This is a genomic window from Mycobacterium sp. IS-3022 (assembly GCF_001500065.1).
Classification (GTDB): Bacteria; Actinomycetota; Actinomycetes; order Mycobacteriales; family Mycobacteriaceae; genus Mycobacterium.
In genome coordinates this window covers 169206-284548 of sequence record NZ_LQIN01000012.1, presented here as the reverse complement: position 1 = coordinate 284548, position 115343 = coordinate 169206, and the positions used below count along the sequence as shown (strand labels likewise).

The 115343-nt window shown below is 66.8% G+C and carries 99 protein-coding genes, 3 tRNA genes and 2 pseudogenes (2 of these 104 cut by a window edge); 33 read left to right on the top strand and 71 right to left on the bottom strand.

Annotated elements, in window-relative coordinates:
• The 3 genes in view from AU188_RS10705 to AU188_RS10695 are tightly spaced (at most 45 nt apart) and all read right to left on the bottom strand, a layout consistent with a single transcriptional unit that may run on beyond the window.
• Window positions 1-711: the 5' portion of an Fpg/Nei family DNA glycosylase gene (locus AU188_RS10705; RefSeq protein ID WP_059163671.1), read on the bottom strand. It extends 84 nt beyond the left edge of the window; only the first 711 of its 795 coding nucleotides appear in the window; it begins with the start codon at window positions 709-711; the stop codon falls past the left edge of the window.
• Window positions 712-713: 2 nt separating this feature from the next.
• Complete coding sequence (locus tag AU188_RS10700) at window positions 714-1187, bottom strand: ribose-5-phosphate isomerase (protein WP_059163842.1); 474 nt, start codon at window positions 1185-1187, stop codon at window positions 714-716.
• Window positions 1188-1232: 45 nt separating this feature from the next.
• The gene (locus AU188_RS10695) at window positions 1233-1853 is read right to left on the bottom strand and encodes a mycothiol-dependent nitroreductase Rv2466c family protein (RefSeq protein ID WP_059163670.1); all 621 of its coding nucleotides are present in this window, start codon (window positions 1851-1853) and stop codon (window positions 1233-1235) included.
• 282 nt (window positions 1854-2135) lie between these two features.
• Here AU188_RS10695 and AU188_RS10690 point away from each other — a divergent pair, with 282 nt between their 5' ends.
• The 3 genes from AU188_RS10690 to AU188_RS10680 all read left to right on the top strand — a co-directional run bounded on the left by AU188_RS10690 (window position 2136) and on the right by AU188_RS10680 (window position 5586).
• Window positions 2136-2519, top strand: coding sequence for a DUF732 domain-containing protein (locus tag AU188_RS10690; protein WP_082686576.1), 384 nt, complete (start codon window positions 2136-2138; stop codon window positions 2517-2519).
• A 25-nt stretch (window positions 2520-2544) separates the two neighbouring features.
• A complete protein-coding gene (gene pepN / locus AU188_RS10685; RefSeq protein ID WP_059163669.1) occupies window positions 2545-5130 on the top strand; it encodes an aminopeptidase N in 2586 nt (861 codons plus the stop codon).
• A 105-nt stretch (window positions 5131-5235) separates the two neighbouring features.
• Entirely contained in the window at window positions 5236-5586 is a 351-nt protein-coding gene (locus tag AU188_RS10680; protein ID WP_156425419.1) for an HNH endonuclease, read from the top strand.
• Here AU188_RS10680 and AU188_RS10675 read toward each other — a convergent pair whose 3' ends face one another.
• Genes AU188_RS10675 through AU188_RS10665 form a run of 3 tightly spaced genes read right to left on the bottom strand, consistent with a single transcriptional unit; the run spans window position 5587 to window position 6983 of the window.
• Entirely contained in the window at window positions 5587-6072 is a 486-nt protein-coding gene (locus AU188_RS10675; protein WP_059163668.1) for a DUF5130 domain-containing protein, read from the bottom strand.
• Complete coding sequence (gene ctaJ, locus AU188_RS10670) at window positions 6059-6289, bottom strand: aa3-type cytochrome oxidase subunit CtaJ (protein ID WP_082683762.1); 231 nt, start codon at window positions 6287-6289, stop codon at window positions 6059-6061. The genes AU188_RS10675 and ctaJ overlap by 14 nt, the downstream gene beginning before the upstream one ends.
• A gap of 25 nt (window positions 6290-6314) precedes the next feature.
• Window positions 6315-6983: an HNH endonuclease gene (locus AU188_RS10665; RefSeq protein WP_059163667.1), complete on the bottom strand. Its 669-nt coding sequence runs from the start codon at window positions 6981-6983 to the stop codon at window positions 6315-6317.
• 139 nt (window positions 6984-7122) lie between these two features.
• Between AU188_RS10665 and AU188_RS10660 the strand changes: the two genes are divergently transcribed.
• A complete protein-coding gene (locus tag AU188_RS10660) occupies window positions 7123-7518 on the top strand; it encodes a globin (RefSeq protein WP_059163666.1) in 396 nt (131 codons plus the stop codon).
• On the top strand, window positions 7518-9080 hold the full coding sequence (locus AU188_RS10655; protein ID WP_059163665.1) for a glycoside hydrolase family 13 protein: 1563 nt from the start codon (window positions 7518-7520) through the stop codon (window positions 9078-9080). Before AU188_RS10660 ends, AU188_RS10655 begins: the two co-directional genes overlap by 1 nt.
• A gap of 24 nt (window positions 9081-9104) precedes the next feature.
• Here AU188_RS10655 and AU188_RS10650 read toward each other — a convergent pair whose 3' ends face one another.
• The 12 genes and pseudogenes from AU188_RS10650 to AU188_RS10595 all read right to left on the bottom strand — a co-directional run bounded on the left by AU188_RS10650 (window position 9105) and on the right by AU188_RS10595 (window position 27682).
• Window positions 9105-9764 (bottom strand): DUF8010 domain-containing protein, encoded by a 660-nt coding sequence (locus tag AU188_RS10650; protein WP_502687603.1) that lies wholly within the window; start codon window positions 9762-9764, stop codon window positions 9105-9107.
• Window positions 9761-10174, bottom strand: a complete 414-nt coding sequence (locus AU188_RS10645) for an acyl-CoA thioesterase (RefSeq protein ID WP_059163664.1) — start codon at window positions 10172-10174, stop codon at window positions 9761-9763. The genes AU188_RS10650 and AU188_RS10645 overlap by 4 nt, the downstream gene beginning before the upstream one ends.
• On the bottom strand, window positions 10171-15048 hold the full coding sequence (locus tag AU188_RS10640) for an NAD-glutamate dehydrogenase (RefSeq protein WP_059163663.1): 4878 nt from the start codon (window positions 15046-15048) through the stop codon (window positions 10171-10173). Before AU188_RS10640 ends, AU188_RS10645 begins: the two co-directional genes overlap by 4 nt.
• Before the next feature lie 4 nt (window positions 15049-15052).
• Entirely contained in the window at window positions 15053-16726 is a 1674-nt protein-coding gene (ettA, locus tag AU188_RS10635) for an energy-dependent translational throttle protein EttA (protein WP_059163662.1), read from the bottom strand.
• A 121-nt stretch (window positions 16727-16847) separates the two neighbouring features.
• Complete coding sequence (gene ssb / locus AU188_RS10630) at window positions 16848-17306, bottom strand: single-stranded DNA-binding protein (RefSeq protein ID WP_059163838.1); 459 nt, start codon at window positions 17304-17306, stop codon at window positions 16848-16850.
• 153 nt (window positions 17307-17459) lie between these two features.
• On the bottom strand, window positions 17460-18380 hold the full coding sequence (locus AU188_RS10625; RefSeq protein WP_059163661.1) for a class I SAM-dependent methyltransferase: 921 nt from the start codon (window positions 18378-18380) through the stop codon (window positions 17460-17462).
• Window positions 18364-19074: a TetR/AcrR family transcriptional regulator gene (locus tag AU188_RS10620; protein WP_286137379.1), complete on the bottom strand. Its 711-nt coding sequence runs from the start codon at window positions 19072-19074 to the stop codon at window positions 18364-18366. Before AU188_RS10620 ends, AU188_RS10625 begins: the two co-directional genes overlap by 17 nt.
• 116 nt (window positions 19075-19190) lie before the next feature.
• A pseudogene (locus AU188_RS10615) lies at window positions 19191-20038 on the bottom strand (type IV toxin-antitoxin system AbiEi family antitoxin).
• A gap of 118 nt (window positions 20039-20156) precedes the next feature.
• The gene (locus AU188_RS10610; protein ID WP_059163660.1) at window positions 20157-22160 is read right to left on the bottom strand and encodes a bifunctional copper resistance protein CopD/cytochrome c oxidase assembly protein; all 2004 of its coding nucleotides are present in this window, start codon (window positions 22158-22160) and stop codon (window positions 20157-20159) included.
• A gap of 34 nt (window positions 22161-22194) precedes the next feature.
• Window positions 22195-24540, bottom strand: a complete 2346-nt coding sequence (locus tag AU188_RS10605; RefSeq protein ID WP_059163659.1) for a glycerol-3-phosphate 1-O-acyltransferase — start codon at window positions 24538-24540, stop codon at window positions 22195-22197.
• Window positions 24537-26201, bottom strand: a complete 1665-nt coding sequence (locus AU188_RS10600; protein WP_059163658.1) for an HAD-IB family hydrolase/lysophospholipid acyltransferase family protein — start codon at window positions 26199-26201, stop codon at window positions 24537-24539. Before AU188_RS10600 ends, AU188_RS10605 begins: the two co-directional genes overlap by 4 nt.
• Window positions 26198-27682: a wax ester/triacylglycerol synthase family O-acyltransferase gene (locus AU188_RS10595; RefSeq protein WP_059163657.1), complete on the bottom strand. Its 1485-nt coding sequence runs from the start codon at window positions 27680-27682 to the stop codon at window positions 26198-26200. Before AU188_RS10595 ends, AU188_RS10600 begins: the two co-directional genes overlap by 4 nt.
• 153 nt (window positions 27683-27835) lie before the next feature.
• On the opposite strand from AU188_RS10595, the gene AU188_RS10590 reads away from it, so the two are divergent.
• The 5 genes from AU188_RS10590 to AU188_RS10570 all read left to right on the top strand — a co-directional run bounded on the left by AU188_RS10590 (window position 27836) and on the right by AU188_RS10570 (window position 31384).
• Window positions 27836-27908: transfer RNA gene (locus AU188_RS10590), tRNA-Arg, on the top strand.
• A gap of 34 nt (window positions 27909-27942) precedes the next feature.
• Window positions 27943-28695: an acyl-[acyl-carrier-protein] thioesterase gene (locus AU188_RS10585; RefSeq protein ID WP_059163656.1), complete on the top strand. Its 753-nt coding sequence runs from the start codon at window positions 27943-27945 to the stop codon at window positions 28693-28695.
• Between the two features lie 69 nt (window positions 28696-28764).
• A complete protein-coding gene (locus tag AU188_RS10580; protein ID WP_059163655.1) occupies window positions 28765-30192 on the top strand; it encodes a PE-PPE domain-containing protein in 1428 nt (475 codons plus the stop codon).
• Window positions 30193-30220: 28 nt separating this feature from the next.
• Window positions 30221-30598, top strand: a complete 378-nt coding sequence (locus AU188_RS10575; RefSeq protein WP_059163654.1) for a hypothetical protein — start codon at window positions 30221-30223, stop codon at window positions 30596-30598.
• A gap of 33 nt (window positions 30599-30631) precedes the next feature.
• Window positions 30632-31384, top strand: a complete 753-nt coding sequence (locus AU188_RS10570) for an enoyl-CoA hydratase (protein WP_059163653.1) — start codon at window positions 30632-30634, stop codon at window positions 31382-31384.
• On the opposite strand, the gene AU188_RS10565 is transcribed toward AU188_RS10570, so the two are convergent.
• From AU188_RS10565 to AU188_RS10530, 8 genes are all read right to left on the bottom strand, one after another.
• On the bottom strand, window positions 31385-32551 hold the full coding sequence (locus AU188_RS10565; RefSeq protein ID WP_502687605.1) for a dihydrolipoamide acetyltransferase family protein: 1167 nt from the start codon (window positions 32549-32551) through the stop codon (window positions 31385-31387).
• Between the two features lie 5 nt (window positions 32552-32556).
• The gene (locus tag AU188_RS10560; protein WP_286137405.1) at window positions 32557-33555 is read right to left on the bottom strand and encodes an alpha-ketoacid dehydrogenase subunit beta; all 999 of its coding nucleotides are present in this window, start codon (window positions 33553-33555) and stop codon (window positions 32557-32559) included.
• A gap of 76 nt (window positions 33556-33631) precedes the next feature.
• Window positions 33632-34732, bottom strand: a complete 1101-nt coding sequence (gene pdhA, locus AU188_RS10555; protein ID WP_059163650.1) for a pyruvate dehydrogenase (acetyl-transferring) E1 component subunit alpha — start codon at window positions 34730-34732, stop codon at window positions 33632-33634.
• A 100-nt stretch (window positions 34733-34832) separates the two neighbouring features.
• Entirely contained in the window at window positions 34833-35651 is an 819-nt protein-coding gene (locus AU188_RS10550; protein ID WP_059163649.1) for an HpcH/HpaI aldolase/citrate lyase family protein, read from the bottom strand.
• Entirely contained in the window at window positions 35651-36151 is a 501-nt protein-coding gene (locus tag AU188_RS10545) for a MaoC family dehydratase (RefSeq protein WP_059163648.1), read from the bottom strand. Before AU188_RS10545 ends, AU188_RS10550 begins: the two co-directional genes overlap by 1 nt.
• Entirely contained in the window at window positions 36148-37308 is a 1161-nt protein-coding gene (locus AU188_RS10540; protein WP_059163647.1) for an acyl-CoA dehydrogenase family protein, read from the bottom strand. The genes AU188_RS10545 and AU188_RS10540 overlap by 4 nt, the downstream gene beginning before the upstream one ends.
• Complete coding sequence (locus AU188_RS10535) at window positions 37305-39302, bottom strand: acetyl-CoA carboxylase biotin carboxylase subunit (RefSeq protein WP_059163646.1); 1998 nt, start codon at window positions 39300-39302, stop codon at window positions 37305-37307. Before AU188_RS10535 ends, AU188_RS10540 begins: the two co-directional genes overlap by 4 nt.
• Before the next feature lie 8 nt (window positions 39303-39310).
• Window positions 39311-40861, bottom strand: a complete 1551-nt coding sequence (locus tag AU188_RS10530; protein WP_059163645.1) for a carboxyl transferase domain-containing protein — start codon at window positions 40859-40861, stop codon at window positions 39311-39313.
• 44 nt (window positions 40862-40905) lie between these two features.
• On the opposite strand from AU188_RS10530, the gene AU188_RS10525 reads away from it, so the two are divergent.
• A complete protein-coding gene (locus tag AU188_RS10525) occupies window positions 40906-41583 on the top strand; it encodes an SACE_7040 family transcriptional regulator (protein ID WP_082686575.1) in 678 nt (225 codons plus the stop codon).
• A gap of 3 nt (window positions 41584-41586) precedes the next feature.
• Here the strand turns inward: AU188_RS10525 and AU188_RS25505 are convergent, their stop codons facing one another.
• The 3 genes from AU188_RS25505 to AU188_RS10515 all read right to left on the bottom strand — a co-directional run bounded on the left by AU188_RS25505 (window position 41587) and on the right by AU188_RS10515 (window position 43922).
• Window positions 41587-41742 carry a hypothetical protein gene (locus AU188_RS25505; protein WP_165606493.1) on the bottom strand — a complete coding sequence of 52 codons (156 nt, stop codon included), beginning with the start codon at window positions 41740-41742 and terminating at the stop codon, window positions 41587-41589.
• Window positions 41743-41781: 39 nt separating this feature from the next.
• Window positions 41782-41991 (bottom strand): hypothetical protein, encoded by a 210-nt coding sequence (locus tag AU188_RS10520; RefSeq protein ID WP_059101890.1) that lies wholly within the window; start codon window positions 41989-41991, stop codon window positions 41782-41784.
• Window positions 41992-42083: 92 nt separating this feature from the next.
• Window positions 42084-43922, bottom strand: coding sequence for an alpha/beta hydrolase family protein (locus AU188_RS10515; protein ID WP_059163835.1), 1839 nt, complete (start codon window positions 43920-43922; stop codon window positions 42084-42086).
• 126 nt (window positions 43923-44048) lie between these two features.
• On the opposite strand from AU188_RS10515, the gene AU188_RS10510 reads away from it, so the two are divergent.
• Window positions 44049-44804: an MmpS family transport accessory protein gene (locus AU188_RS10510; protein ID WP_059163644.1), complete on the top strand. Its 756-nt coding sequence runs from the start codon at window positions 44049-44051 to the stop codon at window positions 44802-44804.
• Here AU188_RS10510 and AU188_RS10505 read toward each other — a convergent pair.
• Window positions 44801-46120 carry an MFS transporter gene (locus tag AU188_RS10505; protein WP_059163643.1) on the bottom strand — a complete coding sequence of 440 codons (1320 nt, stop codon included), beginning with the start codon at window positions 46118-46120 and terminating at the stop codon, window positions 44801-44803. The two genes, AU188_RS10510 and AU188_RS10505, sit on opposite strands and share 4 nt — an antisense overlap.
• A 26-nt stretch (window positions 46121-46146) precedes the next feature.
• On the opposite strand from AU188_RS10505, the gene cmrA reads away from it, so the two are divergent.
• Window positions 46147-46953, top strand: coding sequence for a mycolate reductase (cmrA, locus tag AU188_RS10500; RefSeq protein WP_059163642.1), 807 nt, complete (start codon window positions 46147-46149; stop codon window positions 46951-46953).
• Window positions 46954-47056: 103 nt separating this feature from the next.
• On the opposite strand, the gene AU188_RS10495 is transcribed toward cmrA, so the two are convergent.
• A complete protein-coding gene (locus tag AU188_RS10495; RefSeq protein ID WP_059163641.1) occupies window positions 47057-48652 on the bottom strand; it encodes a helicase HerA-like domain-containing protein in 1596 nt (531 codons plus the stop codon).
• Between the two features lie 82 nt (window positions 48653-48734).
• Between AU188_RS10495 and orn the strand changes: the two genes are divergently transcribed.
• Together orn and AU188_RS10485 are read left to right on the top strand one after the other, a co-directional pair.
• Window positions 48735-49382, top strand: coding sequence for an oligoribonuclease (gene orn / locus AU188_RS10490; RefSeq protein ID WP_059163834.1), 648 nt, complete (start codon window positions 48735-48737; stop codon window positions 49380-49382).
• A gap of 41 nt (window positions 49383-49423) precedes the next feature.
• A tRNA-His gene (locus AU188_RS10485) sits at window positions 49424-49496 on the top strand.
• 57 nt (window positions 49497-49553) lie between these two features.
• On the opposite strand, the gene AU188_RS10480 is transcribed toward AU188_RS10485, so the two are convergent.
• Window positions 49554-50771 carry a L,D-transpeptidase gene (locus AU188_RS10480; RefSeq protein WP_059163640.1) on the bottom strand — a complete coding sequence of 406 codons (1218 nt, stop codon included), beginning with the start codon at window positions 50769-50771 and terminating at the stop codon, window positions 49554-49556.
• Between the two features lie 157 nt (window positions 50772-50928).
• On the opposite strand from AU188_RS10480, the gene AU188_RS10475 reads away from it, so the two are divergent.
• Window positions 50929-51001: transfer RNA gene (locus tag AU188_RS10475), tRNA-Lys, on the top strand.
• Between the two features lie 520 nt (window positions 51002-51521).
• Here AU188_RS10475 and AU188_RS10470 read toward each other — a convergent pair.
• Complete coding sequence (locus tag AU188_RS10470) at window positions 51522-51749, bottom strand: DUF3618 domain-containing protein (protein ID WP_059163833.1); 228 nt, start codon at window positions 51747-51749, stop codon at window positions 51522-51524.
• Between the two features lie 111 nt (window positions 51750-51860).
• Here AU188_RS10470 and bcp point away from each other — a divergent pair, with 111 nt between their 5' ends.
• Window positions 51861-52334 (top strand): thioredoxin-dependent thiol peroxidase, encoded by a 474-nt coding sequence (gene bcp / locus AU188_RS10465; protein ID WP_059163639.1) that lies wholly within the window; start codon window positions 51861-51863, stop codon window positions 52332-52334.
• Here the strand turns inward: bcp and AU188_RS10460 are convergent.
• The 3 genes from AU188_RS10460 to AU188_RS10450 all read right to left on the bottom strand — a co-directional run bounded on the left by AU188_RS10460 (window position 52311) and on the right by AU188_RS10450 (window position 63405).
• A complete protein-coding gene (locus AU188_RS10460; RefSeq protein WP_059163638.1) occupies window positions 52311-53666 on the bottom strand; it encodes a dipeptidase in 1356 nt (451 codons plus the stop codon). The genes bcp and AU188_RS10460 overlap by 24 nt on opposite strands.
• Window positions 53667-53766: 100 nt before the next feature.
• Window positions 53767-54159, bottom strand: coding sequence for a holo-ACP synthase AcpS (acpS, locus tag AU188_RS10455; RefSeq protein WP_059101897.1), 393 nt, complete (start codon window positions 54157-54159; stop codon window positions 53767-53769).
• 15 nt (window positions 54160-54174) lie between these two features.
• Entirely contained in the window at window positions 54175-63405 is a 9231-nt protein-coding gene (locus AU188_RS10450; protein WP_059163637.1) for a type I polyketide synthase, read from the bottom strand.
• Between the two features lie 897 nt (window positions 63406-64302).
• Between AU188_RS10450 and AU188_RS10445 the strand changes: the two genes are divergently transcribed.
• Window positions 64303-65499, top strand: coding sequence for an ABC transporter substrate-binding protein (locus tag AU188_RS10445; protein WP_059163832.1), 1197 nt, complete (start codon window positions 64303-64305; stop codon window positions 65497-65499).
• 3 nt (window positions 65500-65502) lie between these two features.
• On the opposite strand, the gene AU188_RS10440 is transcribed toward AU188_RS10445, so the two are convergent.
• Complete coding sequence (locus AU188_RS10440; protein WP_353612113.1) at window positions 65503-66297, bottom strand: MerR family transcriptional regulator; 795 nt, start codon at window positions 66295-66297, stop codon at window positions 65503-65505.
• 281 nt (window positions 66298-66578) lie between these two features.
• Here AU188_RS10440 and AU188_RS10435 point away from each other — a divergent pair, with 281 nt between their 5' ends.
• A complete protein-coding gene (locus AU188_RS10435) occupies window positions 66579-67844 on the top strand; it encodes an MFS transporter (RefSeq protein ID WP_059163636.1) in 1266 nt (421 codons plus the stop codon).
• A gap of 19 nt (window positions 67845-67863) precedes the next feature.
• On the opposite strand, the gene AU188_RS10430 is transcribed toward AU188_RS10435, so the two are convergent.
• Window positions 67864-68283 carry a ChaB family protein gene (locus tag AU188_RS10430; protein WP_059163635.1) on the bottom strand — a complete coding sequence of 140 codons (420 nt, stop codon included), beginning with the start codon at window positions 68281-68283 and terminating at the stop codon, window positions 67864-67866.
• A gap of 21 nt (window positions 68284-68304) precedes the next feature.
• The gene (locus AU188_RS10425; RefSeq protein WP_059163634.1) at window positions 68305-69555 is read right to left on the bottom strand and encodes a low temperature requirement protein A; all 1251 of its coding nucleotides are present in this window, start codon (window positions 69553-69555) and stop codon (window positions 68305-68307) included.
• Window positions 69556-69662: 107 nt separating this feature from the next.
• On the opposite strand from AU188_RS10425, the gene AU188_RS10420 reads away from it, so the two are divergent.
• Window positions 69663-70385 carry an IspD/TarI family cytidylyltransferase gene (locus tag AU188_RS10420; protein WP_172799454.1) on the top strand — a complete coding sequence of 241 codons (723 nt, stop codon included), beginning with the start codon at window positions 69663-69665 and terminating at the stop codon, window positions 70383-70385.
• Here AU188_RS10420 and AU188_RS10415 read toward each other — a convergent pair.
• The 6 genes from AU188_RS10415 to AU188_RS10390 form a co-directional block, all read right to left on the bottom strand.
• The gene (locus tag AU188_RS10415) at window positions 70360-71061 is read right to left on the bottom strand and encodes an IspD/TarI family cytidylyltransferase (protein ID WP_059163632.1); all 702 of its coding nucleotides are present in this window, start codon (window positions 71059-71061) and stop codon (window positions 70360-70362) included. The two genes, AU188_RS10420 and AU188_RS10415, sit on opposite strands and share 26 nt — an antisense overlap.
• A gap of 10 nt (window positions 71062-71071) precedes the next feature.
• The gene (locus AU188_RS10410) at window positions 71072-71707 is read right to left on the bottom strand and encodes a hypothetical protein (protein ID WP_216636176.1); all 636 of its coding nucleotides are present in this window, start codon (window positions 71705-71707) and stop codon (window positions 71072-71074) included.
• Window positions 71704-72606, bottom strand: coding sequence for an Rv1363c family protein (locus AU188_RS10405; RefSeq protein ID WP_059163829.1), 903 nt, complete (start codon window positions 72604-72606; stop codon window positions 71704-71706). Before AU188_RS10405 ends, AU188_RS10410 begins: the two co-directional genes overlap by 4 nt.
• Before the next feature lie 143 nt (window positions 72607-72749).
• Window positions 72750-74210, bottom strand: a complete 1461-nt coding sequence (locus AU188_RS10400; protein ID WP_082686572.1) for a FadD3 family acyl-CoA ligase — start codon at window positions 74208-74210, stop codon at window positions 72750-72752.
• A complete protein-coding gene (locus AU188_RS10395) occupies window positions 74207-75397 on the bottom strand; it encodes an amidohydrolase family protein (protein ID WP_059101904.1) in 1191 nt (396 codons plus the stop codon). Before AU188_RS10395 ends, AU188_RS10400 begins: the two co-directional genes overlap by 4 nt.
• Window positions 75398-75528: 131 nt before the next feature.
• Window positions 75529-77109, bottom strand: coding sequence for an AMP-binding protein (locus AU188_RS10390; protein ID WP_059163630.1), 1581 nt, complete (start codon window positions 77107-77109; stop codon window positions 75529-75531).
• 90 nt (window positions 77110-77199) lie between these two features.
• Here AU188_RS10390 and AU188_RS10385 point away from each other — a divergent pair, with 90 nt between their 5' ends.
• A complete protein-coding gene (locus AU188_RS10385) occupies window positions 77200-77916 on the top strand; it encodes an enoyl-CoA hydratase/isomerase family protein (protein ID WP_059163629.1) in 717 nt (238 codons plus the stop codon).
• Between the two features lie 22 nt (window positions 77917-77938).
• Here the strand turns inward: AU188_RS10385 and AU188_RS24930 are convergent.
• The 3 genes and pseudogenes from AU188_RS24930 to AU188_RS10370 all read right to left on the bottom strand — a co-directional run.
• Window positions 77939-78199, bottom strand: a pseudogene (locus AU188_RS24930) (VOC family protein); the annotation flags it as partial.
• 10 nt (window positions 78200-78209) lie between these two features.
• On the bottom strand, window positions 78210-79013 hold the full coding sequence (locus AU188_RS10375; RefSeq protein WP_059163627.1) for an SDR family NAD(P)-dependent oxidoreductase: 804 nt from the start codon (window positions 79011-79013) through the stop codon (window positions 78210-78212).
• A complete protein-coding gene (locus tag AU188_RS10370; RefSeq protein WP_059163626.1) occupies window positions 79010-79429 on the bottom strand; it encodes a nuclear transport factor 2 family protein in 420 nt (139 codons plus the stop codon). The genes AU188_RS10375 and AU188_RS10370 overlap by 4 nt, the downstream gene beginning before the upstream one ends.
• Window positions 79430-79459: 30 nt before the next feature.
• Here AU188_RS10370 and AU188_RS10365 point away from each other — a divergent pair, with 30 nt between their 5' ends.
• The 3 genes from AU188_RS10365 to AU188_RS10355 are packed head-to-tail and all read left to right on the top strand — an operon-like array spanning window position 79460 to window position 81605.
• Window positions 79460-79936 (top strand): Zn-ribbon domain-containing OB-fold protein, encoded by a 477-nt coding sequence (locus AU188_RS10365; protein ID WP_172799453.1) that lies wholly within the window; start codon window positions 79460-79462, stop codon window positions 79934-79936.
• Window positions 79937-79951: 15 nt separating this feature from the next.
• Window positions 79952-81097, top strand: a complete 1146-nt coding sequence (locus AU188_RS10360; RefSeq protein ID WP_059163625.1) for a thiolase family protein — start codon at window positions 79952-79954, stop codon at window positions 81095-81097.
• A gap of 52 nt (window positions 81098-81149) precedes the next feature.
• Complete coding sequence (locus AU188_RS10355; RefSeq protein ID WP_059163624.1) at window positions 81150-81605, top strand: Rv2576c family protein; 456 nt, start codon at window positions 81150-81152, stop codon at window positions 81603-81605.
• Here the strand turns inward: AU188_RS10355 and AU188_RS10350 are convergent.
• Complete coding sequence (locus AU188_RS10350; RefSeq protein ID WP_059163623.1) at window positions 81563-82231, bottom strand: TetR/AcrR family transcriptional regulator; 669 nt, start codon at window positions 82229-82231, stop codon at window positions 81563-81565. The genes AU188_RS10355 and AU188_RS10350 overlap by 43 nt on opposite strands.
• Window positions 82232-82418: 187 nt before the next feature.
• Here AU188_RS10350 and AU188_RS10345 point away from each other — a divergent pair, with 187 nt between their 5' ends.
• Entirely contained in the window at window positions 82419-83699 is a 1281-nt protein-coding gene (locus AU188_RS10345) for a cytochrome P450 (protein ID WP_059163622.1), read from the top strand.
• A 90-nt stretch (window positions 83700-83789) separates the two neighbouring features.
• On the opposite strand, the gene AU188_RS10340 is transcribed toward AU188_RS10345, so the two are convergent.
• Window positions 83790-84197: a hypothetical protein gene (locus AU188_RS10340; RefSeq protein WP_059163621.1), complete on the bottom strand. Its 408-nt coding sequence runs from the start codon at window positions 84195-84197 to the stop codon at window positions 83790-83792.
• 78 nt (window positions 84198-84275) lie between these two features.
• On the opposite strand from AU188_RS10340, the gene AU188_RS10335 reads away from it, so the two are divergent.
• On the top strand, window positions 84276-84803 hold the full coding sequence (locus AU188_RS10335; RefSeq protein WP_059163620.1) for an Rv2253/PknI dimerization domain-containing protein: 528 nt from the start codon (window positions 84276-84278) through the stop codon (window positions 84801-84803).
• Window positions 84804-84851: 48 nt separating this feature from the next.
• Here the strand turns inward: AU188_RS10335 and AU188_RS10330 are convergent, their stop codons facing one another.
• From AU188_RS10330 to AU188_RS10275, 12 genes are read right to left on the bottom strand one after another with little or no spacing between them, the layout of a single operon-like run.
• On the bottom strand, window positions 84852-86549 hold the full coding sequence (locus AU188_RS10330) for an MCE family protein (protein ID WP_059163619.1): 1698 nt from the start codon (window positions 86547-86549) through the stop codon (window positions 84852-84854).
• Entirely contained in the window at window positions 86549-87892 is a 1344-nt protein-coding gene (locus AU188_RS10325; protein ID WP_059163618.1) for an MCE family protein, read from the bottom strand. Before AU188_RS10325 ends, AU188_RS10330 begins: the two co-directional genes overlap by 1 nt.
• Window positions 87889-89391 (bottom strand): MCE family protein, encoded by a 1503-nt coding sequence (locus tag AU188_RS10320; protein ID WP_059163617.1) that lies wholly within the window; start codon window positions 89389-89391, stop codon window positions 87889-87891. Before AU188_RS10320 ends, AU188_RS10325 begins: the two co-directional genes overlap by 4 nt.
• A complete protein-coding gene (locus tag AU188_RS10315) occupies window positions 89375-90478 on the bottom strand; it encodes an MCE family protein (RefSeq protein ID WP_059163616.1) in 1104 nt (367 codons plus the stop codon). Before AU188_RS10315 ends, AU188_RS10320 begins: the two co-directional genes overlap by 17 nt.
• Window positions 90478-91503, bottom strand: coding sequence for an MCE family protein (locus AU188_RS10310; protein ID WP_059163615.1), 1026 nt, complete (start codon window positions 91501-91503; stop codon window positions 90478-90480). Before AU188_RS10310 ends, AU188_RS10315 begins: the two co-directional genes overlap by 1 nt.
• Window positions 91500-92696, bottom strand: a complete 1197-nt coding sequence (locus AU188_RS10305; RefSeq protein ID WP_059163614.1) for an MCE family protein — start codon at window positions 92694-92696, stop codon at window positions 91500-91502. Before AU188_RS10305 ends, AU188_RS10310 begins: the two co-directional genes overlap by 4 nt.
• A 10-nt stretch (window positions 92697-92706) precedes the next feature.
• Window positions 92707-93564, bottom strand: a complete 858-nt coding sequence (locus tag AU188_RS10300) for an MlaE family ABC transporter permease (RefSeq protein WP_059101922.1) — start codon at window positions 93562-93564, stop codon at window positions 92707-92709.
• Between the two features lie 12 nt (window positions 93565-93576).
• Window positions 93577-94389 carry an MlaE family ABC transporter permease gene (locus AU188_RS10295; RefSeq protein ID WP_059101923.1) on the bottom strand — a complete coding sequence of 271 codons (813 nt, stop codon included), beginning with the start codon at window positions 94387-94389 and terminating at the stop codon, window positions 93577-93579.
• The gene (locus tag AU188_RS10290) at window positions 94376-95545 is read right to left on the bottom strand and encodes a thiolase C-terminal domain-containing protein (RefSeq protein ID WP_059163613.1); all 1170 of its coding nucleotides are present in this window, start codon (window positions 95543-95545) and stop codon (window positions 94376-94378) included. Before AU188_RS10290 ends, AU188_RS10295 begins: the two co-directional genes overlap by 14 nt.
• Entirely contained in the window at window positions 95542-96717 is a 1176-nt protein-coding gene (locus AU188_RS10285; RefSeq protein ID WP_059163612.1) for an OB-fold domain-containing protein, read from the bottom strand. Before AU188_RS10285 ends, AU188_RS10290 begins: the two co-directional genes overlap by 4 nt.
• An 18-nt stretch (window positions 96718-96735) precedes the next feature.
• Window positions 96736-97944, bottom strand: a complete 1209-nt coding sequence (locus tag AU188_RS10280) for a CaiB/BaiF CoA transferase family protein (protein ID WP_059163611.1) — start codon at window positions 97942-97944, stop codon at window positions 96736-96738.
• Window positions 97944-99431, bottom strand: a complete 1488-nt coding sequence (locus tag AU188_RS10275) for an aldehyde dehydrogenase family protein (RefSeq protein ID WP_059163827.1) — start codon at window positions 99429-99431, stop codon at window positions 97944-97946. Before AU188_RS10275 ends, AU188_RS10280 begins: the two co-directional genes overlap by 1 nt.
• Before the next feature lie 276 nt (window positions 99432-99707).
• Here AU188_RS10275 and AU188_RS10270 point away from each other — a divergent pair, with 276 nt between their 5' ends.
• The 5 genes from AU188_RS10270 (at window position 99708) to AU188_RS10250 (ending at window position 103431) form a co-directional block, all read left to right on the top strand.
• Window positions 99708-100418, top strand: a complete 711-nt coding sequence (locus tag AU188_RS10270; RefSeq protein ID WP_059163610.1) for an SDR family NAD(P)-dependent oxidoreductase — start codon at window positions 99708-99710, stop codon at window positions 100416-100418.
• A 29-nt stretch (window positions 100419-100447) separates the two neighbouring features.
• A complete protein-coding gene (locus tag AU188_RS10265; protein ID WP_059101928.1) occupies window positions 100448-101308 on the top strand; it encodes a mycofactocin-coupled SDR family oxidoreductase in 861 nt (286 codons plus the stop codon).
• Between the two features lie 18 nt (window positions 101309-101326).
• Window positions 101327-101518 (top strand): ferredoxin, encoded by a 192-nt coding sequence (locus AU188_RS10260; protein WP_059163609.1) that lies wholly within the window; start codon window positions 101327-101329, stop codon window positions 101516-101518.
• 43 nt (window positions 101519-101561) lie between these two features.
• A complete protein-coding gene (locus AU188_RS10255; RefSeq protein WP_059163608.1) occupies window positions 101562-102923 on the top strand; it encodes a cytochrome P450 in 1362 nt (453 codons plus the stop codon).
• 67 nt (window positions 102924-102990) lie between these two features.
• Complete coding sequence (locus AU188_RS10250; protein WP_059163607.1) at window positions 102991-103431, top strand: hypothetical protein; 441 nt, start codon at window positions 102991-102993, stop codon at window positions 103429-103431.
• A 71-nt stretch (window positions 103432-103502) separates the two neighbouring features.
• Here the strand turns inward: AU188_RS10250 and AU188_RS10245 are convergent, their stop codons facing one another.
• The 9 genes from AU188_RS10245 to AU188_RS10205 form a co-directional block, all read right to left on the bottom strand.
• On the bottom strand, window positions 103503-104711 hold the full coding sequence (locus tag AU188_RS10245) for a DUF1214 domain-containing protein (RefSeq protein WP_059163606.1): 1209 nt from the start codon (window positions 104709-104711) through the stop codon (window positions 103503-103505).
• Between the two features lie 9 nt (window positions 104712-104720).
• On the bottom strand, window positions 104721-105446 hold the full coding sequence (locus AU188_RS10240) for a sugar phosphate isomerase/epimerase family protein (RefSeq protein WP_059163826.1): 726 nt from the start codon (window positions 105444-105446) through the stop codon (window positions 104721-104723).
• A gap of 40 nt (window positions 105447-105486) precedes the next feature.
• Entirely contained in the window at window positions 105487-106653 is a 1167-nt protein-coding gene (locus AU188_RS10235) for a sulfotransferase family protein (RefSeq protein ID WP_059163605.1), read from the bottom strand.
• A complete protein-coding gene (locus tag AU188_RS10230; RefSeq protein WP_059163604.1) occupies window positions 106650-107777 on the bottom strand; it encodes an LLM class flavin-dependent oxidoreductase in 1128 nt (375 codons plus the stop codon). Before AU188_RS10230 ends, AU188_RS10235 begins: the two co-directional genes overlap by 4 nt.
• 82 nt (window positions 107778-107859) lie before the next feature.
• Entirely contained in the window at window positions 107860-108636 is a 777-nt protein-coding gene (locus AU188_RS10225; RefSeq protein ID WP_059163603.1) for an SDR family NAD(P)-dependent oxidoreductase, read from the bottom strand.
• 14 nt (window positions 108637-108650) lie between these two features.
• Window positions 108651-109949 (bottom strand): acyl-CoA dehydrogenase family protein, encoded by a 1299-nt coding sequence (locus tag AU188_RS10220; protein ID WP_059163602.1) that lies wholly within the window; start codon window positions 109947-109949, stop codon window positions 108651-108653.
• Between the two features lie 18 nt (window positions 109950-109967).
• Window positions 109968-110744 carry an enoyl-CoA hydratase/isomerase family protein gene (locus tag AU188_RS10215; RefSeq protein WP_059163601.1) on the bottom strand — a complete coding sequence of 259 codons (777 nt, stop codon included), beginning with the start codon at window positions 110742-110744 and terminating at the stop codon, window positions 109968-109970.
• Window positions 110745-110749: 5 nt separating this feature from the next.
• Window positions 110750-111925, bottom strand: coding sequence for an acyl-CoA dehydrogenase family protein (locus AU188_RS10210; RefSeq protein ID WP_059163600.1), 1176 nt, complete (start codon window positions 111923-111925; stop codon window positions 110750-110752).
• A complete protein-coding gene (locus AU188_RS10205) occupies window positions 111909-112916 on the bottom strand; it encodes an acyl-CoA dehydrogenase family protein (RefSeq protein ID WP_059163825.1) in 1008 nt (335 codons plus the stop codon). Before AU188_RS10205 ends, AU188_RS10210 begins: the two co-directional genes overlap by 17 nt.
• A gap of 282 nt (window positions 112917-113198) precedes the next feature.
• On the opposite strand from AU188_RS10205, the gene AU188_RS10200 reads away from it, so the two are divergent.
• Window positions 113199-114293 (top strand): amidohydrolase family protein, encoded by a 1095-nt coding sequence (locus tag AU188_RS10200; RefSeq protein WP_172799452.1) that lies wholly within the window; start codon window positions 113199-113201, stop codon window positions 114291-114293.
• A 46-nt stretch (window positions 114294-114339) separates the two neighbouring features.
• On the top strand, window positions 114340-115343 hold the 5' portion of the coding sequence (locus AU188_RS10195; RefSeq protein WP_059163598.1) for an amidohydrolase family protein. The gene runs 139 nt beyond the window's last position; only the first 1004 of its 1143 coding nucleotides appear in the window; its start codon is at window positions 114340-114342; its stop codon lies beyond the right edge, outside the window.

The following is a 115343-nucleotide window of genomic DNA, read 5'->3' as shown; positions in this document are numbered from 1 at the left end:
CTCCCCGGCGCGCCGGTACACATAGGTGCGGGCCCGGCCCGGAGCGTACGCCGGCAGCCCGTGGTCATCCTCCCGGCGGATCGTATGAATCTTGCCGCGCCGCAGGCCAATTCGCATCAACTCGACGAGGTCGGTCCACAGTGCGTCGAACTCTTCCTCCTCTATGCTCGTACCTGGCCGGTGCGGGTCGATGCCGTGCCGGTAGAGCAGCTCATTGCGGTACACGTTGCCCACTCCCGCGATCACCGACTGGTCCATCAGAAGCGCCCCGATCGGCCTGCGGGACTTACGAATTCGCGCCCACGCCAGTGACGGGTCGGCATCGCGACGCAGCGGATCGGGGCCGAGCCGAGCGATCACGTCGGCGATCTCCGGTTCGGCCAGCACCTCGCACACCGTCGGCCCGCGCAGATCCGTACCGTATTCCGCGCCGATCATCCGCATCCGCACCTGGCCAACCGGCAGCGGCATCGGGAGAGGCACTTCGGTGAGCGTACCGTACAGACCGAGGTGGACATGCACGACCCGGCCGCCTTCGTAGTGGTGGAACAGGTGCTTACCCCACGCGGTGGCCTTCTTGAGCACTCGCCCGTTGACCGCCGCGGCGCCGTCGACGAACCTGCCCTGCGGACTGGACACCATCACCGGCGCGCGACCGAAGCGGCGCTGGTGCAACCGGGCCAGCCGGTGCAGCGTGTGGCCCTCGGGCATCCCTAAGCGCCGGGCACGGGAGGCGCTACGCGGGTGCGCTCGTACTCGGCGAGGATGTCGATGCGGCGTTGGTGCCGTTCGGCTTCCGACCACGGCGTGCTCAGGAAGGCGTCGACGATGGCCAACGCCTCCTCCACGGTGTGCATCCGCCCGCCGATGCCGATCAGCTGGGCGTTGTTGTGTTCGCGCGCCAGTTGCGCGGTCTCGACGCTCCACGCCAACGCACACCGGGCACCGAGAACCTTGTTGGCCGCGATCTGCTCGCCGTTGCCAGAACCGCCGATCACTATGCCGAGGCTGCCGGAGTCGGCCACCGTCTTCTCGGCGGCGGCGATGCAGAACGCCGGATAGTCATCGTCTGGGTCATTGACGAACGCTCCGCAGTCCACAGGTTCATGCCCGGTGCCGCGCAGGTGCTCGATGATGGCCTGCTTGAGGTCGAAGCCGGCGTGGTCGGCTCCCAGGTAGACGCGCATGGCGGCCATTGTGGCAGACGCGATCCGCGGTGCCGCCGCGTGCGATCAGTCGAACTGCGGCGGCTCGCTGCGGGTGCGCTTGAGTTCCCAGAAGTGCGGGTACGACGCGAACGTCACCGACGCGTCCCACAGCTTGCCGGCCTCCTCGCCGCGCGGGATCTTCGACAGCACCGGTCCGAAGAACGCCACGCCGTTGACGTGGATCGTCGGCGTCCCCACATCGTCGCCGACGGCGTCCATGCCCTCGTGGTGGCTCTTGCGCAGTGCCTCGTCGTACTGGTCGGTGGTGGCGGCATCGGCCAACTCGGCGGGCAATCCCACCTCGGCCAGCGACTCCTCGATGACTCGACTGAAATCGGGGTCGGACTCTCCATATCCCCGGTTATGGATGCGGGTACCCATCGCGGTGTACAGCGGTCCGAGGATCTCGCGGCCCTTGGCCCGTTCGGCCGCGATGGCCACGCGCACCGGGCCCCACGCCTTCTTCATCGCCTCCTGGTACTGCTCGGGAAGCTCACGACCCTCGTTGAGCACCGCGAGGCTCATCACCCGGAAGTTGACCTCGATGTCGCGAACCTTCTCCACCTCGAGAATCCAGCGCGACGTGACCCAGCACCACGGGCACAGCGGGTCGAACCAGAAATCGGCGACTGACTTCTCGGGCATGGGAGTCCTCTCGAGCGCAGGGGTTCAGACGTCAGTTGTGACAACTGCGGCCACCCGGTCGATGTTCCCACCTGCGGGGCCGACCGTAACGACGCTGCCGCGATGGGCGGCTGCCGGCCGTCCGCTCCGAACCTCCTCACAGTCGGCACCGGCGATCCGATCCCCAAGGAATGAGCCCGTTAGCCGATGTCCGGCGGCGGACGCGAATAAGAAACGCTTAAGTGTGCGAACGGTGACCGAACCGTGTTGCCCCTGTGACCAATGTGAAGAATCGTTACCGAAGTGAACAAACACTTTGATCTTCACACACGCGCTCTGACGTTTGTGGTCGGTCTGGCGGCGGTCGCAACGACAGTCGCCGCACCGGCCCAGGCCGAACCGATCGACGACTCCTTCCTCGCCGCGCTGAGCGACGCGGGGCTCGCCTTCGACAACCCGACGGACACCGTGGCGCTCGGCAGGTCCGTGTGCCCGATGCTCGTCGAACCCGGCAAGAACGTCGCGCGGGTGTACTCGCAGGTGGCCGACAACGGCGTCCCGCCCGAGATAGCCGCCTTCTTCACCGGCATCGCGATCTCGATGTACTGCCCGCAGGCGATCTCGTCGATCGGCAACGGGACGGTTCTGGACTGGCTCCCCGCTGCGCGGGCCATACCGGACTTCTAACCCGGGCGGGCGATAAGTTGGTCGCGTGGCACTTCCGAACCTGACCCGCGACCAAGCCGTAGAACGCGCCGCCCTCGTCACCGTCGACAGTTACCGCATCGTTCTCGACGTCACCGACGGCGGCGGCAAGCCCGGCGAGCGCACGTTCCGGTCGACGACGACCGTCGAGTTCGACGCGCTCGCCGGCGCCGACACCTATATCGACATCGCGGCCGACACCATTCACAGCGCCACCCTCAACGGGCGCGACATCGACGTGTCGGGCTATGACGAATCCGCCGGCATCCCGCTGACCGGGCTGGCCGGGCACAACGTCGTGGTCGTCGAGGCCGACTGCCGCTACTCCAACACCGGTGAGGGCCTGCACCGGTTCGTCGACCCGGTCGACGGCGAGGTGTACCTGTACTCGCAGTTCGAAACCGCCGACGCCAAGCGGATGTTCGCGTGCTTTGACCAACCCGACCTCAAGGCGGCCTTCGACGTCACGGTGATCGCGCCGTCGCATTGGGAGGTGGTGTCCAACGGCGCCACGATCGACGTCACCGACGACGGGCCGGCCCGCCGGCACACGTTCGCCGCCACCCCGAGGATGAGCACCTACCTGGTGGCGCTGATCGCGGGCCCATACGCGCGCTGGGGCGACGTCTACAGCGACGAGCACGGCGACATCCCGTTGGGGCTGTTCTGCCGTAGGTCGCTGGCCGAGCACATGGACGCCGACCGGCTGTTCACCGAGACCAAGCAGGGATTCGGCTTCTACCACAACAACTTCGGCGTTCCCTACGCGTTCGGCAAGTACGACCAGTTGTTCGTTCCGGAGTTCAACGCAGGGGCGATGGAGAACGCCGGCGCGGTGACGTTCCTCGAGGACTACGTCTTTCGCAGCAAGGTCACGCGCGCCTCCTACGAGCGCCGCGCCGAGACCGTGCTGCACGAGATGGCGCACATGTGGTTCGGCGACCTGGTCACCATGCAGTGGTGGGATGACCTGTGGCTCAACGAGTCTTTCGCGACGTTCGCCTCGGTGCTGTGCCAGGCCGAGGCCACCGAGTACACCCAAGCGTGGACGACGTTCGCCAACGTGGAGAAGTCGTGGGCGTATCGGCAGGACCAACTACCCTCGACGCATCCGGTGGCCGCCGACATCCCGGACCTGGCGGCCGTCGAGGTGAACTTCGACGGAATCACCTACGCCAAGGGCGCTTCGGTGCTCAAGCAACTGGTCGCCTATGTCGGGCTCGAGGAGTTCCTGTCGGGGCTACGCGACTACTTCCGCGACCACGCCTTCGCCAATGCCACGTTCGGTGATCTGCTCGGCGCGCTGGAGAAGGCCTCGGGACGCGACCTGTCGGGCTGGGGCAGGCAGTGGCTCAAGACGACCGGACTGAACACGCTGCGACCCGACTTCGATCTCGACGCCGACGGGCGGTTCACCCGGTTTGCAATCACCCAGAGCGGCGCCGCCCCGGGCGCCGGCGAAACCAGGGTGCACCGGTTGGCGGTCGGAGTATACGACGACGACGGTTCCGGCAAGCTGACGCGCGTACACCGCGAGGAACTCGATGTCGAGGGCTCGAGCACCGATGTTCCTGCGCTGCACGGCGTTCCGCGCGGTAAGCTGATCCTGGTCAACGACGACGATCTGACGTACTGCTCGCTGCGGCTGGACCAGGACTCGCTGCAGACCGTGCTGACGCGAATCGCCGACATCGCCGATCCGCTACCGCGCACGTTGGCGTGGTCGGCGGCCTGGGAGATGACGCGCGAGGCGGAGTTGAAGGCCCGCGACTTCGTGTCGCTGGTGTGCGGCGGCGTACAAGCCGAAACCGAAGTCGGGGTGCTGCAACGGTTGCTGCTGCAGGCGCAGACCGCGCTGAGCGCGTACGCCGATCCGCAGTGGGCCCACGAGCAGGGCTGGCCCGAATTCGCAGATAGGCTCCTGGAATTGGGGCGCGAGGCCGAATCAGGCTCTGATCACCAGCTGGCCTACGTCAACGCGTTGTGCAGTTCGGTGCTCAGCGGGCGTCACATCGAGGTTCTGACGGAACTGCTGGAGGTGGATCCCGCGGTCAAGGGGCTGCCCGGGCTGGTCGTCGACACCGATCTGCGGTGGCGCATCGTCACCGCGCTGGCGGCGGCCGGCGCCGTTGACGCCGAGAGCCCGGAGACGCCGTTCATCGACGCCGAGGCGAAGCGGGATCCGACGGCCGCGGGTCAGCGGCACGCCGCGGCGGCGTCGGCGGCCCGGCCTCAGGCACCGGTGAAGGAGGCGGCGTGGCAGCAGGTGATCGAGGACGACACGCTGCCGAACATCACCGCGCGGTCGATCATCGGCGGCTTCGTGCGGCCGGGCCAGCAGGAGATGCTGAAGCCGTTCAGCGCGAAGTACTTCGGGGCGATCTCCGGGGTGTGGCAACGCCGGTCCAGTGAGGTCGCCCAGACCGTTGTCATCGGGTTGTATCCGTCGTGGGATGTCAGCGACGCCGGCTTGGCCGCCGCCGACAAGTTCCTCGCAGATCCCGACGTGCCGCCCCCGCTGCGTCGGCTGGTCATCGAGGGCCGCGCCGGTGTTGAGCGCGCGCTGCGGGCTCGCGCCTTCGACGTGTCCTAACTACCGCGCGAGGGCCCACGCGCAAGCTGGGGACGACCGAGTCTGTACAGCGACACGCCGCATTTCGTGTGCATTTGGTGGTCGCTCGCGGGGCATGCTTTTCAGGTGCCGGTCAACAGAAGTCGTCGCGCGAGGGCTGCCCGCAAACGGAAGCGCCGGCTCGACGCCGTCGACCATGACCTCACGGCAGCCCAGTGGGAGGCCATCAAAGCCGCGTGGAGTGGTTGCGCCTATTGCGGTGTGACCGACCGACCGCTGCAGCGCGACTGCGTCATGGCGATCAGCAGAGGCGGCCGCTACACGATCGACAACGTCGTGCCCGCCTGCGCCTCCTGCAACACCAGCAAGTGCAACGACGAAGTGACCGGCTGGCTGCGTCGTAAGCGCCTCGACGAACGCCGGTTCCTCGAGCGCTACGTCCAGATTCGCGCCGCGTTGACAGTCAGCGCACCCTGACTACGCCGGGGTGACCCCGGCGCTCATCACCCGCACCGCGCTGATCAACCCGTCCATCAGGTTGCCGTCCTTGAATGACGCCGCCGCGGCGGAAACTCCCAACGGAGCGGACTCCTCGATGCCGCGACCCTTGACGGCCGCGCCATAGACCACCTCGATCGCGTGCTGGTCCGGCGAGACCGCCAGCAGCACAGCGTTGTCGGGCGTGGGCACCTGAGCCAGGATCGCGCGGGCGGTCGCCGCGGTGTCGGCTCCGAGGTCGCCGATGTAGACGGCGAAGCGCGCCTTGGCCGCACGGGAGCCGTACTTGAGCGCGTCGTCGAGAACCACCAGATCTTTGACCGGGAACGGGTAGTCGACCGACAGCGCACCCGGCTGGGTGACGCCGGAGATTCGGCCGCTGGAGGTGACAACCCATCCCAGCGGGAGATCTGTGCGCTCGACCGCGGCCCGGTGGCCGGTTACCGCAACGTCACCACTTGCCACTTGCGCCGCCTCCAATCGTCGCCGCATGCGTGTCGTGGCCGTGCCCGTGATCGGCCGGCTCGTCGGACGCCCACAGGATCGGGGCGTGCTTCCAGGGCTCGGACATCTTGTAGGTCGCCGGGTGCGGGCCCTTGTGGCGCCAGATCAGCGCGGCAAGCACGGCCGTCAGCCCGAGCGGCACCAAGATCAATAGCGCATGTGTCAGTGCGGTGCTCACGTCGCAAACCGTATACCAGCCGCGATTACGCCGCGCCTTCGCCTAGATATCGCACCCACACCGGGTCGAGTTCCTTCAGGCTCGACAGCAGCCGCCAGTGCTGTCCCTTCGGGGGAATCGGAACCGTGCGCAGCGTCCATCCCAGCTCGCCGAGTAGCCGGTCGGCTTTGCGGTGGTTGCACGTCGAACAGGCCGCCACGCAGTTCTCCCAGGAGTGGGCTCCGCCGCGGCTGCGCGGCACCACATGGTCGACGGTGTCGGCCTTGCCACTGCAATATGCGCAGCGAAACCGGTCACGGTGCATCAACGCCGCGCGGGTCATCGGGATGCGCGCGCGGTACGGCACCCGCACGTACGACCGCAGGCGGATCACCGACGGCACCACAATCGAGCGGGTCGCCGAATGGATCACCGGGCCGCTGGGGTCGTCGTGAACCACGTCGGCTTTACCGCACATCAGCATGATGACCGCCCGCCGCATGGGCAGAGCGGTCAACGGTTCGTAGGTGGAGTTCAACAGGAGGACACGGCGGCGGCCCCAGATCGAGGCCTCGGTGGTACTTGGCGGATGGATGTCGACGCTGCGTAGGACGCGCGCTTGCGCGCCCGGTACCACCGACCCGGCTAGGGCGGTCGCGGCACCGTGACTCCGCTGGCCGGCCCTTCTGGACGGGCCTTTCTTGCGATGCGCCATACGTCCTCCGTCCGACAGTTCACCACGGATCGCGGACAATCGCACGACAATTCTTTGCGTGTTCGCAGGTCAGTCCGGTGAACATCGAGTGACCCGACCGGCTGACCTGGTCAATCCAGCAACAGGGAACAATGGTGGCGTGACACAGCCCCTGCAGTCGTTCTACGACGAAGTCGGTGGCCACGAGACGTTCCGCGCGATCGTGGGGCGGTTCTACGAGCTTGTCCGCGAGGACGAAATTCTGCGTCCGCTCTATCCCGAGGAGGACTTGGAAGGCGCCGAGGTGCGGCTGCGGATGTTCCTGGAGCAGTACTGGGGCGGGCCGCGCACCTACTCCGACCAGCGCGGGCATCCGCGGCTGCGGATGCGCCACGCCCCGTTCCGCATCGGCTATCTCGAACGCGACGCGTGGCTGCGCTGCATGCATATTGCGATCGCCGAGATCGATTCCCAGACGCTCGACGACGAGCATCGCAAAGAGCTGCTGGCCTACCTCGAGATGGCCGCCGATTCGATGGTCAACTCGCCGTTCTGATGACGCCCTGGTGGTCGCACGCGCTGTTTTACCAGGTCTACCCGCGGTCGTTTCAGGACAGCGACGGCGACGGCGTGGGCGATCTCGACGGTGTGACCGCCCGGCTGGACTACCTCAAGGCGCTCGGGGTCGATGCGATCTGGCTCAACCCGGTGATGGTCTCGCCGATGGCCGACAACGGCTACGACGTGGCCGACCCGCGCGACGTCGACCCCCTGTTCGGCGGCATGGCGGCGCTGGACCGTCTCACCGCCGCAGCCCACGACCTGGGCATGAAGGTGACGATGGACCTGGTGCCCAACCACACCAGCTCGGCACATCCGTGGTTTCAGGCGGCGCTCGCCGCGAGCCCCGGCAGCGACCAGCGCGAGCGGTACATCTTCCGCGACGGCACCGGACCGCACGGCGAGCACCCGCCGAACAACTGGTTGTCGATCTTCGGCGGGCCGGCCTGGACACGGGTGATCGAAGCCGACGGCAACCCCGGCCAGTGGTACCTGCACCTGTTCGACGCGTCGCAGCCCGACCTGAACTGGGAGAACCCGGAGGTGTTCGACGACCTCGAGCGGACGTTGCGGTTCTGGCTCGACCGCGGCGTCGACGGATTCCGCATCGACGTCGCGCACGGCATGGCCAAGCCGCCTGGGCTCCCGGACATGGCGGTGGTCAAAGGCGAGATGCTGCTGGCCGAAATGGACGACGACCCCCGCTTCAACAATGACGGCGTGCACGAGATCCACCGCCGGATCCGCCGAGTGTTCGACGACTATCCGCAGGCCGTTGCGATCGGCGAAGTCTGGGTCTACGACAACGAACAGTTCGCCCGCTACGTGCGTCCCGACGAGTTGCACCTCGGGTTCAACTTCCGTCTGCTGCGAGCGGCATTCGACGCGGTAGACATTCGGCATGCGATCGAAAACTCGCTGACCGCAGCAGAATTGGCGGATGCGGTGCCCACGTGGACATTGGCCAATCACGACGTCGACCGTGTCCCTACCCGTTACGGCGGTGGACAGGTCGGGCTGGCGCGGGCACGAGCGATGGCACTGGTGATGCTCGCATTGCCCGGAGCGGTGTTCGTCTACAACGGCGAGGAACTCGGGCTGCCGAACGTCGACCTGCCCGACGAAGCGTTGCGGGATCCGGTGTGGGAGCGGTCCGGGCACACCCGCCGCGGGCGCGACGGCAGCCGGATTCCGATGCCATGGGAGGGCGAAGCTCCCCCCTTCGGGTTCTCCGAGAACCCGGGGACCTGGTTGCCCATTCCGCCGGAGTGGGCGCAGTTGACCGTGGCGCGGCAACTCGAGGATCCGGAGTCGACGCTGTCTTTCTTTCGCCAGGCCTTCCAATTTCGGTGTAGCCGTTCCGAATTCGACGGACCGACCATCGAGTGGCTCGACTCCCCCGCCGACAGCCTGGTGTTCCACCGCAGCGGCGGGCTGGTGTGCGTGCTCAACGCCGGAGCCCGATCGATCCCGCTGCCGGAGGGCGAGATCCTGCTCACCAGCGGAGCGTTGGACGACGACGAGCTGCCGCCGGACACCGCCGCCTGGCTGGTGTAGCTCTCCCTCTTCGTCAGCAGGAAACTACCGCAAGACGACGGCCGGGTCGCCGCGGCGGCGATACACCGAGCCGAACCGTGCGTCGATGCGCAGCCACGTCGGGAGAACCCGCACCCGCACGATCTCCTCCGCAGACACCGCCGACCCCGCTTGTGGCAGGAAACCCATTGCCGTCAAGGCGAATACGCACCGCATCGGGATGCCGACGCTGTCTGCGCCCGAACTCACCGCGACCACCTCCTGGTCCAGCAGCGACACCGGCGGGCCATGATTGCTGGAGTGTTGCTTGGCCAGCGCCCCACCACGTTCGGCGAGCTCGAGCATGACGCGGGCGGGCACATCGTCCAGGTGGACGAAGCCGGACTCCGGCGGTAGCGCGCCGTGCCAGGCGGAATCCAACGCGAAACCCGGCTCGACATACCCGCTGGGGTCCGTCGCGCGCAGGCCCGCGGCCAGTGTGTCGGCACCGGCGGTCAAATCTGGCGGGTTGACCTCGCCGCTGACCACCCGGCTGGCGAGCACGTCGAAACCCGTTGCCACCCAGGCGGCCACGAGCCCGTCCGGCCGTTGACGCAGCCGGATCACCGCCGCGTCGTCGAGGTGCATCGCGCGTTCGGCGAATGCGGCCAGGTCCTCGCGGTGCGGCGTATCCGTCAGCCAGAGACCCCGCTCTGATCGCGTCATCGGGTCCAGCGCCGCAGGTATTCCCGTTGCGGCTCGGAAAGCCGCTGCAGCCGCTGCTCTTTGATGTGCACGGCCGCCAACTGGGTGTCGGCGATGACCGCCGGCTTCGCATCGGAGGCGGCACCCACCGGGCGCACTTCGTAGCCGATCGTGAAGTCGACTGCCCGCACCCGCTTGGACCACATGGTCACCTGCAGCGGTGAGTCCACCAGTCGCAGTTGAGCCTTGTACGAAATGTTGACCTCGGCGATGAGCAGCCCGATGGTTTCGATCTCCGGGCCGAACGGTTCACGCAGAAAAGGAATCCGGGCTTCCTCGAGGATGGTCACCATGGTGGCGTGGTTGATGTGCTGGTACATGTCGATGTCGGACCACCGGACGTGCACGGGCGCGACGAAACCGTTGGTCACCGAGAAGTTCCCGTTCCACTGGTCCGGGTCATGCTGCGAATCTGGCGGGCCGCCACCGAGAGCGTCGCCAGATCGTGCTCGCCGCTCTCGTAGATCTCGGTGAGCGTGCGGCGCGCGCGGCTCACCCGTGACCCGTTCGTCGTCTCCCACTCGGCGATCTTCTCCTCACCGGTCTCCTCCGGCTCGCCGACCGCGAGCACATCGATGCACAACGCCCGCAGCGAGCCGTAGATGTCGTCACGAATCGCCAACCGCGCCAACGAATGCCACCGATCTTCTCGCTGCAGCCGGGAGACCGCGGTGAGCAGGGTATCGGTGTTGAGGTTATCCATCAAAGCGAAGTAGGTGTCGGCCACTTCGTCCGGTTCCCGGTCGGCGATGTCGGCGATGTCGATGATGTCGAGCAGGCTGAACCGGTAGAGTCCCGTCGCGATGAGGTACGCCAGATCCTCCGGCACTCCCTGGGAGGCGAAGTCGGCCGCTTCCTTGGTGACGATGGCCTCGTCGTCGCCGCGCAACCATTCCGACATCCGCGGCGTCAACGCGGCGACCTTCGCGGCGAACCGGTTGGTTTCGGCGCCCACCGCCAGGGGCTGCGGACGGTAGTTGAGCAACCAACGGCCGGCCCGGTCGACGAGCCGGCGCAGGTCCAGCGTCATCCGATCCGACACCGCCACCGGCACCCCGGTCGTGCTCGCGGCGCGGATCTGGCGCCAGATGTCGTTGATCCGGAAGATCGCGTTGGCGGCGGCATAGCTGCGAACCGCATCGACAGGACCCACCCCCACGTCCTCGGTGATGCGGTAGGCATACGTGATGCCGCTGGTGTCGACCAGATCGTTGACGAGCATGGTGGTGACGATCTCCCGACGCAGTTGATGCGCGCGGATCTCGCTGCTGAACTGCTCGCGCAGCTTCGCGGGGAAGTACCAGGGCAGGCGTGCCGCGAACGCCTCCTGGTCGGGCAGCTCGCTGCCCAGCACATCGGCTTTGAGCGCCAGTTTCACGTGTGCCATCAGAGTCGCGAGTTCCGGTGAGGTGAGCCCGATTCCGATATCGGTGCGGCGCCGGATCTCCTTTTCCGACGGCAATGCCTCGAGCTCACGGTTGAGCCCGCGGTCGGCGACGAACTCCTTGATCATCCGCGCGTGTACGGGCAACAGGCTTGCTGCGTTGGCGCGGCTGGTGCCCATCAAATCGTTCTGGTCCTCGTTGTCCTCGAGCACCAGCCTGCCGACCTCGTCGGTCATCGACAGCAGCAGGTCGGTGCGCTCTTCGGCGCTGACCTTGCCGGCGGTGACCAGCGAGTCGATCAGGATCTTGATGTTGACCTCGTGGTCGGAGCAATCGACGCCCGCGGAGTTGTCCAGCGCGTCGGTGTTGATGCGTCCACCGTTGAGGTTGAATTCGATGCGCCCCAGCGCGGTGACACCGAGATTGCCGCCTTCGCCGATCACTTTGGCGCGCACCTGGTTTCCGTTCACCCGGACGGGATCGTTGGCCCGGTCCCCGACGTCGGCGTCGGCCTCCGTCTCGGCCTTGATGTACGTGCCGATGCCGCCGTTGAACAGCAGGTCGGCGGGCGCCTTGAGGATCGCCTTGATCAGGTTGGGCGGCGTCAGTTCTTCGACGCCGCCGTCGATCCCGAGCGCGTCGCGGGCCTGCGGACTGATCCGAATGGACTTGTGCTCTCTGCTGTAGACGCCACCGCCCTCGCTGATCAGTGACGAGTCGTAGTCCTCCCAACTGGACCGGGGCAGATCGAACAGGCGCTTGCGCTCCTCCCACGACCGTGCCGCGTCCGGGTCGGGATCGATGAAGATGTGCCGGTGGTCGAATGCTGCCAGCAGGCGAATGTGCTTGGACAGCAACATCCCGTTGCCGAACACGTCGCCGCTCATGTCGCCGACGCCGACGACGGTGAAGTCCTCGGACTGGGTGTCCACGCCCATCTCACGGAAATGGCGCTTGACCGATTCCCACGCGCCCTTGGCGGTGATGCCCATCGCCTTGTGGTCATAGCCCACCGAACCGCCGGAGGCGAACGCATCGCCGAGCCAGAAGCCGTAGGACTTCGCGACCTCGTTGGCGATGTCGGAGAAGGTCGCGGTGCCCTTGTCGGCGGCGACGACGAGATAAGCGTCGTCACCGTCGCGGCGCACCACATCGGGCGGCGGCACCACCTCACCGGTGGCCTTGTGGACGTTGTCGGTCACGTCGAGCAGGCCGGCGATGAACAGCTTGTAGCACGCGACGCCCGCGTTGCGCTGCGCGTCGCGATCGGCGGCAGGGTCGCCGGTGGGTGTCGGCGGTTGTTTGACGACGAATCCGCCCTTGGCGCCGACCGGCACGATCACCGCGTTCTTGACGGCTTGCGCCTTGACCAGGCCGAGGATTTCGGTGCGGAAGTCTTCGCGTCGGTCCGACCAGCGCAGGCCGCCGCGGGCGACGTATCCGAACCGCAGATGGACGCCCTCCACCCGCGGCGAGTACACGAAGATCTCGAATTTGGGGCGGGGCAACGGCAATTCGTCGATCAATGCGGGATTGAGCTTGAACGAAAGCACGTCCTGTGCGCGCGCGGAATGCGGGTTGGTGACGAAGTAGTTGGTGCGCAACGTGGCCTGGATCATCGACGCGAACGCGCGCAGCACCCGGTCGGTGTCCAGGCTGACGAGCGCGTCGATGTCGGCCGACACCGCTGCCGCGGCGGCCTGGGCGTCGCGGCGCTTCGGCGTGCTCTCATCACGTTCGGCCGCGGGGAAGAACAGCGCCTCGAACAGCTCCACCAGCGACCGCGCGGTCTTGGCGTTGTCGTTGATGACCGACTCGATATGGGACTGACTGTAGGGAAAACCCGCCTGCCGCAGATACTTTGCGTAACTGCGCAGCACGCTCACCTGTTGCCAGTTCAGGCCCGCCCGCATCACCAGCTCGTTGAACCGGTCGACCTCAACGCGGCCCTGCCAGATCGCGGTCACCGCGTCGGCGAACCGGGCCGCGGTCTGGTCGCGCTCGTCGGGCGCTATGCGGGGGATGGATTTGTGCGGCGAGATCTTGAACTGGTAGATCCACACCGGCAACCCGTCAGGCCGCACCACGGTGAAGGGCCGCTCTTCGAGCACCACCACGCCCATCGACTGCAGCATCGGCAGCAGATCGGACAGCGACGCGGAGTGGCCGCCGAGGTAGAGGGTGAGCTGTGCGGTGCCTTCCTCGTCGGTGTCGACGAGCACCGGTTTGATCGAATTGTCCTGCAGCTCTTCGATGATCGCGATGTCGTCGATCGCGTCTAGCGGTGAGACCGACTGCTTGTAGGACTCGGCGAACGCCGTCGAATAGTGTTCCGCCTTGCGCTGGTCGATCGAGCCGGTCTTGACCGCGCCGATCAGCCGATCGCCCCACGTCCTGGCAGCCTCGGTGAGCAGATTCTGGATCCGCGTCCGGTTGTCGGCGGAGGTGTCGATGTCGCGGGCGTTGGTCGAGTCCGGCATGCGGACCGAGAAATGCACGACCGCCCAGGGCGATTCGCTGACCCGCGCGGTGTATTCGATACTGACGCCGCCCAGTTCGCGAACGAGGATGTCCTGCATCTCCAGGCGAACCGCGGTGGTGTAGCGGTCACGCGGCAGATACACCAGGCATGACACGAAATGGGCGAGCGAGTCGGCGCGCAGGAAGAGCAAAGTGCGTCGACGCGAGCCCAGGTCGACGACGGCCGTCACCATGTCCAGCAGGTTCTGGGCTGGCAGCGCGAACAGCTCGGATCGCGGAATGGTCTGCATGATGTCGAGCAGCAACTGTCCCGGATGGCTCGGATCACGCCTTGCCAATGACAGCGCCTCGTTCACCCGACGCGAGATCAGTGGTATGTCCAAGACGTTGGCGTTCATCGCCGCGACCGTGAACAAACCGACGAAACGGTGCTCGATCGCCGCGGCGCCCTGGTTCTCGCGGACGACGACGATGTATGGGTAGGCGCCATAGCGCAGGTAGCTCGGAATGGTGGCCTGCGCCAGCACCAGCAGCTCGTCGGTGTTCGTCAGTTGCGGTAGCGCGTCGTGGCGCAGCCGCAGCACCCCCAGCCGGCTGGCCGGGTCGACCGCCGACCGTCCGTCGCGGACCTGACAGCGCTGGTAGCCCAGCACCACGAAATGTCCGTCGGCCAGCCAGCGCAAGAGGGCCGCCACATCGCCGCGATCCGAGCCGGGGAACCGGTTACCCGGATCGGCGTCGAGTTCGTGGGCCAGCCAGCGCATCGTCGACGTCAGCGCGTCGGAGTCGCGCGCGACCTGTCGGGCGTCGGCCAGCACGCTGGGCAGGAGCTGCGCCACCCGGGCGACGGCCGTCATATCCGCCGTCGGCGCCAGCTTGACGTGTATCCACACCTCGTCGCCGCGGGTGTCGCGGCCGTCCTCGCCGATCGGCGCCACCTCGATCAGCTCGCCGTCCGGTCCTCGGCGGACCCGGAAGATCGGGTTCATGATCGCGGTGTAGGCGACACCGAAGCGGTGGAGCAGCACCGTGACCGAGTCGAGGACCATCGCGGTGTATTCGGTGACGATCTGCAGCGCGGGCCCGAATCCGGCCGGGTCGTCGGTGGCGTAGACCGCGACGCGGGTGTCGCCGGTCCGCCTGTTGCGGGCCAGCCGGTGATGTGCGGTGACGAGGCCGGGCGGCACCATGTCGTGCACCGTCACGGTCATCGGCATCGTCACCGCGGCGTCCGCCGAGGGCGCGTCGGCGTGCGGGCCGCGGTACGTCTCGAGATAGGCACGCGAGAGCCGCGCCGTGGTCTGGTCGTCCAATGCCGGTGAACGACCCGGCCCGGCCACGCCGGCCGGTCTTCCGTCGGCTCCCGGAGTCACCGACATGACCTTAGTCGCGCGTGAGCTTTCGGTGGGTCACCCTGTGCGGACGCGCGGCTTCGATCCCGAGTCGTTCCACCTTGTTCTCCTCGTAGGCACCGAAGTTGCCCTCGAACCAGAACCACTTGGCTTCGTTGTCCTCGTCGCCCTCCCACGCGAGGATGTGCGTACACGTGCGATCGAGGAACCAGCGGTCGTGGGAAATCACGACCGCGCAGCCGGGGAAGCTTTCCAGGGCGTTCTCCAGCGATGACAGCGTCTCAACGTCCAGGTCGTTGGTCGGCTCGTCGAGCAGGATCAGGTTGCCGCCCTCTTTGAGCGTCAGCGCCAGGTTGAGCCGGTTGCGTTCACCGCCCGAGAGCACCCCGGCCGGCTTCTGCTGATCGGGGCCCTTGAAACCGAACGCGGACACATAGGCGCGAGACGGAATCTCGTTCTGCCCCACCTCGATGTAGTCCAGGCCATCGGAGACGACCTCCCACACGTTCTTCTTCGGGTCGATGCCCGCACGGCTCTGGTCGACGTAGCTCAGCTTGACCGTCTCTCCGACCTTCACCGTGCCGCTGTCGGGCTGCTCGAGGCCGACGATGGTCTTGAACAGCGTGGTCTTGCCAACGCCGTTGGGCCCGATGACGCCGACGATGCCGTTGCGCGGCAGCGTGAACGACAGGTCCTTGATGAGGGTGCGGCCGCCGAACCCCTTGTCGAGGTGCTCGACCTCGACGGCGTCGTTGCCCAGCCGCGGCGGCGTCGGGATCTGGATCTCCTCGAAGTCGAGCTTGCGGCTCTTCTCGGCCTCCGCGGCCATCTCCTCGTAGCGCTGCAGCCGGGCCTTGCTCTTGGCTTGGCGCGCCTTGGCGCCCGAGCGCACCCAGGCCAGCTCGTCCTGAAGCCGCTTCTGCAGCTTGGCGTCCTTGCGGCCCTGCACCGCGACGCGCTCGGCCTTCTTCTCCAGGTAGGTCGAGTAGTTGCCCTCGTACGGGTAGGCGCGTCCACGGTCGAGTTCGAGGATCCACTCGGCCACGTTGTCCAGGAAGTACCGGTCGTGGGTGACCGCGAGGATCGCGCCCTTGTACTCCGCGAGGTGCTGTTCGAGCCACTGCACGCTCTCGGCGTCCAGGTGGTTGGTCGGCTCGTCGAGCAGCAGGAGGTCGGGTTTGGACAGCAGCAGCTTGCACAGCGCCACCCGGCGGCGCTCACCACCGGAAAGGTGGGTCACCGGTTCGTCGGGCGGCGGACAGCGCAGCGCGTCCATCGCCTGCTCGAGCTGGGAGTCGATGTCCCAGGCGTCGGCCGCGTCGAGTTCCTCCTGCAGCCGCCCCATCTCCTCCATCAGCTCGTCGGAGTAGTCCGTGGCCATCAGCTCGGCGACCTCGTTGTAGCGGTTGAGCTTCTCCTTGATCGCCACGCCCTCTTCGACGTTCTCGCGAACGGTCTTGTCCTCGTTGAGCGGCGGTTCCTGCTGCAGGATGCCCACTGTCGCGCCGGGTTGCAGTAGTGCATCGCCGTTGTTGGGCTGGTCCAGCCCGGCCATGATCCGCAACACACTCGACTTGCCCGCCCCGTTGGGGCCGACGACGCCGATCTTCGCGCCCGGAAGAAAGTTCAGGCTGACGTCGTCCAAGATCACCTTGTCGCCGTGCGCCTTGCGGACCTTCCGCATCGAATAGATGAATTCGGCCATGCCGTGATGTGCCTTTCGAAATCGCGAATCTCGGGTGATGCTCGCGGACCATCGTAGGCGGGGCCGCCCCGGCGCAACCGAGAGAGCTACTCGAGGCGGCCGCGCCGGGCGTCTACCCGCGCTACGCGGTCAGGGGCAGCGCCGTGTCGGTCTGCTCCGCGTCGTCGTCATCATCCGGATCCACCGGGTGGTCGTTTGTTTCGGTGGACCGCTGGTCGGTCTGCTGCTTGATCCGATCGATACGTGCTGTACACCGTGCCAGGTCGGGCCCGACGGACGTCGCGCGCACTTCGACCGATGAGCGTCGATTGCCGTCGCGATCGTCGTACTCGCTGGTGTAGACGTGCCCGACGACGATGACGGGATCACCCTTGACCAGAGCTGCACTGGTACCGGCGACCACACGCCCCCAGCAGTTCACCGTGACGAACAACGAATTGCCCGGCTCCCATGTTCCCTCGGCGGTACGGCGGCGCGAGTTGCTCGCAACGCGGAACCGGACCATCTCCTGATCGCCGACCCGCCGATGGATCGGGTCGGTGACGATGTTGCCGACGATGGTGAACGGTGTCTCGAACATGATGATCTCCCTCGACTTGTTTGATTGCCGACGGCCCGGTGGCGCGTCGGTGACACCGTCATTGAGCGCTGCGGCACCGACACCGGGACGCGACAAGCTCGGTCGTCTCGGTGGACCTGTGGATGAATCGAGCGTTGGGGATGGTTCGCAAAGTCACACGCGGCGTTGGTCACCGACTGACTGACTGAGTATCCCCGTGACGATGCGCGCCTCGGCGAACGCGGCGAACATGTCGTTGTCGGGGAGTTCAAAGCCGTGGGCGGCGTACGCCTCTTCGAGCGTCTGCGACGACATGTCCCAGCCGCGGGCCGTCAGAAACTCGAGCACGTCGCTGCGGCGGCCGGCGTAGACCAGGTCGGACAGCTCGGTGTCCAGGCCGGACCTTCGGTAGCCCTCCAAGACCCGTTCCGATCGGTTGTCGGTGAACACGGCGGCGTCGGGGACATACTCGGTGGCGACATGGCTGCCCGGTGCGCTGAGGCGGGTGATGCTGGCGAACAGCTGGTCCTGCGCCTCCGGCGGCAGGTATATCGTCAGCCCTTCAGCGATCCAGGCCGCCGGTTTTGAGGGGTCAAAGCCATTGGCCAACAGCGCTTTCGGCCAGTCCTCGCGTAGGTCGATCCCGATGGCGCGGCGCTCAGCGGTGGGGCGTACCGCGAGGTCTGCCAGGGTCTTGGACTTGAACTCGATCACCGCCGGCTGGTCGAGCTCATATACGACCGTGCCGGCCGGCCATGGCAGACGGTAGGCCCGGGTGTCGAGCCCGCTGGCCAGGATGACCGCCTGGCGCACCCCCGCCGTGGCAGCCCTGGTGAACAGCTCGTCGTAGAAGCGCGTGCGTACCGCCATCGCTTCGGCCGCCTGCTGCACCGTGAAGGTCCCGACTTCCTGGTGCGTGCCGCCGTCGAGTAGACGCGTGACAGCATCCGCATTTACTGCTCGCACCAGCGGCTCGGCGTACGGATCATCGATCAGCGAATTCCGCGCCGCGACCGCGCGTTGAGCGGCGACCACGGTAGCGGTGGTGCCGACGCTGGTCGCCAGATCCCAACTGTCGTCATCGCTTCGAGTCATCGTGATCTCCTCCGTAGGTCAGCGTCCGGAATTCGTCGGCGAGTCGTTCGTAGAGGGCGCTGACCTTGTCGGCAGCGGCGTGTACTCGCTTGGTTGCCGGCGGGCGCGTCGGTTCGAAAGCCCGCCGCAACATGTTCGCCAGCTGATCGGCTTTATCATCCAGGCTCAGACCCAGCTCGTCGGGCAGCATCGGCTCGGCAGCGAAGAAGCCGAAAACGCTTGCGGTGAGGGGATAGTGAATGTCCTCCGCCCTCAAGCCCTCACCAAGCAAGCCATGCTCGTCGAGAATCGACAAGTACTCGCGCCAGCCGGCGAAGTTGGCACCGCCCATCGCTTTTTGCGAGCTGTCGGCGACGAGCGCATCCATCGTGTCGGTGTCCTGGGTGTAGATCGCGCGCAACACCGGCCGGTGCATCGCCTCCATGAAAACCCGACGCATCAGTCGATGCGGCATCACCTGTTGCGGATCGGCTCGTATTGCGGCCACGACCGCGTCAACCATTTCGGCGGTTTCTCGCGTGCCGACCGCGGACAACAACTGCCCGCGGGTGCGCCAGTGCAGGTAGACGGTTCCCTTGCCGACTCCGGACCGCTTGGCGACTTCGTCAATGCGGATACGCCGATAACCCCAGCGCAACAACAAGTTCTTGGCGGTGTCGAGGATCCGGTCCGCACGTGCCCGTCGCGCGTTCACGAGTCCAATAGTTGACCAAAAAACGATTCTGGTCAATAGTCACGGGCGCCGAGACCGACGTTTTGGCTGGTTTACGGCCGCCGAATCGACCATTGCGTCGGTTTCGAACGAGGCGCTCATTTGGTCGGCCGCCAGCCCCGCGATAGCAGAGCGGTGCGCGCCTGCTCGACGATGTCAGCCGCCCGGTCCTCCTTGATGACGTGGACGACGTGCCAGCGGAGCCGCTGCAGCGTCCGGTTCACCTGAACGTCCAAGACATATTGTCGACGGCTGTTGAGGTGTTGTTCTCCGTCGTACTCGGCGCCGACCTTGAACTCCTCCCAGCACATGTCGATGCGCCGGACGTAGCGGCCGAACTCGTCATATACCACGAATTGCGTTGTGGGGCGGGGCAGCCCGGCATCGATGAAGAGCAGCCGTAGCCAGGTTTCCCTCGGTGACTCGGCGCCACCATCGACGAGCGGCAACGCCACCCGCAGCCGCCGCAGACCACGCGCACCCGTATGACGTTTCCCAACAGCACCACATCCTCCGGAGCGAACGGACGAGCGTTCATCAACGCGTCCAATCGTTCGACCGCCTTGTCGCGCGGGAGGTGGCGGGCAAGGTCGAACGCGGTTCGGGCCGGGGTGGTCACGCGAATGCCCGCCACCGTGGTGACCTCGCCCTCGTCCAGCGTCTCGTCGCGGACGATCAACCCGCGCTGGCGTCGGATCGCTTTGACCACTTCGATGGGAACGTCATCATCGATCCACTTCGCCCCGTGTATCGAGGATGCGGCCACGCCGGCGATCACCGCGTCAGGCGCGGCGAGGGTCACGCCGACGATCCTCTCGCGCAGGGACACGCTGTAGCGTCTCGGCACATAGATGCCGCGGTACAGCGGCCGATACTGACTGCGCAGGCGGGCTCTGGTGAGGTGGCCGGCGGCTATGGCGTCACTGCCGATGAACGGAATCTCCACACTTTTTGGACGCAGACGGGCATTAGTCGGTCTCCCACTGTTCTCGAAACCGACGCAATGGTCGATTCGACGACCGAAAACCAGCCAAAGCGTCGGTCTCGGCGCACTTAGATGCGCCTCAGCGCGAGGATCCGTCGCGCCGGGCGAGTTCGGCGAGCATCGCGTTATAGGCGGCGAGCTCCGCGTCGTCGTCCCGGTCGGCGGCCCGGTCTATCCGCTGGGCGGTGCGCCGATCGCTGCGTGACCACTGGATCAGCAACGCGAACATCACCAGTACGAGCGGTATCTCGCCCGCCGCCCACGCGATGCCACCGCCGGTGCGTTGATCGGACAGCAGATCGGTGTGCCAGCTCAATTGCAGCGACCGGTAGAACGGCTCCCCCAGCACAGACTTCATGCCCATCAGGACCACACCGAAGAACGCATGCAGCGGCAGGGACGCGAACACCATCGCGACCTTGCCCAGCTGCGGAATCTGCCGCGGCGCCGGATCGATGCCGATCACCACCCAGTAGAAGAGGTATCCGCTGAGCAGAAAGTGCAGGTTCATCAACACGTGGGCGCCGTGCTTGTCGACCGCGGCGTCGAACAGGCCTCCGAAGTACAGCCCGTAGAAACCCGCGACGAACAACACCGTCGCCACGGCCGGATTGGTGAAGAACCGCGACACCCGCGAATGCAGGGCCGCCAGCAGCCACTCCCTGGCACCGGGCGGATCTCCGCGGCCCGCGGCCGGCAACGCCCGCAGCGCCAGGGTCATCGGCGCGCCGAGCACCAGCAGGACCGGCACCAGCATCGACAGCACCATGTGCGCGATCATGTGCATCGAGAACATCGCGGGCATGTACCTGCCCAGGCCCGACGAGGTCGCGAACAGCAATGCCGCGCACCCACACAGCCAGGCCAGCGTCCGGCCCACCGGCCAGGCGTCGCCGCGGCGGCGAAGCCGGCGTACCCCCAGTAGGTACACCACCGCGAACACGATCGCGGCGGTGCCGAAGATCAGATCGAAGCGCCAGTCGATCAGTATCCGCTCGAAGGTGGGCGGCCCGGCGAGGTCGTATCCGATCGCAACCTCGACCGGACCCGGTTGTGCGGCCAGCGGCGGTGGAGGCGTGCGCCCCAGTCCGACCGCGATTCCGAAGGTCGCCCCGAACAGCACCGCCTCGAGCAGCGCCAGCCGAATCAACGGGCCCCGCGATTCCGGTTCGGCAGCCAGCGCGGCCAGCCCGCTGCGGCGCTGTAGCCAGCCGAAGAGGCCGAGCAGGATCAATGCCGCCGCTTTGCCGACGACCAGCCAGCCGTACTCGGTGCGCAGCAGGTCGGCCGGTTCGATGCGCACCAGCGCGTTGACCACGCCGCTGATCGCCATCACCACAAAGCACCACAGCGCGAGGGCCGAGAAGCGGCGCGCAGCCAGGCCGGCATGCCGGCCACCACGCATGACGTGCACCAACACGGCGAGCAGCCCACCCGCCCACAGCGCCCCGGCGCCGAGGTGCAACAGCAGGCTGTTTGTCGCCAGGTCGTGGGCGCCGCCGGTCGAGGAGTGCCCGGTCAGGCCGAGCGGGATGAGGGTCGTCAATGATCCGGCCATCAGCACCGGCGTCCACGACCAACGCAGCACCGGGAGGCTGGCCACGGTGACGGCCGCGGCGAGGAACGCGCTCCACCGCCAGGCGCCCGCGGTTTCGACGAGGCTGGCGGCCGACCAGACGGCCAGCGGGTCGAGGTTCTGGCGCAGCGGCTGGCCGGAGACGTCGGACACCGTCAGCGGCACCATCAGCGCCGCGCACACCGTCCACACCGCCGACGCGCCGGTGCCCAGGCGCAACGCTCGGTAACCGCCGGCGTCGAGCACACCGTTGGGCTGCGGCGGCGTGAGAAACGCGGCGAACAGGAACGATCCGACGGCGATCACCGCCGCGATCTCGCCGGCGGCCCGCACGAACGGCAGCCCGTAGGTGGTGACCGGGCCGGGATCCGGCAACCCGGTCGCGCTCAACGCGTCAGCCAGCGACAGCGCGCCGATGCCCGCGGCGACCGCGCCCGCCAACGCCGCGACCCCGGTGAGCACCGGCCATACCGCGCGACTGCGCACGCCCGTTGCCACCGTGGTCATCCCACCAGCGTATGACCAGGCTTCTTCAAGCGGCTCAGGTCGTCCCGCGGCGCGCGGCGCGACGCTCGATCTCGCGCGCGTAGAACTGCTCGCGGGCGATCTGCTCCACCTTGTCCATGTCGTGCAGGATCGCGCGGAGCTCATCGCGAAACGCGGTACGCCGCTCGACCAGATCGGCGGCGGGCTCCAGCAGATGCTGGTCGGCGACGACCTGGCGGGCCGTCGCGAACAGCAGCGCCGACACCGACTCGTTGCTGCGCACCCTGCTCTGCGCGACGTACTGGTTACCCAGTCCGAGTGCCTTTTTCGTCAGGTCTTTCTCGCCGATCTCGGCGGGTGCATCGCGCAGCACGTCGGCGACGATCTCGTAGGCCTCGAAGAACGGTCGCAGCATGGCGGCGGCCAACAGAGGTTGTTTGGTGCGCAGCAGCGCGTCGACCTGTTGCTCGCCCGCCGAGACCTGCTCTTCCCAACCGTCATGCCAGGACAACTCTTCGGCGACGTGCTCACGGAACGCCGCCGAGTCGGCGAAGTAGAAGTCGAACTTCAGCAGGTCGCGCAGCCGCATCACTTGCGACCAGAACGCTTCGAGCCGGTCGGATTCCGCGCGTCCGGCGTGCACGAGCGCCAGCTCGACGAGCGAGGTCTCCAGAAACGCGTCGATGAGCGTGTTGCGGTAGAACGCCGCTTCGTGTTCGTCCTCCGGCGCGATTCGCCAGACGGGCTCACGACCGCCTTCCACACACGTCACGGGATGCCGGTTGGACAGCGCGTCGAGCGCCGCCCGGACACCGTCCGCCGTGCGTAACCGCAACGCGCTGTTCGTCATCGGGGTCTGCTTGCGCTCGAGGTAGTCCAGCGACGGCTGCAGCGTGTGGTGAATCTGGTCGAGCGTCAGCGCCACTCCACGGGTGCTGAGCAACAGCGCCGAGACCAGGGCGGAGGCGTTCACCGGTGTGGCGCGCAGAATCCGCCACGACACCTCGAACGCCATCTTCTGCAGCGCAAGGCGTTTGGCATCGGCATCGGTGGTCATCGGACCGTGGGGCGCGCCGAGGTACTCGCGCATCGACACGGCCTCCGGGAAGCGGACGTAGATCTTGCCGTAGTTGCGCTCGCCCTGCGCCTTGATGAAGTTGTACATCCACGACAGGCTTTCGGGCGTCTTCTCACCGCCGCGGGCGTAGGCGGCGTATTCGGCTGTCTCGTGCAACTGGTCGAAGCTGATCGACACCGGCTGCAACAGGATGTCCTCGCTTCGACCGTCGAGGTAGGCGTCGGCCACGTAGGCGAGCAGTCCGAGTTTGGGCGGCAACATCTTTCCCGTTCGCGACCGGGTGCCCTCGATCGACCAGCTGAGGTTGAACCGCTTTTCCACGATGTAGCCGACGAACTGCCGCAGCACATACTTGTAGAGCGGATCGTCGAGCTTGCGGCGCAAAAAGATCACGCCGGAATGGCGCATCAGCGGCCCCATGAAGCCGAACGATAGGTTGATCCCCGCGAACGTGTGCACCGGCGGTAACCGGTTCTCCTGCATCGCAACCGGCACGATCACACCGTCGAGGTAGGACCGGTGCGAGAACAGCAGCACGGCCGGATGATTCTCCAGATTGCGGCGCATCACCTCGACTTCAGCGCGGTCGTAATCGATGTTCGGATCGAAGCCGCGGCTGAATATCGCGCGCCCGAGCGATGGGATCAGGTCGACCGAGAACCGGCTCCACCCGGTCGACAGCTCGTCGAGCATCTCCCCCGCGGCGTCCAGGTTCGCGCCCGGGATGCGCTCCAGGCCCTCCCGGAAGCGAGCTGACGCCAACAATTCCGGTTTGATGAGTCGCGGTGACTTGTACTCCGGGCCCAACAGCCGCAGTTCGACGCGTTCGATGGCAAGGATTGCCCGGCGGATCACGAAACGCGCGAACTCCCGGGGGTTTTCGGCGACGGTGGTGTCGGCCCATTGCTGACGCAGCTCGGAGACCTTCGCGGGTTCACCGGCGACGACACGGGCCCGCGACGGGTCGCGGCGCAGAATGCGGCGCTGCAGGATCTCCGGCGGACGGTAGGTGTCCCGGCCGGAGATCAACGCCACCACCTTGGAGCGGGTGGGCAATCCGCCCGGCACCCAGAACACGCGCACCGGTACGACGGAGCGGTCATCGCCGGCTTCGAGTTCACCCACGAGCTGGGCGAGCACGCCGGGCGGTGGATCGTCGTCGGGCAACAGCAGCACGTCGATCTTGGAGCCGGGGTTTTCGCGCCGCTCCCGATCGAGCCAGTCGTTGAGCAGATCCCGTTCGGCCGCAGAAGAAGCCGACGCCAGGACCAGCGCGTCACCGGTGGGCGTGAAGGGTGCGTACTGGTCGGCGGAGGGCTTCACGGACGGCCCTTCCCGGCGGTCTTCGTTGCCGACTTCTTGGCCGCCGTCTTCGTGGCCGCAGACTTGGCCGCCGTCTTCTTGGCAGCGGACTTGGCAGGCGTCTTCTTCGCGGCCTTCTTCGGCGCGGGCTTCTTGGCGGCCGCCTTCTTCGTCGCCGACGCCTTGCGGGTGTAGAGCTCCGGCGTGGGCAACTCGTCGTGCGGCCAGTCTCGCAGCGTGTCGAGGTAGAGCTGACGTACCTCTTCGATGCGTTCGGCAAGGTTGTCGTGCGTCCAGTCGTCGACAGGTATCGGCGGGTACACCACCACGTCTACCGTCCCGGGATTGAAGGTGCTCGAATCGCGGGCGGCGATCACCTCGGCGTTGCGAATCACTATGGGCACGATCGGAATTCCGGCCGACATCGCGATCCGGAAGGGACCCTTCTTGAACGGCCCGACCTCGGTGGTGTCCAGCCGGGTGCCTTCCGGGGCGATCAGGATGGACAGTCCCTTGCGGGCCAACTCCTCGACCTTCTTCAGCCCCTCGACCGCCTTCTGCGGATCCTCGCGGTCGATGAATGCGGCGTCCATGATCCTGCCGAGGGTGCCGACAATCGGATCCTTCTCCAGTTCCTTCTTTCCCACCGACGTGAAATTGGTATCCACCAAGTGGCCCGCGATCAACGGGTCGGCCTGGTTGCGGTGGTTGAACAGGAACACCGCCGGCCGCTGCTTGGTCAGGTTCTCCTTGCCGAGCACGTTGACGTTGATGCCGATCGTGCTCATCAGCGTCCGACCGAAGGCCGCGGTGAAGAAGTTGACGCCGGTGCGCTTGTTACGGGTCAGCAGACCCAGGCCGAGCGCGCCGGCCGCGATCGGACCCATCGCCGCGATTCCCGCAACCGTGCGCAGTTGCGAAATCGGGCTTGCGCCACTGCGACTGGTGAAGCGCAGCACCGGCCAGCCTCGTTTGGCCGCAACGGCGGCGAGCTTGCCCTCCGGGTTCGTCGGCCGGGGGTTTCCGACGAGGTACATCAGCGCGACGTCCTCGTCACCATCGGCGTAGAAGTAGCTCTTGGCCAGGTCGACGCCGTGCTCGGCGGCGAATTTCTGCACCGCCCTGGCCTTTCCCGGCCCCCAGATGATCGGTCGCTTCACCTCGCCGGTGAGCAACCCGTTCTCCTCGATCTCGAACTTGTTGCTCAGCACATTTTCGATGCCCAGAAACCGCGCGACGGGCTCGACCTGCACCGTCAGCGCCGATGAGCTGAGCACGACGGTGTGACCGCGAGACATGTGCGCGCGCACCAGCTCCCGCATCTCCGGATAGATGCGGCTGACGATCTTCTGAACGAACAGCCGCTCGGCGAGCTCGTCGACGTCGGCGAGCGAGTTGCCGCGCAGCATGCGCGCACCCTTGCCGATCAGATCCTCGAACTCCGAGCGACCCAGTCGATGATTGAGGCCCGCTTGCACCATGCCGATGAACTCGCCCATGGACATCTGACGGCGGCGGAATCGGTCCTGCGTCATCACGACACCGGTGAAGCCGGCGACCAGGGTGCCGTCGAGATCGAAGAACGCGCCCACCTCGGGTCCTTGCGGGCTGGCCTGGATCTCGGCGACCGAGCCCGGCAGTCGCATGGTGCGCCGCGAGGCCTGACCGTTTGGCGAAGTCATTGCGCTGCACTCCCATTGGGTGACGAGGAAATGGCGGACGTCGCTTCGACACTGAACGAGGCGGGTTCGGCTCGACCGTCGCCACCGAGGGCGAGGACCTCATCGAATCCCGCCAGCAGGCAGCGCGCCCACAACTCTTGGTCGGTGACCGCAGCGCGGTCGTAGCGGCTGGTGATCGTGCAGTAGCCGGAGCGCGACACCAGCACCACCATCATCGCCACCCCCGGCAGCGGGCCGAGCCCGTACTGCCGCAGGACTTTCGCGCCGGCGATGAACGTGTCGCCCGCATACACCGGGACATTGCTGGCCTGGACATCGGAATTGACGAACGACCCGGCCATCGACTCGAGCACCGAATCGGGCAGCAGGCCCACCAACGGGGCAATGGCGCCGACCATGTCGATGGCCCGTTCCTCGCGCTTGGTGGTCATCTGCGAGCGGATGTGCCGGATGCGCACCTCGGGATCACTGAGACCGATCGGCGCAGCGAGATTGATGCCCGCGAACCGGTTTCCGCCGGCCGGGTCGGCGTCGGACCGAAGGTTGACAGGCACCGCCATCGGCAGCGTGTCGATCGGCACGCCCTTGGCTTCGTGGTACAGCCGAAGGGCGCCGCACACGCCGGCCAGGTACGCGTCGTTGATCGAGCCACCCGCCGCCTTGGCGGCTCGATGCAGGATGCCGAACTCGATGTCGATCGCCTCGCTGCGCGACGACAGGCTGCGGCGCCGCAGCACCGGAGACGGATCCGCGACGGGCCCGACCACTCGCGCGCCCGACATCGCGTACTCGACGACGCTGCCCAACCGCGAGATCGGATCGCGGATCACCTCGCCCGCGACGTGCGCGGCGCCGAACAGCGCTCCGCGCATCCGACCTGCGATGGTGCCGGGCAGCCGGTTGATCCCTTGGCGCATCAGGTCGTTGGGCGACAGGTCCTGCGGAATGGGAAGCGGCGGGACCGGCTGTGGCGGCGGGTCACGCTCGAGGTCGTAGAGATTGGCGAACATCTCGACACCGCCGACACCGTCGGTGACCGCATGGCTGAGGTGAACGACGAGCGCGGCGCGGTCGCCGGAGAGCCCCTCGACGAGCGTGGCCGTCCACAGCGGCCGGGAGATGTCGAGCGGCGACTGAGCAGCGACCTCGGCGATGTCGAGCACCTGGCGGAAGGTGCCCGGTGCCGGGGCGCGCACGCGCCGCAGGTGGAAGTCGAGGTTGAAGTCGGGGTCGACGACCCACCTCGGCGCCACGGTCGGCAGCGTCGGCATCACGACCTTCTGCCGCAGTCGCAGGACTTTGCGGGAGGCGGTGTCGAACTTGGCGCGGAACGTATCCCAGTCCGGAGCGCAGTCGAGAATCTCGACGGTCATGATCCCTGAGCGGGTGCGCGGGTTGGCCTCACCACGGTGCAGGATCTGGTCCAGCGGGCTGAGTTCCTCGGGCAGTCCCGCCGCATCGAGTTCCGGCACGTCGCTCATGGGCCGTCGCAACCTCCTCACCGTGACTGCTGTGGCCACCACGCTAGTCGGCCGTCGGTCCACGCGAGAGCCCTTTACTAGCTGTCTTGCCAGCAGGTAGGCGGGTTGAGGTCATCCATCGGTTTGCGGCATTTCCGTTAGGGTGAGTGCGCTGCCCCCGTAGCTCAGCGGATAGAGCAACCGCCTTCTAAGCGGTCGGCCGCAGGTTCGAGTCCTGCCGGGGGCGCTCGATGAGTATCCGGCCTGCTACACATGACCCGATGCCAACCAACGACGTCGAGCGTCGGCTGAGTCCGCTACCGCAGACCGGTTACGTCTACCGCACTGCGTGGCCGGTCGCGACCGGCGACATCGACGGCAACCTGCATCTGCGTCTGGACGGCGTGGCGCGCTACATCCAGGAGGTCGGCGCGCAGAACCTCGTCGATGCCGGCGAGGCCGACGACCACCCGCACTGGCTTGTCCAGCGCACCGTCATCGACGTCATCGAGCCGATCGAGTTTCCCAATGAGGTCTCGTTCAGTCGGTGGTGCTCGGCGCTGTCGACCCGATGGTGCACGATGCGCGTCGACCTGGTCGGCAGCGATGGCGGCCGGATCGAGACCGAGGGCTTCTGGATTGCCATCAACAGCAAGACGCTGACGCCGCAGCGCGCCTCCGACAGCCTGATCGCGCGGTTCGCGACCACCACCGACGAGCTGCGCCTCAAGTGGCGGCCCTGGCTGACGAACCTCGACGGCGTCACCGAGGTGACACCTTTTCCGTTGCGGCGCACCGACATCGACATCTTCGAGCACGTCACCAACACCGCCTACTGGCACGCCGTCCACGAAGTGATGCCGTTGGCCCCCGAGGTGTGCCGCGCCCCGTATCGCGCGGTCGTCGAGTACCGCAGGCCGATCCGCTACGGCGAGGATGTCAGCCTCCGGTGGGCGCAGCGCGACGATGCGGTGCACATCGCGTTGACCGTCGGCGATGACGTCCGCGCAGCAGCGCTGATCGCCAAACTGTAGCCGCCGGCCTCGCGTACCATTTCCGGCATCGGCGCACGTTTGCTGCGTGGGGGTGGGAAGGACGACGAGATGGCCGGATCCGGGGGCAAGCGAGCGACGAGGTTCGCGATGACCGTCGCCGCAGCCGGCGTAGCGACGAGTGTCGTCGGCCTGGCCGTAACCCATCCGGCCTCCATCTCGGCAACGCTCGTGGACCTGTCTGCCCTGATCGTCGTCGGCAGTTCGACCAACCCGACCGGCGAGGGCGTCGCCGACTTCTTCGGCGGGAAGTTCAACGATCCCATCTACACGAACTACGACGGCGGCAACGACATCGTCTACGTCGACTTTCGCACCGGGCCCGCCGGCATCCAGCAGGCGCTCGATGACAACATCGGCGAGCGCAACGCGGTGCTGGCCTCCGGCTGGGGCGCGGCCAATGCCAGTTTGCTGCTGCTGCGGGACCGACCCGACCTAGATCAAACCGTGTTCATCCTCGACAACGACGTCGCGCGGCCCGACGGCGGTTTCGGCACCAGATACCCGTGGTTCGCGCTGATCGGGGTCAACCCGATCCCGACTCCGAGTGACGTGCCCGCCCTGCGCGCCGTCAACATCGGCTACGAGTACGACTACAACTCCAACGCCCCGGCGGACGTCCTCAACCCGGTGGCCGCGCTCAACTCGTTGGTGGGCTACCTCTACACGCGCCTGAACCAGTCCGAGCGCGACCTTCCGGTCGACGCCGAGGGGAAGCCGACCGTCTCGTGCAATGCGAACACCTGCGCAATCCTGGCCAGCGGCGGCGCGGCTCGAGACTGCCCCGACGCGCGGTGCAGCTTCCCCGGGGAAAGGATCACGGCGTACGTCACCACCAGAGACAACACGACTTACGTGACGTACACCGCCGAAGAGCTGCCGCTGACCCGGCTGATCCGCGACGTCTTCGGTGACCAGATCGCCGATCTGACCGGACCGCTGCTGAAGGTCGTCGTCGACTCGGCGTACTACGGCGGCAACCCGATACCGAGCGACCCCAGCGCCTACCGCCCGGCCCGGCTCTTCCCCTCGCCCGCCGAGCTGTTGGCCACCGCGGCGAAGGTGCCGACCGCGATCCAGCAGGGCCTTACGTCGGTTTCTCCGCCCGTTCAGTCGCAGGAGCCGGCCACCAAGATCAACAACGACGGCACCCAGGACACCGAGGACACCGAGCAACGATCCATGACGGCGACGTCGGAAGGGTCCGAGCGGGCCACCACCCCGTCAGCGGTCAAGCGCAAGCCGCAGATCAACGTCGTGCGGGACAGCCTGAAGGCCGAGCCCGGGGCCCTCGGTGTGGACGACACCAAAGACGATCCGGAAGACGTTGCAGCCGAAGAAGAGTCGATCACCACAGCTCCGTCGGAGCAGGTCGACACCGAGCCGATCGATTCAGACCCGATCGGCAGCGACACCGATACCGACACCCAGGACGACACCAAGGACTCGGCTGCCGGAAACGCCGACGCCGCCGCGTAACGCGCACGCGCTCGATACACTCGTCGACGTGAACACCGGGCGCGGCCTTGCGGCCCTGGCAGCCAGTGCAGTGCTGACGGGCGCGCTCGCGGCACCCGCGCACGCCGGCCCGCCGAGCTATGGCAGCAACGGCGTCTTCAACGTCATCACCAATCCCCGGCCGGGGTGGGCGACGGCAACGATCGAACCGGGCCGCTACCGGGTCGACCAGGCACCGAGCATGGCGCCGTACCAGAGCGCACAGGGCTTCTGGTACCGATGCCACAACTTCCCGTGCAGCCCCAGCTATCCCGCGAATGTGATCGCCTCGGCGCCGGCCGACCGTAACGCCCCGACCTTCGTCGACATCCTGCCCACCGACGTCGCCGTGGCACTGCACAACGTCACGCTCACGGTCGCCAACTGAAGGCGGTCCGGCATCGGTCATTAGGCTGAGCGGGTGTCTGATCCGGTACTGGTCCACATCGAGGACCGCATCGCCGTCCTGACCGTCAACGACCCGGAACGCCGCAACGCCGTCACGTTCGAGATATCCGCTGCGCTGCGCGAAGCGGTCGATGCCGCCGAGGCCGACCCCGATGTGCATGCGCTGATCGTCACCGGCGCGGGCAAGGCGTTCTGCGCGGGCGCGGATCTGAGCGCGCTGGGCAAGGCCACCGAGGACGGCTTGCGCAAGATCTACGACGGCTTCCTGGCGGTCGCCCACTGCACGCTTCCGACGATCGCGGCGGTCAACGGGGCAGCCGTCGGGGCGGGACTGAACCTGGCGCTGGCCGCCGACGTGCGCATCGCGGGGCCGGCGGCACTGTTCGACCCACGCTTCCAGAAGCTGGGCATCCACCCGGGCGGTGGCGCGACCTGGATGCTGCAGCGCGCCGTGGGGCCGCAGGTGGCGCGCGCCTCGCTGCTGTTCGGCATGCGCTTCGACGCGGAATCGGCCGTGCGGCACGGGTTGGCGCTTGCGGTCGCCGACGATCCGGTGGCCGCCGCCCGCGAGTTGGCCGCAGGCCCGGCCGGCGCACCGCGCGAGGTGGTGCTGTCGACCAAGGCGTCGATGCGGGCGACGGCCAACCCCGGCGCCGTGGACACCGACCAGCACGGCGTCGCGGTCGGCATCGAGTTGGGCCCGCAGGCCGCCTCGATCCAGTCGCCGGAGTTTCAGCAGCGCCTCGCCGCCGCCCGGCGCAGATAGCTAGAGATCGAGCAGCGCCGTGTCCGGTGCTTCGATCAGGTCGCGCAGTTCTCCCAGGAAGGCTGCCACCTGCGCACCGTCGGCAATGCGATGGTCGAAGGCGCAGGTCAGGTTCATCGTGGGCCTCGCGACGACTGCACCGTCGACGACGACCGCGCGCGGCTTGACCGAGCCGACACCGAGGATGGCGGCCTCGGGGTAGTTGATCACGGGCACGCCCTCATCCAGTCCGAGCGCCCCGAAGTTCGACACGGTGAACGTCGAGCCCTGCAGTTCCGTCGGCTTGACGGTGCCGGCCCGGGCCTCCCGGATCAGCCGGGCAACCGTCGTCGCCAGTTCCCGAGTCGTCTTGAGATGCGCATCGTTGACCACCGGCACCAACAGGCCGCGCGGCGTCGCGACCCCGAAGCCGAGATGCACGGCCGAATGCAGATGGATCTGCGCGCCGTCGGTGGTGTCGACCCAGGTGGCGTTCAGGTTCGGGTGATGTCGCAGCGCGATCGTCAACAGCCGCAGCGTCAGCACGAACGGCGTGACCGGCGCGTCCTCCTCGGCTCGGTCGCCCAGCCGGTCGCGCAGCCGGAGCAGGTTCGTGCCGTCGACCTGGACAGAGCCGTGGGCGTCCGGAATCTCCCTGCGTGACAATGTCATTCGGTGCGCCATCTCGGCCTGTACACCGCGTACCGCCACCATGTCCGGGCTCGGCGCGGATCGGCCCGCGGCTGCGAGCACATCCTCGCGGGTGATGACACCGTCGGGACCGGAACCGGTCAGCGCGCCCAGGTCCACGTTGAGCTCGGCCGCCAGCTTCCGGACCGGCGGTTTGGCGCGACCGCGGTGTGGCGACGGCGCGCTCGACCGCCTGCTGTTGTCCATGGCGTCATCGGCGCCGTACCCGACGAGTACGGGTTTGCGCTTCTCGGCGGGCGGCTCGGCGTCGGTCGCGATGCGCACCAGCGTGGCGCCGACGGGCAACGTGTCGCCCTCGCGCCCGCCGAGTTCGACGACGCGGCCCGCGTAGGGACTCGGGATCTCGACTTCGGCCTTGTTGGTCTCGACGGTGCACAGCGTCTGGTTCAACTCGACGTCGTCGCCGACCGAGACGCTCCACGCGGTGATCGTCGCGTCTTCGAGTCCCTCGCCGAGATCGGGAACCCGGAAATCCATCACGCTCACGGCTGCTCCAACGTTCGTTCGATGCAGTCGAGCAGCCGGTCCACCCCGGGCAGCCACAATTTCTCCAGCCGGGCAGGCGGATACGGCGTGTCGAACCCGGTCGCCCGCAACACCGGCGCCTCCAAGTCGTAGAAGAGTTCCTCCTGGATTCGGGCGGCCAGTTCGGCGCCGAAGCCCAAGGTGCGCGGCCCTTCGTGCATCACCACGACCCGGCCGGTGCGTCGCACCGATTCGACGACCGCGTCGAAGTCCAACGGGTTCAACGTGCGCAGGTCGAGCACCTCGATACTCCAATCATGATGCTCGGCAGCGATTTCCGCTGCGCTCAGCGCGGTGGCGACCAGCGGACCGTATGTCACCACGGTGACGTCCGCGCCGGCACGCCGGATCGCCGCCCGACCGAGCGGAAGACCCGGCGTCGTGGTGTCGACCGGTTCACGCGTCCAGTACCGGCGCTTGGGCTCGAGGTAGATGACGGGGTCGCGGCTGGTGATCGACTGGCGCAGCAGCCAATACGCATCCGACGGCGTCGACGGCACCGCCACCTTCAACCCGGCGGTGTGCAGCCAATAGGTTTCGGTGGACTCGGAATGATGTTCGACGGCACCGATTCCGCCGAAGGATGGGATGCGGATGGTCACCGGCATGTCGAGGTCGCCGCGGGTGCGCATCCGGTACTTGGCCAGATGACTGACGATCTGATCGAACGCCGGGGCAGCGAACCCGTCGAACTGGATCTCCGGGACGGGCACGAGTCCGCGGATGGCCATTCCGACTGCGATGCCGACGATCGCCGACTCGGCCAGCGGGGTGTCGAAACAGCGCTGCTCGCCGAAGGTTTCGGCCAGGCCCTCGGTGACCCGGAACACGCCGCCGAGGGTGGCGACGTCTTCGCCGAACACGAGCACCCGATCGTCGGAGGCCATCGCGTCGTGCAGGGCGCGGTTGATGGCCTGCGCCATCGTCAGCGTCGGCAGAACAGAGTCCGCCGGCATCGGAGTCAGCAGCGGTCCCCGCGGCTCCGGTGCATCGTCGCCGTGCATCGGGGGCCGTTCGATGATCTGGGTCATGTCACGCCTCCTTCGCCAGTTCGGCCGTCAGTTGTTCGCGTTGGGCCGCCAGGTCGGGCGTGATGTCGTGATAGACGGTGTCGAAAATCTCGGAGACGTCGAAGTCCTCGGCCCCGACGAGCGCATCGCGCAATTCGGCACGCAGCCGTTTCGATCTGGCCCGTACCCGTTCCTCGAGCCGGTCGGTCCAGACGTCAATCGACTTCAGATACGTGCGGTAGCGGCTGATCGGATCGCGGGCCGCCCATGCGTCGACCTCCTCCTGCGAGCGGTAGCGGGTCGGGTCGTCGGAGGTGGTGTGCGGTCCCATGCGATAGGTGATGGCCTCGATCAGCGTGGGGCCACAACCGTCGCGTGCACGAGCTGCCGCCTCCGCCACCACCTGATAGCAGGCCAGCACGTCGTTGCCGTCGACGCGGACGCCGGGTATGCCGTAGCCGAGGGCACGATGCGCGATCGACGGCGCGGCCAGTTGCTTGCTGACGGGCACCGAGATGGCCCACTGGTTGTTCTGCACGAAGAACACGCACGGCGCCCGGTACACCGCGGCGAAGTTGAAGGCCTCGTGGACGTCGCCCTCGCTGGTGGCGCCGTCGCCGAGGAACGCCACCGTCACCGAATCCTCGCCGAGGCGTTGCGCGGCCATCGCGGCACCGACCGCGTGCAGTCCGTGCGTGCCGATCGGGATCGCGATCGGGGCGACGCATTTCTCGGTGAACCCGAGCCCGCCGTGCCACTTGCCGCGCCACACGGCGCCCATCTGGGCGGGAGTGATCCCGCGCAGCAGGAACGTGCCGATCTCCCGGTACTGCGGGAACAGCCAATCGGTCTTGCGTAGGCAGGCCGCGGCGCCGATCTGCGCGGCCTCCTGCCCGCGGCACGACGCGAACAGCGCCAACTCGCCTTGTCGCTGCAGGTTGACGAACTCGGTGTCGATTTCGCGCGTGACGACCATCGACTCATAAAGCCACGACAACGTCTCGGGTGGGAGGTCTCGGCGGTATCGAGAGGCGGCGCTCGAGGTGGTCGGCGTCCCGTCCGGGGCGACCAGTTGAACCGGCTGCAACTCGACATCCAGGGATGCCTGAACAGACCCTGCCATACCGCCTCCTAGGGTCACTGAACGGCGGATCGCGCCGTCAGGCGACTGAGGTGCTCAGCACGGAGACGTTCAGAGCAGGCCCCCGGTGTGGGGGTGTCGGCTAGTCGCCGGGGTGTGGCGCTAACGCGACGATGCGCTCTGCCCGCCGCAGTACTGGGGCATCCACCATTATGCCTTCGAATTGGAAGACACCCCTGGCATCGCGGGCGGCAGCCAGCACGTGTCGCGCCCATTCGACCTGCTCAGCCGACGGAGCATAGCCCTCCCGAATGACCGCGACCTGCGACGGATGGATCGCGACCTTCACGTCGAAACCGACGGCCACCGCGTCGTCGACCTCCGCGCGAAGACCGGCGAGGTTCTTGATGTCGAGGAACACCGAGTCCAGCGCCAGCCGCCCGTACGCCTTGGCCGCCAGCAGCGTCTGCGACCGCACGTGCCTGGCGACCTCGCGGTAGCTGCCGTCGGGATAGCGGTTGGCCGTGCCGCCGGTGACCGCGAACAGGTCCTCGGCGCCCCACATCAACGCGACCGCGTTGTCCATTCGCGCCAGATCGGTCACCGCCAGCGCACCAAGCGGCGTCTCGATCAGCACCACGACGTCCAGCGGCGCCAGGTCGCGCACCTGTTGCGGGTCCTCGGTCTTGGCGAGCATGACCGTCGTGTAGGAGGTTTTCGACAGCGCCTCGAGGTCCAGTTGGTGATCGGCGGTGGCGCTCGGATTGACCCGCACCACCGTGCGGGCCGGGTCCAGCGAACTATCGACGAGGGCGGCGCGGGCGGCTTCGCGGTCCTTGCCCGCGACCCCGTCCTCGAGGTCGAGGATCACGACATCGGCGGCAGCGGCGGCCTTTTCGAATCGTTCGGGGCGGTCGGCCGGGCAGAACAGCCATGCGACGCCCGGCTTGTCGAGCGCCATCAGCTCTGCTCCGCCGGCTTCATGCGCACCATCGTCTTGCGCGACGCCGTCGCAACGATGTCACCGTGCTGGTTGCGGCCGGTGTGCGCGAATGTCACGATGCCCTCACCCGGCCGGCTCTTCGACTCCCGCTTCTCGAGCACCTCGGACTCCGCGTACAGCGTGTCGCCGTGGAAGAGCGGCTTCGGGAACGCGATCTCGCCGAACCCGAGATTGCCGACGATGGTCCCCTGCGTCAGCTGCGCCACCGACAGCCCGACCAGCGTGGACAGCGTGAACATCGAGTTGACCAGCCGCTGGTTGAACGGCGGCAACGCATCTGAGAACGCGGCGTCCAGATGCAGCGCCTGGGTGTTCATCGTCAACGTCGTGAACAGGACGTTGTCCGCCTCGGTGATGGTGCGCCCCGGCCGGTGCTGGTACAGCACACCGGTCTCGAACTCCTCGTACCACAAACCACGCTGGATCACGACCTTCCTCGAAGCGTCTTGTCCGCTCACAGACCCAGCTCCCGCCCGATCAGCATCAGCTGCACTTCGGTTGTGCCCTCACCGATTTCAAGGATCTTGCTGTCGCGGTAGTGCCGCGCGACGGAATACTCGTTCATGAAGCCGTAGCCCCCGAAGATCTGCGTTGCATCGCGGGCGTTGTCCATCGCGGCCTCACTGGCAACCATCTTGGCGATCGAAGCCGCCTTCTTGAACGGCTTTCCGGCCAGCATCAGCGCGGCGGCGTCGTAGTAGGCCGTGCGAGCGATATGCGCCCGGGCCTCCATCCGCGCGATCTTGAATGCGATCGCCTGGTAGGTGCCGATCGCGGCGCCGAACGCCTCGCGTTCCCTGGCGTAGCGGACGCATTCGTCGACGCAACCCTGCGCGGATCCGACCGACAGCGCGGCGATCGCGATGCGGCCTTCGTCGAGGATGCGCAGAAAGTTTGCGTAGCCCCGGCCGCGTTCGCCGAGCAGGTTCTCCTCGGGCACCCGCACATCGTCGAAACTCAACGGGTGGGTGTCCGACGCGTTCCAGCCCACCTTGTTGTATGCCGGTTCGGCGGTGAAGCCCGGCGTCGGAACGGGCACCAGGATCGCCGAGATCTCTTTCTTGCCACCGCTTTCGCCGGTGACGGCCGTAACCGTGACGAGCTTGGTGATGTCGGTGCCCGAGTTCGTGATGAACTGCTTGGACCCGTTGATCACCCAGTGCCCGTCGTCGAGCCTGGCCGTCGTCTTCGTGGCGCCTGCGTCGCTACCGCCGCCGGCTTCGGTGAGCCCGAACGCACCGAGCGCCTTGCCGCTTGCCAGCAGCGGCAGCCACTGCTGCTTCTGTTCCTCGGTCCCTAACCGGTACACCGGCATCGCGCCCAGTGACACACCAGCCTCGAGCGTGATCGCGACGCTTTGGTCGACCTTGCCGAGTTCCTCCAGCGCGAGGCACAACGCGAAGTAGTCGCCGCCCATGCCGCCGTACTCTTCGGGGAATGGCAGGCCGAACAGGCCCATGTCGGCCATCCCCGCGACGACCTCGTACGGGAACGAGTGTTCTTCGTCGTGTTTGGCCGCGACGGGCGCCACGACGCTCTGGGCGAAGTCGCGGACCGTCTTGGCCAGTTGTTCGTAGTGGTCCGGCAGCATGCCGGTGGCCAGAAATTCAGTCATAGCTCTTCCTTCTCCGCTGTGGTGGTCTCCGCGGCGACTCGTGCCAGCGGCTGGCCCACCTTCACCTGATCGCCCTCGGCGACAAGGAGTTCCACCACGCCGTCGACCGGAGAGGCCAAAGCGTGTTCCATCTTCATCGCCTCGACGGTCACCACGACGGCGCCTGCCGCGACTCGTTCCCCGTCGGTGACTCCGACGGCGACAACAGATCCGGGCATCGGGCTGGTCAGCTCGGCGTCGCCGCTGTGCGCGTCTTCGGGGCGCACCGGGGCTTCGCGGACTTCCTCGACCGCGACGGTGCGACCGGCACCGGCCAGCCAGATCCCTGGGTCCTCGGCTGCGACGACGTAGTCGGTGCGCACGCCGTCGAACGTGATTGCCAACCGGTCAGCGTCGAGAGAGGCTGAGAGGGAACGTGGTTGGCCGTCCTCGATCACCACACTGGCCGCCGTCGGCGTGCCGCTCAGGTGGACGTGGTCGGTGCGCTCCCCCGATCGCAACCGGTACGTGGTCGGCGCGTGCCGGCCCATTCGCCAGCCCGACGGGACGGCCCACAGGTCACCGACCGGTTGCGGCCACGCCCGCAGCCACTTGTACGCCGCGGCCGCGACGAGGTCGGCATCCTCGGCGATCGCCGAGCGGAAGTCCGGGCTTCGGCGGTCGAGCAAACCGGTGTCGAGCCGCCCGGCCACGACGCCGGGATCGGCGAGCAGGAAACGCAGGAACTCGATGTTCGTGGTGACACCGAGGACCGCGGTCTGCGCCAGCGCCCGGTCCAAAGCCCGTAGGGCACCGGCTCGGTCGTCGGCGTGCGCGACGACCTTCGACAGCATCGGGTCGTAGTCACTGCCGATCACAGAACCCCGGGTCAGGCCGGAGTCCACCCGGACGCCGGGCCCCTGCGGTTCGGCCAGGTCGAGCACCCGGCCACCGGTCGGCAGGAAGCCGCGCCCCGGGTCCTCGGCGTAGACACGAGCCTCGATCGCGTGCCCGGACATGCTGATGTCGGCTTGCGCGATCGACAGTTTCTCCCCCGCCGCGATGCGCACCTGCTGCTCGACGAGGTCGATGCCGGTGACCATTTCGGTGACCGGGTGCTCGACCTGCAGGCGCGTGTTCATCTCCATGAAGAAGAACTCGTCGGGCCGATCGGCGGACACGATGAACTCGACGGTGCCCGCACCGGTGTAGTCGACGCTGCGCGCGGTGTCGCACGCGGCCGCGCCGATCCGCGCCCGCGTCGCCTCGTCCAGCAGCGGGGACGGCGCCTCCTCGACGACCTTCTGGTGGCGCCGCTGCAGGCTGCATTCGCGTTCGCCGAGATGCACCACGGCGCCGTAGCCATCGGCGAGCACCTGCACTTCGATATGGCGCGGGTTCAACACGAACCGTTCGAGGAACAGCGTGTCGTCGCCGAACGCGGCGGCGGCCTCGCGACGCGCCGAGATAAGGGCGGCCGGCAACTCAGCGGGTTCGTGCACGACACGCATACCCTTGCCCCCGCCGCCCGCCGACGGCTTTACCAGGACCGGGAAGCCGACCTCTGCGGCGCCCGCGACGAGATCGTCGTCGGTCAGGCCCGGCCGGGACACGCCGGGCACCACGGGCACCCCGAAGGCGGATACCGCGGCCTTCGCCGCGATCTTGTCCCCCATCGTCTGGATCGCACCGACCGGTGGGCCGATGAACACGATCCCGGCGGACTGCAGCGCAGCGGCGAATTGCGCGTTCTCCGAGAGGAATCCGTAGCCGGGGTGCACAGCCTGCGCGCCGGTCCGTCGGGCTGCCGTGATCACCGCGTCGATGTCGAGGTAGCTCTCCCGTGCGGCCGCCGGCCCGATGCGGACCGCGACGTCGGCCTCGGCGACATGGCGAGCACCGGCATCGGCATCGCTGAACACCGCGACCGAGCGGATACCCATCGCCCGCAGCGTGCGGATGACCCGCACGGCTATCTCGCCGCGGTTGGCCACCAGAACAGTGTCGAAGTTCATGTCTTCACTCACATCCGGAACACGCCGTAGGAAACCGACTCGAGCGGGGACTGCCCGACCACCGAGAGCGCCAGTCCCAGTACGGTTCTGGTGTCGGCCGGATCGATCACCCCGTCGTCCCACAACCGTGCAGTCGAGTAGTACGGGTTGCCCTGGTGTTCGTACTGTGCGCGGATGGGCGCCTTGAAGGTCTCCTCCTCCTCGGCCGTCATCTCGCCGCGAACGGTCGCCAGCACCGCCGCGGCCTGCTCACCGCCCATCACGGAAATCCTTGCGTTGGGCCACATCCACAGGAAGCGCGGGGAATACGCGCGTCCGCACATCGAGTAGTTGCCCGCTCCGTACGAGCCGCCGATCACCACCGTGAGTTTGGGGACCCGCGCGCACGCCACAGCGGTGACCATTTTCGCGCCATGCTTGGCGATACCGCCCGCCTCGTAGTCACGGCCGACCATGAAGCCGGAGATGTTCTGCAGGAAGACCAGCGGCGTGTTCCGCTTGTCGCACAGCTCGATGAAATGCGCGCCCTTGAGCGCTGATTCGCTGAACAGCACGCCGTTGTTGGCGATGATGCCGACCGGATGGCCGTGGATGCGGGCGAAGCCGGTGACCAGTGTGCTGCCGTATTCGGCCTTGAATTCGGCGAACTCGCCGCCGTCGACGATGCGGGTGACGACCTCGTGTACGTCGTAGGGAACTCGCGAGTCGACCGGCACCACATCGTAGAGCTCACTCTGGTCGGCCACCGGTTCCTCGACCGGCCAGACGTCCCATGGCAGCGGTTCGCGGGGCCCGAGCGTCGCGACGATGCGCCGCACGATACGCAGCGCGTCGCGGTCGTCATGGGCCAAATGGTCTGTCACACCGGAAGTTTTGGAGTGCAGATCGCCGCCGCCGAGGTCTTCGGCCGTGACGACCTCACCCGTCGCGGCCTTCACCAGCGGTGGTCCGCCCAGGAAGATGGTGCCCTGATCGCGCACGATCACGGCCTCGTCGCTCATCGCGGGCACGTACGCGCCGCCCGCAGTGCACGACCCCAGTACTGCCGCGATCTGCGGGATGCCCTCGGCCGACAGATTGGCCTGGTTGTAGAAGATCCGACCGAAATGGTCCCGATCCGGGAACACCTCGTCCTGCCGGGGCAGGAAGGCGCCGCCCGAGTCGACGAGGTAGATGCACGGCAACCGGTTCTGTCCGGCGACTTCCTGGGCGCGCAGATGTTTCTTGACCGTGATCGGGTAGTACGTGCCGCCCTTGACCGTCGCGTCGTTGGCGACGATCACGCACTCCCGGCCCGAGACCCGGCCGATGCCGGTGATGATGCCCGCGCCCGGACACTCGTCGTCGTACATGCCGTCGGCGGCGAGCGGGGTGAGTTCGAGGAACGGGCTGCCGGGATCGAGCAGGCCGTCCACCCGGTCTCGGGGCAGCAGCTTTCCGCGGCTGACGTGGCGCTCGCGGGCGCGCTCGGAACCGCCGAGCGCCGCAGCGGCGAGTTTCGAACGCAGTTCGTCGACCAACGCGAGGTGCTCCTCGCGGTGTGAAGCCCGCGGTGTCATCGATGAACCCGTTCCGGTTGAGTTAATAATGATTAACTCGTGGTATGTTAGTCACGATTAACCGGAATGTCTACCAGCTGGCGGGAGGCGCGTTGTCCCCTTCTCCGGCTCCTCAGCTGCCTACCACGAGCCGCAGCAAGGCGAAATCGGACCGTCGGTCGCAGTTGATCGCCGCGGCCGAAAGACTGGTCGCCGAACGGGGATATCTGGCGGTGCGGCTGGAAGACATCGGCGCCGCGGCGGGGGTCAGCGGACCGGCGATCTACCGGCACTTCCCCAACAAGGAGGCGTTGCTGGTCGAGTTGCTGGTCGGGATCAGCACCCGGCTGCTGGCCGGGGCGCAGGAGGTCGTCGCGGCCGCCGAGGATCCGGCCTCGGCACTGGACGGCCTGATCGACTTCCATCTGGAGTTCGCGTTCGGCGAGCCCGACCTCATCCGAATCCAGGACCGCGATCTCGGCAACCTGCCCGCCTCCGCCAAGCGCCAGGTGCGCAAGGCGCAGCGGCAGTACGTCGAGATCTGGGTGGACGTGCTCAGGCAGGCGAACGATTCACTGGTCGAGTCCGACGCCCGGCTGATGGCGCACGCGACATTCGGGTTGTTGAACTCGACGCCGCACGTCCTGAAGCCCGGTACGACCAAAACGGCCGAGGCCAACCCGCGAGCCGTCTTGAAGGCGATGACGGTCGCAGCGCTGACCTCGGCCGGTCGGAGCGGCTAAGCGCTAGTACCAGACTTTTCGCCCGCCGACCGGACGTCCGACGGACCCGAGGATCCAGAAGACCGCACCGATGACGAGCAGTACCACACCGATATAGGTCAGGATCGAGATCCCGAACACCAGACCGAGGATGAGCAGAATTGCTCCGAGAACAATCATCGTGACTCCATTCCTTTTGAGTTGTTCACTGCCAGTTGGTCACTGGCTTGGTTCAGGCAGGTTGCAATTCGTGACCTTCGGGTTGACGCCCGCGTAGTTCAACGGCCCGACGACCACCGTGAGGGCGATGCTGCCCGCTGTCGCACAATTGGTTTCGCTATTGCTGAAGTAATCCCGCTGATACGCGGCAACCACACCGATCAGCAACCAGATGAGAACTACAACGCCGAGAATTCCGCCACCTCGCATGCTGCGCCTCCTTCAACAGCGCCGGTCGGCGCGTGCGCAGCGTGTTTACCCCGCAGATAATTTCGGTAAACCTGGCTACGGCCACAATCGCGTTACAAGCTGCGGTGAGCGCTGAATGACGCAATCAGCCACTCGCGCATGGCTTTGACCAGCACCGCGCGGTTCTCGCGCTTGTCGATCTCGTGGCCGTCGTCGTCGAACATCAACAGTTCGGCCTTTCGGTTAAGCGCTTGCAGCGCTTCGAACATTTGCTGGGATTCGGTGGGCGGGACGTTGGTGTCGTTGGCGCCGTGCACCAGCAGCAGCGGCGCCGTCAACGCCTCGGCGCGCTGCAGCGGGGACAGCTGCTCGAGCAGCTCGCGGTCACTGATGGGGTGGCCGTACTTCGGGTATGCGGCGGCGGCGATCCACGGTTCGGTGGTGCGGTACCAGGTGTTCAGATCGCTCATGCCGCAGATGCTGATTCCGGCGGCGAACCGGTCCGGATGAAAGGTGAGCGCCGCCTGGGTCAGGTAGCCGCCGTAGGACCATCCGCAACATGCGATGCGGTCAGCGGGCGCGACGTCGTGCTCGACGAGGTACGCGACCGCATCGGCGACGTCGTCGATCGCGGCGAACCGTCGCTCCCGGTCATCGGCGTGCATGAACGACCGGCCGAACCCCCCCGAGCCCCGCACGTTCGGCAGGAACACACTGATGCCCTCCTCGAGCAGCGCGGGGAAGAACTCGTTGTAGCCGGGCCTGCCCTGCCCCTCGGGCCCGCCGTGCAGGAACAGCATCGCGCCGATCGTCGGAATGCCTTCGGGCGGGCGGAACAGCCAGCCGGTGAACCGCAGGCCGTCGCGCGCCGTCACGGTCTCCAGGGTCGGGTCGGCGCTGACCGGTCCGGAGCTGGGTTCGCGGTCGACGATCTCCCACACCCCCGTGCGGGGATCGACCAGTTCGACGGTCGGCGGAGTCGAGGGGCCCTCGACCGTCACCGCCAGCATCGACCCGCCCGCGCTGATGCTCAACTGGGTGGCCACCATTCCGGGCAGCGGGATCGGCTCGTGCAGGGTGTTGTCGCCGAGCTCGAGGATCTGTAACTCGCTGGCCCCGTGGATGTTCCACAACATCGCCACGGTGGACAAATCATCGCTGACGGTGAACTCGTCGAGCTCGAAATCCGGGCGCTCGGCGAGGACCTGGTAGGCCACGCCGTCGGCCGTGGTGGTGACCTCCAGTAAACGCGCGTACTCCGCCCCGTTCTCGCTGCGGATCAGTGCCCGCACAAAGCCTTCGGCGCTGTTGTCGTAGGTTTTGGCCGGGTAGTAGAGCTGGGTGGTCTCACCTTCCAGTCCGGCGCGTAGCCGGCGGGGGTGATGGTCGTCAAGGATGATGCCGGTATCGGAGGTGGAGCCCGGATCGTATGGCAGCAACGCGGTTTCGGTTCGTCCGCGTAGCATGATCAGGTCTCGGTAGCCGCGTGGACCGACCCGCACCAGCGCGGCGCCGGCCCACGAATCGACCAGTCGACCGCCCGAGCGGCGGTCCAGCACGACGGTGTCGCCGGTCGCGGGATCGATCAGACAGGAGCTGCCGACACCGTCCTCGCCGGTCAGGATTGCGGCGACCTGCGTACCGTCCCAGCTGATCAGCTCGGCGGCCCCTTCCAGCATGTCCGACGGCCAGGTGTCGATACGACGGGCGTCGCGGTCGTCCGGATCCGTTGTGACAACCCAAATCTGGGTGCGGGTACCGCCGTCGGGCGCCACCTCGCAGGCGAGCCAGTGGCCGTCGGCGGAGTGCAACACCCGGGTGACGGCACCCTCGACGGGCAGCTCGACGTCGCGTGACGAACTCGCGCGCCAGCCGCTCAGGAACCGCTGCACCGCGCGGGGGAAGCCGCCGTCGTCGACCAGGTGTGCGAACGCGGTCGCGTCGGGCGACATCGACGCGCCGTAGACCCGGCGAACCTGTTCTCCCACCGGACCAATTCTGCATACCCAGGCAAGCCGTGCGCCGAGGCGCGGTCCGTTGAGCGGTCGCACAGGTACTCTCGCACCCATGAGGTGGGTATGACCGACACACCACGGCCTGGCCGCGATGAGCAACCGCAGGGCTACCCCTATCCGGAATACAGCGATCCGGCATACGCCAGCCAGGCCTACGGCCCCACCTATCAGACACCCCCCGGACCTGCGCCGACGGAGCAGCTGCCGTCGTCCGCGTACGGGTACGACCCCTACGGGACCGGCCAGTACGGCGCGCCGTATCCGCCCGGGGAGCCGTCCCAGCCGCCGCCGGAGCCTCCGAAGTCGCCACGCTGGCTCTGGCTGGCCGCTGGCATCGCGATGCTCATCGTGCTCGGCCTGGTGATTGCGCTGGTCATCGTCAACTCATCGCAGCAGCAGACGGTTGTGGCGCCGCCCCCCGTGGAGGAGCCGAGCTTTCCGACCCGGCTCCCGACGACGACGCCGCGCACGCCCACCACCCCGGGCCTGCCGCTGCCGACCGTGCCCGACGTGCCCACTGTGCCGCCCTCACCAGGGCGGACCACTCCCGGCGCGACGCAGACCGTCGTCTACGTCGTCAGCGGCACCGGACGTGCGATCAACATCACCTACGTCGACAGCGGCGGCCTGCTGCAGACCGAGTTCAACGTGATGCTGCCCTGGAGCAAGGAAGTGGAGTTGTCCGAATCGGCCGCCACGTCGGCGAGCGTCAGCATCATCAACGTCGGCCGCGAGGTGAACTGTTCGATCACCGTCGACGGCGCCGTAGTGCAGCAGCGCACCGGCGCGGGCCTGACGATCTGCACCGCCAGCGGTTAGCCTGTCGGCCGAGGCGGGACGCGCACCGCGAGCATGGCCAACAATCCGGCGGCGAGCACGACGACCAACCCGCCCATCCCCGCACGGTCGGTGTCGAAGACCGCAATGAACACCGAGAACAGCATGGGCGCCAGGTACGAAACGGCGCGGCCGGTAGTGGTGTAGAGGCCGAACGCGACGCCCTCCTTGCCCTCGGCTGACAGGCGCATCATCAGCGTGCGCGCAGACGACAGCGTCGGGCCGATGAACAGGCAGAGCGACAGCCCACAGATCCAGAACGCGAGCGCCCCGTCGAGCGTCATAAGCGTGAGGCCGACGGCGATCATCGCGGTCAGCGCGGCGACGATCACGGGCTTGGCGCCGAAGCGGTCGTCGAGCAGGCCGCCGAGGACGGCGCCAACAGCGGCGATGGTGCTGGCGCTCACGCCGAACAACAGCACGTCGGCCTCCGAGACGCCGTAGACGCGCACGCCGAGCACCGCGCCGAACGCGAAGATCCCGGTGAGGCCGTCGCGGAAGACCGCGCTGGCGATCAGGTAATAGACGACGTTGTGGTCACGACGCCATTCGCTGCGGATGTCCGTCCACAGCTTGCGGTATCCACCGATAAATCCGACGGTTTCGCGGCTGTCCATCGGCCCCGGTTTCGCGCTGGGCACGGCTAGGAGGACCGGCACGGCGAACAGCCCGAACCAGATGGCGGTGAAAACCATGGCTGCCCTGACGTTTTGGCCGTCGTCGACCGGCAGTCCCAGCATCCCGCCGTCGCCCGAGATGAACCCGAGATAGACCACCAACAGCAGCGTGACACTGCCGAAATAGCCCAGGCCCAAACCGAATCCGGAGATCTGACCGGATGTCTGCGGTGTCGACAGCTGGCGCAGCATCGCGTTGTAGGGCACGGTGGCGAGTTCGTTGCACGCCGAAGCGCAGCCCAGGAGCAGCAGCCCGAGAGCCAGGTAGCGGTAGTCGTCGCGAACAAAGCTCGTCGACGCGATCAGCAGCACAGCGGTCGCACTGAGCACGGCCAGCACGCGGCGCCGCCGCCACGGTGCGTCGACCCACACCCCGGTCACCGGGGCCAGCAGCGCGACCACCAGTCCGGCCAGGCCCAGCGCCCACCCCAGCCAGCTGGTTGCGCTGATGTCGCCAGGCAGGTCGTCCCCGACCGAGTTGGTCAGGTAGATCGAGAACACGAAGGTCACCGCCACCGCGTTCATCCCGGTCGCCCCGAAGTCCCACAACGCCCACGAGATGACCTGCCGCCGACTGGCGGTCCGCGCGGGCAGCAGGCTCGAATCGGGTGGGTTGGTCATGGTCCGCCCACGATATAGTCCGCGGCATGCCAGTACCCGCTCCCAGCGCCGATGCCCGTGCGGTGGTCACCGGCGCATCGCAGAACATCGGCGAGGCGTTGGCCGCCGAGCTCGCCGCCCGTGGACACCACCTGATCATCACCGCGCGTCGCGAGGAGGTGCTGCGAGCGCTGGCGGACCGGCTCACCGAGCAGTACGGCGTGACGGTGGAGGTGCGACCCGTCGACCTGGCCGACCCGACCGAGCGCACCAAGCTGTGCGACGAGTTGGCGACCCGCAACATCTCGGTCCTGTGCGCGAACGCGGGCACCGCGACGTTCGGCCCCGTGGCATCGCTGGACCCGGCGGACGAGAAGGCGCAGGTCCAGCTGAACGTGCTGGGCGTGCACGACCTGGTGCTCGCCGTGCTGCCCGGGATGGTCGAGCGCAAGGCCGGCGGCATCCTGATTTCCGGTTCGGCGGCGGGAAATTCGCCGATTCCCAACAATGCGACCTATGCCGCGACGAAGGCGTTCGTCAACACCTTCAGTGAGTCGCTACGCGGTGAGCTCAAGCGCGCCGGCGTGCACGTGACGCTGCTCGCCCCGGGCCCCGTACGCGAGACGCTGCCCGACGTCCACGAGCAGTCGCTGGTGGAGAAGCTGATTCCCGACTTCTTGTGGATTTCGACGCAGTACACCGCCAAACAGTCGCTGGACGCGTTGGAGCGCAACAAGATGCGCGTCGTCCCCGGCGTGACGTCGAAGGCGATGTCGGTGGCGGCGGGGTACACGCCGCGGGCGATCGTGACGCCGATCGTCGGAGCCGTCTACAAGAAACTCGGCGGCGGATAACCGACGCTGTCTGCGACTAACCCACGTTCTGCTGCGACGAGACTGCACACAGATCGCGAATTTCCGCCGGATCGCGATCTGTGAGCAATCTCGGTGCGCGCCGTCAGCGGCGACGGCGGCTGCGCCGGCGGCCGGTCCCGAAGATGCTGCGGGTGATCTCACGACCGATCACCGTGCCCGCCGAGCGCATCGCGCTCTTGAACGCGGGGCTGTTCATCATCTTCTCCAGCATCCCGGGTTCGGCGGTGTCGCGCGAGCGCACCTCACCCGAGGCGGTCGCCCCGCCGACATCCGGTGGCAACGGCGGCGGTAACGAGTCGTCGGCAGGCTGCGCCGGTGGCGCCAGCTTGGCGTTGAGCCGTTCATAGGCGGACTCGCGGTCGATGGTCTGGCCGTATTCGGCTTGCAGCGGACTGGCTTTCGCCGCCGCGGTGATCGCGTCCGGTCCGATGGTGTCCATCAGCGACCGCGGGGCACGCATCCGCGTCCACGCCACCGGCGTCGGAGCGCCCTTCTCCGAGAGCACCGTGACGATGGCCTCGCCGATACCGAGCGAGGTCAACGCCGACTTCAGTTCGTACACATCGGTTTTGGGGTATGTGCGCACCGTCTTCGACAGCGCCTTCTCGTCGTCCGGCGTGAACGCCCGCAGCGCGTGCTGAATTCGCGCACCCAACTGGGACAGCACGTCGTTGGGCACGTCGGTGGGCAACTGCGTGCAGAAGAACACGCCCACACCCTTCGACCGGATGAGCTTCACCGTCTGCTCGACCTGCTCGAGGAACGCCTTGGACGCGTCCGAGAAAAGCAGATGAGCCTCGTCGAAGAAGAAAACCAGCTTGGGTTTGTCGAGGTCGCCGACCTCGGGCAGCGTCGAGAACAGGTCGGCGAGCACCCACATCAGGAACGTCGAGAACATCACCGGCCGGGCGCCCTGGCTGCCGAGCTCGAGCAGCGAAATGATGCCGCGCCCCTGATCGTCGACCCGCAGCAGATCGTCGGGTTCCAGCTCGGGTTCACCGAAGAACGTGTCGCCCCCCTCGGCTTCGAGGTTCACCAGTGCGCGCAGGATCACGCCCGCCGTCGTTTTGGACACCGCGCCGAGCGCCTTCAGTTCCGGCTTGCCCTCGTCGCTGGTGAGGTACTGGATGACCGCGCGCAGGTCCTTGAGGTCGAGCAGCGAGAGGCCCTTCTGATCCGCCCAGTGGAAGATCAGGCCCAGCGTCGACTCCTGGGTCGCGTTCAGTTCGAGCACCTTGGACAGCAGGATCGGCCCGAAGCTGGAGATCGTCGCGCGCACCGGGACACCGATGCCCGACGTGCCGAGCGACAGAAACTCGACCGGATAGGTCGTCGGCGTCCAGGCGTCCCCGGTGTCTTTGGCCCGCGCCTCGATGTTCTCGTCGGCCTCACCGGGCCGCGACAGCCCCGACAGGTCGCCCTTCACGTCGGCCATCACGCACGGCACGCCCGCGGCCGAGAGCTGTTCGGCGAGCACCTGCAGCGACTTGGTCTTGCCGGTGCCCGTGGCACCCGCGATCAGCCCGTGACGGTTGACGGTGGCCAGCGGAATGCGGACCTGCGCAGCCGGGTCGCAGGTGCCGTCGACGACGACCCCGCCGAGCTCCAGCGCCGCGCCGTCGACGGCGTAACCTGCGGCGATCTGCTGTGCGGGGCTGGCGGTCGGCTCAGTGGTCATGGCTGGCACCTTAACTCGCGGGGCACGCCGTTCGGGCGGGTGCAACGGGCCGCGCGGCGCCGTAAGGCTTACTGTGAGCGTCGTGCGCGACGAACTGGTATGGATCGACTGCGAGATGACCGGCCTCGACCTGAAGTCCGACTTGCTCATCGAGATCGCGGTGTTGGTGACAGACGCAGACCTCAACATCCTCGGCGAGGGCCTCGACGTCGTCATCCACGTTGACGACGAGGCGTTGTCGTCGATGATCCCGGTGGTCACCGAGATGCACACGCGATCGGGGCTCATCGAGGAGGTGCGAGCGTCGACAGTCACGCTGCCCGAGGCCGAGGAACTGGTGCTCGACTACATCCGCACGCACGTCAAACAGGCCAAGACGGCACCGTTGGCCGGCAATTCGATCGCGACCGACCGCGGCTTCATCGCCCGCGACATGCCCAAGCTCGACGACTACCTGCACTACCGGATGATCGACGTGAGCTCCATCAAGGAGTTGTGCAGACGCTGGTATCCCCGGATCTACTTCGGCCAACCCGAGAAGGGCCTCGCGCACCGGGCACTGGCCGACATCCACGAGTCGATCCGCGAACTGCAGTATTACCGCCGCACCGCGTTCGTGCCGGCCCCCGGACCTTCGACCAGCGATATCGCCGCCATCGCCGAAGAATTGGGCTCCTCGAACGGGGGCTCGAAGGATATCGATTCGGTCGCTGAGCGTCCGAGCGGCTAGTATCGACGTCGCCGTCCTGCCCGCTCGGGCGCGCGGCGATGGTGGCTGTAGTTCAGTTGGTAGAGCACCAGGTTGTGATCCTGGCTGTCGCGGGTTCGAGTCCCGTCAGCCACCCCGCAGATACGAACGCGGCCCCGGCAGAGATGCCGGGGCCGCGTTCGACATTTGGGGTCAGACGCCGGCGTTGCCCGCTTTCCACTGCTCCCACGGGATGTTCCAGTCACCCAGACCGTCGGTGCCGGGCAACGTCGATCCCACGGTGTTGACGATCTCGACGATGTCCCCGCGCTTGGAGTTGTCGTGGAACCAGCGCCCGTTGCTGGTGCTGACGTTGATGCAGCCGTGGCTGACGTTGCTGTAGCCCTGGCTGCCCACCGACCACGGCGCCGCGTGCACGTAGATGCCGCTGTAGGAGATCTGGGTGGCCCAGTCCACCTCGGTGCGATATCCGTTGGGCGAGTTGACCGGAACGCCGTAGGTGGACGAATCCATCACCATGTGCGAGAGGCGGTCGCCGACGATGTAGGTGCCATTGTTGGTCGGCGTGCTGTTCTTGCCCATCGACACCGGCATGGTCTTGATCACCTCGCCGTTGCGTTTCACCGTCAGCGTCTTGGTGCTGTCGTCGACGGTGGTGATCACTTCGTCACCGATGGTGAAGCGCGTGCTGACGTTGTCCTGGCCGAACAGGCCGTCGCCGAGGTCGACGCCGTAGGTGTTGACCGCGACCTCGACCTTGGTGCCCGGCTTCCAGTACTTCGCCGGCCGCCACCGCACCTCGCGGTTGTTGAGCCAGTAGAACGCGCCCTCGACCGGTGGGTCGGTCTTGACCTTGATGGCTTTCTGAGCGGCCAACCGGTTGGGGATGTTCTCGTCGAACCGGATTGCGACCGGCTGCCCGACGCCGACCACCTCGCCCTCGTTGGGAATCACGTAGGGCATCGTCAGGTTTTCCGGCGAATGGGTCTCGAAGGTCATCTCCCTCTTGGTGGCCCCGCCGAGCCCGAGTGATTCCGCCGTCAGCGTGTAGCTCTTGTTGAAGCCGAGCGGTTCGGTGGTGGACCAGGACAGCCCATCGGGACTGAACTTGCCGGCAACGGATTTCCCGGACTCGTTCACCATGGTGACCGCGCCGAGCACGCCGTCCCCCGCGCTCACGGTCACCGGCGTATCCACGCTCACGCCGACGGCGCCGTCCGTCACCGACGCGGTGAGCTTCGGAATCAGCAGGTCACCGAACGGGGTTCCTTTGTGTTCGATCACCTGCGGCGGTGGCGGCGCCGAGTTGCCGCCGCATGCGGACAGCCCGAGCGCCACGGCGGGAACCAGCGCAAGAGCCACCAACCATGCGCGTCGACGCGGACGGGCCACTGAACGGACTCGCCACATTGCTCACTCCACCTCGCAACCAGGGCTGACAAATCGATGATTCTTGGCAACAGTCTAAGGGCAATCTCGGACACGAGGCGCCATGCCGGCGTCGTCGGCCATCCGAGTGAGCGGGAATTTCACCCTGTGCGGCGGGGCCTGTTATTGTCGCACCCGCGCGCCGTTAGCTCAGTTGGTAGAGCAGCTGACTCTTAATCAGCGGGTCCGGGGTTCGAAACCCTGACGGCGCACTCAGTTTCATCGTCGACGCGACCGTGGCCCTTCGTCACGGTCGCGTTCCGTTCTGGGCCACATCGCCGTCCGGCGGCCCAACGGCCGATTGCCAGTAACTATCGCGTAAATTATTTGCCCGGTTGGCGCCCGCGCCGGCAGCAAGTGTGCTGAAATCGGCAGTTGCCCTCTGGCGGAGTTGCAGCCTGGGCGTTCGGGCAGTTGCGGAATAGCTCTGCTCCGCGATATTTCGGGCTTCAAACTGCGGTAAGGCGGCGACCTCTGTTACAGTCGAGTTAGCTGACCAGCCAAACGCCTCCCGACGGGCGGTGATCGGAAGGAAACGGGTACTTAGCTGATGTCCCAGCTAGGCGGTTCATTCGGAGCCGGTGCAGCCGATGCGGATGCGCCCGACGAATTAACTGCGCACGTCCCGATCGCGGTGTACTCGTGCAACCGGCTTGGGCGGGTCGCCAATCCCCCGGGTTTCTCCGTCGTCGACTGGTTCCGCTCGGCGCGACGTCGCTGATGGGCTTGCGCTCAGCGCTGCCGGATCCGACGCACCACGAATACGAGCGTGAGCGCTGCCACGCCGGCGAGCGAGATCGCCACCACCGGTTTCGTGACGAACCGCACGATCGCGGACTTGACGTCGTCGGCCAACCGGCTGGGGTTGGCACGCTCGGCGAGTGTGTCCACCGTGGTCGCGAGCTGCTCCCGAGCCTGATCGATATCCCGCTTGATGGTCTCGGGATCGCGGTCCGCCACGTGCGCCTCCAAGCCGTCCAAGTCGCAGCTTCGGGGATGAAGCCTGCCGATCTACCCTAAAGCAGCCCGCGCTCGCTGCAGCGCACCGGTCGACAGAAGGGATGCCCCCGCGTGCCACAGACTCCGCGACTCGAGGTAGGCGACAAAGCCCCTGCGTTCAGCCTGCCCGACGCCGACGGCAACACCGTGAAGCTCTCCGACTACAAGGGCCGCAAGGTCATCGTGTACTTCTACCCGGCGGCGTCGACCCCCGGCTGCACGAAGCAGGCGTGCGATTTCCGGGACAACCTTTTTGAGCTCAACGACGCCGGGCTCGACGTCGTCGGCATCTCCCCCGACAAGCCGGAGAAGCTGGCCAAGTTCCGCGACAAGGAGAAGCTGACCTTCCCGTTGCTCTCGGACCCCGATCGCGAAGTGCTCACCGCCTGGGGCGCGTTCGGCGAGAAGACGATGTACGGCAAGACCGTTCAGGGCGTCATCCGGTCAACGTTCGTCGTCGACGAGAAGGGCAAGATCGCCGAGGCGCAGTACAACGTGCGCGCCACCGGCCACGTCGCGAAGCTACGTCGCGATTTGTCCGTCTGAGCTGTACTTCCCCAGCCCGGCCAGCAAGAGGGCCTCGGCGACCGCGGCGCGCTCCAGCACTCCGAGGTGCAGGCTCTCGTTGACGCTATGTGCCTGTGTCGCAGGGTCTTCCACGCCGGTCACCAGAATCTTCGCCGACGGGAATGCAGCGGCGAACTCGGCGATGAACGGAATTGAGCCGCCGATTCCCGTGTCGACCGGTTCGGCGCCCCACGCCTCCCGAAAGGCGGCCCGGGCCGCGTCGTAGACCGGTCCGCGGGCGTCGATGGCGTAGGGCTGCCCGAGGTCGCCCGGTGTGACGGTCACTAGCGCACCCCACGGCGCGTGCTGCTCGAGGTGCCGCGTCAGCGCCGCCAGGTGCTCTGCGGCATCGCCGCCGGGGGCGACGCGCATGCTGATTTTCGCCCGCGCCCGCGGGATCAAGGTGTTCGACGACTTGTCGACGGGCGTGGCGTCGATGCCGATGACCGTGATCGCCGGTTTGGCCCATAACCGTTGCGACACTGAGCCACAACCGATTTCGGATACCCCGTCAAGCAGCGCGGCTTCCTTGCGCACACGTTCCGCCGGATACTCGAGGTCGGCGGCGGTGGCCTCGTGCAGACCCGCAACCGCGACATTGCCGTCGTCGTCGTGCAGGCTGGCCAACATCCGTACCAGCACACTCAACGCGTCGGGCACGACGCCGCCCCACAGCCCCGAGTGCAGGCCGTGATCCAGCGTGGCGACCTCGACGATGCAGTCGGCCAGTCCCCGCAGCGACACCGTCAGCGACGGCACCTCCGTACTCCAGTTGTCCGAGTCGGCGAGCACGATCACATCGCAGGCCAGGGTCTCGCGATGAGCCGCCAGCAGCCGAGGCAGCGACGGGGAACCCGATTCCTCCTCGCCCTCGACGAACACCGTGACACCGACCGGCGGATCGCCGCCGTGCGCGCGGAAGGCAGCCAAATGTGTTGCGATGCCGGCCTTGTCGTCGGCAGTACCCCGGCCGTACAAGCGTCCGTCGCGCTCGGTGGGCTCGAAGGGCGGCGAATGCCACTGCGCCGGATCGCCCTCGGGTTGTACGTCGTGGTGGGCGTACAGCAGCACCGTCGGCGCACCCGGCGGCGCGGGATGGCGGGCGATGACGGCGGGCGCGCCGCCCTCGCTGACGATCTGTACGTCGCCGAACCCGGCGTCGGTCAACAGCTTTGCCACCGCGGTGGCGCTGCGCTGCACCTCGCCGCGCCGCGCCGGGTCGGCCCACACCGACTCGATGCGCACCAGGTCTTCCAGGTCGCGCCGCACCGACGGCAGCACATCGCGCACCCGCTGTTCCAGACCGCTCATGACATCGACGTTATCGGGTCAGTCATCGCCCGCGAGCGACCGCATGATGCCAGCAAAGCGCGGCGTGTCGTGTACAGACACGGTCGCTCGCGGAATAGACCTAGCGCTCTTCGAGGATGGCGACCGCGGCGGCGGTGCCGGCCTCATGCGTCAGCGACAGGTGGATCGTGACGTCGCGCAGGTGCTCGGCGATCGCCCCGGACAGTCGCACCTTCGGACGGCCCCACATGTCGGTGATCACCTCGATGTCGCGGTGGATCGCCTCGGGCAGCACGGGCCGCTTGGCAAACCGCGAACCCGACCAGGCCTTGATCACGGCCTCCTTCGCCGCCCACCGGGCCGCCAGGTGTCGCGCCGCCGACGAGCTCTTGTCGGCGGCGTCGCGCCGCTCGCCGGGCGTGAACGTCTCGGCGAAAACGGTCCCCGGCTGGTCGACCTGCTCGGCGAACTCGGGTATGGAGACCAGGTCGATCCCCACCCCGACTATCGCCATGGGCGAAACGCTATCTCACGCTTGTGCGGGCACATACACGTCGTCGTCGCCGAGCCGCGACGCCGGATCGAGCAGCATCTCGGCCTCCTGCCGCTTCTCCGGGGCGTCGTGGCCGAACCGGCGGTCGGCCGGTTTCTCGTACAGCGGCTTGCCGCCCGCGATCGCCGACGCGAGCCGATGCTGACCCGCCAACACCCGGGCGTCCGCGCGCTGCTTGTACTGCGCGCGTTCCTCCGGGCTGAGCGCGGCGAGGAACGCCTGCGGATGCACCAACGCGATCAGACCGGACACGTGGCCGAAGCCCAGGCTGGTGATCAGCCCCGCCTTCAACGGGAACTTGTCCCCGAAGTCCAGGGTGTCCCGCAACCAGACCAGGTGCGCAGCACCGGCGAGTTCGTCGTCGACACAATCGAGGCTGCGGTTCGGCGGGATGACGCCGTCACGCAGGATCTGGCACAGCCCCATCATCTGGAACGCCGCCGCGCCGCCCTTCGAATGACCGGTCAGGCTCTTCTGCGACACCACGAACAGCGGTGCCCCTTCCGACCTGCCCAGCGAGTCGGCGAGCCGCTCGTGCAGTTCGGTTTCGTTGGGATCGTTGGCCAGCGTCGAGGTGTCGTGCTTGGACACCACCGCGATGTCGTCGGGTCCGACGCCGAGTTCTGCCAGCGAGCGCGCCAACTGCGAGTCGCGACCGCCACGGCCCGCCGCCAGCGCGCCGAGGCCCGGCGCCGGGATCGAGGTATGCACGCCGTCGCCGAACGACGACACGTAACCGACCACCGCGAGCACCGGCAATCCCATCTTGAGCGCGAGATCACCGCGGGCCAGCAGGATGGTGCCACCGCCCTGGCCCTCGACGAACCCGAGCCGACGACGGTCGTTGGCGCGGGAGAACTTCGAGTCGCTGATGCCCTTGGCCCGCATCATCTCGGTGTCCGCGGTCGCGGCCATGTCACCGAATCCGATGATGGCCTCGAGCGTCAGGTCGTCGTACCCGCCGGCGACGACGAATTCCGCCTTGCCGAGCTTGATCTTGTCGACGCCTTCCTCGACCGACACCGCCGCGGTTGCGCAGGCCCCGACGGGATGGATCATCGCGCCGTAACTGCCCACGTAGGACTGCACGACGTGGCCCGCGTACACGTTCGGCAGGACCTCCTGCAGGATGTCGTTCGGCTTGTTCCGGCCCAGCAGGTTGCCGTGGTACATGGTCTGCATCGACGTCATGCCGCCCATGCCGGTGCCCTGCGTGCTGGCCACCAGGCTGGGGTGCACCCAGCGCATCAGTTCCGCGGGCGTGAAGCCGGCCGACAGGAACGCGTCGACGGTGGTGACCAGGTTCCAGATCGCCAGCCGGTCAATGGAGTTCATCATCTCCTGGCTGACGCCGTAGACCATCGGATCGAAGCCGGTGGGGATCTGCGCGCCGACGGTCCGCGACAGCTTCGTCTTGCGCGGCACCCGGATCTCGGTGCCCGCCTTGCGGGTGACCTGCCAGTCACCGCTGTCTGGAACGGGTGCGATGACGGTGTGCTCCGGATCGGCGCGGACGAACGCCCTGGCCTCCTCCTCGTTGGACACCACGAACGTGAAGTCCTTGTCGAGGAACACCGAAACCAGCAGCGGCGCAGTGTGATCGGCGTCGATCGCACCGTCGCCGACGAACTCGCGGATGCCGACCCGCTCGATCACGGCGTCGTGGTAGCGCTCCACCAGCTCGCCCTCGTCGACCAGCTCGCCGGTTTCGGTGTCGTACCAGCCCGGCGTCGGATCGTCCTCCCACTTGACCAGGCCGGTCGTCCACGCCAGCTCGAGCACGCCGGCCGCCGACAGCTCGTTGTCGACCTCCATCTCGAAGCGGGTGCGCGAGGAGCCGTACGGCCCCAGCTCGGCACCGCCGACGATGACCACCATGTCGGCCGGGTCGATGTCGAGGTCTGCCCATTCCGGCGGCGGCGCGGACTTGTAGCCCCGCGGCGGCGACGGCAATGCGCGCACGGTGCCCTCGTGATCGGTTTCCTCGGTTCGGCTTTCGGTCACCATCTCGTCGCGAGCCTTGGCGGCCAGTTCGGCCATGTCGATGTCGACGTCGGCCAACCCACCGGTGAAGTCGGCCTGCAGCGGCTCGCGCGCCGCGGCCACCTTGGACTCGATGTCGCACAACCCGAGCAGCATGCGGGCCATCTCGTCGGTCGTGTACGTGCGCACGCCGGCCTCTTCGACCGCGCCGACGATCGCGTCGTTGTGACCCATCAGGCCCGTGCCCTTGGTCCACCCGATCAGCGCGTGGGCCAACGAAACCCGCTGCGCCCAGGATGATTCGGCCTTCCACCGGGTCACCAGCGCGTCGAGCGCGGACTTGGCCTCGCCGTAGGCGCCGTCACCGCCGAACATTCCGCGGTTCGGTGAGCCGGGCAGCACGACGTGCAGTCGCGCGGCGATGTCGCGTTCTGCCCCGATGTGTGACAGTCCGCCGATCAGCCGCTGCACGGCCCACAGCAGCACCTTCATCTCCATCTCGGCGCGCGACCCGGCCTCGGACAGATCGCCGGCCACCCGCGGCGCGGCGAACGGGAACAGCAGCGTCGGCGTCTGGGCGTCCTTGAGGTGGATCGACTGGGGCCCAAGGTTTTCGGTCTGCTCGGTGCCGACCCACTGAACCAGTGCGTCGATGTCGGTGTAGGACGCCATGTTGGCCGGCACCACCCACAACTTGGCGTCCCAGCGGGCGTTGTCGCGGTAGAGGGTGCGGTAGAACGCCAACCGGTCGTCGTCGAGCTTGGACGTCGTCGCGATGACCGTCGCCCCGCCGTCGAGCAGGTGCGCCACCACGGACGCGGCGATCGACCCCTTCGAGGCTCCCGTCACGACGGCTACCTCGTCGCTGTAGCGGCCCGCTCCGGGGTTCTCCGCGCCCGCCGCGGCGCGACCGTACAGCGAGGCGTGGATGTTGCGGCCCGCCGCCAGCGCCTTGCCCTGCCACCAGGTGGCCTGCGTGCCGACCACGTGACCGGCGCCCTCGAAACGCTGCGAGAGCCGTTGCCAGTCCGCGTCGATCTCGTCCTCGTCGAGCAGCCACAGCTTGGCCAGATCCTCGCGGGCACTGGCCCAGCGGTCGTCGAAGAGCACTGCCTTGCGACCGTCGAACACCGGCGCCACCAAACGCGGCCAGTCCGAACCCAGTTCGGCGGTCACCAGGTCGATCAGCTCGGCGTCGGTGGCCTCCGGAACCGGGACCGCGGTGTCGAGACCCAGCTGACCCAGGATCGTGCGGGCCACCGAGGCCAGCACGCCGTCGCGGCCGGTGATCTGCTCGGCGAACTCGGACAGCGCGGCGGAATCCACCACGCCCCCGCTGCCGCCCGCGGCGGACGGCAGCGACACCGCAACACCACGCCTTGCCGCCACCGCGGAGACCGCGGCGTCGATCACCTTGTCAACGGTCGCCGCGTCGGCCAGCGCGCCGTCGTGCAGGCCGCCCAGGTCGCCACCGCGGACGCTGGACCCCTCGCGGGTGCCGAGCGCCACCTCGACGGTGACGTGCTTGATCCATCCCGGGCCCAACTCCCACGTCTTGGTGACGCGCTCGGCGATGTAGGCGGGCCGCTTGCCGGACGGACCGAACACCGTGCGCAGCTGGTCGTTGATCGCGTCGGACAGCACCGGGCCGAAGGGCTTGTAGGTCCTGGCGAGCTTGGTGACCTGGCCCTTGAGCCCGGCCAGATCCGCTTCCGCCGCGCCGTCGATGGCGCCGAGGTCGAGCTCCGAGCCGAGGTCGACCAGCAGTTGGTTACGTCGCGACGACGCGCCGTCGGTGATCGATTCGATGGAGTCCAGCGGCTCGATCTGGTCGATGCGCATCTTCGCCGACAGCGCAATCAGCGCCATGGTGGCGTCGGAGGCGTCGAACGTGAGGTCGTCGGGCCTGGGGCCACCCGTCGGCGCTGCGGGCGCTGGAGCCGGCGCCGCCGGTGCGGCGGCCTCGACGGGCGCGGCCGCCTCAGGCGCGGGAGCCGGCGTCGGCTCGTCGCCGAGTTCGGGCTCGGGGTCGGTGTCGGTGGCGAACAGCACCGCCGCGTCACGCTCGGAGTTCAGCACTTCGGTTGTGCTGTGCGAGTATTCGGGCAGCTTCAGCGTGTTGGCCGCCAGACCCGCCACCGTCGGCGCGGATTTCACGCCGATCTCGACGAAGCGCTCGATACCCAGACCGCCCGCGGCTTCCTCGATGAACAGCAGGTCCTGGGTTTCGATCCAGCGCACCGGGCTGGCGAATTGCCATGCCAGCAGCTCGATCACGACCTTGCGGCACAGCTCGGCCGGCTTCTCGTTGCGCCAGGTGTCGTAGTCGGCGAGGATCTCGTCGAGCGGCTCGGCGGGCACCAGGTCGCGGATCTCCTGGATGAAGTCGCGGTCGAGGGTGAACGGCCGCGGCACCAGGTTGGGGATGTACTTGCCGATGATCAGCCCGGGGTCCTGGTCGCGCGGCATCACGCGCTCCAGCGAGCGGCGGAAGTCGGCCACACCGACGCGCAGCACCGAGGAGTGGAACGGCACGTCGATGCCGGGAACCAGGATGAACGACCGCTTGCCGCCGGTGATCTCGCGGCGCCGCTCGACTTCCTCCTCCAGCGCCTCCAGCCCACGCACGGTGCCGGCGATCGCGTACTGCGAGCCACGCAGGTTGAAGTTGACGATTTCCAGGAATTCTCCTGTGCGCTCTGAGATCTCGGCGACGAACGCCTTGACGTCGGCGTCGTCGAGGTCGATCTGCGACGGGCGGATCGCGGCCAGCCGGTAGTTCGACCGGCCGAGGTGGTCACGCGGCACGATGTCGTGCATCTTGCTGCCGCGGTGGAACACCACCTCCAGCAACGCTTCCAGCTCGTAGACACCGCTGACGCACGCCAACGCGGTGTACTCGCCCACGGAGTGACCGCAGGCGATCGCGCCTTCGACGAACGCGCCCTGCTCGCGCATCTCGGCCACCTGGGCCGCGGCCACCGTCGCCATCGCGACCTGAGTGAACTGCGTCAAGAACAGCACGCCGTCGGGGTGGTGGTAGTGCACGCCACTGGCGATCAGGCTGGTCGGGTTGTCGCGCACCACGTGCAGCACCGAGAAGCCCAGCGTGTCGCGGGTGAACTTGTCCGCGGTGTCCCACACCTTGCGGGCGGCCTTGGAGCGTGCGCGCACCTCCATACCCATGCCCTTGTGCTGGATGCCCTGGCCTGGGAACGCGTAGACGGTCTTGGGCGCGGCGAGCTGCGCCGTCGCGGACATGACGAGATCGCCCGCGACCTTGGCGGTGACTTCGACGATCTCTGCGCCACGGTCGATTCCGACACGGTCGACGCGGAAGTCGACCTCGTCACCGGGCAGCACCATGCCGAGGAAGCGCGACGTCCAGCCGACGACGCGCGCCGGCGGGGCGGGCTTGCCGTCAGTCGCGGCGACGACGTGCTGCGCGGCCGCCGACAGCCACATGCCGTGCACGATGGGCGATTTGAGGCCGGCCAGCAGCGCGGCGGCGCGGTCGGTGTGGATCGGGTTGTGATCACCGGAGACGACCGCGAAGGCGCTCATGTCCGTCGGCGCGGTGACGGTAACGTCGCGACGCCGGCGCCGCGGGGTGTCGGTCGCGTTGTCGGTGATCGCGCCGCCCGCGCGCGGCGGATCGGCGAGTTCGGCTGCGCCGGTGCGACCGCGGATCGCGAAACGCTCCTCGAGAGTGGCCAGCAGGTCGCCCTCGGCGTCGCGGATCTGCACCTCCACGGGCACGACGCGGCCGTATTCGGTGTCGGTGGGGGTCGAAACCGTTGCGGTGACCGTTAATTCGGCCCGGGTTTTCGGCATCTGGCCCAGCAGGTGCGCGGCGTGATCGAGATGCACCAGGCTCAGCAGGCCTTCCACGACGGGGAAGCCGTCTTCGGTGAGCGCGGCCCCGATCGCCGCGAAAACCGCGGGCCAGCAGTGGCCGACCAGCGCGTCGGGAACGAGCGTGAGGCCCGGCGCCAGCGGGGCGCCGAACGTCGCGGTGACGCCCGTGTGGTCGGCGACCCGTTCGGGATCCCAGTCGACGGTCACAGTCGCGACGTTGTCGCGCACCGGGGGCAAATCGTCGGGCCCGCCTGAGCTTTCGATGCCGGCCGCGATCGCCAGCACGGCACGCATCGCGGTTGACGCGTCCTCGACCGTGACGACGGGCATGCCGCCGTTGACGGTGCACGCCGGCAGCGTGAACGGGATGTCGACCCAGATGTCGGACAGCGGCACGCTCAACGTCACCCGGTCACCGCTGATCTCGAGCCGAGCGCCCGTGGAAGGGTGTGTCGCATTGCGGTTTTCGTTTGCCTGCCACTCACTGGGGGCACCGATGCAGTGCACCGGGTTGATCGCAACGCGGCCCGCCCACAACACGTCGGGCGAGTCGAGCACCACCGCGAGCGGCCCGGTCACGTCGGCGCGGGCCTGGCGGCGCGAAACCACCGGCACAGGGTTGCCGTCCGCGGCGAGCGCCTCGTCGATCGCGGCCTGTTCGAAGCGGTCGAGCAACTCGCCGACCGGCTCGTCGACGCGGGTGATGCCCGCGACCGCCTGCGTGCCGGGGATGATGCACACCTCATCGGCGGTGTAGCGGGCATCGTGGGCCTGCCACAGCGAGTCGCTGCGCCACCACCGCCGCACGTCCTTGTCGATGACCGGCACGAAATTGACCGGCTTGCCAGGGGTCTTGCACAGCGTGATGAACCACGGCACGTCGGCCGGGTGCAACCGCAGCGTCTCCGATTCCGGATAGCGCGCCACCAGCGTGGCGATCGCCCGGTCCGGATCATCAAGCAGCGCAGCGTCACCGAAGAGCGTGGCGATCGGGCCGGAGTCCTGCGGGTGCAGCCGGGCCTCGGCGCGGTGCAGCATCTCGGCGAAGCGGTCGCGCCAGGTGTCGGCCAGCCACGGCGTGCCGGGCAGCTTGGTGTCGGCCGTGCTGTCGTCGTCGCCGATCGCCAATTCGACGTAGCGTTCCAACCACTGGCGGTAGGTCATCTCGCCGACATCGCCGAAGTACGGCTTGCAGGTGGTGGCCATCGCGGTGATGATCTCGTCGCGGCGGGCCGCCACGGCTTCGGCGTCGCCGGCGACCTCGTCGAGCAGTCGGCCGCAGCGTGATGCGGCGTTGTCGATCTCGTGGATGTCGGCGCCGAGCTGGCTGCGGCTGGAAGCCATGCCGCCCTGGGCTTTTCCGGCGCTGATCCAGTGTTCGGTGCCGCTGGTCTCGACCAGCATCTGCTTGACGGCGGGCGAGGTGGTGGCCTCCAGCGTCGCCATCGCCGCGGTGCCCACCAGGATGCCGTCCACCGGCATCGCGGGGAAGCCGTATTCGGTGGCCCAGCGCCCGGACAGGTACTCGGCCGCCCGCTCAGGGGTGCCGATACCGCCGCCGACGCAGACCGTGATGTTCGGTAGTTTGCGCAACTCGCCGTAGGTGCTCAGCAGCAGGTCGTCGAGGTCCTCCCACGAGTGGTGCCCGCCGGCGCGGCCACCCTCGATGTGCACGATGACGTCCTTGCCCGGCACCTCCGCGGCGATCTTGATGACGGACTTGATCTGGTCGACCGTGCCCGGTTTGAACACCACATGGGTGATGCCGACGGTGTTGAGCTCGTCGATCAGCTCGACGGCTTCCTCGAGTTCGGGGATGCCCGCGGAGACGACCACGCCGTCGATCGGCGCACCGGACTGACGCGCCCTCTGCACCAGGCGCTTTCCGCCCAGCTGCAGTTTCCACAGATACGGATCGAGGAACAGCGAGTTGAACTGCACGGCGCGACCAGGCTCGAGCAGGGTCGTCAACTCGGCGATGCGGTCGGTGAAGATCTCCTCGGTGACCTGTCCACCACCGGCGAGTTCGGCCCAGTGGCCGGCGTTGGCGGCGGCGGCGACGATCTTGGCGTCGACGGTGGTCGGGGTCATTCCCGCGAGCAGGATCGGCGAGCGCCCGGTCAGTCGGGTGAACTTCGTCGACAGCTTCACCGAGCCGTCGGGCAGCTGCACGGTGGTCGGCGCGTAGCTCGACCACGCCGGCGGCACCTCGGGTTCAGCGCCGACGGTGAACAGATTGCGCTGTCCGACGCGCGTTGCGGCGGGGACGATGCCCACCCCAAGGCCGCGGATGATCGGGGCCGTCAACCGCGTCACGGTGTCGCTCGGGCCGAGGTCGACGATCCAATTCGCCCCGGCCTCGTGCAGCCGCTCCACCTCGGCGACCCAGTCGATCGGGCGCACGAAGATGTGCTCGGTCATCTCGTGTGCGAGTTCGGCGTCGATCCCGCACTTTTCGGCCCACCGGTCGACCAGCTCGACCCCGTCGGCGAGCCGAGGGGTGTGGAATCCGACCTCGACCTGCACGGCGTGGAACTCCGGACTGAAAACCGCGCCGCCGCGAACCTTGTTCTTGCGCTCGGCCTCTTCCTTCTCGGTGATCTTGGCGCAGTACAGCTCGAACCGGCCCAGTTGCTCGGGGGTTCCGGTGATGACGACCGACCGCCTGCCGTTGCGGATCGACAGCACCGGCGGTAGCACCGTGCGCACGTCGGAGGAGAACTCCTCGAGCAGCTCGGCGATGCGATCCGGATCGACGTTGGTCACCGAGACCATCGGCGACTTGTCGCCGCGGCCGACCATGCCGCGACGCCGCGAGACCAGTGATCCGGCCGCGCCGATCAGTTGCAGCAGCGCCAGAAGTTCGGCGTCCTTTGTGCCGCGTGAGCGCAGCGACTCGCAGGCCATGACGCCCTGCGAATGGCCCGCCATGGCGACCGGCGGGGCGCCGTACAGGTCGAGTCCCTGGTGGACGGCGGCGCGGATCGCGGCCATCTGTGTGAGCAGGATGCCCGGGCCGGAGATCGCCGCAGTGATGAGCTGCTTGGTCGGGGGCAACGGTTCGTCGGCGGCCAGCGCCCGTACCCATTGCAGCGGCTCGAAGCCGATCGGCCGCACGACCACCAGTTCACGGGCGACCGGTTCCAGCAACAGCGCGGCCTCCCCGGCCACCTCGCTGAGCTCGGACTCGATACCGGCCGAGCTGACCAGTTCCTCGAGGTTCTCCAGCCAGGAGCCGCCCTGCCCGCCGAACGCCACGGCGTAGGGTTCACCGGCGTTCAGCCGATCGACGAGCGCGTGGGTACCGGCGTGCGCGGCTCCGGTGGTGCGGTCAGTGGACACCCGGTGCTGCTCGTTGATCGTCACGTCTCGTTATCTCCCTCTGTCCCGCGTCATGCTCGTCGTCGGCTGTGTCTGAGAAGCTCGCGCTGCCGGCTCCCTGCCGCGGCGCCACGCGATTCGACATTGAATCCCGACTGGTCCGGGCGGGCGGTCTCGCGGTGCCTCGCGGACCGCCTTCCGTGCACTCCAGCCGTACTAAGAGTGTCATAAGAGGAGCGGCTTTTTAGCCTCGAAAATGGTTACTGATCAGTTCTACGCTCGGGTAACCCGTCGCGGGATAACGCGCAGTTCTGCACCGGCGGAAGCCATTCGGGACAAACGTCCTGCATGCAGGTGGTTACGGTCGAGTAGGCAGAACTGCCCTGATCAAGGCAGTATTGTTATCGAATCGTTATGTAGAAATTTTCGCCCGACCTCACCAGCGCCGTCGCCGCGGCGAAAGGAGACAATCCGGCGCGATTTGTCTTCTCGGGACCGTCGGCCACTGGAATTTGTTTGCTGGCTCGACTTACTGATCGGTAAGGTTTAGTCCCACTGCCCGAAGCGCGGCTTCAGGATGTGATTGATGCCGACCACGAGCGTCGCCGGGGCAGCCATCGCGCACTTGAGGACCGCACGCCAAAAGATTGACACGAGCCACAGGATATGACAGCTGCCCCAAAAATCAGTCGAACTCCACTGGTCACAGCTGCATCAAAATTACCAACGGCGGTCGGGTTGCCCAGCTAAGGGGACACGCGGGATAGCCAATGAACCACTGCCCGGTGACACACGTTCCTAGGATTGGCTATGCCCTCGGATGCGGTCGGCGCACCGGCGGCGGCGAATGCGACTGCTGGCGTTGACGACCCGCAGGTCCAGCTGATCGGCGTCCGAAAGGTGTCCGGCGACCTAACGAACGAGGAGTAGCAGATGCCGCTCATGTCGTGCGCCGCGCGGACCGGTTCGGTCGTGATCGGCTGCGCCGCCCTCGTACTGGCGCTGGCAACCGCCTGTTCGGGCGAGCGCAGTTCGGCCACCGGCCAGACGCCGCCCGAGCTCGAGCCGCTCGCCACGGTCGGCGAAGGCGAAGGACGGCTCAACTTGATCGCGTGGGCGGGCTACGCCGAAGACGGCTCCAACGACCGCGGCGCCGACTGGGTGACGCCGTTCGAACAACAGACCGGTTGTCAGACCGAGGTGACGCTCGGAAACACCTCCGACGAGATGGTCCAGTTGATGCGCAGCGGGAACTACGACGGCGTCTCGGCATCCGGCGACGCAACGCTGCGCCTCATCTACGCCGGCGATGTGGCACCGGTGAACACCTCGCTGGTGCCGAATTACGAAGACATTTCGTCGTTCCTCAAGAACAAATCGTGGAACTCGGTCGACGGCCAGATGTACGGCATCCCGCACGGCTGGGGCGCCAACCTGCTGATGTACAACATCGAGGTCGTCCGCGATGCGCCGAACTCATGGGCTGCGGTGTTCGACGACGCCGGCAGGTACAAGGGCAAGGTCACCGCATACGACTCCCCCATCTACATCGCCGATGCGGCGCTGTACCTGTCCAAGACGAAACCCGAACTGGGCATTGAGGATCCGTACTCGTTGACCGACGAACAACTCGACGCCGCGGTCGAACTGCTCGAGAAGCAACGCCAGAACGTCGGCCAGTACTGGTCGGACTACACCAAGGAGGTGCAGGCCTTCGAGTCCGGCGCCTCGGTCATCGGCACCACCTGGCAGGTGATCGCCAACACGATCGGCGCGCGCAACAAGGTTCAGGTCAACACGGTGCTGCCGAAGGAGGGCTCCACGGGTTGGTCGGACACCTGGATGGTTTCGTCGAAGGCGGCTCATCCCAACTGCATGTACAAGTGGATGAACTGGATCTCCTCACCGGAGGTCAACGCCGAAGCCGCCGAGTTCTTCGGCGAGGCGCCCGCCAACGTGAAGGCCTGTGAGCACACCAGCGAGCGGGATTTCTGCGACATCTACCACGCCACCGACGCGGGTTTCGCCGCAAAGATCCACTACTGGACCACCCCTCAGAAGGACTGCGTCGACGGCAGCGGTGACGACTGCACGACTTACGACGAGTGGATCGCCAAGTGGCAGCAGATCAAGGGGTGAGGCTCAGGACTCGCGGCGGCCACTGAGTAGGACGCCCGCGGCGTATCCGGAGTCGGTGGCCGCCGTGCGCGCATGCAACGCCTTGTCCAGGCGATGCGACACCACGCTCGTCCACAGGTCCCGGTAGTCGCGCACCAGCTGGCCGAGCTCTTCGGCTTCCTCCGGCCGGGGCGTCCGGCCCTCACCGAACCGCGCGGCCACACATTCGTCGAGCCCCTGTAAGAACCCCTGCGCCAGCCCGTCGATCGCCCGGCCGGTGGCCTCGGAGATGTGCAGCAGCGCATGGACGAAGCCGAGCTGATCCGTCGCACGCGAAACGACCTGCGCCACCGCGGGATCGGTCAACGTCACAACACCGTCGCGTAGTTGCGCCAGGCCGTCGTCGATCAGCCGGCGCGCCTCGTCGCTGTCGGGGTCGATGTCGAGCGCTTGCGGTGCCCTGTCGGCCGCCGTGGGCGCGTCGTCACCGGTTTCGGTTCTCGGGCCCAGGACGGCCCGTTGGATTCCGAGAATGTCGGCGAGATCGGCGCCTCGTCGGAGGCTGGCGAAGAACTCGGCGATGTGGGCGGAGCTGAAACCGCGCCGGTGCAACTGGTTGATGGTGCGCAGCTGCGACAGGTGATAGTCGTCGTAGAACGCCGAGCGGCCGACTCGCCGCGGCGGGTCGAGCAGTCCACGCTCGCGGTACGCGCGGATGTTGCGGGCGCTGACACCGGATATCTGCGCCAATTCGTCGAGGCGGTACTCAGCCAACGCCGCGACCGCCGCCGCTGCCGGGGGCGCGGTCCGGCAGTGCACCGCGACGCTCCATGGGATCACTGTAACCGCGCTTGTGCGTTTGCGAGCGAAGGTCGGCGTGGTCGCATCACAGTTTGCCAGCAAGCACACCTAACCATCCCTATCAGCGCTGTTATCGGTAGCGGCTAGTGGGCTTCCGCGAAGCAGGTTCCGTCCCAGCCAACTTCGCCTGAAACTGGCCGGCATCGGTGAGCGAACTCACCGCCATCGGATTGGCCTCCGGGACCCGGCATACGGAACCATTGAAAAGTCAGACTTATCAACCACGGGAAAGGTTCGGTGTGCGTCCCTGGATCGTCTGGGCCACCGGACTGTTCGCATACATCGTCGCAGTTCTCGACCGCACCACATTGGGCGTCTCCGGCCTCGATGCGGCAGAACGGTTCCAGGCCAGCCCGAGCCTGCTGTCGACGTTCGTCGTGCTGCAGGTCATCGTCTACGCCGGCGCGCAGGTGCCCGCGGGGTTGCTGCTGGACCGCTTCGGCTCCAAGACGCTGATCCTCGTCGGCGCCACGCTCATGGCGACCGGCCAACTCGCGCTCGCGTTCACCGAATCGCTACCGACCGCCATCGGCGCGCGAGCGCTGCTCGGCTTGGGCGACGCGGTCACCTTCATCTCGGTGCTGCGGCTGGTGCCGCACTGGTTCAGTCCTCGACAAGTTCCCCTGGTCACGCAGCTGACCGGAATCTGCGGGCAGCTCGGTCAGGTGCTTTCGGCGGTTCCCTTCTTCGCCGTTCTCAACGCTTGGGGCTGGTCCACGGCATACGTGTCGGTGGCCGCGCTGGGCGTGTTGTCGATGGTCCTGACCGTGGCGCTGGTGAAGAACACTCCGTCCGGCAACGCCGTCGAGGTGGAGACGATCTCCGTGCGCGAGACGCTGACCAGCGTCAAGACTGTCTGGCTGCGACCCGGCACCCGGCTCGGGTTCTTCACCCACATGGGCACCCAGTTCTCGGTGACCGTGTTCGCGCTGATGTGGGGTGTCCCGTATCTGACCAGTGCCCAGCGCCTCTCGGCCGGCTTGGCAGGCACGATGTTGACGATCTCGGTGCTGGCCGCCATCACGGCCGGCGTGCTGATCGGCATCTTCACCGGACGACGCCCACACCGGCGCTCCCGGCTTGTCCTGGCGATCATCGCCAGCAACGCGTTCATGTGGACTGTGGTGTTGGCGTTGCCCGGGCCGGCGCCGCTATGGCTGCTGGTGGTGCTGATAGTGGTGATCTCGGTGGGCGGGCCCGGTTCGATGGTCGGCTTCGACTTCGCGCGGACCTTCAACCCGAGCGCCACCCTCGGCACCGCGTCCGGCCTGGTCAACATGGGTGGCTTCATCGCCTCGCTGTTGGTGATGCAGGCGATGGGAGTCATCCTCGACACCGCCGGAGAGATCTCCTTCGACTCGTTCCGGTCGGCGTGGATCGTGCAGTACGCGATCTGGGCGCTGGCGGTGGTCGGCATCCTCATCACCCGGCGCAAGGCCCGCCGGTTGATGGCCGCCGAGCAGGAACGGATTCTGCTGGAAGGGCTGGACGCCCGACCCGCCTAGCGCCTTGATGAAACCCGAACTAGCGGCTGCGGGCGGTCTCGCGGCGGTTCGCCTTCTTGATCGCCGATACCAGTTCGTCCTTCGACATCGTCGACCGGCCCGAAACATCCAGCCGCCGAGCGACTTCCATCAGATGCTTCTTGGAAGCACTCGCGTTGACGCCCTCTGCGGTGTCCCCTTTCGCATTGGGTCCGCCGCTACGGGCTCGGCGATCGGACGGGCCCTTCTTGGATTTGGGCTCCCAGTGGTCGCCGACTTTCTCGTAGCTGTGTTTGAGCGCGCTGTAAGCGACGCGGTGCGCGCGTTCGCCTTCGCCGTACTCCTTGACTGCGGCGTCGTGTGCCTTGGCGAAGGTCCGTTGGGCCTTGGCGTCCGACTTCTGCAGCGTGCTCGGCAGTTCACTCTTGCGGGCACTGCCACCCTTCGTTGTCTTCGGCATGCAGAACGCGTACCCGAGCCGTCAGCTGCGCAAACCGGCTCTCGAGCGGCGGTTTCCTCCGATGGTCTCGTGCCCGACGACGGTCGCGATCGGCGCCAGCGTGACGACCAGCAGACAGTTGGCCATCGAGATCCCCGTCGCCGCAAGCCAGACCGCCAGGCCGAGCACCGCGACGGTGAGCCCGATCAGCAGCACATGCGCGACCGCCACCGTGCGCGCCATGAGCGTGTGGAGGACGTATACCGACACCATGAAGACGCCCACCGGCACGGCGACCGCGAGCACGGTTCCGACCGAGCCGAGTTCCGAATGGTGCTCGATGTAGTAGGCGGCCGCATGGAGACCGGCACCAGTCGCGACGATCGCGCCCAGCGTCACCATCGGGAAGTACCCGAACCAGAATGACCGGTCGCGCCGGGCGTGCAGCCGCTCGGCCTGCGGCATCAGGAAGTACATCCACCACATCGCGAACGTGAGCCCGATACCGGCCACGACGACGAACGCGGCGTCGAACGTCCACCCCTGCGAGTTGACCACCGCTGTCAACGACGCGACCGTGCCGACGACGCCCTCGCCGAGCGCGATGATCGTCAGCAGCCCATAGCGTTCGGCGATGTGGTGGGCGTGCCACGGCGTGCCGCCACGACGGGTCTCCGCGAGAAGCGGCCCCAGCGTCTCGATTCCGATCAGCACGACGACGATCACCAACGTCACCGGTCCGGACGTGTCCAGGAAGATGCTGACGATCCACAGCGCCTGAGCGAAGGTGACGGCGGCGACGTACGTCAGGCATGCGGAACGGTGCTGCGGATCCTGCGCGGCCGCCCGTAACCACTGCCCCACCAAGGCGATACGCATCACGACGTATCCGGCGACCATGACCCGGTTGTCGACGTGCGCACCATGGTCGATGGACGCGAACATCGGCGGGAAGCCGAGCGCCATGACGATGACGCCGACCATCTGCAGCATGGTCATCAGCCGGTAGATCCAGTCGTCGGTGTCGTAGGCCGACGCGAACCAACTGAAGTTGATCCACGCCCAGCACACCGCGAAGGTCGCGAACGAGAAACCGAGCAGCCCCGAACCGACGTGGTTCTCGGCGAGCAGGTGGGCGAATTCGTTGGCCGCGATGCCGAAGGCGACCACGAACGTCAGATCGAAGAGCAGTTCCAGCGGCGTGGCCGCGCGGTGCTGCTCGTCGGGATCGCGACCGGACATGGTGCGCATCCGGTGCGGTATGGCCGTCGATACGCGCTCCGTCTCGCTCATCGTCGCCGTCCTCCCTCCGCTACATTCGACCGCGTGCATGGAAGCGATCCAGGCATGGCCGTCGGCCTGTGCCGGGCGGCGAGCGCGGTCAGTGCCAAGATACGGGGATGACCGTCCCGCAACCCCATGCCGTGGCCGTGGTGCTGGCCGCGGGCATGGGGACGAGGGTCGGCGGCGCCGGCAACAAGGCCTACCTTCAGGTGGCGGGTCGGCCGATGGTCGCGTGGTCGCTCGAGACCCTCACCCAAGTGCCCGACATCGGGCGCATCGTGCTGGTGTACCGACACGGCGAACTCGGCCTGGCCCAGGATGTGGTGGCCCGCGAATTACCCACGGCCCGGGTGGAGTTCGTCGAGGGCGGTGACAGCCGGCACGGTTCGGAGCTCAACGTGCTGCGCCATCTCGCCGCCGCGATCGAATCGGGGTCGATCGATGTCGTGATGATCCATGACGCCGCGCGGCCGGTGGCCGGCCCCGAGATGTTCGCCCGCGCGCTCGCGGTCGCACGTGAGTTCGGCGGTGCCGTACCCGCGTTGCCGCTGAAGGCCGTGATGACCACCGAGCTACAGCAGCCGGCCGGAGCGCCGACGATGGTTCGGGTGCAGACGCCGCAAGCGTTCCGGGCGGCCGCGCTGCTCGAGGCGTACCGAAGCGCGGAGCGTCACCGCTTCGAGGGCACCGATACGTCGTCGTGCATCGAGGCGTTCACCGACGTTGCGGTGCATACGTTTCCCGGTGAACTGCGCAACATCAAAGTCACCTTCGCGCGGGACATCGCGATCGCCGAGCATCTTCTGGTGGGCGTCAGCACGCGGGGTGACTCGCGATGAGCGCCTCGAGGAACGCGGCGTCGTGCGGCAGTTCGGCGAGGACGGCCTCCGCGTCGCCGTCGACGGTGGTGATCGGCATGGCCGAACGAATCGCCGCGACGGCCTCGTCGAACTCTCCGGCCGACTCGTCGAGCAAGCGGGCGAGGTGATCGGCGGCGAAGCCGCGCGGGAACTGCACGGCCTGAAGGGTTGAGCGATCCAGCGACGCGATCACCGCCCCGTGCTCGTCGACGACTTTCACGCTGTCGGTGACCGGCAGCACGGGCAGCACCACGGGGGTCCCATCCACCAGGCGCTCGATCACCCGGTCCCGCAGGTCCGGTGGCGTCAGCGGCTGCCGGACATCGTGCACGAGCACGAATGGCGCCGAAAAGGGCTGGCTTACAACGTGTTCGAGCCCGACCGTCAGACACTGCGCCCGGGTGGCGGACGCATCTGCCACCGCCACTGCCACCGCGGTCATTGCCTCGCGGGTGAGCAGCGCGCGTACATCCCCGGCCAGGTGTTCGGCGACCGCCACGACGACCCGGGCCGGATCGGCGACCGCGTTCAGGCAGTGCCGCACGGCGCGCGCCAGCGGCGCGTGACCCGCCAGCGGTTGGAACGCCGCCGCAGCATGGTCTGTCGACGGAAACGGCACGATCGCCGAGAGGCGTTGGGCAGGTGACGCCGTCACGGCGGCGACGCTACACGGGGTCGAAGGTGTTGATCAGCCAGCGGCCGTCGGACTTGGTCAGGCCGACTTTGACTGCGCTCGCGGCAAACGCCCCGTCCGGGTTCTCCTTGCTGGTCGTCGTCTGGTTGACGAAGACCAATACCACCACCGAGTCGGGGTGCATTTCGGCCACGCCGGCCTGCACGACGGCGGCACTGGTCTTCACCTGCTTCTCCTTGACCGCCGGGGTCACGATCTGCTCGGTGAACTGGGTGTAGTAGTCCAGGAAGTCACCAGTCAGATGCGACTTTGCGGCCGCGAAATCCTTCTCCATGGTTTCCGGGGCATACGACAGCAGCGCCGTGGTGCCCGTTGTCGCCGCATCCAAGGCGACCTGTTGGGCATCGTCGTTGGTCTGCTGATCGACCCGGAACTGGAAGAAGTACAGCCACGCCGCGACACCTGCCGACACGACGAGCAGCAGCGTGATCATGATCGCGGCGAGGTGTTTTCGGACGCCCGGCAACCTCCTCGGCCTGCTCTTCGCGGTCGGTTGCGGCGTCGCTTCCTCGACCGCTGTCGACTCGGGTTCGGCTGCCGCCGATTCCGGTTCGTCGGAAGCCGCGGAGTTCACGTCGACCTCTTCGGTGTTGCTTTCGGGGCTCACGGTACGAACTCGACTTTCGACATCTTGATCTGGTCGCCCTCGCGGACCAGGTCCACCAGCAGGCGCCACGAGCGCGGCTCCTGATTGGCGCCTGCGGTGTTGGTGACCCGCGAGGTGGCCGACACCAGCGCGGTGGCGTTGTTGTCGGTCATCGACTTGACCGCGGCGACGTTGACGGTGACCTCGGTGACCACCTTGGATTCCTTGGCGACCTTGGCGAAGTCCTCGGCCTGCGCCTCGAAATCCGCCTTGAACTGTCCCGTCGAGTTGTCGATGATGCGCTTCACGTCTTCTTGCGCATTGTTGAAGTCCAGCGACATCAGCGTCACGACACTCTGTCGCGCGGCCGCGGCGAACTCCGCGGTGCGCTCTTGTTCCTCGACAGCCTGCCGGTGATGCCACACCATGAAACCGCTGGCGGCGACGAATGCCACGGTGAGGATGATTGCCAGCACGGCGGCGACGATCTTCCACCTGACTCGTGGCATCCGCAGCCGGCGGGACCGTCGCGGCGCTTCGGCCGTAGCGACCGCTGCCTCCTCAGATGCCTCGTCGGCGGGTTCGCTCGGTGTCGCCTCGGGTGCCGCCTCCGTTTCGTCGGGGGTTGCGTCGGCGGTTTCCTCCAGCGCCTCGTCGACCTTCGCGTCGGCGTCCTCGACCGGCGCCGAGGCCTTTTCGGCCGTCTTCGCCTCGGCTGCCTGCCTGCGTAGCCGGATGGCCTTGGCGCGGGCGCGGGCGGCTGCGGCGATCGCCTCCGCCTCCGCGGCTTCGGCCTCCGCCTCCTCGGCGAGGGCCAGCACCTCGTCCGAGTCCGCTGACCGCTGCTCAGGGTCATCCTGCGGCGGCTGTGCGACGCGGTCCGCGTCGATCACCGACTCGCGGCGCCTGAAAGACGGCACAGCGACCTCCTCGTCTGCTTCATGCATCAATCGTGAGAATGGCATTATCCAATTTTGAGTATCGCCGCGACGATACCCGCGTCCGCAGCACCCGGCAAACGCCGGCTTCCTGCGGAAATGTTATTTACACGCTGCGCGGACGCTCAGCCGTGATTGTCCTGAAGGCGGTCCTTCATCACCTTGCCGGTGGCATTCAACGGCAACCTGTCGAGGAACTCTACAGAGCGCGGCACTTTGAAACCCGCCATTCGCTCCCGGCTCCACGAAATGAGGTCCTCTGCCGTGACGCCGTCGTGACCGGGGTTGCGCACGATGAACGCCTTGCCGACCTGGCCCATCCGGTCATCGGGCACTCCGATCACCGCGGCCTGGGCGACCGCTGGATGCTCGAGCAGGAACCCCTCGATCTCGGCGGGATAGGCATTGAAGCCGCCCACGATGAACATGTCCTTCTTGCGGCCCACGATCCGCAGCCGTCCCGACGCGGTGAACTCACCAAGATCGCCGGTGTGCAGGAAACCGTCGGCGTCGATGGCCTCGGCCGTCGCAGCGGCGTCGTCGAGGTAGCCCTGCATGACGTTGTAACCGCGCACCAGCACCTCGCCGTCGGCGGCGATGCGGACTTCCACGTCCTCGCACGGCAGGCCGGCCGTCGTCGCGACGTCCTCGAGGGTGTCCCCCGGACGCGACAACGTCACGTTGCCGGCCTCGGTCAGCCCGTAGCCGGTCATGAGGGACTGGAAGGGCAACTCGTCGCGGATGCGGCGGATCAGCTCCACCGGGATGTCGGCCGCGCCGGTCACTCCCGCCCGCAGGGTCGCGAGCCGGTCCTTGTCGGCGACGGTCAGCAGCGAGTGGTACAGCGTGGGCGGGCCGGGCAACACGGTGATGCGTTCGCGCTCGACGAGGTCGACTACCCGGTCGACGTCGAACGCGGCCACCGGAAGCATCGTCGCGCCCCGCAGGAAGGACGCGACGAGCCCGGCTTTGAGCCCGAACGTATGGAAGTAGGGGTTGATCATCAGATAGCGGTCGCCCTCGCGGAGATCCGCGAGCGTCGCCCACTCCTCGTAGGCCCGCAGCGTCTGGCGGTGGTTCATCATCGCGCCCTTGGGCCTACCGGTGGTGCCGGACGTGAAGATGACGTCGGCGATGTCGCCACCGTCCACCGGGCACTCGTACGGCTTCTCGGTCGACAGGAAATCCGACTTGAGATCGATCGTCGGCACGTTGACACCTGCGGTGAAATCCTGTCCCAGGAAGCCCTTTTGGACCAGCACGACCTTGGCACCGCTGCGGCCGATGACGTCGGCCGCCTCCTCCGGTTTGAACCGGGTGTTGACGGGAACCAGCACACCGCCGGCGGTCATCAGCCCGAAGGCCGCGATGATCCAGTCCGCGGAGTTCGGCGCCCACAGCGCGACCCGATCGCCTTTGGTGATGCCGTAATCAGCGAAAGCGCCTGCAGCGCAACGGATTCGGTGTACCAATTCGGAAAAGGACAGGCGCAGCGGACCGTCGACGACAGCTTCCGCGTCGCCGAACCGGTCCGCTGCGCTCAAGACCATCTCAGGGATGGTCTCCCAGGTGTTTCGGTGCGTCACACGGTGACGAGGCGACCCAGGTTGCCGCCCATGATCTTCGCCTGATCCTCGACCGAGAGATGCTCGAGCGCGGTCACGTAGTGGGTCGGCTCCGCGAGACCCTCCGGGTGCGGCCAGTCCGAGCCGTAGAGCACCTGCTCCACGCCGATCAGGTTGATCAGGTCGTCGATGCCCTCCTCGTAGAACGGGCTGACGTAGATGCGGTTCTTGATTTCCTCGATCGGATTGCCCAGGAAGGCCTCTGGCGCCTTCTTGTACACCTCGGCCATCGAGTCCAGTAGCGGGAACATCCACTTCGAACCGGCCTCGACGATGCCGACCTTGAGCTTCGGATGCCGGAACAGCGCGCCGTGAATCACCCAGGAGGCCACGGCGTCCTGGATCGGGCGCCACTCGTTGAGGATCGACATCGCGTTCGTCTGGAACGGCAGCATCTCCTGCGCAACGCCGTCCCACTCCGAGGTGTAGCGGGAGTAACCGCTGTCGGAGGAGTGCATGCCGACGAAGATGTCGTGGTGGACGACCCGCTCCCAGAACGGATCGAACTCGGGCAGCGCGAACGACCGCGGACCGCGGAAGCCGGGAACCGGCGCCGGCCGAACGAGAATGGCGCGGGCACCGCGGGCGACCGCCCACTCCAACTCCTCGATCGCCTTCTCGACGATCGGCAGCGTGATCACCGGGGTGGTGAAGATGCGGTTCTGGTAGTTGAAGCCCCAGACCTCGTCGAGCCATTGGTTCAGCGAGTGGATGATGACGTGGATCGCCACCGGGTCATCGCGCAGCCGCTCCTCGATCAGGCTCGCCAGCGTCGGGAACATCAGCGAGCGGTCGACACCCAGCTCGTTCATCAGCTCCAGCCGCGGCTCGGGCTCGAAGAACGCCGGGATGGAGCGCATCGGCTCACCGAACAGTTCGCGCTTGCTCTTTCCGTCGGGGTTACCGAACTTGAAGTACTCCTCCCAAGCACCCGGCTTGGCGACGTGGGAGAACGTCGGGTTCGGGATGTAGTTGCTGATCTGACCCTTGATGGCGATCTTGGTGCGGCCGTTGACCTCGACGTACTGGACGATGTCCTTGTACTCCTTAGGGAGGTACTTGGTCATCGCCTCCGGCGGCTCATAGAGGTGGTTGTCCGCATCGAACAGCGGAAACGGTATATCCACCCGGTGTGAAAGTTGTCCCATGGAACACTCCTTTTCCTCTCGGGAGAATCCTATTCTCATTTGCGCCAGAATCGCAACGTGCCTCCCGCCTCCGCGGGTGCCGCCGGTTCAGTTCGCGAGAGTCACGCCAGGGCGGTGGGTCAGGCCCCGAATCACGACCCCGGTGTACGTCTCGCGGGGGCAGCGGTGCTGTGCTGGCACACCTGTTCGCGGACGCGGAACTTCTGCACCTTGCCGCTGGCCGTGCGCGGATAGTCCTGCCCCTCCGGGACCCGGTGCAGCTCCTCCGGCCACTTCTGAATCGCAACGCCCGCGGCCTTGAAGTGCGCGCGCACCTGCTCCAGCGTCGGCATGTCGTGGCCGTCGCGGATGCGCAGCACCGCGGCCGCCCGCTCCCCCAGCCGGTCGTCGGGTGCGGCCACCACGACCGCCTCGGCCACGCTCGGCATGCTCAACAGCACCTCTTCGACCTCGAGCGCGGAGATGTTCTCCCCGCCGCGGATGATGACGTCGGCCTTGCGGTCGGTGATCGTGAGGTAACCGTCGTCGTCGAGCACGCCGATGTCGCCGGTGTGATACCAGCCCTCGTCGTCGAACGCCCGCGCGGTCAGCGCCTCATCCGTGTAGCCGAGGCACAGATCTGGTCCGCGCGAAAGGATTTCGCCGTCTTCGGTGAGCTTGATCTCGACGCCGGGACGCGGATCGCCGTCGGTGTAGAGCCGCTTGTCCTCCGGCGCCGTCGGCCTCGATCCCGTGATCGACGGATGCTCGGTGCTGCCGTACGACCGGAACACGAAGAAGCCCATGTCGGCGAGCCGGCGGGTCACCGCGGCCGGAACGGTGGATCCGCCGAGGCCGACGGTGGTGAACCGGGAGCGATGCGCGTCTGTGCAACTCGGATGGTCGAGCAGGCTGGTGACGAAGTACGGTGGCCCGCCGCCGATCGACATGCCTTCGGACTCCATGAGTTTCAGCACCTTGCCGGGATCCCACACGTCGCACAGATCGATCGGCGCACCCTCTAACACCGGGATGAGGAACGCGCCGATCATGCCGATGAAGTGCCCTACCGGCGTCGCAGTCAGCTGTCTGCCGCGATCCTTGGGGTAGTTCTCCAGCAGCTGGCGGGTTTCGAAACCCAGCGTCTGATGGCTGTGCACAACGCCTTTCGGGTTGCTCGTCGTGCCCGAGGTGAACGCGATCAGCGCCGGGCCCGCCGGATCGGCCGCCAGCGTCCCTGCCATCGGCTCGTCGTCGAGAAGCTCGTCGAAGCTGTTCTCGCCCACCAGGCCGACGATCGGCACGGCGGCCGCCAGGTCCGGCTGGAACGCCATCCGGCCGAATTCTCGTGCAGTGATGAAAACCGTCGGCTGCGACGTCGACAGGATGTGGCCGAGTTCCTTGCGGCCGTAGAAGTGCACGATCGGCACCACGACCGCGCCCAGGAACGTGGACGCCCAGAACGCAACCGCGGCCTCCATCCAGTTGGGCAGCTGCAGCGCGACCACGTCTCCCGGTCCCACCCCCCGCTTGCGCAGACCCGCCGCGAGGCGCCGCGCCCGCAGTTCGACGTCGGCGAACGTGCCGGCGAACGGACGCACATCGGAGTGCACCCAGAACCCGGTGCCCGGATGTGCGGCCAGGTTGCGGGCCAACAACTCACCGAGCGTCTCGGGGGTCCACCACCCTTCCTCCTCGTAACGTTTGGTCAGTTCGACGGGAATGTTGCGCATGGACTCCCCACACTCGGGCGGCAGCTCCGACTCGAGGCGATGTTATTCTCTGATTACGAGAATGCCAATACCGCAAATGGAGAACGTTTGATGGTCGACCTCGAGTTGGACGACGGTTTGGCCGTCATCACCATCGATCGCCCGCAGGCGCGCAATGCGATCGCGCCGGAGACCATGGAGCAGCTGCACACCGCGCTCGACGGAGCCGACGGCGCCACGGCCCTGGTGCTCAGAGGCGCCGGCGATCGCGCGTTCGTGTCGGGCGGCGATCTCAAGCTTCTGGCCGCCCTGCGCACCGAGGCCGATGCGGCCGCCATGGCGCGGCGCATGCGGTCGGTGTGCGACCGCATCGCGACTTTTCCCGGCGTCACCGTCGCCGTCCTCAACGGGCACGCGCTCGGCGGCGGTGCGGAGTTCGCCGTCGCGGCCGACATTCGCCTGGCCGCATCCGACATCAAGATCGGCTTCAACCAGGTGGCACTCGAGATCATGCCCGCCTGGGGTGGAGCCGAGCGGTTGGTGCCGCTTGTCGGCTACAGCAAGGCGCTGCTGCTGGCGGGCACCGGCACCGTCCTCTCGGCCGCCGAGGCGGAACGAATCGGCTTGGTCGACCGGGTGCTGCCGCGCGAGTCGTTCGATGACGACTGGCGCGCGATCGCCCGCCAGCTCGCACACCGTGCGGCGGGCGAGATCAAGCGTGTGATGAAGGGCGCCTCGACCGAGGAGGCCGTCGACGCGTTCGCGCGGCTGTGGGTGTCCGACGAGCATTGGGCGGCGGCCGACAAGGCGATGAACCGCACCAAGTAAGCGTGCACCCTGATAGCGCCATACCGCTGGCGTCGAGGAACTCGGTGAAGATGCTCGGCGCCTCGCTCTGCTGCTGGATCAGCTCGAGCTGCATGTCGCCGCTGTTGCTCAGCGCCAGCGACTGCGTGATTTCACACGGCGCGCCTCGGTACCGCGCGGCCAGCGACAGGTTCCGCATGACGAACCACGGGCCGACTCCGAGCTCCAGCCACCTCTCGATCGCCCGGTCGATTTCGGTGACGACGTAGCCGATCTGACGGATCGGACCAGGTAGTACCGTCACAGCGCGCTGGTCAACCCTTCCTCTTGGCGGCGAAATCGGTTGAGGCCGCGCTGATCATCTCCACGAGTGTGCGCCGGTCGATCGTCCACACCTGTGAGGCCATGGCACGGTTGTTCTCGCCGACGACGTAGGTGGGGCCGTTGCCGATGTTCGCGATGATCTCCGCGGCGACATCCTCCGAGCGCATCTGCGTCTGCGGGTCGTACTCGACGCCCATCCGCGCCAGCGCCGGGGTGTAGGTCATGCCCAGCGGTGTGCAGCACACGTCCACACCGTGCGGACGCAACTCCGCCCAGAGTCCCTCGGCGAATGTGTGCTGGAACGCCTTGACCGCCGAATACACCGCGAGCGTGGCCGAGCCGGCCAGGCAGGCCAGGGACGCGACGATCACGATGCCGCCGCGGCCGCGCGACCGCATCGCCGAACCGAAGTGATGAGCCAGTGCCATCGGCCCAATGCAGTCCAGTGCCACCTGCTTGAGCGAGTAGTCGATCTCGTTGTCCAGGAACGCCTCCGTGCGATCGGAGGCGCCGGCGTTGTAGATCAGCAGCCCGATCGCGAGGTCGTTGGTGGCCGCGGCCAGCTTCGCCACCACGTCGGGCACGGTCAGGTCCTGGACGACGACGCGGGTCTGGACGCCATGCCGATCCCGTACCCGGGCGGCGACCTCCTCGAGCAGCGGACCGTTGCGCGCGATCAACACGAGATCGAGGCCGCGCGACGCCAATTGGTCGGCCAGCGCAGCACCGATTCCTTCGGATGCCCCCGCGATCACCGCCCAGCGACCGTACCGGGCCGCGAAGCCGTCGGTCACGGGGCGACGCCCGCCGCACTCATCACACGCGCGATGTTGGTCGTGCGCTTGACGATTCGCCAACCGTCGGCCGCGCGGGTGAGTTCGTCGTCGTAATGGCCGAGCGCATCGATCCAACTCGAACTGTCGTCCGGCACGGCCATCAACACGGCGTGGACGTAGGACCGCGCCGCCGCCCGGTCGGCCGTCACGTCGATGACGATGTTGGAGATGCGGTGATACGTCTGCCCCATGCCGCCGTGGATCTGCTCCATCAGCGCGGTGAAGGCATCGGCATCGGTGAAGGTCCCCAGATCGCCGTAGTCGATGTCGACTTCGTCGGTCCAGCACGTGCGAAACAGCGCCCAGTCCTTGGAGTCGATTCCGGTCGCGTAGCGAATCAACACCTCGGCGATCTGCGCTTTGTCATCGTCCACACCGCGCAGGCTAACAGCCGGCGCCCCGGGATGACGACCAGGTTCTCTCTAGACGAGAACGTCATTTCCGGTTATCGTCGGCCCGTGCCGACACAGCAAGTGGCGCTCGCGCCCGAAATCTCGACCTGGCCCGATGACAACCCGCAGCTGATCGGGAGCCGGTGCGGCGCATGCGGCGCCACCGCGTTCCCGGTCCAGCAGCGCTGTCCCAGGTGTAGCGCCGGGGAGATGTCCGAGATCAAGCTGCCCCGACGCGGCACGCTCGTGGCGTGGACCACGCAGGGCTTTCCGCCCGGCGCGCCGTACAAGGGTCCGACCGGCAACGACTTCGTGCCGTTCGGCGTCGGACTGGTTCAGCTCGAGGACGTCATCCGCGTCGAGGGCCGGCTCACCGAGAACGACCCCGCCAAGCTGGAGTTCGGTATGGACGTCGAGCTGACGATGGTGCCGTTCACCACCGACGACGAGGGCAACGAAGTCGTCACCTTCGCCTTCAAGCCCGTCTAGACACAGGAGACCGAGATGACCAACGACGTGGCGATCATCGGCGTGGGGTTGCACCCGTTCGGCCGATTTCCGAAGACGGCGATGGAGATGGGCGCCGAGGCCATCCAGGCCGCGCTCACCGACGCCAGCGTGGACTGGAAGGACATCCAATTCGGTTTCGGGGGCAGCTACGAGGTCTCCAATCCCGACGCGGTTACCCGCCTCGTCGGCTTGACCGGAATCACGTTCACGAACGTGTTCAACGCGTGTGCCACCGCCGCGAGCGCGATCCAGCAGACCGCCGACACCATCCGGCTCGGCAAGTACGACATCGGCATCGCGATCGGCCTCGACAAGCATCCGCGCGGAGCGTTCACCGATGACCCGGCCAAACTGGCACTGCCTCAGTGGTACGCCGAGAACGGTCAGTTCGTCACCACAAAATTCTTCGGGATGAAGGCCAACCACTACCTCCACCAGCACGGCATCTCGCAGGCCACGCTGGCCAAGGTGGCGGCCAAGAACTTCCGCAACGGCGCGTTGAATCCAAATGCGTTTCGCCGCAAGCCAATTCCGGAAGAAGAGATCCTCAACTCGACGGTGCTGAACTATCCGCTCACGCAGTACATGTTCTGCGCGCCCGACGAAGGGGCGGCGGCGGTGATCATGTGCCGCGGCGACATCGCCCACCGCTTCACCAAGAAGCCGGTGTATGTGCGGGCCACCGAGATTCGCACCCGCCGCTTCGGCGCCTACGAGGTTCACGCGACGTCAGCGCCGCTGGACGAGGACGCCTCCCCGACCGTGTACGCCGCCAAGGCGGCCTATGAAGCCGCGGGCCTGGGACCAGAGGACGTCGACGTCGCCCAACTGCAGGACACGGACGCGGGCGCCGAGGTCATCCACATGGCCGAGACCGGCCTGTGCGCCGACGGAGAGCAGGAGAAACTGCTCGCCGACGGTGCCACCGAGATCCACGGCTCGCTGCCGATCAACACCGACGGCGGATTGATTGCCAACGGTGAGCCGATCGGGGCCTCCGGGCTGCGCCAAGTTCACGAACTCGTCCGGCAGTTGCGCGGCGAGGCCGGCGACCGCCAGGTGCCCGGCGAGCCCAAGGTGGGGTTGGCCCAGGTGTACGGCGCTCCCGGTACCGCGTCGGCGACGATCCTCACGCTCTGATGCGGTTCCCGATTCGGGGCCTGACCCGCGGACGTCGTTCTAAGATCCGGAAATGATCTTCGCGCGCAGCCCCCGTCGCCCGGCCCGGCCTTTGCTCGGTGTCGCTGCAGCAACCGCGCTGACGGCCGGCGGCGTGCTGTCGGTCAGCGCGCCGGCGGTGGCGCAGGGCCCGCCGCCACCGCCGCTGCACAACGTCAAGTACTCGGTCTTCGCCGAGCAACCGTATTACGTGGACATCTACTACCGCGACGTCGATCCGCCGAACTGGGCCGCCTACAGCCACAACCCCTACCAGTTCAGCCCGAAGGTCAAGGCCCAGATCGGCCCCGATCAGCAGTGGAACCTGGACGTGCAACTGGCCGACCCGGATCGGTGGGCGATGGTCACGGCGACCAGCGGCCTCGGCGAGGCGAAGCCGAACATTCACTGCGTGCTCGCGGTGGACGGGGTGGTCGTCGCCACCAATCAGGGACCGAAGGGCGCGCTCTGCTCGATTCGGAACTGGTGAGCATCTGACGGACCCGTGCGATCGGCGGGGCGCGGTTCACCTTCCAGTTGGCGAATCCACTTCTCGCAGAACGCAAATGTTTCGGCGTGACCGGTCGTCATGCCGAGCGCCCGTTCCACCACCAGCGCCTGCGACACGCTGGTCGCGAACACCGTCCACACCACCGGTGGCACATCGCTGGTCATGGCGCCATAGCGCTGGAGCGCAGCGGCGATCGCCTTGTTCTGCTCCTCACGGAACCGTTCGGCGTAGTAGATGATCTCGGCGCGCAGCGCCTTGCGGTGATTGGCCAGACCCATGAACTCCATCGTCAGCCGCGTGGCCTCAGGCTGGGTGCTGAACCGCCACAGCGCCCACAGCGGCTGCGGCGACGCGAGCGCCTCGGTGAGCATTTCAAGGCCCGCCTCTGCCATTCGGCGAAACACCGCCAGGAACAGGTCTTCCATGGTGCGGAAGTAATAGTGCACGAGTTGTGGCTTGAGTCCGGCCTTGTCGGCCACCCGTCGCGACGTGACGGCCGCGTAGCCCTCCTCGAGGAGCAGCTGTTCGGCGGCGTCGAGCAGCACGCCGCGGTTCTTCGCGTCCGGCGCTCCGATCCTTCGCGCCGGCCCAGAAGCCGTTGTCATTTGATCATTTCTCTTTCCCGCCCCTTCCGACACGCCGATCGTAGTGGCGGGCCCGTCGTGTGATCTTGACCCCGACCTTAACCCCATGCTAAGCAAGTGCTCAGCACATTCAGCCAAGTAATTCATCGAGCGGCGCGGGCCGCTCATCACACGCGGGTAAGCGTCGACCCTGGAGGGCCTACAGACCATGACCACAGACTTCGATTCGGTTGACTACTTCACCGATCCCTCCCTCGTTCCCGACCCGCACCCCTACTACGACCACATCCGCTCGAAGGACCCGATCTGTTGCCCGATCAACAACGGCGTGCTCGCGGTGACCGGTTGGGAGGCCGCCAACAGCGTCTACAAGGACAGCGAGAACTTCTCCTCCTGTGTCGCGGTGATGGGGCCGTTCACGCCTATGCCGTTCACGCCCGAGGGCGACGACATCTGCGAGCAACTGGAAAAACACCGCACTGAAATCCCAATGTTCGAGCACATGGTCACGATGGACCCGCCGCAGCACACCGACGCCCGGTCCATCCTGGCCCGGTTGTTGACTCCCAAGCGCCTCAAGGAGAACGAGGACTTCATGTGGCGGTTGGCCGACCGCCACATCGACGAGTTCATCGCCGACGGCAAGTGCGAATTTCTCGCCGCGTACGCAAAACCGTTCTCGCTGTTGGTCGTTGCCGACCTGCTCGGTGTTCCCGAGGAGGACCATGAGGCGTTCCGCGAGTCGTTCGGCGCCCAGCGTCCCGGGTCGAACATCGGCGGCCTTGATCACGAGGTGATCGCAACCAACCCGCTGGAGTGGGCGGACGAGAAGTTCGCGCGCTACATCGAGGAGCGCCGCGAGTCGCCGCGTGACGACGTGCTCACCTCGATCGCCACCGCGAAGTATCCGGACGGTTCGACGCCCGAAGTGGTCGACGTGGTCCGCACCGCGACGTTCCTGTTCGCCGCCGGCCAGGAGACCACCGCCAAGCTGCTCGGCGCCGCCATGCGGGTGCTCAGTGACCGGCCCGATATCCAGCAGCAGTTGCGAGACGACCGCAGCCTGATCCCGGTCTTCATCGAGGAGTGCCTGCGGATGGACAGCCCGGTGAAGAGCGTATTCCGGATGGCCCGTAAGACAACGACTCTCGGAGACGTCCCGGTGCCCGCGGGGACGACGGTGATGGTCAGCCCCGGTGCGGCCAACCGCGACCCGAAGCGGTTCGACAACCCGCACGAGTTCTCCCTCGACCGCAAGAACGTACGCGAGCACATCGCGTTCAGCCGGGGCATCCACTCGTGTCCTGGCGCTCCGCTCGCGCGTGTCGAGGGCCGGGTGTCGATCGAGCGCATCCTCGATCGGATGGCCGACATCACGGTCAGCGAGGAGAAGCACGGGCCGATCGATGCCCGTCGCTACGTCTACGAGCCCACGTTCATTCTGCGTGGGCTGACCGAGATCAACATCGAGTTCAAGCCGATCGGCTGACTCGGCAGGGACGCCGAAACTGCGGAGCGATCGTACTTTTCGCGCGGTTTCGGCGCTCTGTGCGCAGTCTCGGCGTTCTAGCAGAACGGCTCAGAGGTCGCCGCGCTCCCAGTACGTCCGGCCGTCCTTCGACACGCAGGTCAGGAAGAGGCCGTCCGGGGCCTGCGCGACATCGCCGTCCAGAGCGGGGCACAGATCGTTCTCCATCTTGACGCCGTGCATCACCGGTGAGCGGAACCAGCGCGGCTCGTAGCGTCGCGGAGATCCGCAGAACACCAACCGCCCCCACGACGTCACCCCGAACACGTAGTAGGTGGTGTTGTTGCAGTAGGAACCCAGCACGACGCCCGGCCGAATGCCCGGCGTGCAGTTCGGGTGGTTGCACTCCGCACCGGGCGGTGGCAGCGGCGGTAGCGCGGGTTGCGCGGCCGCGGGCGGCGCAACGGCCATCAACGCGGGAGTCACCAGGGCAGCCAACACTGCGACGACGGATCGCACTGCGACATTCTCACATACGAACGGAACGAAATTCTCCCTTTCGGAGAGGATATGTACTGGCCACGATAGGCTTTCGGCATGCGTGCAGTAGGTCTGGCCGCGAGCGCCGCGGCAATCGCTCTGGCCGGAAGTGTGGGCACCGCGACGCCGGCGTACGCCGACGATTTCGGGGTCGCACTCAACGGCACCTACCGCGTGATGTCCGACGGCGAATGGGCGAAGCGAGGCATGGCGCCCGGTGGTGCCGACGTGTTCTTCGACCAGCAGACGGTGGTTCAAACCTGGACCGTCAGCACCAGCTGCATCAGTCCGATCGAGTGCATCGGCGAGGTGAAAAGCGACCGCGGCTGGACCGGAACCATTCGGCTCAAGGACTTCTGGTATGTCGACCACGACATCCCGAACTGGTTACCGTGCCCCGACGGCAGCTTCGCGCCCGGCCACCAGAAGTTCATCCTCATGGGGTTCAACCCGGCCAGAAACGAACGCGACACCCACGAAACTGATTTCCTCATGGGGCGCGACCAGACCAAGGGCCCGAGCGGCGCCTGCGGCAGCAACCAGCCCGTGGTGATCGAGATGCCCGTGAAGATGCAGAGGGTGTGATCGCCGCTCGCGCACAGGCGGTTTCGTAACCGGATCCCTGCGATCAGATCAGGTCGGCAACAGGTCCTTCCACGACTTGGCTTCGTTGCCGGCGAGATTCGTCTGCTGCTGCAGCAACCCGTCGGGAGTCATGTACTCCCCCGTCTGCGGGTTGTAATGCGCGACGGCTACCGAGGAGCCACCGGATTCGTTGGCGCCGTGAGCACTCGGCGCAACAGGCAGCGCTCCACCAGGCGCGGCCGGCGGCGGCGGGATCGGCGTCCCGTTGATGGAGTTACCGGGCGGTGGCGGCGGGGCTACCGGTGCGTGAAACGGCATCGGCGCCGGGACACCGGGCGCGGCGACACCCGGGCCCGGAGCGGGCCCGTGCGCACCGGCAACCGGCGGCGGTGGCGGCGGCATTCCGGGCGGCGTTCCCGACGGGGCTGCACCCGGCGGTAGCGGAGTCCCCTCCACCGGTGCGTAGAGCCGCTCGGAGAAGTCCACCCGGTCGTCCGGCGGGACGCCCTGCGCAATCAGGCTCGGGTCGATCGGGTACGCCCCCAACGAGTGTTGGCGCATGGCCAATGGCTGATACCCCTCGGGATCGTCACAGATTTGGACGGTCGGCGCCCGCTTGCCGGGGTGTTCTATGCACGGGTAATTGCGTGCACCGCGCACTGCGATCGGCGAATCCTGCGGCAGCTTGCAGTACAGACCGTCCGGGGTGTCGATGGAGGTCATGTCCTCGGGGTTTCGCCAATGCGACGGCGGCAGGAAGCCGACCGTGCACGGCGGCGGGTCGTTGATGGTGAGCGCGAAATCACCGGTGGGCAGGCCGGTCGGATTGTTACCCGGCAGGCCGAACGACTGCTGTGCGGCGATGATGCCCGGGAAGATCACCAGCAGCTGCTCCAACGACGGGTTGTAGGTGACCAGGATCTGACCCACGGTGGTGAGGTTTGCCAGCAGAATCGGAAGCGTCGGCTTCACCTCGTTGAGAAGCGCCGAAACCTCTTGTGCGAAGCCGGGTCCCTGTTGCAATAACGTCCTGATCTGCGGGTCGTTTTGCTGTAGTTGACCGGTCACACCCGCAAGACTTCTCGCCCAGGTGCGGATCGAATCGGTCGTCTCGGCCTGCGAATCAAGCAGTGGGCCACTGTCATCGATCAGCGCGCGAGTCTGATCGGAGACGGTGCTGGCCTCCGCACTCACCTTGGCCGCAGAGTCCAGCAGCGACTGGAAATCCGGGCCGGCCCCGTTGAACGCCTTGAACGACTCGTCGAGCAGATCGGAGATCCTGTCCCCCGGGATGCTGCCGACCAGCTTGTTGATGCCCTCCAGCACCGGGCCGATCTCCTGCGGAATGGTGGTGTCCTCCACGGGGATTCGCGACCCGTCCCGCAGATACGGTCCGGAATCGGTACGCGGACGCAGATCTACGTACTGCTCGCCGACCGCGGAAACGCTGCGTACCTCCGCCTGCAAGTCCGCGGGAACCTTCGGCGACGTGTCGAGCGACAACGTGGCCTCGGCCCCGTTCTCGGTCAGCTTCACGTCTGTGACCTTGCCGATCTGCACCCCGCGGTAGGTGACGTTGCCGAAGCGGTAGAGGCCCCCCGCGGCAGGTAACTCCATGGTCACCTTCAACCGACCGATGCCGAGCAGCGTCGGCACCTGCATGTAGACGAACAACATCACCGTCACACCGACGATCGAGGCAATAGTGAAGATGATCAACTGATTTCGTACAAAGCGGGTCAGCATCAGCCACCGCCTCCCGGAGTCGGTTGGGCTTCCACCGGGGCGGGCGGTGCCGACTCCCCGGCTCCGTACGGTCCCGCGAAGATCTCCGCCGACGTGCTGATCGTCGCTTGCGGCAGCCAGGGCGCTGCCGGTGGCGGCGGCGACACCGGAAGCAGAGGTTCGGTGACCGTCGGCATCGGCGGCGCGGTCGCGGGGTCGGCCGGTGGCGCGCCGTCGGGCGGCGGCGGAGTCGGGGGCGGCGCGACACCCAGTGACATCGGGCTGTACGAGTAGTTGGCGTAGTACGGATCACCCGGCGCCGGAATCAACCTGGCGTTCTCGTCGCCCCACCGGGTGCCGAGCAGCAGCGTCCTCTTCAGTCGTGGATAGGTGAGGTCGAACGTGGCGAACAGGTTGATGTAATCCCCGCGCGTGATCCGGTCGGCGAACGTCGGGCCGTACGGGAATGCGGTGGCCCACAGCAGCGCGAGGTTCAGGTCCGGTCCGATGTCGGCGAGTGCGCCGAGGGCGGGCCCGAGGTTCTCGAGATCCTTCACCAGGGCATCGCCCGCATCGTTGACCAGTCCGGCTGCGGTATCGCCGAACTGTCCCAGCTTCTGCAGCGCAGTGGTCAGCTTTGGCCGTTCCCGGATCAGCACATCGAGTGCCGGCGGAATCTCCTTGAGCGCACGGTCGATCGCGTCGCGTTGCCCAGCGAATGTGCCCGCCACCCGATTGAGTTGTTGGATCGACGCGATGATGTTGTCGCGCTGCGCGTCAAGGACACCCACGAAGTTGTCGAGCCGAGTAAGCAGTTCGCGAATCTCCGGTTCCCGGCCGGACAACGCGGTGTTGAAGTTGTGAATGACGTCGCCGATCTGGCCGAGCCCGCCGCCGTTGACGACGGTCGCCAGCGAGGACAGCGTCCGCTCGGTGGATGGATAGGTCGACGAGTCGCTCAGCGGGATCGTCGCTCCCGGTTGGAGCCGGCCTTGCGGCTCTTCGCCCAGCGGGGGGTTGAGCGCGAGGTGCATCGAGCCCAGCAGGCTGGTCTGTCCGACCGTGGCCACCGCGTTCGCGGGCACTGCGACGTCGGGTTTGACCGAGATCTCGACGTCGGCGTGCCAGTCGTCGACCGTCATCTTGCGGACGCTGCCGACCACCACGTCGTCGATCATAACCGGCGAGTTCGCTTCCAGCGTCGCCACATTGGCGACCTCGACGTGGTAGGTGGCGGCGTCCGGCCCTCGTCCCACGGCTCCAGGCAATGGCAGCGAGTTCACTCCCTGAAACGAGCAGCCGGTCACCATCAGCGCCAGGCAGGATCCGGCGATCACCAATCGCTTCGCGTGTCCGCGGGTCATGCTGGCGGCGCCCCTTCCGCAGGCAACAGGGGTGTGTTCGGCGCGACCGGCGGCGGAGCGCCCGGCGCCGGGGTCGGCGGGAGCAGCATGCCCTCGACGGTCTGCGGTTGCGCGGGCACATTGCTCAACACGTTCGGTGGAGGGGGAATCGGGGCGCCGGGGAACAACGGCGGCGACGGGATCGCCGGCGCATCATCGTCGGGCTTGTAGAGGCCGGGCGGTCCCGGCGGCTTCGGACCCCAGCCGGGCGGCGGCGGCACGTCCCCCGCACCGGTGTAGGCGGACACCGTGGGCGGTGGTTCGGGCGGGTCGCCCGGGCCCGCGCCCCCCGGCGCGAGCTTCGGATCCGTGTAGATGAGCCGGTCGGGGCTGACGGCCGGACGCAGATAGGCGTTGATCGGCAACGGAATGTTGTTGACGTTGAGCAGTCGCAACACCGGGCCCAGATACTGCGCGCACAGCTTCGCGGTTTCCGGTGCGGTGGTGTTGGCGACCGCCCCGATCATGCCGCAGAACATGTCCACCGGGCTCGAGAAGTTGACGATCGAGAACGCCCCGGTCACCGAACCGCCGTTGGGGTAGTAGATGTTGTTGAAGTTCGCGATCGCGTTGGGCGTGATGTGCAGCACGTTCTCCAGCGCCAGGTGGTTGTCGACCAGGATCTGGGTGAGGTTGGCCAGCCGCTGGACCTGCTCGGTGGTCTGCGCCCGGCTGCCCGCGACGAAGCGCTGTACCTCTCCGATGGCCACCGACAGATTCGACAGGGCCGCATCGAGATCCGACCTGCTGTCGTCGAGCACGCTCGTCAAGGTCGCCAACCGATTCTGGAACATCACGATCTGCTCCTTGCTGTCACGCAGCGCGGAGACGAAGATCTGCAGATTCTTGATGATGTCGACGATGTTGCCGCTGCCTTCGGCGAAGATCCTTGCCGCCCCGGACAGTTGGGACAGCGTCTGACGCAGCTTGTCGCCGTTGCCCCCCATCGCGTTGGCCGCGCTGTCGATGAACCGGGACACCGACGTGTCCGAAACACCGGTCTGCGGACCCAATTCAGTTGACAGGCGCATCAACTGGGTCTTGACCTCGTCCCACTCCACCGGAACGGCGGTCCGGTCGCTGGGGATGACCGCGCCGTCGGGCATGGTCGGCCCATCCCCCTTGCGGTAGGCCGGGGTGAGTTGCACGTAGCGGGCCGCGACGAGGTTCTGCGCGACGATCACCGCCTTGGCGTCGGCCGGAACCGGCACGCCCCGATCGACTTTGAGCGTCATCTTGGTCTCGGTGCCCTGGGGGGTGATGGATTCGATCGTGCCGACCTGCACACCCGAAACGCGGACCTCGTCGCCGGGATAGATCGCCGTCGCCGTGGGGAAATAGGCGGTGATGGTGGTCGGCCCGAAGTACATCTGGCGCACCAGGAAGGCCGCGCCGGCGATCAGACCGATGGCCAGCAGGATCGCGGTGCTGACCTTCAGCCGCTTACGGGTTGCCATCATCGGGAAGGTCTCCTGGCTGCGGAATACCGTTGCGGGGGAAGGGCAACTCGGCCCGCGGGCCGGCCTGGTCCGGTGGCTGACCGGCGTTCATGCCACGCCGGAAGCCGAACGCGTAATCGAGGAACGGCTGCAGGATCTGCCCGAACACCAGGTTGGGCACCAACGCGTTGTAATAGGCGCCGTTGGCCACGATCTCGCCCTGCGTCAAATAGTATTTGGCGGCTCCGGGCAACATCTTGGCGAGATTGTCCCGGTTCTTCTCGAGCATCGCGGTGACCGTGTTCAGCTGCTCCAATGTCGGGGCCAGTTCCTTCTCGTTGTCGGCGACCAGGCCGGTCAGCTCCTGAGAAACCGCCGCAGTGGCGTTGAGCAGGCTGGTGATCGCGTAGCGGCGTTCGTTGAGCACCGCGAGCAGATCGTTGGAGTTGAGGATCAGCTCGTTGACCTGCTTGCTGCGCTCGGCGAAGATGCCGGTGACGTCACCGGCGGTCCGCAGCAGCTCTGCCAGGCTCTCGTTGCGGTTGTTGAGCGACTGGGACAACCGTGACAAGCCGTCGAATGTCGGACCCAGTTGCGGCGCAACCTGATCGAGGGTGGCCGCGAGCGTATCCAGGGACTGGTTGAGCGTGTCGGTGTCCGTCGCGGCGGTGTTCGCCGTCAGCTCGCTGACCGCGTCGGTCAGCGAATACGGCGAGGAGGTCCTCGACGTCGGGATCGGCTTGCTGCGATCCAAGGTGCCGCTTCCATCCGACTCCAGGGCCAGCACGCGCTCGCCGAGCAAGGTCCCGGTGCGGATGTGCGCGGTGGTGTCCGAGCCGAGGGCGTACTTGCTGTTGATCGTGAAGCCGACCAGCGCATCCCCGTTCACGAGCTCGACCGACGAGACCGAGCCGACCTTGATACCGGACACGGTGACGTCGTTACCGCCGACGAGACCGCCGGCCTCGGTGAACAACGCCTCGTACCGCAGCGAGGTCGCCCAGGAAATCAGCCGTTCGGGCTGCAGGCCGACCGTGATGACCAAAATGATCAGGACGACGCCGATGAAGCCCGCCCTCATCAGCTGCGCTCCGCGGTACTTGAGCATTACTCGTCCACACACCTTCCCGTTTCTTGCCTGATCCACGGGAACACCACGGTGCGTCCCTCGAGATCACTCGCTCGGAACGTGACACCGCAGATGTAATACGGGAAGAACGCACCGTAGGCGCCGACGCGCGCCAGCTTTCGGTAGATCTCGGGTAGACGCTGGATGGTGGCGTCGAGCCGCTCGAGGTCGTTGTTGACGTTCGGGGCGAGCCGAGCGAGCTGATCGACGGTGTTGTTCAGCGGCGAACGGGCGCGGCCGAGCAGGTCGGCCAGCGATGTCGTCCCATTGTCCAGCGACTCGATCGCGGTACCGATCGGATCGCGGTCCGCGGCCAGCCCCTTGATCAGTTGCTCGAGTTTGTCAATGGCTCCGGAGAACTCGTCGCCGTCCTTGGACAGCGTGTCGAGGACGGTTTTCAACTCGTCGATCAGCTGCTCGATGACCTGGTTGTTGTCGGCGAGCGAATTGGTGAACGACGACGACTTCGAGAGCAGCGATTCGAGGGTGCCGCCCTGGCCCTGCAGGATCTGGATCAGTGAGGAGGTGAGACCGTTGACATCCTCCGGATTGAGGCCCTGGATAACGGGTTTCAGGCCGCCGAGCAACAGGTCGAGGTCGAGCGCGGGGGCGGTGCGGCTTTCCGGGATCTGGGCGCCGGCGGGCAGAATCCGCGCGGAGTCCGGCGTGTCTATGAGCTCGAGGTAGCGGTCGCCGACGAGATTGAGATAGCGGATCGCGGCCTTGGTACCGGTGGTCAGCTTGGTGTTGCGGTCGGCATCGAATTTGACCAGTACCTTCCGATCGGCTTGCAGTGAAACGTCCTGCACGGTGCCGACGCGGATACCGGCGATCCGCACGCTGTCGCCTGCCTTGAGCCGCGACGCGTCGTTGAAGACGGCCGAATAGCCCTCCGTGGAGCCGGTTCTGGACTCACTGAACACCACGAACAGGAAGGCGGTCAGCACCGCCATCACCAACCCGAAGATGCTGAATTTGATCAGCGTGCCTGTTGATCGCGTCATCCCGGCATCCCAATCTGCGCGGTGTTGCGGGGCGGACCGTCGAGTGGCCCGAAGAGCCAGTTCTTCAGCCCCTCCGAGTTGAGCAGGATGCCCGCGTTCCCGTACTGCTGGGGGTTGGAGCCGACATCACCGATGAGCATCGGCGGCACGAACTCCGGTTCCAGTTCGGGCAGATGCAGCTCGTCGCAGTAGTCGCGGCCACCGCTCTTGGCGGCAACCTTCGGCAGATCGCGCGGATAGCGATACCGTTCCACGCCGAGCGTCAGGCCCGCGTTGACGAGGATCCCGGAGTATTGCGGCGGGGACTTGGCGAACGGGATCAGGCCTCCGACACCGCACCGCAGCGAGGCCCTGTAGGTGTTGAGCAGTTCAGCGGTCGGCACCAGCACATGTGCCACATCGGCGATCCCCTGGCGGTTACCTCCGATGACTTCGTTGCCGAGGTCGGCCAGACCGATTGCGCTGATGAGGAATTCGTCGAGGTTCTGCTGCTGGTCGACGATCGAGTTGCTGATCTGTGTCGTGCTCTGGATCGTCGACATCAGATCCGGCGCCGCGTCGCCGTAGGCGGTGAACGTCGGCACTGCGGCCTCGATGTCGTGGGCCAGATTGGGCAGGCTGGGTTCGATCTTCGCCAACAACGCGTTGAAGTCGACCAGCGTCTGGCCGAACTTCTCGCCGCGGCCGTTGAACGCCGTCGCGATCGCACCGAGCGTCTGGTTGAGCTTGGCGGGGTCGATCTTGTCGAGCACCTGAACCAGTTGCTGGAACACCGTGTTGATCTCGACCGTGACGTGCTTGCTCTGGATGACCTGCCCTGGGCGCAGCGTTTCGGACGCCGGATCTTGCGGCGCGTTCATCTGGACGAATTTCGCACCGAAGACGGTCGTCGATGTGATGTCGACGTTCACGTTGTTCGGAATGAGGTGCAGCGCAGAGCGATCCATTGCCAGGTGAAGGGCCGCCGTGCCGTCGGGACGCCTTTCTATCTTGTCGACCTGACCCACCTGGACGCCGCGCATCTTGACCTTGGCATCGGGGTTCATGACCAGCCCGGCGCGATCCGAGATCACCGTCACCGGAACGGTGTCGGCCCAATCGCCCCGGAACAGGCTGACGGCCAGGGCGATGATCAGGCCGATGGCCACGATCAAGCCCAGGCCCGTCAAGGGGCGAACGACACTGCTCTTCATCGGCGCGACCTTATCCCGAGAGGTTGAAGTTGCCGTTGGAACCGTAGATGGACAAGGAGACCAGCAGGGTGACCGAGACGACGACGACCAGTGAGGTGCGTACCGCGTTGCCGACCGCGACCCCGACACCAGAGGGGCCGCCGGAGGCGAAGTAGCCAAAGTAGGTGTGGATCAACAAGATCGTGATCGCCATCAGCACTGCCTGCAGAAACGACCACAACAGGTCGATCGGATTCAAGAAGGTGTCGAAGTAGTGGTCATAGAGACCACCGGACTGGCCGAACAACACCACCGTGGTGAACTGGCTGGCGACGAAGGACAAGATCACCGCAATCGAATACAGCGGCGTGATCGCCACCATCCCGGCCACAATCCGAGTACTGACAAGGTATTCCACCGGTCGGATCGCCATCGATTCCAGCGCGTCGATCTCCTCGTTGATGCGCATCGCGCCCAACTGCGCGGTCACTCCAGCCCCGAACGTGGCCGCCAAGCCGATCCCGGCCACCACCGGCGCGGCGATCCGCACGTTGATGAACGCCGCCAAGAACCCGGTCAGCGCCTCGATTCCGATATCACCCAACGAGCTGTAGCCCTGCACCGCCAGCGTGCCGCCGGCGGCCAACGTCAAAAACCCCACGATCGCGACCGTGCCGCCGATCATCGCCAATGTGCCCGCACCCATGGAGATCTCGGCGATCAACCGCACGATCTCCTTGCGGAAATGCACCGCCGCATGCGGCACTCCGGCCAACGCCCGAAGGTAGAACAACATGTGATCGCCGATGCGACCCAAGAACTCCACCGGCCGCTTGGCGCCGCGCGTCAGGCGCGGATAGGTGCTGCGGATAACCGCCACTGTGCCCATCGACAACCCGCCCTAGCCCGTCGTCATCCGGATACCGATCGCCGTGACCACCACATTGATCACGAACAACGCCATGAACGCATAGACCACCGTCTCGTTGACCGCGTTACCGACCGCCTTGGCGCCACCCCCGGTGATCGTCAAACCCCGAAAACAAGCCACCAGACCGGCGATCAACCCGAACAACGCGGCCTTGACACACGAGATGATCACCTCGGGCACCCCGGTCAACAAGGTGATCCCCGCGGCGAACGCCCCCGGGTTCACATCCTGAATGAACACCGAAAACGTGTAACCACCGAGGATCCCGATGATCACCACCAAACTGTTGAGCAGGAGAGCGACCAACCCTGAAGCAAGCATCCTTGGCGTCACCAGCCGCTGCACCGGGTTGATACCCAGCACCTCCATCGCGTCGATCTCCTCGCGGATCGTGCGCGAACCCAGATCGGCACACATCGCCGTCGCCCCCGCACCGGCCACGATCAACACCGTCACGATCGGACCCACCTGCGTCACCGCACCGAACGCCGCACCCGCCCCCGACAGATCAGCAGCACCCAACTCCCGCAACAAGATGTTGAGCGTGAAACTCACCAGCACCGTGAACGGAATCGCCACCAACAACGTCGGCGCCAACGACACCCGCGCAATGAACCAACACTGCTCCAAGAACTCCCGCCACTGAAACGGCCGCCGAAACACAAACCGCACCGCATCCGCCGACATCGCGAACAACGCGCCGACCGCCTGCATCGGCCCAGCCAGATTCCGCAACGGCGGCAAGCCGGCTGACCAGCGCTCCGGCCCACTACCCTGCGCCATTGCCGTCTCCTTCCAGGATGGTCACCGCCGCGACCGCGGTTGGCCCGCCAATGTTATGGGCAAGGCCGATCCGGGCGCCGTCCACCTGGTTCACGGCTTCACCGCGAAGTTGTGCGAACAGCTCGACACATTGCGCGACACCTGTCGCGCCGGGCGGATGCCCCTTGGCCTTCAGTCCTCCGCTCGGGTTCACGGGCAACCCCCCGCCGATAGTCGTCACTTCCGCTTCGACGAGTTTGTGGCCCCCGAACCTCTCGGCGAATCCCAGATCTTCATAGCTGATCAGCTCGATGCCCGTAAAGAAATCGTGAACTTCAGCAACATGAACATCTCCAGGAACAAGACTGGCCATCTCAAAAGCCTGCTTGGCGGCCCGCACCGTCGCGGGCATCGTCGTCATGTCCGCTTTGTGTTGGTGCATCACGGAGTCGAGGCCCAGGCCGACGCCCCGAATCCAGACCGGGCGGTTGGTGAATCGGTCGACGACGTCTTCCGCGGCGAGCACGAGGGCGGCCGCGCCGTCGCTCTGGGGCGCGCAGTCGTAGAGCCGAAACGGAGTGACGATGATCGGCGCTTCCATCGCTTGTTCCATTGTGATCTCGAATCGCAGCCGCGCCTTGGGGTTGTTCGCGCCGTGCCGATGGTTCTTCACGGCCACCATGGCAAGGTGCTCAGGTGTCGCGGGCGACTCATGCAGGTAGCGACGGACGTGCAACGCGAAGCCGGCGGGCGAGACCACGCCGAGCGGGTAGTCCCAGGCCATGTCGCGGGCCATCGCCTCCCACTGCCACAACATGTCTCGTGACGTGGTGTCGCGCAGCTTGTCGGCACCCATCACCAGTGCGACGTCGAACGCCCCCGAGGCGACGCCGAACAATGCGTTGCGGATCGTGTCGTTGCCTGTGGCGCAGGAGTTCTCGACGCGGGTCACCGGCAGGTCGGGCAGTCCGAGCGTGTCGGCCAGGATGCCTGCCGGGAAGCCGTCGGCGGTGCCCATCGCGCCGAACCAGGCGGCCTGCAGGTCCGATCTGTTCAGGCCCTTGTCGACGCTGGCCGCGCAGTCGGCGAACGCCATCGGCAGAAGATCCTTGAGCCCGAGCGCGAAATGCTCACCGAACGTGGTCATTCCGGCGCCGACAACCGCTACCCGTCTCATGCCGCCACCGACTCCGGCTCGAACATGTAACCGTAGTCGGGCACCCCGGACCGCACGGCGACGCGGCGCAGCGCCAGTCGGCCGCGGGTGCCGATGTCGACCGACCCCGGCTCGGCTCCGGTCACCTTCACCAGCGCCCGCACGCCGACTCCGTCGAGCTCCACGATCACCAGCGAGTAGGGCGACCGCAGCCCCGGCACCGGAATGTGCACCGTCGCCTCGGTGTACACGGTCCCGGTGCGCGGCAACGGAATCAGCTCGTAGCCCGTCGACAGCGTGCCGGTGTCGGCCAACCGGTAGCGGGGCGGGAAATCCAGCTCCCCGGAATCGGGATGACGACCGGCTTCCCAGCGCACCTTGGCTTCGAAGGCCCGCTCGTAGGCGGCCAGCGAAATGGGAATCTCGGCGTCCCCGACGACCGTTCCCTCTGGTTGGGGACGTGCCGTCGGCTCACGCCGGTGCAACTCGGCGACACCGCCGGTGACCGTGATGCCCGAGAGGCTGGCCTGTTCGACGGCGACGAGGGGGCCGGTCGAATTCCGTTCGGACATCCCGGCCAACGCGAACAAGCTGGCACTGGCGCCGGTGGTCGGCAACTCGGGCGGGTCACCGAGCGTCAGCTCGGCCGCCCAGGCATGGTCGACGCCCGCGACCGCAGCCGGGGTATCGAGCCAAGCCGCTTCCAACGAGGCGATGAGACCTCGTTCGTGTAGGAGTCGAGGGTCGCCGTAGTCGTGCACATCGCCGGTCGCCTTGCGCGTGCGCACCGGAAGGCTGCGCGCCACGCGGGCGGCCGTGCGTACCTGCAGTCCGCGCTCCGCGGTCAGGATCGCGGCCGCTCCCGCCGGGTCGAGGTCGGTGCCGATGATCAACGTCCGTGGCCGCGCCGAGCTGACCGCGTCCAGCGTCGCGGGGGCACCGCCGAGTCGCTCGTCGACCTCCAGTTCCGGGTCGAGCCCCAGCCCGGCAAGCAGAACCGCGGCGTTGCTGCTGTCCAGCAACGGCAGATCGCGGCTGACCAGCACCACGCGCTCCACGGCTCCGCTGGCGATCAACGCCGCCCGGCCCGCCTCGACGGCCAAGGTGATCGCGTCCTCGTCGTCGCCGGGCACGCGGCGTTGGGGCGTACCCCAACACGGCAGGTACGTGCCGATCGACGCGACAAAGGGCATTGGGACTCTTCCTCGAACTTAGGTGACCGCGCCGGCCGTCTTGAGCTCGATGATGCGGTCCCAATCCAACCCGAGTTCCAGCAAAATTTCGTCGGTTTGCTCGGCGAAGCCGGGCGCGGGCCCCGATTGCGGAGCGGCGACATCGAACTGCACGGGGTTTGCGACCAGCTCGAGTTCGCCCGCCTGCACCAGGTACTCGTTCGCCCGGATCTGCGCGTCCTCGGCGGCCTGCAGGGTGTCCTGCACCGGTGCCCACGGTCCGAGCAGCGTCGCGAACCGCTCGCTCCACTCGGCCAGCGGCCGCTTGGACATCGCCTCCTTGAGGATCTCGGCGGCCGTCTCGGTGTTCTCCGCGATCGACTCGACCGTTGCGAACCGCGGATCGTCGGCGAGCTCGTCGAGGTCCATGTGCTTGCAGACGTCGGCCCAGAACTTGGTGGGCTGCATCATCACGAACGAGATGTAGCGGTCGTCGGCGGTCGGGTAGAGCCCGACGAGCGGGTTGATCGGCGAGCCGTGCACACCGGGCGGGAAGGCCTCCATGCGCTGGCCGAGATGCTTGGTCAGGGCGACGGTGTGCCCGAGCGACCACAGCCCGCTGCCGAGCAGCGAGACGTCGACCACCGACGGCTCGCCGGTGCGTTCGCGTTTCAGCAGCGCCGCGGCGATCCCGCCGGCCAGGTTCGTACCGGAGATCGTGTCGCCGTAAGCAGGTCCAGGAGGCCCGACCATGCCCGGCGTGCCGGGCGGCGTGATCGTCGCCGCGGTGCCGGCCCGGCACCAGAACGCGGTCATGTCGTACCCGCCCTTGACCGACTCCTCGCCGCGCGGGCCCAGCGCGCTGCCGCGGGCGTAGATGATGTTGGGATTCACGGCGCGGATGTCGTCGACGTCGATGCCGAACTTCTGCCGATGCCCGGGCAGGAAGCTGGTCAGGAAGACGTCGGCGCGACGGGCGAGCTCCAGCAGGATCTCGCGCCCCTCGGGCACCGACATGTCCAGGCCGATGCTGCGCTTGCCCCGGTTGGCGTGCTCGATGTTGGGGTTCGGGTCGCCTTCGACGCGCAGCAGGCCGGTCTGCCGCAGCCCGCGCTGCGGGTCGCCCGTCACCGCGTGTTCGACCTTGACGACGTCGGCGCCCCACTCGCGCAGCACCGCGCCTGCGGACGGAACGAAGCCATACATCGCGACTTCGAGGACGCGAATCCCCTCGAGCGGCCTGCTCATCAATTCACCACCGTTGCAAACGTCTTGGATTCCAGGAACTCCTCGAGTCCCGCCGTGCCCATCTCTCGGCCGATGCCGGACTGTTTGTATCCGCCGAACGGGCTGTCGGGGCTGAAGTAGTTGCCGCCGTTGATCGAGAAGGTGCCCGTGCGGATCCGACGCGCGACGGCCAGCGCCCTGTCCTGGCTGCCGAACACCGCGCCCGACAGTCCGTAGATCGAGTTGTTCGCGATCCGCACCGCATCGTCATCGTCGTCGTAGGCGATGACGACGAGTACGGGACCGAACACTTCCTCCTGCGCGATCTCGCTGTCGGGATCGACGTCGGTCAGCAGCGTCGGCGTATAGAAGTAGCCGGGGTCGACCTTGCCACCGCCGGTCACCAGCGTCGCGCCGGCCGCCACGGCCCGCTTGACCATGCTGTCGACCTTGTCGCGCTGCTTCTCGCTGATAAGTGGCCCCATGTACGTCTGGGGGTCGGCCGGGTCGCCGTAACGCACGAGGCCGAAGTTGTTCTTGATCAGCTCCACGATCTCGTCGTGGTGCGAACGCGGCACCAGCAGCCGCGACGTCAACGCACAGCCCTGGCCGGCATGGGTCACCATGCTGAACGCACTGAACAGCGCGGCCGTGTTGAAGTCGGCGTCGTCGAGGACGATCGCCGCCGACTTGCCGCCCAGTTCGAGGAACACCTTCTTCAGCGTCTCGCTGGCGGCCGCCATGATCCGGCGGCCGGTCGGCGTGGAGCCGGTGAACGTCACCATGTCCACGTCCGGGCTGGTGGTCAGCGCTGCGCCGACGTCAGGGTCGGCCCCGCTGAGCACGTTGACGACGCCGGCCGGGATGTCGGTGTGCTGGACGATCAGCTCACCGAGCGCCAGGGTGATCAGCGGGGTGTCGGGCGCGGACTTGAGGATCACCGTGCACCCGGCCGCCAACGCGGGCGCCAGCTTCGCGAGCGCGAGCTGGTTCGGATAGTTGTAGGCGATGATCGCCGCCACCACACCGGCGGCTTCCTTCTCCACCCAGCGGTGGTGCTGCATGCCGCGGCTCTCGATATTGCCGAGATCCTCGGTCAGTGGATAGCTCTTCAACAGCTCGGCGTAGTAGCGCACGATCTCGATGGGTTGGTCCAGCTGCGCGCCCCGGCAGAGCGCCTCGGTGGCACCGACTTCGGCGATCGTCAGCGCGGCGAGCTCGTCACGGTGTTCGACCAGTGCCCGATGGAACTGTTCGAGGCAACGGATGCGCAGTTCGGTGTTCGTCGACCAGTCGGTCTCGTCGAACGCGCGGCGTGCCGCACTCACGGCGACTTCGGCGTCGGCGACCGTGGCGTCCGGCGCATGACCGAGCACCTCGCCGGTGGCGGGGTTGATGGATGGAAACGTCCGGGACGTCTCGAGTAGCTTTCCGCCGATCAGCAGCCGCCGCTCGACAGCGGCTTCCGGAGCCGCTTCGTCACCCGAGATGGTCGTCGCTTCCTGCATCATCCTCCTCAGCAGCCATCGCCAGCGTGGTTAATGTGCTTGTGGTGTGATGGAAACTTCATTCTCATCACCGGCGAATCATACATTCGCCTGGAGAGAACTCAAGGAAATGGCGGGAATCGCCACTGCCTGCGGTTAACGGTGCGACAATCGGCCCCCAACCGTCTCACCAGTGCGAATCGCAGCGGTGTCGTGTCTTGCGGAGTTGCAAGACGCGAGAGTACGGTTCTCATAATCGAAAGGACGATTCTTGATGGGCGGAGGCCAGGCGGAGTCATGAAGAACGCCGTCGTGACCGGAGGTGGTTCGGGCATCGGACAGGCCGTGGCGCACCGCTTACGCGCTGACGGCATGCACGTTGCCGTCATCGACATAAACCCCCCGAACAACCCCTCGGAAGAAGAGTTCGCCTTCACCGCGGACGTGACCGACCGCGCTCAGGTCGAGGAGGCGCTCGGCGCGGTGCGCGCCCAACTCGGACCGGTGACGGTTCTGGTGAACGCCGCCGGCATGGAGAAGTTCAAACGCTTCACCGATCTCACCTTCACCGACTGGCAACGCGTGATCGACGTCAACCTCAACGGGGTATTCCACTGCATCCAGGCCGTGCTGCCCGACATGGTCGAGGCCGGGTGGGGCCGCATCGTCAACATCTCCTCGTCGAGCACCCATTCCGGACAGCCCTACATGTCGTCATATGTGGCGGCCAAGTCGGCGGTCAACGGGCTGACGAAGTCGCTTGCGCTGGAATACGGGCCCAGCGGCATCACGGTCAATGCGGTGCCTCCGGGATTCATCGACACACCGATGCTGCGCAAGTCCGAGCAGCGCGGCTACCTGGTGGTGCAACAGAACATCGACACCACGCCGGTGCGCCGGATCGGCAGGCCGGAGGACATCGCGGCCGCATGCGCGTTCCTGGTGTCCGAGGAGGCGGGCTACATCACCGGGCAGATCTTGGGCGTCAACGGCGGCCGAAACACATAGCGAGCGAAGACAACAGGAAAGGATCTCGAGTGGGACGCGTACAGGGCAAGGTCGCATTCGTCACCGGTGCGGCGCGTGGGCAGGGGCGTAGCCACGCGGTACGGCTGGCCGAGGAAGGCGCCGACATCATCGCGGTGGACCTCTGCGAGAACATCGACACCATCGGCTACCCGATGGCCACCCCGGAGGATCTCGAGGAGACCGCGGCCTTCATCGAGAAGACCGGTCAGCGCGTGGTCACCGCCAAGGCCGACGTGCGCGAGGCCTCGCAGTTGAAGGCCGCGCTGGAGGACGGTATCTCCCAGCTGGGCGGACTCGACATCGTCGTCGCGCAGGCCGGCGTCGCGGGGATGAAAGGCCAACCGCCCCTTCAGGCTTGGATCGACGTCATCAACACCAACCTGATCGGCACGATCAACGCGATCCAGGTGTCGCTGCTGCACCTCAAAGAGGGCGCGTCGATCATCGCGACCGGATCCACCGCGGCACTGATGGACACCCATCAGAAGAACGACCCGGGTAATGACCCCGGCGGCATGGCCTACGTGCATTCCAAGCGGGCACTGTCGGCCTACGTGCACGATTTGGCCACCGAGCTCGCACCGCGCGGCATCCGCGCCAACGTCGTGCATCCCACCAACTGCAACACCAACATGCTGCAGAGCGAGCCGATGTACCGCTCTTTCCGGCCCGACCTCGAGAAGCCCGAGCTCAAGGACGCCGAGCCGGTGTTCTACGTCCAGCAGGCCATGAAGGTGCCGTGGATCGAGCCCGAGGACATCAGCAATGCGGTGCTGTGGTTGGCCTCCGACGAAGCGCGCTTCGTCACCGGTGCGCAGTTGCGCGTCGACGCCGGCGGTTACCTGAAGTGGTACGACTACCACAACTAGGCGAAAGGAGTGGCGACAGTGAAGGTTTCGGTTGACGGAACGCGCTGCCAGGGACACACGCTGTGCGCGATGATCGCACCCGATTCGTTCGAACTCGACGATGTCGACGGTCATTCGTCGCCGGTGAACGAAGTGGTGCCCGCCGATCAGGAGGAGCTGGTCAGGGAGGCGGCGCAGTCATGTCCGGAACAGGCCATCGTCATCGAATGACGCCGCTACCGCCGGCCGCCGAGAACGCGATAGGAGACGCGCCGTGACCATCGACGATGTCGCGACCGACGACGACCGCAAGAAGAACAGGTACCACTTCGACCGGCACACACCGGAATACCGGCTGCAGTTCGAGAAGATCACCGACGAGATGCAGTCTCGGTGCCCGATGGCCTGGACGGATACCTACAACGGGCACTGGGTCGCCGCGGACAGCAAGCATGTCTTCGAACTGGCCCGCTGCCCTGCGGTGTCCAATCACCATGACATCACCGGTGAGACACCGTTTCAGGGCATCACGATCCCGAAGGCCAGTCGTGCCACGGTGGTTCGCGGCGGCATCCTCGAGATGGACGAGCCCGAGCACAGTATCTACCGCGGTGCGCTGAACCCATACCTGTCTCCCGCCGCGATCAAACGTTGGGAACCGTTCGTCGACGAGATCACCCGCGCGGCCCTCGATGAGCACATCGAAACGGGTCGCATCGACTTCGTCGAACATCTCGCCAACGTGGTGCCCGCCGTCTTCACGCTCGCGATGATGGGCATCGATCTCAAGAAGTGGAACGTCTACAGCGAGCCCACCCACGCCTCGGTGTACACACCGGAACACTCCCCCGAGCGCGAGAAGATCAACGAGCAGCACCGCGAAATGGGGATCGACCTCATCAACAACATGATGGAGATCCGCGAGAATCCGCGACCCGGGCTGGTGAACGCGCTGGTGCAGTTGCGCATCGACGGCGAACCCGCTCCCGACATGGAGATCCTCGGCAACCTGGGGCTGATCATCGGCGGAGGCTTCGACACCACGACCGCACTGACCGCGCACGCGCTGGAATGGCTCGGCGAGCACCCCGACGAACGGGACCGGCTCAGCCGCGAGCGGGACAAGCTGCTGCATCCGGCCACCGAGGAGTTCCTGCGCTTCTTCACTCCGGCGCCCGGCGACGGCCGGACTTTCTCCGAAGACGTCGAGGTGGAGGGGCAGCGGTTCAAGCAGTACGAGCGGCTCTGGCTGTCGTGGGCCATGGCCAACCGCGATCCGTCGGTGTTCGAGAAGCCGAACGAGGTCATTCTCGACCGGAAGGGCAACCGGCACTTCAGCTTCGGCATCGGTGTGCACCGGTGCGTCGGCTCCAACGTGGCACGGACCGTCTTCAAGTCGATGCTGACCGCCGTGTTGGACCGGATGCCCGACTACGTGTGCGATCCCGAAGGCACCGTGCACTACGACACGATCGGGGTCATCCAGGGTATGCGCAACCTGCCCGCGACGTTCACGCCGAGCAAGCCGCTCGGCCCGGGCCTCGACGAGACGTTGGAGAAGTTGCAGCGCATCTGCGACGACCAGGAACTGGCGCGGCCGATCACCGAGCGCAAGGAAGCCGCCGTCATCGCCTGATCGGTAGGCGTGGCGCGCAACGAGATGCTTTGATGAGCAGCGGGGCGGGGTACTGGGAGGACCGACGTTGAAGCGCTTCAGGATCTTTGTCGTGGCGGCCGCGCTCCTCATGGCCGCGGGCCTCGTCGCCCCGCCGCCGGCGCAGGCGACGATGACCTGGGGTAACTACGATCTGCTCACCAATCGGTATGACCGCGCGTCATGGCTGTGGTTCATCCGTCCCTGCTGGCCGGACAAGCAGCCCGACTGCGTGTATGTCAGCGCGCGGCCGCGGCTGAAGTTCTACGCGTATTACGAGGGCCAGGCCCTGGCGGTCAACGGCCGCTACACCATGACCGTCGACGTACCCGACGGGTTGCGGTGCCCCGGCCAGGTACTCCCCACTCGCGAAACCTACTCATGGGATGAGGTTTCGCTGGTCGGCACCATCGAGTCGCATTACAACGTCGGCTGTTTCAACGGTCCGCCCGGCATGCAGTTCTGGACGTTCAAGCTGCAACGGCTGTAGACATTCCAGCGCGACCAGACGCAAGAGGCCCCAGAATCCGTTCTGCGGAGGGACATTTGCGTCTGGTCAGCCTATAGGCTGAAACGCTGCCGAACACCGCGAAACCGATCCCACATCTGGGCGGCGCGCTGCGCCGGCGTCACCGTCGCGGTGTCCGCTGGCAGCGCCTCGGGCAGGCCGGTCAGCTTGATCAGCCGCGTGGTCAATGTTGCGGGCTCGCCATCGAGCATGTGCCGGTAAGTCACGTTCCCCCGTTCGAAACCCTGCGTGTCCAACCAGTTGTGATAGCCGGGGTCGTCGTGGCACAAAATGATTCGCACCCGGCCGTCGGCGTCGACCGCGGTGCGGCTGGGCGTGTAGCTCACGGGACGGTACAGGTAGTCCATGCTGGTGAAGAATGCACCCATGTTGGTCAGCATCCAGAGCCCGTCGTGGGCCTCGAACTCGATGACCAACGCCTCGTCGGACGCGAGCCGCCAGTGCATGTTCACCGCGGCTCGACCTCGCTTCGCGTCCGCGCCCGTCGACGCGATCTCCGGGAACGCGTTGGGCAGGTCGGCGTCGACTCCGCCGTAGGCGAAGGGATATTCCGGCCAGTCGGCCATCATCCCGGTCAGGAAGTCGCCCGCCCAGTCGATCGCCGCCAACATGTCGGCCGCAGTCGGCAGCGGACGGGGCGATTCCATGTCGACGCGCTCGATGTGCATCCGGGCCGGTCGTTCGTCCCAGCGGTCGAAACCCTGGCGGATGAACAGCTTTCGCGTCCCCGCCGTGGTGGGCAGCCAGTTCCGGCCGCGCGGCGGCCCGCCGATGTAGATCTCGAAATTTCCGTCGGCCCCCGTGCGCAATTCCGCGCCGGTCAGATTGGCCTCGGGCACATCGCCGAACGGTTCGTGCAACACACCGGGACCCTCGCGGCGTGGCCCCTGCACCGTGATGTTGAGAAAGCTGGCCGTGCCGCATTCACCGGTGATGCGGTATGTCGACGTCCCGTCGATCCACGCCTGCTGATAGAGGAAATCCGCACAGTCGCCACCGAGTTTGCGGCTGGGATGGCAGAAGGTGTGGATCATCGGGTATCGCGTGTCCCGAGTCTCCAGTGCCAGGTCGAAGGCCTGGCCCAGATTCTGTGTCAGGAACCGGAATCCGTCGACACGCTGGGCTCCGGACGCTGGGTTGTGGTCCTTGAAAACCCGATCCCCCGCCGCCTTCAATCGGTCGCAGAACGATTCCCACGCCGACTTCAGCGCCGCATCATCCGGGCCGTCTCCGAACGCCATCGCCTTCTCCTAGCCGTCGCGTTCTTCCAGCATCGCCGATACCACGGTGCACGCGCGCCGGGACGCCTCCAGGCGGCCCTCCCGCTCGATGCGCGGCCCGATGAGTTCGAGGTCGAAGTGATGTGGATATCCGGCCTCGAGCACCGCGGCGACGAAGCGCTCGATGGGAATGGCGCCGTCACCGGGCACGGCACGCGCGGGTAGGGCGCGGTCACCGAGCACATAGTCACTCAACTGGATCGCCTGCGTTCGCGGTAACGCCCGTTCGAGCAGTGCCGGCAATTCCGCCTCGGCCCAGCAGTGGAAAAGGTCGATGCAGATCCCCAACCCGGCTATCTCCGCCAGCGTGAGCGTGTCGCGCAAGCTGTGGGCGATGTGGATGTCGGCGTAGAGACTGGACGCGTTCTCGATCGCCAGCGCCACACCCGCTTGCTCGGCGGCCACAACACACGGCGTGACCGCATCGCTGAAACGCTCGGCGGCGTCGGCCCAGTCAAGCCCACCGCGCCCGCCGGTCAGCATGTAGACCACGCGCGTTCCGGCCGTCGCGGCCGCGTCGATGACCCGCAACAGCGAATCACGCGACGAGAACAGGTGATACACCGTTTCGACCGAATACCCGCTCGCGACCATCGGGGCCAGATCCGGTTCGGCCAACTGCGAGTCGATCAGACTGAGCCGCCGGACGCCGAGCGCGCGCCAATGCGACTCCATCTCACGCAGCGACTCGCCCATGAACGTGACGCTGTGCACCGACACCCGTTCGTCGGTCACCTCAGCCCCGTTTCTCGATTTCGACGCCGAAACGCTCCCGGAATGGCCGGAACTCATCGTGCAACGCGTCGAGATCTTCGCCGATGTCGGTCAGCAGCGAAGTGGAGTACCGGAACTTACCGTGCCGATCGCCCGGGTTGGCGGCAAGATAGGTGCGCATCGCGGCTTCGGCATCCGCGCTGAGCCCCCGGCCCGCGAACTCGTAGTAGCGACGCACGGTGCCGACCTGATCGGCGACGAAGTCGGTGTAGCGCACGTGCAGGATCCGCGGATCGTCCACCAGAGGATTGGTCATCGTGTTGGCGATGCTCTCGCGGGTCAACTGAAGGTGCATCTTTGCGGCAGCCTGCAGATCGACAGGGCCGACGATGCCCTCACCGATGTCGGCCATCATCATCGTGCGCGACGCCGCGACCTGCACCGGGTCCCGATGCAGCCAGAGCAACGTCGCATCGGGGTAAGCGTCGAAGAACTCTCTCAGCCGGAATCCGTGGAACCCCTTGAGCACCCATCGTTTACGAGGCCGACGGAACTGGAACTGCTGCAGCATCGCCTTGTGGATCCGGTACTGCGCCGACGGGTCGGTGGGCAACCCGCCGACGACGGTCTGCATCGGCACCCGCCACCACGCGGTGGGTGTGAGCACCCGGAAGTCGAACGCCCAGGTGCGTTCGTCCTCGGGAAGGCCGTCGCCGAGCATGTCGTTGTAGGGATGGCTGTGCAACCACTTCGGCAGTTTCGCGTTGATCTCGCGCCAGTCGGCGTCCGCGCGTGCGCGCCGCGGATCGTCGCGCTCGACGGTGCCCGGCGGCGGTGACGGGTACATCACCTCCCAGAACCGCGGCGCGCGGGATTCCGGATCCACCGACATCAGCGCGTGCATCAGCGTGGTGCCCGAGCGCGGTTCGCCGGTGACGAACATCGGCGCCTCGATGACCTCCTCGGCGAGCGGATAGCGGCGACGGTCGGCGAAGAACTCCAGCCGCGAGGTCAGCAACCAGTGGCACACCTCGGCGGCCCGCCGCCGGCCATCGGCGTCCATGCCGACCGAATTCAGATGGTCCACGACCAACGAAAACCGCTCGGGCAGTGTCGCATCGCTGTAGTCGTGCAACCCGGTTGCGCCCTCGGCGCGCGCGAGTATCTCCCCCGCGTCGAGATCATTCATTGCACATCTCCGCACAGGTGCATCAGCTCGTCCTCCACCTCGCGCACGTTCTGCGCAGACTGCGCGGTGTACCGCAGGCCCGCCATGGCGCCGTAATCCATGATCTTCGGCACACGCAAGCCCGCGTCGACGTACTCCTTGATGACGCGTGCGAGTTGTTTGGGTGTGCCGTGCGGCACCATCGCCAGGATCATCTCCGGTTGCACCCGCTCGAGGAAGTCGACGATGCGCTCGCGGGTGAGCACCGCGGGATCGATGTCCTGGTATCCGCGCCAATCTTCGCCCATCGGATGCTCGAAGCCCGCCTTGCGCAGCACCCCGGCGGACACCTGCAGCAGGAAGGACTTCACCAGCGGCGCATCGAGGATCTCGGCGATCGCCGCGTCATCACGACCCACCAGGCACACCTGGATGAAGCACGGCGTGATCGCCGCCGGGTCGCGACCCGCCTTGTCGGCGGACAGCCGCACCGCGGCAAGCTTTTCCGCGTAGTCCTCCGGCGTCCACGCCCCCGTCGGCCACCATCCGTCCGCGTAGCGCCCGACGATGTCGAGCGTGCGGGGGCCGCTGCCGCCGATCCAGATCCGCGGCAGCCGACCGTCGTACGGTTCGGTGTCCAGACGCGCGTGCCGCAGTCGGTAGAACCGGCCGTCGAAGTCGACGGGACCGTCGCTTTCCCACAGCAGCCGGATGACGTGCAGTGCCTCTTCGAACCTGCTGACGGGTCTGCTGAAGTCGAAGCCATACGGCACGGTGTTCTCGGTCTCACCGCTACCCAGGCCCAGGATGAAGCGTCCCTTGGCGAGATGGTCGATGGTCAGCGCGCTCTGCGCCAGCAGCGACGGGTGGCGCCGGACGGTGTCGACGACACTGGTCACCAGGGGCACGTTACGGGTCAACACCGCCGCGGCGGCCGCGACAGCCATGCCGTCGAGGTGTCGGTGCGGCGACGGCGAAACGCTTGCCAGATCGGTGAATTCGGGTGTCCAGATCGAGTCGGGCCAGAAGCTGACCATATGGTCGGGAAGCCAAATCGAGTGGTAGCGGCCGCTGTCCAAGCTGTCGAGCACCGAGAGATCCAGCGGCAGTGTGGTGCGCAGATACGCGGCAGGCTGGACCTTCATTCGACGGCCCCATCGTGCGCCGGACGTGGGTTACCGTCACGCGGAACCGCCGGATGGCGTGACACAATCCCACACTCGCGCGTCATAGCCGGCCGATCTCCTTCAGGAACGTCTGGGTGTGGGCGATGCGACCGGTCAGCGTCTTCGGGTCACCGGTGCACAACTGGAACGCGGCCTCGGTGATCAGCGAGATGTCTTCGGTGTCGGTCTTGGCGAGGTCGAGCGCGCCGGCGCCCTCGGTGGCGACCGGGTTGGTCGGCGCGGCGGCGTTGACTGCGATCCCGTCGTCATACAGTTCGGCGGCAAGGCTTTTGGTCAGCCGGTTCAGCGCCGCCTTGACCGTCCCGTAGACGCCGAAACCGGCTGTGCGGTCGAACTCGGAGAACGGCGGACCATCGGGCAGGTCGCCGCCGACAGACGTCACGTTGAGCACCCAGCCGCGGCCGCGCGCACGCATGGCCGGAATGGCCAACTGTGTCAGGTGCAGCGGGGCCATCACGTGCATCTCGGTCATGAGGCGGACCCGCCGCTCGGGAAACGAGTCCAGCGGTCGCAAGAAGGTGACCGCCGCATTGTTGACCAGAATGTCGGGGGCTCCGACCTTTTCGACCACCTCGGCGAACAGCCGCTCGCGCTCGTCGCTCTGTGACAGGTCGGCGGCCACCGCGACCGCCGTCCCGCCCTCGGTCTCGATTTCCGTCAGTGTTTCGCTGAGGGAGCCCTGGTATTTCGGGTCCGGCTCGAGTGTTCGGGCGGTCAACGCGACGGTCGCGCCCTCGGCGGCGAGCCGCTTCGCGATGGCCTTTCCCAACCCTCGGCTGGTGCCGGTCACCAGCGCGACCTTGCCGTCACAGGACATCGAGGCCCTCCCAGTCAGTTCCGCGGGATACCCGCGAGCTTGTCGGCGAACTTGGCTTCGGCGGCTGCGCGCAACCGCAGCAGGTGCTCGGACGGAAACGCGTCAGGCGCCGGCGTGACGTCTTTGAGCAGCAGCCGCGCCAGCGTCACCTTGTGGACCTCGGTCGGCCCGTCGGCCAGACCGAGCACAAACGACTCCGTCAGGTACTGCACGAACGGCATCTCGTGCGACGTGCCCAGTGACCCGTGCAACTGCAGCGCCCGCGCCGACACGTCGTGTAACACCTTCTGCATCATCGCCTTGACCGCCGAGATGTCGGCCCGAACGGCCTTGTAGTCGTTGTATTTGTCGATCTTCCACGCGGTCTGCAGGGTCAGCAGCCGAAACGCCTCGATCTCCATCCACGAGTCGGCGATCATCTCCTGCACCATCTGCTTGTCGGCCAGCACCGACCCCTGGGTGTGGCGCGACACCGCCCGCTCGGTGAGCATGTCGAAGATCCGCCGCACCAGACCGACGGTTCGCATGGCGTGGTGGATGCGTCCGCCGCCGAGCCTGGTCTGCGCGACGACGAAGGCGCCGCCGCGCGGTCCCAGCATGTGATCGTCGGGTACGCGGACGTTCTCGTAGCGGACATACCCCTCGCGCCCGCCACCGCCGAGCGGTTGGTAACCGAGCCCGACGTCGCGCAGCACGTTGACACCCGCAGTGCCGCCGGGCACCACGAACATCGAATACCGCTGATAGGGCGGCGCATCCGGGTCGGTCATGGCCATGACGATGATGAACGACGCCATCGACGCGAATGACGAATACCACTTCTCGCCGTTGATCACCCAATGTTCGCCGTCCTGAACCGCGGTGGTGGTGAACACTTTCGGGTCCGCGCCGCCGTGGGGTTCGGTCATCGAGAAGCACGACACGATCCGGTTGTCCAGCAGCGGCTCCAGATACCGCTGCTTGAGTTCGGGTGTGCCGTAGTGGGCGAGAATCTCACTGTTGCCGGAATCGGGTGCCTGCGAGCCGAACACGATCGGCGCGCACTCGGAGCGGCCGAGGATTTCGTTGAGCAGCGCCAGTTTGACTTGACCGTAGCCGGGCCCGCCGAGGTGCGGGCCCAGGTGGGTGGCCCACAGTCCCCGCTCTTTGACGATCTCCTGCAGCGGCGGGATCAGCGCCTGGCGCACCGGGTCGTTGAGGTCGTGCGACTCCTTGACGATGTAGTCGATCGGTTCGCATTCTTCGCGCACGAACCGCTCGACCCACGCCAGTTGCTCCGCCCACTCCGGGTCCGTCGAGAAGTCCCACGCCACAGGTCGTCCTTTCGTGCGTCAGGTGTCCGACCACTTGCGCCGCCGCTGCGCCGCCTCGTCGGTGGCGTGGCTGAGCACCTGGTTGCGGTTTTCCAGTTCGAGCGCGGCGTCAAGCGACGCATCGGTGTTGGCCTGCAGGGCACGCTTGGTCAACTGGACACCCAGCGGCGACAGGGCCGCAATCGTCGTAGCCAGTTCGACCGCTCGCTCGATGAACCGGTCCGGTTCGACGAGCTCGCTTACCAGTCCGCGCCGGTCGGCTTCCTCGGCGGAAACGGTGCGGCCCGTCAACATCCAGTCGGCCGCGACGCTGGTCCCGACGATCCTGGGCAGGTGATAGCTCATGCCCATCTCGGCGCCGGACAAGCCGAGCAGGATCGCGGCGTTGCCGAATGTCGCTGCGGTCGAACAGATGCGGATATCGGCGGCCAGGCACAAGGCCAGCCCGGCGCCGACACACGGGCCGTTCACCGCCGCGATCACCGGCTGCGGCAGCGCGCGGATCGCCTGCGGCAGTGCGGCCATCGCCTCCTGAAAACGCATCCGCTCGATCGCCGGCGCCGACGCCTCGGGCACCGCGGGGCCGAAGCTGCGCACGTCGATACCGGAGCAGAACCCGGGCCCGGCACCGGTCAGCACCACCGAATGCACCGAGGTGTCGCTGGCCAGCTGCGCCAGGGTCCGCGTCAGCTCGTCGCGCATCACCTCGTTGATCGCGTTGAGCTGCTTGGGCCGGTTCAGTTGCAGGACAACGGTGCCGGGCTTCGACCGGTCGATATCGAGCGTCTCGGTCACCGTCGTCAGCGCCGTGGCAGCCCGAGCACCTGGGTGGCGATGATGTTGCGCTGGATCTCGGAGGTACCACCGGCGATGGTCCCGCCGAAACTGCGGGCGTAGCGCTCGAACCAGCTCGCGAAGTAGTGGTCGAGGTTCATGTGCTCGTAGGGCCCGGAGGTCGACGGATGGATCAGCCCGTCGGCGCCGGCCGCGGCCAACGCGTTCTCCATCGCCTGACGTTCGGCTTCCGAGCCGAAGAGTTTGAGCACCGACACCGAGGCGGTGTCCATCTCGCCGCGTGCGGCGCGCGCCAACGCCGCCGAGCCCATTGCCCGCAGCGCCTGATAATCCATGATCGTGGTGGCGTATTGGTCACGCTGCAGTTCGGTGCGCGGCCGGAAGTCGGCGATCATGTTGTCGATCCGGTCGGCGAAACCGAGCCACATCATCGTGCGCTCGTGGCCGAGCGACCCGTTGGCGACACCCCAACCCCCGTTGAGCGGTCCGACCAGGTTCTCGGCCGGGACGCGGGCGTCGGTGAAGAACACCTCGTTGAAGTCGAGGTTGTCTTGTCCGGTCATGTCGGCGAACGGCCGGCACACCACACCCGGTGTGTCGGTTGGGATGATGAGCGCGCTGATGCCCTTGTGCTTGGGGGCGTCGGGGTCGGTGCGCACGAATGTCAGCAGAAAGTCGGCGTCGTGCGCGCCCGACGTCCACACCTTCTGGCCGTTGACCACGAAATGGTCGCCCTCCAGCACCGCACGGGTGCGCAACGAGGCCAGGTCCGAGCCGGCGCTCGGTTCGCTCATCCCCAGCGATGCGGTGATCTCGGCCTTGAGCACCGGCACCGCCCAACGGTGCTTCTGCTCCTCCGAGCCGAACGAGATCAACGACGCCGCAACGATGTTGACGCCTTGCGGGTTGAAGCTGTGGTAGATGCGCCGACGGCACAGCTCGTCGAGGTGGACGAACTGCTGCACGACGGTCGCATTGCGCCCGCCGAACTCCGGGGGCTGCGCGGGCAGCAGCCAGCCGTGGTCGAACAGCAGGCGCTGCCAGTCGCGGGCCCACTGCGGCATGTGCGACACCGAGCGCGGCCGCTCCAACGTCAGCGCCTCCGAGGGCAGGTGCTCGTCGAGAAAGGCCGCGAACTCGGCGCGGAACTCCTCGACGTCGGAATCAAAAGTCAGCTGCACCGTTGCTCCTGTACTCGTCCGCGATCACCGCGCGATGCTCCGCGGCACCGCCGAGCAGCAGCTCGCCGGCCTTGGCCCGTTTCAGCGCGAACTGAAGGTCGTTCTCCCACGTGAAACCCATGGCGCCGAACAGCTGAAGCCCGTGCCGGAACACCAGCGCCTGCGCCTCGCCCGCCGACGCCTTGGCCATCGCAGCGGCCAACCGGCGACGCGGATCGTCGGCCGCGATCGTCAGCGCCGCGAAGTACGACAGCGCACGGGCGCGTTCGGTCGCGACGTGCATGTCGACGGCCTTGTGCTGGACCGCCTGGAACGAACCGATCGCGACGCCGAACTGCTGGCGCTGCTTGGCGTGCCCGAGCACCAGGTCGAGAATGCGTTGGCACGCGCCGACCGTGGTGATGGCCATGCCGGTCAGCGCGACGTGGCGGGCCCGTTCGGCGTCCACCCGCACCCGGTCCGTGTCGGGCACCCGGGCGTCGACGAACGACACCTCGGCGACGTGTAGCACCGGATCGAAGACCGGGCTGCGGCGTGCGGTGGCCCGGTCGGCGTCGACGACGAACACGCCCGCCTCGGTCACGACGGCGAACCGCTCGGCGCGGTCACCGTCGAGGACGTGCCGGGCCGTGCCGTTGAGCACCCAGCCGTCGGCGACCCGGTGCGCGGCGACGCCGTCGTACACCGCCGTGCCGGCTTGTTGGGGATCGAAACGCTCCCCGGCCAGCGGCGCGAACTGCGTCAGGGTGGCCAGGAACGGTGTCGGATCGGTGGCTCGACCCAGCTCCTCGAGCACGATCGCCAGTTCGACCGCGTTCTCCGGATCGGCCAACTCGGTCCAGCCGGCGTCGACGTAGGTCTTCCACAGCGGCGTCGGGTCGACCCCGTTCTCGGCGATGCCACGCACCAGCGAGGCCGGGCACTGCTTGGTGACCGCGTCGCGCACGGTCTCCTGCCAGAGTCGCTGATCGGCGTCGAACTCCAGTAACACCAAGCCTCCCGGGGACCTCAGAGATGTGCAGCGCGTCCTGGCGAGAATAACATTCTCCTATGATGTCGTAATCGTTCTCCCGATTTGACTACCCCGTTTCATGGCCGTCGCGTCGTGCAGCTGACCAGCGCGCACCCTGACCTGCGCAAAAGTAAGCGATTTGTTGAGAACTAGATTCTTGCGATTGAAGAACAACGCTTTACACTGGAGGTGTTCGGCGCTTCGCGCGGCGCTGTCCTGCGCCCGCCGACCGCCGGATGACATCGGAGGACAGCCTTGGTGATGCAACACCCGGACGGGAGCTCGACGCCCGTCGACACGCCGCTCATCGACGCCAGCGTGCACATCTTCAGCAAGTCGAACAAGGACCTGCGCAGTTTCATGCGCGAGCCGTTCAAGAGCCGCGGGTTCCCCGACTACGAGATGGACTGGTACGGCGCGCCCGGCGGCGACTACGCGCCCGAAACCGAGCGCGACCGCATGTATCCCGGGTCGGACCCCGACTTCGTCGGTCGGCAGCTGTTCGAGGAACGCGGCGTCGATGTCGCTGTCCTGCACCCGATGACGCGCGGCATCATGCCGGATCGTCACCTCGGCACCGCGATCGCGGCGGCACACAACGAGCTGATGGTCACGCGTTGGCTCGATGACAATCCGTACGCCGACCGGTTCCGCGGCACCATCCGAGTCAACCCCGACGACATCACCGGTGCGCTGCGGGAGATCGCCAAATACGCCGACCATCCGCGGGTGGTGCAGATCGGTGTCCCGCTGCAGTCCCGCGAGCTGTACGGCAAGCCGCAGTTCTGGCCGCTGTGGGAGGCCGCAGTCGAAGCGAACCTGCCTGTTGCGGTGCACATCGAAGTGGGGGCCGGCATCCAGTTCGCGCCGACACCGTCCGGGGTGCCCAGGACGTACGAGAACTACGTCAGCTTCATGGCGCTCAATTACCTGTACCACCTGATGAATCTCATCGTCGAAGGGGTATTCGAAAGGATGCCGACGTTGAAGTTCGTGTGGGCCGACGGTGCGGCCGACCTGATGACCCCGTTCATGTGGCGGATGGACTGCTTCGGCAGGCCGCACCTCGAGCAGACGCCGTGGGCGCCGCGGATGCCCAGCGACTACCTGCCGGGCCACACGTATTTCGTGCAGGGGGCGATGGACGGCCCCGGCGATGTGGAGTATGCCGGGGAATGGCTGGGTTTCACCGGCAAGGACGACATGGTGATGTACGGGTCGAGCTATCCCCACTGGCAGCTCAACGACCTGAAGTTGCCCGCCGCGTACTCCGCCGAACAGCGCGACAAACTCTGCTGGCGCAATGCCGCGGAGTTGTACGGCATAGACGTCGGCGCATCTGTGAGCGCACAGTGATAGGAATCGGGAAGCTTGGGAAAGCAGCGATAGGCAGGGAGCCACGATGACCGCGACAGTGACAGAGCGCAAACCGGCCGCCGAGCGCGTCGCGGTGCGCTGCGTCGACTCCGACGTGCATCCGACGCCGAGAGCGGGTGAGTTGACGCCGTACATCCCGGAGCCATGGCGCAGCAAGTACTTCCTGACGCGCAAGGTCGGCGATCAGATCTATTACGACGCACCCGACTACGCGCACGCCTATGCGATGCGCGTGGACACGTTCCCGTCGGACGGCAACTTCGCCGGCAGCGATCCCGACCTTGCGTTCAAGCAGCTGATCATGGAGGCCGGGGCCGACATCGCGATCCTCGAGCCGGCCGCATATCCGGCGCGTTTCCCGGAGGTCAACCACGCGATGAGCGTCGCGCTCAACGACTGGCAGGCCAACCATTGGCTGGACAGCCACAACAACTGGCATGAGCGCTGGCGCGGATCGGTCTGCGTGGCGATCGAGGCGCCCGAGGATTCGGCCCGCGAGATCGAGCGTTGGGCCGGACATCCCTACATGGGCCAGGTCCTGATCAAGGCCGAACCCCGCCCGGCGTGGGGTGATCCGAAGTACAACCCGATCTGGGAGGCCGCCACCAAGCACGACATCACGGTGAGCTGTCACCTGTCGCGCAGCCATCACGAGGAGCTGCCGATCCCGCCGGTCGGATTCCCCAGTTACAACCACGATTTCATGGTCACCTACTCGCTGCTGGCCGCGAACCAGGTGATGAGCATGGTGTTCGACGGCCTGTTCGACCGGTTCCCGACACTGCGAATCGTGTTGGTGGAGCACGCGTTCACCTGGATTCTGCCGCTGATGTGGCGGATGGACGCGATCTACGAGGCCCGCAAGTCGTGGCTGGACATCAAGCGCAAACCCTCGGAATACGTCAAGGACCACATCAAGTTCACCACCCAACCGCTGGACTACCCCGAGGACAAGACGGAGTTGTCGCGCGCGTTCGAGTGGATGGAGTGCGAGAAGATCCTCCTCTACAGCAGCGACTATCCGCATTG

Coding starts and splice junctions, on each gene's coding strand:
- AU188_RS10700 (WP_059163842.1), bottom strand. CDS start 1,187: ATGCGCGTCTACCTGGGAGCCGACCACGCCGGCTTCGACCTCAAGCAG.
- AU188_RS10695 (WP_059163670.1), bottom strand. CDS start 1,853: ATGCCCGAGAAGTCAGTCGCCGATTTCTGGTTCGACCCGCTGTGCCCG.
- AU188_RS10665 (WP_059163667.1), bottom strand. CDS start 6,983: ATGGCGCATCGCAAGAAAGGCCCGTCCAGAAGGGCCGGCCAGCGGAGT.
- AU188_RS10655 (WP_059163665.1), top strand. CDS start 7,518: ATGACGCCCTGGTGGTCGCACGCGCTGTTTTACCAGGTCTACCCGCGG.
- AU188_RS10650 (WP_502687603.1), bottom strand. CDS start 9,764: ATGACGCGATCAGAGCGGGGTCTCTGGCTGACGGATACGCCGCACCGC.
- AU188_RS10640 (WP_059163663.1), bottom strand. CDS start 15,048: ATGTCGGTGACTCCGGGAGCCGACGGAAGACCGGCCGGCGTGGCCGGG.
- ettA (WP_059163662.1), bottom strand. CDS start 16,726: ATGGCCGAATTCATCTATTCGATGCGGAAGGTCCGCAAGGCGCACGGC.
- ssb (WP_059163838.1), bottom strand. CDS start 17,306: ATGTTCGAGACACCGTTCACCATCGTCGGCAACATCGTCACCGACCCG.
- AU188_RS10625 (WP_059163661.1), bottom strand. CDS start 18,380: ATGACTCGAAGCGATGACGACAGTTGGGATCTGGCGACCAGCGTCGGC.
- AU188_RS10610 (WP_059163660.1), bottom strand. CDS start 22,160: ATGACCACGGTGGCAACGGGCGTGCGCAGTCGCGCGGTATGGCCGGTG.
- AU188_RS10600 (WP_059163658.1), bottom strand. CDS start 26,201: ATGACTTCGCCAAACGGTCAGGCCTCGCGGCGCACCATGCGACTGCCG.
- AU188_RS10595 (WP_059163657.1), bottom strand. CDS start 27,682: ATGAGCGACGTGCCGGAACTCGATGCGGCGGGACTGCCCGAGGAACTC.
- AU188_RS10585 (WP_059163656.1), top strand. CDS start 27,943: ATGCCAACCAACGACGTCGAGCGTCGGCTGAGTCCGCTACCGCAGACC.
- AU188_RS10580 (WP_059163655.1), top strand. CDS start 28,765: ATGGCCGGATCCGGGGGCAAGCGAGCGACGAGGTTCGCGATGACCGTC.
- AU188_RS10565 (WP_502687605.1), bottom strand. CDS start 32,551: ATGGATTTCCGGGTTCCCGATCTCGGCGAGGGACTCGAAGACGCGACG.
- AU188_RS10560 (WP_286137405.1), bottom strand. CDS start 33,555: ATGCCGGCGGACTCTGTTCTGCCGACGCTGACGATGGCGCAGGCCATC.
- pdhA (WP_059163650.1), bottom strand. CDS start 34,732: ATGGCAGGGTCTGTTCAGGCATCCCTGGATGTCGAGTTGCAGCCGGTT.
- AU188_RS10550 (WP_059163649.1), bottom strand. CDS start 35,651: ATGGCGCTCGACAAGCCGGGCGTCGCATGGCTGTTCTGCCCGGCCGAC.
- AU188_RS10540 (WP_059163647.1), bottom strand. CDS start 37,308: ATGACTGAATTTCTGGCCACCGGCATGCTGCCGGACCACTACGAACAA.
- AU188_RS10535 (WP_059163646.1), bottom strand. CDS start 39,302: ATGAACTTCGACACTGTTCTGGTGGCCAACCGCGGCGAGATAGCCGTG.
- AU188_RS10530 (WP_059163645.1), bottom strand. CDS start 40,861: ATGACACCGCGGGCTTCACACCGCGAGGAGCACCTCGCGTTGGTCGAC.
- AU188_RS10525 (WP_082686575.1), top strand. CDS start 40,906: ATGTTAGTCACGATTAACCGGAATGTCTACCAGCTGGCGGGAGGCGCG.
- AU188_RS25505 (WP_165606493.1), bottom strand. CDS start 41,742: ATGATTGTTCTCGGAGCAATTCTGCTCATCCTCGGTCTGGTGTTCGGG.
- AU188_RS10520 (WP_059101890.1), bottom strand. CDS start 41,991: ATGCGAGGTGGCGGAATTCTCGGCGTTGTAGTTCTCATCTGGTTGCTG.
- AU188_RS10515 (WP_059163835.1), bottom strand. CDS start 43,922: ATGTCGCCCGACGCGACCGCGTTCGCACACCTGGTCGACGACGGCGGC.
- AU188_RS10510 (WP_059163644.1), top strand. CDS start 44,049: ATGACCGACACACCACGGCCTGGCCGCGATGAGCAACCGCAGGGCTAC.
- AU188_RS10505 (WP_059163643.1), bottom strand. CDS start 46,120: ATGACCAACCCACCCGATTCGAGCCTGCTGCCCGCGCGGACCGCCAGT.
- cmrA (WP_059163642.1), top strand. CDS start 46,147: ATGCCAGTACCCGCTCCCAGCGCCGATGCCCGTGCGGTGGTCACCGGC.
- AU188_RS10495 (WP_059163641.1), bottom strand. CDS start 48,652: ATGACCACTGAGCCGACCGCCAGCCCCGCACAGCAGATCGCCGCAGGT.
- AU188_RS10480 (WP_059163640.1), bottom strand. CDS start 50,771: ATGTGGCGAGTCCGTTCAGTGGCCCGTCCGCGTCGACGCGCATGGTTG.
- AU188_RS10460 (WP_059163638.1), bottom strand. CDS start 53,666: ATGAGCGGTCTGGAACAGCGGGTGCGCGATGTGCTGCCGTCGGTGCGG.
- acpS (WP_059101897.1), bottom strand. CDS start 54,159: ATGGCGATAGTCGGGGTGGGGATCGACCTGGTCTCCATACCCGAGTTC.
- AU188_RS10445 (WP_059163832.1), top strand. CDS start 64,303: ATGTCGTGCGCCGCGCGGACCGGTTCGGTCGTGATCGGCTGCGCCGCC.
- AU188_RS10430 (WP_059163635.1), bottom strand. CDS start 68,283: ATGCCGAAGACAACGAAGGGTGGCAGTGCCCGCAAGAGTGAACTGCCG.
- AU188_RS10425 (WP_059163634.1), bottom strand. CDS start 69,555: ATGAGCGAGACGGAGCGCGTATCGACGGCCATACCGCACCGGATGCGC.
- AU188_RS10420 (WP_172799454.1), top strand. CDS start 69,663: ATGACCGTCCCGCAACCCCATGCCGTGGCCGTGGTGCTGGCCGCGGGC.
- AU188_RS10395 (WP_059101904.1), bottom strand. CDS start 75,397: ATGGGACAACTTTCACACCGGGTGGATATACCGTTTCCGCTGTTCGAT.
- AU188_RS10390 (WP_059163630.1), bottom strand. CDS start 77,109: ATGCGCAACATTCCCGTCGAACTGACCAAACGTTACGAGGAGGAAGGG.
- AU188_RS10385 (WP_059163629.1), top strand. CDS start 77,200: ATGGTCGACCTCGAGTTGGACGACGGTTTGGCCGTCATCACCATCGAT.
- AU188_RS10365 (WP_172799453.1), top strand. CDS start 79,460: ATGACGACCAGGTTCTCTCTAGACGAGAACGTCATTTCCGGTTATCGT.
- AU188_RS10360 (WP_059163625.1), top strand. CDS start 79,952: ATGACCAACGACGTGGCGATCATCGGCGTGGGGTTGCACCCGTTCGGC.
- AU188_RS10355 (WP_059163624.1), top strand. CDS start 81,150: ATGATCTTCGCGCGCAGCCCCCGTCGCCCGGCCCGGCCTTTGCTCGGT.
- AU188_RS10350 (WP_059163623.1), bottom strand. CDS start 82,231: ATGACAACGGCTTCTGGGCCGGCGCGAAGGATCGGAGCGCCGGACGCG.
- AU188_RS10345 (WP_059163622.1), top strand. CDS start 82,419: ATGACCACAGACTTCGATTCGGTTGACTACTTCACCGATCCCTCCCTC.
- AU188_RS10335 (WP_059163620.1), top strand. CDS start 84,276: ATGCGTGCAGTAGGTCTGGCCGCGAGCGCCGCGGCAATCGCTCTGGCC.
- AU188_RS10330 (WP_059163619.1), bottom strand. CDS start 86,549: ATGCTGACCCGCTTTGTACGAAATCAGTTGATCATCTTCACTATTGCC.
- AU188_RS10325 (WP_059163618.1), bottom strand. CDS start 87,892: ATGACCCGCGGACACGCGAAGCGATTGGTGATCGCCGGATCCTGCCTG.
- AU188_RS10320 (WP_059163617.1), bottom strand. CDS start 89,391: ATGATGGCAACCCGTAAGCGGCTGAAGGTCAGCACCGCGATCCTGCTG.
- AU188_RS10315 (WP_059163616.1), bottom strand. CDS start 90,478: ATGCTCAAGTACCGCGGAGCGCAGCTGATGAGGGCGGGCTTCATCGGC.
- AU188_RS10310 (WP_059163615.1), bottom strand. CDS start 91,503: ATGACGCGATCAACAGGCACGCTGATCAAATTCAGCATCTTCGGGTTG.
- AU188_RS10305 (WP_059163614.1), bottom strand. CDS start 92,696: ATGAAGAGCAGTGTCGTTCGCCCCTTGACGGGCCTGGGCTTGATCGTG.
- AU188_RS10300 (WP_059101922.1), bottom strand. CDS start 93,564: ATGGGCACAGTGGCGGTTATCCGCAGCACCTATCCGCGCCTGACGCGC.
- AU188_RS10295 (WP_059101923.1), bottom strand. CDS start 94,389: ATGGCGCAGGGTAGTGGGCCGGAGCGCTGGTCAGCCGGCTTGCCGCCG.
- AU188_RS10290 (WP_059163613.1), bottom strand. CDS start 95,545: ATGAGACGGGTAGCGGTTGTCGGCGCCGGAATGACCACGTTCGGTGAG.
- AU188_RS10285 (WP_059163612.1), bottom strand. CDS start 96,717: ATGCCCTTTGTCGCGTCGATCGGCACGTACCTGCCGTGTTGGGGTACG.
- AU188_RS10280 (WP_059163611.1), bottom strand. CDS start 97,944: ATGAGCAGGCCGCTCGAGGGGATTCGCGTCCTCGAAGTCGCGATGTAT.
- AU188_RS10275 (WP_059163827.1), bottom strand. CDS start 99,431: ATGCAGGAAGCGACGACCATCTCGGGTGACGAAGCGGCTCCGGAAGCC.
- AU188_RS10270 (WP_059163610.1), top strand. CDS start 99,708: ATGAAGAACGCCGTCGTGACCGGAGGTGGTTCGGGCATCGGACAGGCC.
- AU188_RS10245 (WP_059163606.1), bottom strand. CDS start 104,711: ATGGCGTTCGGAGACGGCCCGGATGATGCGGCGCTGAAGTCGGCGTGG.
- AU188_RS10240 (WP_059163826.1), bottom strand. CDS start 105,446: ATGGGCGAGTCGCTGCGTGAGATGGAGTCGCATTGGCGCGCGCTCGGC.
- AU188_RS10235 (WP_059163605.1), bottom strand. CDS start 106,653: ATGAATGATCTCGACGCGGGGGAGATACTCGCGCGCGCCGAGGGCGCA.
- AU188_RS10230 (WP_059163604.1), bottom strand. CDS start 107,777: ATGAAGGTCCAGCCTGCCGCGTATCTGCGCACCACACTGCCGCTGGAT.
- AU188_RS10225 (WP_059163603.1), bottom strand. CDS start 108,636: ATGTCCTGTGACGGCAAGGTCGCGCTGGTGACCGGCACCAGCCGAGGG.
- AU188_RS10200 (WP_172799452.1), top strand. CDS start 113,199: ATGCAACACCCGGACGGGAGCTCGACGCCCGTCGACACGCCGCTCATC.